Source organism: Micromonospora sp. CNZ296, assembly GCF_007827635.1.
Genome location: NZ_VISW01000006.1, coordinates 251,316 through 347,178 on the forward strand (window position 1 = coordinate 251,316; position 95,863 = coordinate 347,178).

At 74.0% G+C, this 95,863-nt stretch carries 94 protein-coding genes (1 of these 94 running past the window's edge); 53 read left to right on the top strand and 41 right to left on the bottom strand.

Annotated features, from left to right (window positions below):
- The 6 genes from FB455_RS12960 to FB455_RS12985 form a co-directional block, all read left to right on the top strand.
- Nucleotides 1-66, top strand: partial view of an ABC transporter ATP-binding protein gene (locus tag FB455_RS12960; protein ID WP_030268592.1) — the 3' portion only. It extends 753 nt beyond the left edge of the window; 66 of the gene's 819 nt are visible here — the last part of the coding sequence; the start codon falls outside the window, past its left edge; its stop codon occupies nucleotides 64-66.
- Entirely contained in the window at nucleotides 63-779 is a 717-nt protein-coding gene (locus FB455_RS12965; protein ID WP_013286723.1) for an ABC transporter ATP-binding protein, read from the top strand. The genes FB455_RS12960 and FB455_RS12965 overlap by 4 nt, the downstream gene beginning before the upstream one ends.
- 13 nt (nucleotides 780-792) lie before the next feature.
- Nucleotides 793-1,671 (top strand): branched-chain amino acid ABC transporter permease, encoded by an 879-nt coding sequence (locus FB455_RS12970; RefSeq protein WP_013286722.1) that lies wholly within the window; start codon nucleotides 793-795, stop codon nucleotides 1,669-1,671.
- Complete coding sequence (locus FB455_RS12975; RefSeq protein WP_030268594.1) at nucleotides 1,668-2,813, top strand: branched-chain amino acid ABC transporter permease; 1,146 nt, start codon at nucleotides 1,668-1,670, stop codon at nucleotides 2,811-2,813. The genes FB455_RS12970 and FB455_RS12975 overlap by 4 nt, the downstream gene beginning before the upstream one ends.
- 50 nt (nucleotides 2,814-2,863) lie before the next feature.
- The gene (locus tag FB455_RS12980; protein ID WP_030268596.1) at nucleotides 2,864-4,135 is read left to right on the top strand and encodes an ABC transporter substrate-binding protein; all 1,272 of its coding nucleotides are present in this window, start codon (nucleotides 2,864-2,866) and stop codon (nucleotides 4,133-4,135) included.
- Nucleotides 4,136-4,230: 95 nt separating this feature from the next.
- Nucleotides 4,231-4,857 (top strand): TetR/AcrR family transcriptional regulator, encoded by a 627-nt coding sequence (locus FB455_RS12985; protein ID WP_013286719.1) that lies wholly within the window; start codon nucleotides 4,231-4,233, stop codon nucleotides 4,855-4,857.
- Nucleotides 4,858-4,935: 78 nt separating this feature from the next.
- Here FB455_RS12985 and FB455_RS12990 read toward each other — a convergent pair whose 3' ends face one another.
- Nucleotides 4,936-5,352: a MarR family winged helix-turn-helix transcriptional regulator gene (locus FB455_RS12990; RefSeq protein ID WP_030268597.1), complete on the bottom strand. Its 417-nt coding sequence runs from the start codon at nucleotides 5,350-5,352 to the stop codon at nucleotides 4,936-4,938.
- 80 nt (nucleotides 5,353-5,432) lie between these two features.
- On the opposite strand from FB455_RS12990, the gene FB455_RS12995 reads away from it, so the two are divergent.
- Nucleotides 5,433-7,223, top strand: coding sequence for an ABC transporter ATP-binding protein (locus FB455_RS12995; protein WP_013286717.1), 1,791 nt, complete (start codon nucleotides 5,433-5,435; stop codon nucleotides 7,221-7,223).
- Between the two features lie 182 nt (nucleotides 7,224-7,405).
- Here FB455_RS12995 and FB455_RS13000 read toward each other — a convergent pair whose 3' ends face one another.
- A complete protein-coding gene (locus FB455_RS13000; RefSeq protein ID WP_030268599.1) occupies nucleotides 7,406-8,308 on the bottom strand; it encodes a hypothetical protein in 903 nt (300 codons plus the stop codon).
- 337 nt (nucleotides 8,309-8,645) lie between these two features.
- Here FB455_RS13000 and FB455_RS13005 point away from each other — a divergent pair, with 337 nt between their 5' ends.
- Nucleotides 8,646-9,191 carry a hypothetical protein gene (locus FB455_RS13005; protein ID WP_030268602.1) on the top strand — a complete coding sequence of 182 codons (546 nt, stop codon included), beginning with the start codon at nucleotides 8,646-8,648 and terminating at the stop codon, nucleotides 9,189-9,191.
- Nucleotides 9,192-9,426: 235 nt separating this feature from the next.
- On the opposite strand, the gene FB455_RS13015 is transcribed toward FB455_RS13005, so the two are convergent.
- Nucleotides 9,427-9,702, bottom strand: coding sequence for a DivIVA domain-containing protein (locus FB455_RS13015; protein ID WP_013476513.1), 276 nt, complete (start codon nucleotides 9,700-9,702; stop codon nucleotides 9,427-9,429).
- Between the two features lie 294 nt (nucleotides 9,703-9,996).
- Here FB455_RS13015 and FB455_RS13020 point away from each other — a divergent pair, with 294 nt between their 5' ends.
- The 7 genes from FB455_RS13020 to FB455_RS13050 all read left to right on the top strand — a co-directional run bounded on the left by FB455_RS13020 (nucleotide 9,997) and on the right by FB455_RS13050 (nucleotide 17,898).
- On the top strand, nucleotides 9,997-10,236 hold the full coding sequence (locus FB455_RS13020) for a winged helix-turn-helix domain-containing protein (RefSeq protein ID WP_013286712.1): 240 nt from the start codon (nucleotides 9,997-9,999) through the stop codon (nucleotides 10,234-10,236).
- 56 nt (nucleotides 10,237-10,292) lie between these two features.
- Entirely contained in the window at nucleotides 10,293-11,138 is an 846-nt protein-coding gene (locus FB455_RS13025; RefSeq protein WP_030268604.1) for an alpha/beta fold hydrolase, read from the top strand.
- 240 nt (nucleotides 11,139-11,378) lie between these two features.
- Nucleotides 11,379-12,638 carry a hypothetical protein gene (locus FB455_RS13030; RefSeq protein ID WP_030268606.1) on the top strand — a complete coding sequence of 420 codons (1,260 nt, stop codon included), beginning with the start codon at nucleotides 11,379-11,381 and terminating at the stop codon, nucleotides 12,636-12,638.
- Between the two features lie 211 nt (nucleotides 12,639-12,849).
- Nucleotides 12,850-13,584 carry an HNH endonuclease gene (locus FB455_RS13035; protein WP_232236593.1) on the top strand — a complete coding sequence of 245 codons (735 nt, stop codon included), beginning with the start codon at nucleotides 12,850-12,852 and terminating at the stop codon, nucleotides 13,582-13,584.
- Between the two features lie 288 nt (nucleotides 13,585-13,872).
- The gene (locus FB455_RS13040; protein WP_232236594.1) at nucleotides 13,873-16,782 is read left to right on the top strand and encodes a M36 family metallopeptidase; all 2,910 of its coding nucleotides are present in this window, start codon (nucleotides 13,873-13,875) and stop codon (nucleotides 16,780-16,782) included.
- Between the two features lie 186 nt (nucleotides 16,783-16,968).
- On the top strand, nucleotides 16,969-17,409 hold the full coding sequence (locus FB455_RS13045; protein WP_013286706.1) for a ribonuclease domain-containing protein: 441 nt from the start codon (nucleotides 16,969-16,971) through the stop codon (nucleotides 17,407-17,409).
- Between the two features lie 60 nt (nucleotides 17,410-17,469).
- Nucleotides 17,470-17,898 (top strand): barstar family protein, encoded by a 429-nt coding sequence (locus FB455_RS13050; RefSeq protein ID WP_030268612.1) that lies wholly within the window; start codon nucleotides 17,470-17,472, stop codon nucleotides 17,896-17,898.
- A gap of 749 nt (nucleotides 17,899-18,647) precedes the next feature.
- Here FB455_RS13050 and FB455_RS13055 read toward each other — a convergent pair.
- The 8 genes from FB455_RS13055 to FB455_RS13090 form a co-directional block, all read right to left on the bottom strand.
- Nucleotides 18,648-19,373 carry an HD domain-containing protein gene (locus tag FB455_RS13055; RefSeq protein ID WP_030268615.1) on the bottom strand — a complete coding sequence of 242 codons (726 nt, stop codon included), beginning with the start codon at nucleotides 19,371-19,373 and terminating at the stop codon, nucleotides 18,648-18,650.
- A gap of 7 nt (nucleotides 19,374-19,380) precedes the next feature.
- The gene (locus FB455_RS13060; RefSeq protein WP_013476520.1) at nucleotides 19,381-19,839 is read right to left on the bottom strand and encodes an ATP-binding protein; all 459 of its coding nucleotides are present in this window, start codon (nucleotides 19,837-19,839) and stop codon (nucleotides 19,381-19,383) included.
- 284 nt (nucleotides 19,840-20,123) lie between these two features.
- Nucleotides 20,124-21,467, bottom strand: a complete 1,344-nt coding sequence (locus FB455_RS13065) for a pectate lyase family protein (protein WP_145753508.1) — start codon at nucleotides 21,465-21,467, stop codon at nucleotides 20,124-20,126.
- Between the two features lie 26 nt (nucleotides 21,468-21,493).
- Nucleotides 21,494-22,699: a Gfo/Idh/MocA family protein gene (locus FB455_RS13070; protein WP_486481531.1), complete on the bottom strand. Its 1,206-nt coding sequence runs from the start codon at nucleotides 22,697-22,699 to the stop codon at nucleotides 21,494-21,496.
- Nucleotides 22,696-24,180: a mannitol dehydrogenase family protein gene (locus FB455_RS13075; RefSeq protein WP_145753511.1), complete on the bottom strand. Its 1,485-nt coding sequence runs from the start codon at nucleotides 24,178-24,180 to the stop codon at nucleotides 22,696-22,698. The genes FB455_RS13070 and FB455_RS13075 overlap by 4 nt, the downstream gene beginning before the upstream one ends.
- Nucleotides 24,171-25,472: an enolase C-terminal domain-like protein gene (locus FB455_RS13080; RefSeq protein ID WP_013286700.1), complete on the bottom strand. Its 1,302-nt coding sequence runs from the start codon at nucleotides 25,470-25,472 to the stop codon at nucleotides 24,171-24,173. The genes FB455_RS13075 and FB455_RS13080 overlap by 10 nt, the downstream gene beginning before the upstream one ends.
- A complete protein-coding gene (gene uxaC / locus FB455_RS13085; RefSeq protein WP_030268623.1) occupies nucleotides 25,469-26,902 on the bottom strand; it encodes a glucuronate isomerase in 1,434 nt (477 codons plus the stop codon). The genes FB455_RS13080 and uxaC overlap by 4 nt, the downstream gene beginning before the upstream one ends.
- Nucleotides 26,903-26,918: 16 nt before the next feature.
- The gene (locus FB455_RS13090) at nucleotides 26,919-28,247 is read right to left on the bottom strand and encodes a Gfo/Idh/MocA family protein (protein ID WP_047892448.1); all 1,329 of its coding nucleotides are present in this window, start codon (nucleotides 28,245-28,247) and stop codon (nucleotides 26,919-26,921) included.
- A 241-nt stretch (nucleotides 28,248-28,488) separates the two neighbouring features.
- Here FB455_RS13090 and FB455_RS13095 point away from each other — a divergent pair, with 241 nt between their 5' ends.
- From FB455_RS13095 to FB455_RS13130, 8 genes are all read left to right on the top strand, one after another.
- Nucleotides 28,489-29,535, top strand: a complete 1,047-nt coding sequence (locus FB455_RS13095; protein ID WP_013286697.1) for a LacI family DNA-binding transcriptional regulator — start codon at nucleotides 28,489-28,491, stop codon at nucleotides 29,533-29,535.
- A gap of 97 nt (nucleotides 29,536-29,632) precedes the next feature.
- Nucleotides 29,633-30,976, top strand: a complete 1,344-nt coding sequence (locus FB455_RS13100; protein ID WP_145753513.1) for an ABC transporter substrate-binding protein — start codon at nucleotides 29,633-29,635, stop codon at nucleotides 30,974-30,976.
- A gap of 21 nt (nucleotides 30,977-30,997) precedes the next feature.
- A complete protein-coding gene (locus tag FB455_RS13105; protein ID WP_013286695.1) occupies nucleotides 30,998-31,978 on the top strand; it encodes a carbohydrate ABC transporter permease in 981 nt (326 codons plus the stop codon).
- The gene (locus tag FB455_RS13110; protein WP_013286694.1) at nucleotides 31,975-32,844 is read left to right on the top strand and encodes a carbohydrate ABC transporter permease; all 870 of its coding nucleotides are present in this window, start codon (nucleotides 31,975-31,977) and stop codon (nucleotides 32,842-32,844) included. The genes FB455_RS13105 and FB455_RS13110 overlap by 4 nt, the downstream gene beginning before the upstream one ends.
- Nucleotides 32,841-33,488 (top strand): hypothetical protein, encoded by a 648-nt coding sequence (locus FB455_RS13115; protein ID WP_145753516.1) that lies wholly within the window; start codon nucleotides 32,841-32,843, stop codon nucleotides 33,486-33,488. Before FB455_RS13110 ends, FB455_RS13115 begins: the two co-directional genes overlap by 4 nt.
- Nucleotides 33,485-34,429, top strand: coding sequence for a DUF6807 domain-containing protein (locus tag FB455_RS13120; RefSeq protein WP_145753518.1), 945 nt, complete (start codon nucleotides 33,485-33,487; stop codon nucleotides 34,427-34,429). Before FB455_RS13115 ends, FB455_RS13120 begins: the two co-directional genes overlap by 4 nt.
- Before the next feature lie 106 nt (nucleotides 34,430-34,535).
- Nucleotides 34,536-35,498 carry a sugar kinase gene (locus tag FB455_RS13125; RefSeq protein ID WP_486481532.1) on the top strand — a complete coding sequence of 321 codons (963 nt, stop codon included), beginning with the start codon at nucleotides 34,536-34,538 and terminating at the stop codon, nucleotides 35,496-35,498.
- On the top strand, nucleotides 35,495-36,109 hold the full coding sequence (locus FB455_RS13130) for a bifunctional 4-hydroxy-2-oxoglutarate aldolase/2-dehydro-3-deoxy-phosphogluconate aldolase (protein WP_071094746.1): 615 nt from the start codon (nucleotides 35,495-35,497) through the stop codon (nucleotides 36,107-36,109). The genes FB455_RS13125 and FB455_RS13130 overlap by 4 nt, the downstream gene beginning before the upstream one ends.
- Here the strand turns inward: FB455_RS13130 and FB455_RS13135 are convergent.
- From FB455_RS13135 to FB455_RS13220, 17 genes are all read right to left on the bottom strand, one after another.
- Entirely contained in the window at nucleotides 36,102-36,866 is a 765-nt protein-coding gene (locus FB455_RS13135) for a hypothetical protein (RefSeq protein ID WP_013476532.1), read from the bottom strand. The genes FB455_RS13130 and FB455_RS13135 overlap by 8 nt on opposite strands.
- Nucleotides 36,867-36,884: 18 nt before the next feature.
- Nucleotides 36,885-37,361, bottom strand: a complete 477-nt coding sequence (locus tag FB455_RS13140) for a hypothetical protein (RefSeq protein ID WP_013286688.1) — start codon at nucleotides 37,359-37,361, stop codon at nucleotides 36,885-36,887.
- Nucleotides 37,362-37,416: 55 nt separating this feature from the next.
- Nucleotides 37,417-38,337 carry a carbohydrate-binding protein gene (locus FB455_RS13145; protein WP_145753522.1) on the bottom strand — a complete coding sequence of 307 codons (921 nt, stop codon included), beginning with the start codon at nucleotides 38,335-38,337 and terminating at the stop codon, nucleotides 37,417-37,419.
- Nucleotides 38,334-39,011, bottom strand: a complete 678-nt coding sequence (locus FB455_RS13150; RefSeq protein WP_145753524.1) for a phage tail protein — start codon at nucleotides 39,009-39,011, stop codon at nucleotides 38,334-38,336. The genes FB455_RS13145 and FB455_RS13150 overlap by 4 nt, the downstream gene beginning before the upstream one ends.
- Complete coding sequence (locus tag FB455_RS13155) at nucleotides 38,992-41,616, bottom strand: putative baseplate assembly protein (protein ID WP_145753526.1); 2,625 nt, start codon at nucleotides 41,614-41,616, stop codon at nucleotides 38,992-38,994. Before FB455_RS13155 ends, FB455_RS13150 begins: the two co-directional genes overlap by 20 nt.
- Nucleotides 41,613-42,062 carry a GPW/gp25 family protein gene (locus FB455_RS13160; RefSeq protein WP_091327331.1) on the bottom strand — a complete coding sequence of 150 codons (450 nt, stop codon included), beginning with the start codon at nucleotides 42,060-42,062 and terminating at the stop codon, nucleotides 41,613-41,615. Before FB455_RS13160 ends, FB455_RS13155 begins: the two co-directional genes overlap by 4 nt.
- Complete coding sequence (locus FB455_RS13165; RefSeq protein WP_013286683.1) at nucleotides 42,059-42,397, bottom strand: hypothetical protein; 339 nt, start codon at nucleotides 42,395-42,397, stop codon at nucleotides 42,059-42,061. Before FB455_RS13165 ends, FB455_RS13160 begins: the two co-directional genes overlap by 4 nt.
- Nucleotides 42,397-43,968 (bottom strand): contractile injection system protein, VgrG/Pvc8 family, encoded by a 1,572-nt coding sequence (locus tag FB455_RS13170; RefSeq protein WP_145753528.1) that lies wholly within the window; start codon nucleotides 43,966-43,968, stop codon nucleotides 42,397-42,399. Before FB455_RS13170 ends, FB455_RS13165 begins: the two co-directional genes overlap by 1 nt.
- 49 nt (nucleotides 43,969-44,017) lie before the next feature.
- Nucleotides 44,018-44,776 (bottom strand): CIS tube protein, encoded by a 759-nt coding sequence (locus tag FB455_RS13175; protein WP_013286681.1) that lies wholly within the window; start codon nucleotides 44,774-44,776, stop codon nucleotides 44,018-44,020.
- Nucleotides 44,777-46,357: 1,581 nt separating this feature from the next.
- Entirely contained in the window at nucleotides 46,358-46,840 is a 483-nt protein-coding gene (locus FB455_RS13185; RefSeq protein ID WP_013286679.1) for a phage tail protein, read from the bottom strand.
- 1 nt (nucleotide 46,841) lies between these two features.
- Nucleotides 46,842-48,098: a phage tail sheath family protein gene (locus FB455_RS13190; RefSeq protein WP_013286678.1), complete on the bottom strand. Its 1,257-nt coding sequence runs from the start codon at nucleotides 48,096-48,098 to the stop codon at nucleotides 46,842-46,844.
- Nucleotides 48,099-48,115: 17 nt separating this feature from the next.
- Nucleotides 48,116-48,796, bottom strand: coding sequence for a carboxypeptidase-like regulatory domain-containing protein (locus tag FB455_RS13195; RefSeq protein ID WP_030268644.1), 681 nt, complete (start codon nucleotides 48,794-48,796; stop codon nucleotides 48,116-48,118).
- Nucleotides 48,793-49,401, bottom strand: a complete 609-nt coding sequence (locus tag FB455_RS13200) for a glycine zipper family protein (RefSeq protein ID WP_030268646.1) — start codon at nucleotides 49,399-49,401, stop codon at nucleotides 48,793-48,795. The genes FB455_RS13195 and FB455_RS13200 overlap by 4 nt, the downstream gene beginning before the upstream one ends.
- 14 nt (nucleotides 49,402-49,415) lie before the next feature.
- Complete coding sequence (locus tag FB455_RS13205) at nucleotides 49,416-49,760, bottom strand: hypothetical protein (RefSeq protein ID WP_013476543.1); 345 nt, start codon at nucleotides 49,758-49,760, stop codon at nucleotides 49,416-49,418.
- Nucleotides 49,761-49,898: 138 nt separating this feature from the next.
- Complete coding sequence (locus FB455_RS13210) at nucleotides 49,899-50,762, bottom strand: LppM family (lipo)protein (protein WP_232236596.1); 864 nt, start codon at nucleotides 50,760-50,762, stop codon at nucleotides 49,899-49,901.
- A 179-nt stretch (nucleotides 50,763-50,941) separates the two neighbouring features.
- Nucleotides 50,942-51,415, bottom strand: a complete 474-nt coding sequence (locus FB455_RS13215) for a nitroreductase/quinone reductase family protein (protein WP_013286673.1) — start codon at nucleotides 51,413-51,415, stop codon at nucleotides 50,942-50,944.
- Between the two features lie 29 nt (nucleotides 51,416-51,444).
- Nucleotides 51,445-52,434, bottom strand: a complete 990-nt coding sequence (locus FB455_RS13220; RefSeq protein WP_013286672.1) for a LacI family DNA-binding transcriptional regulator — start codon at nucleotides 52,432-52,434, stop codon at nucleotides 51,445-51,447.
- Nucleotides 52,435-52,551: 117 nt separating this feature from the next.
- Between FB455_RS13220 and FB455_RS13225 the strand changes: the two genes are divergently transcribed.
- Nucleotides 52,552-53,811 (top strand): MFS transporter, encoded by a 1,260-nt coding sequence (locus FB455_RS13225; RefSeq protein ID WP_145753530.1) that lies wholly within the window; start codon nucleotides 52,552-52,554, stop codon nucleotides 53,809-53,811.
- An 87-nt stretch (nucleotides 53,812-53,898) separates the two neighbouring features.
- Entirely contained in the window at nucleotides 53,899-54,231 is a 333-nt protein-coding gene (locus FB455_RS13230) for a hypothetical protein (protein ID WP_013476546.1), read from the top strand.
- Nucleotides 54,232-54,248: 17 nt separating this feature from the next.
- Here the strand turns inward: FB455_RS13230 and FB455_RS13235 are convergent, their stop codons facing one another.
- Nucleotides 54,249-54,611, bottom strand: coding sequence for a fluoride efflux transporter FluC (locus FB455_RS13235; RefSeq protein WP_013286669.1), 363 nt, complete (start codon nucleotides 54,609-54,611; stop codon nucleotides 54,249-54,251).
- Nucleotides 54,612-54,633: 22 nt separating this feature from the next.
- Nucleotides 54,634-55,104 carry a FluC/FEX family fluoride channel gene (locus FB455_RS13240; RefSeq protein ID WP_145753533.1) on the bottom strand — a complete coding sequence of 157 codons (471 nt, stop codon included), beginning with the start codon at nucleotides 55,102-55,104 and terminating at the stop codon, nucleotides 54,634-54,636.
- A 223-nt stretch (nucleotides 55,105-55,327) separates the two neighbouring features.
- Here FB455_RS13240 and paaK point away from each other — a divergent pair, with 223 nt between their 5' ends.
- Entirely contained in the window at nucleotides 55,328-56,635 is a 1,308-nt protein-coding gene (gene paaK / locus FB455_RS13245) for a phenylacetate--CoA ligase PaaK (protein WP_145753535.1), read from the top strand.
- A 1-nt stretch (nucleotide 56,636) separates the two neighbouring features.
- Nucleotides 56,637-57,044, top strand: coding sequence for a hydroxyphenylacetyl-CoA thioesterase PaaI (gene paaI, locus FB455_RS13250; RefSeq protein WP_013286666.1), 408 nt, complete (start codon nucleotides 56,637-56,639; stop codon nucleotides 57,042-57,044).
- Between the two features lie 87 nt (nucleotides 57,045-57,131).
- On the opposite strand, the gene FB455_RS13255 is transcribed toward paaI, so the two are convergent.
- Nucleotides 57,132-59,267, bottom strand: coding sequence for an adenylate/guanylate cyclase domain-containing protein (locus FB455_RS13255; RefSeq protein ID WP_145753537.1), 2,136 nt, complete (start codon nucleotides 59,265-59,267; stop codon nucleotides 57,132-57,134).
- A gap of 189 nt (nucleotides 59,268-59,456) precedes the next feature.
- On the opposite strand from FB455_RS13255, the gene FB455_RS13260 reads away from it, so the two are divergent.
- The 4 genes from FB455_RS13260 (at nucleotide 59,457) to FB455_RS13275 (ending at nucleotide 65,976) form a co-directional block, all read left to right on the top strand.
- Nucleotides 59,457-62,396 (top strand): helix-turn-helix transcriptional regulator, encoded by a 2,940-nt coding sequence (locus FB455_RS13260; RefSeq protein WP_145753539.1) that lies wholly within the window; start codon nucleotides 59,457-59,459, stop codon nucleotides 62,394-62,396.
- Nucleotides 62,397-62,511: 115 nt separating this feature from the next.
- A complete protein-coding gene (locus FB455_RS13265) occupies nucleotides 62,512-63,282 on the top strand; it encodes a DUF5995 family protein (protein ID WP_013476553.1) in 771 nt (256 codons plus the stop codon).
- Between the two features lie 96 nt (nucleotides 63,283-63,378).
- Nucleotides 63,379-63,816, top strand: a complete 438-nt coding sequence (locus FB455_RS13270; RefSeq protein WP_013476554.1) for a hypothetical protein — start codon at nucleotides 63,379-63,381, stop codon at nucleotides 63,814-63,816.
- Between the two features lie 63 nt (nucleotides 63,817-63,879).
- Nucleotides 63,880-65,976 carry an APC family permease gene (locus FB455_RS13275; RefSeq protein ID WP_036310118.1) on the top strand — a complete coding sequence of 699 codons (2,097 nt, stop codon included), beginning with the start codon at nucleotides 63,880-63,882 and terminating at the stop codon, nucleotides 65,974-65,976.
- A gap of 39 nt (nucleotides 65,977-66,015) precedes the next feature.
- Here FB455_RS13275 and FB455_RS13280 read toward each other — a convergent pair whose 3' ends face one another.
- From FB455_RS13280 to FB455_RS13305, 6 genes are all read right to left on the bottom strand, one after another.
- The gene (locus FB455_RS13280; RefSeq protein WP_013286660.1) at nucleotides 66,016-66,975 is read right to left on the bottom strand and encodes a TIGR03557 family F420-dependent LLM class oxidoreductase; all 960 of its coding nucleotides are present in this window, start codon (nucleotides 66,973-66,975) and stop codon (nucleotides 66,016-66,018) included.
- A gap of 182 nt (nucleotides 66,976-67,157) precedes the next feature.
- Entirely contained in the window at nucleotides 67,158-67,364 is a 207-nt protein-coding gene (locus FB455_RS13285) for a hypothetical protein (protein WP_013286658.1), read from the bottom strand.
- Between the two features lie 108 nt (nucleotides 67,365-67,472).
- Nucleotides 67,473-68,675 (bottom strand): low temperature requirement protein A, encoded by a 1,203-nt coding sequence (locus FB455_RS13290; protein ID WP_030268666.1) that lies wholly within the window; start codon nucleotides 68,673-68,675, stop codon nucleotides 67,473-67,475.
- Nucleotides 68,676-69,003: 328 nt separating this feature from the next.
- A complete protein-coding gene (locus tag FB455_RS13295; RefSeq protein ID WP_145753542.1) occupies nucleotides 69,004-70,065 on the bottom strand; it encodes a helix-hairpin-helix domain-containing protein in 1,062 nt (353 codons plus the stop codon).
- A 252-nt stretch (nucleotides 70,066-70,317) separates the two neighbouring features.
- On the bottom strand, nucleotides 70,318-70,665 hold the full coding sequence (locus FB455_RS13300; protein WP_013286655.1) for a TcmI family type II polyketide cyclase: 348 nt from the start codon (nucleotides 70,663-70,665) through the stop codon (nucleotides 70,318-70,320).
- A gap of 62 nt (nucleotides 70,666-70,727) precedes the next feature.
- Nucleotides 70,728-71,573 carry an AfsR/SARP family transcriptional regulator gene (locus FB455_RS13305; RefSeq protein ID WP_052166117.1) on the bottom strand — a complete coding sequence of 282 codons (846 nt, stop codon included), beginning with the start codon at nucleotides 71,571-71,573 and terminating at the stop codon, nucleotides 70,728-70,730.
- A gap of 410 nt (nucleotides 71,574-71,983) precedes the next feature.
- On the opposite strand from FB455_RS13305, the gene FB455_RS13310 reads away from it, so the two are divergent.
- From FB455_RS13310 to FB455_RS13345, 8 genes are read left to right on the top strand one after another with little or no spacing between them, the layout of a single operon-like run.
- Nucleotides 71,984-72,337, top strand: a complete 354-nt coding sequence (locus FB455_RS13310) for a TcmI family type II polyketide cyclase (protein WP_013286653.1) — start codon at nucleotides 71,984-71,986, stop codon at nucleotides 72,335-72,337.
- Nucleotides 72,334-74,055: an acetyl-CoA carboxylase carboxyl transferase subunit gene (locus FB455_RS13315; protein WP_013286652.1), complete on the top strand. Its 1,722-nt coding sequence runs from the start codon at nucleotides 72,334-72,336 to the stop codon at nucleotides 74,053-74,055. The genes FB455_RS13310 and FB455_RS13315 overlap by 4 nt, the downstream gene beginning before the upstream one ends.
- Complete coding sequence (gene accB, locus FB455_RS13320) at nucleotides 74,055-74,540, top strand: acetyl-CoA carboxylase biotin carboxyl carrier protein (RefSeq protein ID WP_013286651.1); 486 nt, start codon at nucleotides 74,055-74,057, stop codon at nucleotides 74,538-74,540. Before FB455_RS13315 ends, accB begins: the two co-directional genes overlap by 1 nt.
- Nucleotides 74,540-76,054 carry an acetyl-CoA carboxylase biotin carboxylase subunit gene (locus FB455_RS13325; protein ID WP_013286650.1) on the top strand — a complete coding sequence of 505 codons (1,515 nt, stop codon included), beginning with the start codon at nucleotides 74,540-74,542 and terminating at the stop codon, nucleotides 76,052-76,054. Before accB ends, FB455_RS13325 begins: the two co-directional genes overlap by 1 nt.
- Nucleotides 76,051-76,758, top strand: a complete 708-nt coding sequence (locus FB455_RS13330) for an SRPBCC family protein (protein ID WP_030268674.1) — start codon at nucleotides 76,051-76,053, stop codon at nucleotides 76,756-76,758. The genes FB455_RS13325 and FB455_RS13330 overlap by 4 nt, the downstream gene beginning before the upstream one ends.
- Nucleotides 76,755-77,165, top strand: coding sequence for a cupin domain-containing protein (locus FB455_RS13335; protein ID WP_013286648.1), 411 nt, complete (start codon nucleotides 76,755-76,757; stop codon nucleotides 77,163-77,165). Before FB455_RS13330 ends, FB455_RS13335 begins: the two co-directional genes overlap by 4 nt.
- Entirely contained in the window at nucleotides 77,162-78,430 is a 1,269-nt protein-coding gene (locus FB455_RS13340; RefSeq protein ID WP_013286647.1) for a beta-ketoacyl-[acyl-carrier-protein] synthase family protein, read from the top strand. Before FB455_RS13335 ends, FB455_RS13340 begins: the two co-directional genes overlap by 4 nt.
- Nucleotides 78,427-79,674, top strand: coding sequence for a beta-ketoacyl synthase N-terminal-like domain-containing protein (locus tag FB455_RS13345; protein ID WP_030268677.1), 1,248 nt, complete (start codon nucleotides 78,427-78,429; stop codon nucleotides 79,672-79,674). Before FB455_RS13340 ends, FB455_RS13345 begins: the two co-directional genes overlap by 4 nt.
- 10 nt (nucleotides 79,675-79,684) lie before the next feature.
- Here FB455_RS13345 and FB455_RS34755 read toward each other — a convergent pair whose 3' ends face one another.
- From FB455_RS34755 to FB455_RS34760, 4 genes are all read right to left on the bottom strand, one after another.
- Nucleotides 79,685-79,813 (bottom strand): hypothetical protein, encoded by a 129-nt coding sequence (locus tag FB455_RS34755; protein ID WP_263643350.1) that lies wholly within the window; start codon nucleotides 79,811-79,813, stop codon nucleotides 79,685-79,687.
- A gap of 124 nt (nucleotides 79,814-79,937) precedes the next feature.
- The gene (locus tag FB455_RS13350) at nucleotides 79,938-80,594 is read right to left on the bottom strand and encodes a CatB-related O-acetyltransferase (protein WP_013286644.1); all 657 of its coding nucleotides are present in this window, start codon (nucleotides 80,592-80,594) and stop codon (nucleotides 79,938-79,940) included.
- A 47-nt stretch (nucleotides 80,595-80,641) separates the two neighbouring features.
- Nucleotides 80,642-81,586: a sigma-70 family RNA polymerase sigma factor gene (locus FB455_RS13355; protein ID WP_013286643.1), complete on the bottom strand. Its 945-nt coding sequence runs from the start codon at nucleotides 81,584-81,586 to the stop codon at nucleotides 80,642-80,644.
- Between the two features lie 48 nt (nucleotides 81,587-81,634).
- Entirely contained in the window at nucleotides 81,635-81,763 is a 129-nt protein-coding gene (locus FB455_RS34760) for a hypothetical protein (RefSeq protein ID WP_013286642.1), read from the bottom strand.
- 108 nt (nucleotides 81,764-81,871) lie between these two features.
- Between FB455_RS34760 and FB455_RS13360 the strand changes: the two genes are divergently transcribed.
- The 14 genes from FB455_RS13360 to FB455_RS13425 all read left to right on the top strand — a co-directional run bounded on the left by FB455_RS13360 (nucleotide 81,872) and on the right by FB455_RS13425 (nucleotide 95,616).
- The gene (locus FB455_RS13360) at nucleotides 81,872-82,531 is read left to right on the top strand and encodes a TetR/AcrR family transcriptional regulator (protein ID WP_145753546.1); all 660 of its coding nucleotides are present in this window, start codon (nucleotides 81,872-81,874) and stop codon (nucleotides 82,529-82,531) included.
- A 219-nt stretch (nucleotides 82,532-82,750) separates the two neighbouring features.
- Nucleotides 82,751-84,148: a class I adenylate-forming enzyme family protein gene (locus FB455_RS13365; RefSeq protein ID WP_049794881.1), complete on the top strand. Its 1,398-nt coding sequence runs from the start codon at nucleotides 82,751-82,753 to the stop codon at nucleotides 84,146-84,148.
- 180 nt (nucleotides 84,149-84,328) lie between these two features.
- Nucleotides 84,329-84,592 (top strand): acyl carrier protein, encoded by a 264-nt coding sequence (locus FB455_RS13370; protein WP_013286639.1) that lies wholly within the window; start codon nucleotides 84,329-84,331, stop codon nucleotides 84,590-84,592.
- Nucleotides 84,592-84,837, top strand: coding sequence for a hypothetical protein (locus FB455_RS13375; RefSeq protein ID WP_013286638.1), 246 nt, complete (start codon nucleotides 84,592-84,594; stop codon nucleotides 84,835-84,837). The genes FB455_RS13370 and FB455_RS13375 overlap by 1 nt, the downstream gene beginning before the upstream one ends.
- A complete protein-coding gene (locus tag FB455_RS13380; RefSeq protein WP_013286637.1) occupies nucleotides 84,830-85,960 on the top strand; it encodes a beta-ketoacyl-[acyl-carrier-protein] synthase family protein in 1,131 nt (376 codons plus the stop codon). Before FB455_RS13375 ends, FB455_RS13380 begins: the two co-directional genes overlap by 8 nt.
- A gap of 113 nt (nucleotides 85,961-86,073) precedes the next feature.
- Entirely contained in the window at nucleotides 86,074-86,574 is a 501-nt protein-coding gene (locus tag FB455_RS13385) for a beta-ketoacyl synthase chain length factor (RefSeq protein ID WP_013286636.1), read from the top strand.
- Nucleotides 86,571-88,190, top strand: a complete 1,620-nt coding sequence (locus FB455_RS13390) for a class I adenylate-forming enzyme family protein (RefSeq protein ID WP_013476569.1) — start codon at nucleotides 86,571-86,573, stop codon at nucleotides 88,188-88,190. Before FB455_RS13385 ends, FB455_RS13390 begins: the two co-directional genes overlap by 4 nt.
- Nucleotides 88,187-89,449 carry a beta-ketoacyl-[acyl-carrier-protein] synthase family protein gene (locus tag FB455_RS13395; protein WP_013286634.1) on the top strand — a complete coding sequence of 421 codons (1,263 nt, stop codon included), beginning with the start codon at nucleotides 88,187-88,189 and terminating at the stop codon, nucleotides 89,447-89,449. Before FB455_RS13390 ends, FB455_RS13395 begins: the two co-directional genes overlap by 4 nt.
- Before the next feature lie 60 nt (nucleotides 89,450-89,509).
- Entirely contained in the window at nucleotides 89,510-90,610 is a 1,101-nt protein-coding gene (gene hppD, locus FB455_RS13400; RefSeq protein ID WP_030268682.1) for a 4-hydroxyphenylpyruvate dioxygenase, read from the top strand.
- Entirely contained in the window at nucleotides 90,607-91,530 is a 924-nt protein-coding gene (locus FB455_RS13405) for a phytanoyl-CoA dioxygenase family protein (RefSeq protein WP_047894434.1), read from the top strand. The genes hppD and FB455_RS13405 overlap by 4 nt, the downstream gene beginning before the upstream one ends.
- Before the next feature lie 2 nt (nucleotides 91,531-91,532).
- Nucleotides 91,533-92,330, top strand: a complete 798-nt coding sequence (locus FB455_RS13410) for a DUF3050 domain-containing protein (RefSeq protein ID WP_013286631.1) — start codon at nucleotides 91,533-91,535, stop codon at nucleotides 92,328-92,330.
- The gene (locus FB455_RS13415) at nucleotides 92,327-93,298 is read left to right on the top strand and encodes a thiamine pyrophosphate-dependent dehydrogenase E1 component subunit alpha (RefSeq protein ID WP_030268687.1); all 972 of its coding nucleotides are present in this window, start codon (nucleotides 92,327-92,329) and stop codon (nucleotides 93,296-93,298) included. Before FB455_RS13410 ends, FB455_RS13415 begins: the two co-directional genes overlap by 4 nt.
- Nucleotides 93,298-94,263 (top strand): alpha-ketoacid dehydrogenase subunit beta, encoded by a 966-nt coding sequence (locus FB455_RS13420; protein ID WP_013476573.1) that lies wholly within the window; start codon nucleotides 93,298-93,300, stop codon nucleotides 94,261-94,263. The genes FB455_RS13415 and FB455_RS13420 overlap by 1 nt, the downstream gene beginning before the upstream one ends.
- A gap of 3 nt (nucleotides 94,264-94,266) precedes the next feature.
- Nucleotides 94,267-95,616: an ATP-grasp domain-containing protein gene (locus FB455_RS13425; protein WP_145753548.1), complete on the top strand. Its 1,350-nt coding sequence runs from the start codon at nucleotides 94,267-94,269 to the stop codon at nucleotides 95,614-95,616.
- Nucleotides 95,617-95,863: the final 247 nt, after the last annotated feature.

Here is a 95,863-nt window from a genome sequence, read left to right on the forward strand (position 1 = left end):
CCCCGGGTCACCGAGGCGTACCTGGGCGCGGACGTGCCCGCCGAGCCGACCGGGAGCGCGTCGTGACAGCCGTGCTGGAGGTGGAGGCGCTCAGCTGCGGCTACGGACCCGTGCCGGTGCTGCGCGACGTCGCGTTCACCGTCCCGGCCGGCACCGTAACCGCCGTCCTCGGCGCCAACGGCGCGGGCAAGACCACGCTGCTGCGTACCCTCTCGGGTCTGCTGCGGCCCACCGGCGGCCGCGTCCGGTACGCGGGCGAGGACCTGCGCGGCGTCCGGGTGGAACACCTGGTCCGACGCGGCCTGGCGCACGTGCCGGAGGGGCGCGGCGTGGTCACCGAGCTGACAGTGGCGGAGAACCTGCGCCTGGGCGGGCTGTGGCGGCGCGACCGGGCCGACGCCCGCCGCGCGCTCGACGAGGTGTATGAGCTGTTCCCCGCCCTGGCCCGCCGCCGCGACCACGCCGGGCACCAGCTCTCCGGCGGCGAGCGGCAGATGCTCGCCATCGGCCGGGCGCTGATCGCCCGGCCCCGGCTGCTGCTGCTCGACGAGCCGTCGCTCGGGCTGGCGCCCAAGGTGGCCGCGCAGATCATGGCGCTGCTGCGGCGGCTGCGCGACGAACGGGGGCTCACCGTGCTGCTCGTCGAGCAGAACGTGCGCACCGCGTTGTCAGTCGCCGACCAGGGCATCGTCATGTCGCTCGGGCGGGTGGTGACGGCCGCGCCGGCCGCCCGGCTGCGCGACGACGACCAGCTCCGGCACGCGTACCTCGGATTCTAGGAAGGGGTCGCGGATGGAGCGGTTCTGGTTCCTCACCTTCGACGGGCTCGCCGCCGGGGCGGTCTACGCGGCGTTCGCGCTCGCGCTCGTACTCATCTGGCGGGCCGCCCGGGTGGTCAACTTCGCCCAGGGTGCGATGGCCGTGGCCACCGCCTACGTCGGGTACGCGGTCGTCTCCGCCACCGGCTCGTACTGGCTGGGCCTGGCCGCCGCGATCCTGTCCGGGCTGGCCCTGGGCGCGCTCGTGGAGCGGGTGCTGATGCGGTTCGCCGGCCCCGGCGGCCCGCTCAACCAGGTGATCGTCGCGCTCGGGCTGGTGCTGGTCATCCAGGCGGTGCTCGGCATGGTCTTCGGCAACGACTACCGGCCCGCACCGGCGCCGTTCGACACCGACGCGCTCACCATCGGCGGGGTGGCCGCGCTGTCCCCGTACGACCTGTGGGTGCTCGGCGCGGCGCTGACTGTGGTGGCGCTGCTCGCGCTGCTGTTCACCCGTACCCCCGTGGGCCTGCGGATGCGGGCCGCCGCCTTCGCGCCAGAGGTGTCCCGGCTGCTCGGCGTCAGCGTCGGCCGGATGCTCACGCTGGGCTGGGCGCTCGCCGCCGGGGTCGGCGCGCTCGCCGGGATGCTCGTCGTCCCCACCGGACTCGGCCTGCACTCGCACGCCATGGACCTGGTCTTCGTGGTCGCGTTCACCGCCGCCGTGGTCGGCGGCCTGGACAGCCCTGTGGGCGCGGTGGTCGGCGGCCTGCTGGTCGGCCTGATCCTGTCCTACGTCACCGGCTACCTGGGACCGGACACCACCCCGCTGGCCGTCCTGGTGCTGCTGCTGTCCGTCCTGCTGGTCCGCCCCGGCGGACTCTTCTCCGCGGCGAGAGCGAGGCACGTGTGACGAGCACCCCCACCGAGATCGCGCCCGCCGCGCCGTCCCCGCTGCGGCGGCTGCTTCCCGGCGCCCCCGCCGGACGCGAGGCGCGCGGCTCCACGCTGCTGCGCCACCTGGCCGTGGCCGTGTTCGCCGGCACGCTCGTCGTGCTGGTGACCAACCAGCTCGCGCCGTACCAGAACCTCCAGGTGGCGCGCGTCTGCGCGTTCCTCTGCGTCACCGCCGGGCACACCGTCCTGGTCGGACTCAACGGCCAGCTCTCGCTCGGGCACGGCGCGCTGATGGCCACCGGCGCGTACACCGTGGCGCTGACCCAGCAGGCCCTCGACGAGCGGGCCGTACGCGGCTGGTGGACGCTGCCCGCGTCACTGCTCGTCGCCGTCGCGGTGACAGCGCTCGGCGGGCTTGTCGTCGGGCTGGCGGCGGCCCGGCTGCGCGGCCCCTACCTGGCCGGCGTGACGCTCGCGGTGGCGACGCTCGTCCCGGCGGTCACCACGATCTTCACCGGCGTGTTCAACGGCGAGCAGGGGCTGCGGTTCCCGGCGCAGACGCCACCGGCGGCGCTCGGCGCCTACTTCCAGCCGGAACGCTGGCTCGCCTGGATCGCGCTGGGCGCCGCGCTGCTCACCATGCTGCTGCTGGCCAACCTGGTGCGCAGCCGCTTCGGCCGGTCGCTGCGGGCGGTCCGCGACGACGAGGTCGCGGCCCGGCTCGCCGGCATCCCGGTGGCCCGCACGCAGGTGCTCGCGTTCGTGGTGAGCGCCGCCTGCGCGGGCCTCGGCGGCGGCGTGTACGCCATGCTCACCGCCACTGTCGCACCCGGCAAGTTCCCGCTGGACCTGTCGCTGTTCCTGCTCATGGCGATCGTGATCGGCGGGCTGGGCAGCCTGGCCGGCGCGGTCTGGGGAGCGGTGCTGCTGGTCGCGCTCCAGGACCTGCCCGGCCTGCTCACCGAACACCTCAGCCTCTCCGCCGGGCTGGCCCAGCGGCTGGAGGGCAACCTCGCGCTCGCCGTGTTCGGCCTGATCCTCATCGTCGTCATGCTCGCCGCCCCGGGCGGCCTCCAGGGCGGGGTGCGTGCCGTCGGCGCCCGCCTGCCCAGGGCCGTCCGCCGTCGTCCCGCCACCCGCCGGTCGCCGGACCGCTGACCTCACCGGTTCCACCCACCGTTCGCACCGTCGCACCGGAATGGAGAACCATGCGCCCCACCACCCGCCGCGTTCTCGCGGCCGCCGCCGGCCTGGCCCTGCTGGCCGCGTTGCCGGCCTGCGCCGACGACGAGAAGCAGGCCGCCGAGAACGTCCCCGGCGTCAGCGACTCCGAGGTCGTCATCGGCACCCACCAACCGCTCACCGGACCGGCCGCGCCCGGCTACTCGAAGATCTCCGCCGCCACCAAGGCGTACTTCGAGCACGTCAACAGCAAGGGCGGCGTGCACGGCCGGAAGATCGTCTACAAGGTCATGGACGACGGCTACAACCCCGCCAACACCGAGAACGTGGTCCGCAAGCTGGTGCTCGACGACAAGGTCTTCGCGCTGCTCGGCGGCCTCGGCACGCCGACGCACACGAACGTGCTGGAGTTCGTCAAGACGCAGAAGGTGCCGGACTTGTTCGTCTCCTCCGGCAGCCGCAACTGGAACCAGCCGGACAAGTACCCGACGACGTTCGGCTGGCAGCCCGACTACACGGTCGAGGGCAAGATCCTGGCCAGCTACGTCAAGCGGGAGTTCCCCGGCGCGAAGGTCTGCCACTTCGGGCAGAACGACGACTTCGGGCGGGACTCGCTGGCCGGGGTCGAGCAGGTCCTCGGCCCGGTCGCGGCGAAGCAGACGTACACCACCACGAACCAGCAGGTTGGCCCGGCGATCGGGGCGCTGCGCGCGGCCGGCTGCCAGGTGGTCATCTCGGCGACCATCCCCGGCTTCACCGCGCTCGCCATGGGCCAGGCCGCCGGGCAGGGCTTCAAGGCGCAGTGGGTGGTCTCCAACGTGGGCGCGGACTACACCACGCTGTCGGCCCAGCTCGGCGACAAGAAGGTGATCCTCGAAGGCATGATCGCCGACAACTACCTGCCGATGGTGGGCGACACCGCGAACCCGTGGATCCAGGAGTTCACCAAGATTCACCAGAAGTACAACGCGGGCAACCCGGTCGACGGTAACGCCATCTACGGCTACTCGATGGCGTACACGTTCGTCCAGGCGATGCTCGCCGCCGGGCCCGACCCCACCCGGGAGAAGCTGGTCGAGGCCGTGCGCAAGGGCGGCTTCCGCGGCCCGGGCCTGACCCCCTTCCGGTACGCCGAGGGCGTGCACGCCGGCTACGGCGGTGTCCGGCTGACCAAGGTGAGCAACGGCGCGCAGGCGTACTTCGGTCCCGCGTACACCACCGACGACGGCGACGGCGCGATCACCGAGTTCACCGAGCCGCCGACGAACCCGCCGGCGGACGCCGTTCCGACGTCCTGACCGCCGTGCTGCCGCCGGGCGGCCGGGTGCCGGTCGCCCGGCGGCACGCACGTAGAGTGGCCGCCGGCAGACGAGCAACAGGAGAGCCCGTACCCATGATCGAGCTGGAGACCGACCCGCCGGAGCGGGTGGACGGCCGGGCGGCGCGGGCCGAGCGGACCCGGGCCGCGATCGTGGAGGCGCACCTGGCCCTGATCGACTCCGGTGACCTGCGGCCCACCGGGGAACGGATCGCCGAGCGGGCCGGGGTGTCGCTGCGCACGCTCTGGACCAACTTCAAGGACATGGAGACGCTGTTCGCCGCGACCGGACGGCGGGTCGGCGAGCGGCAGGCCACGCTCTGGCAGCCCGTGTCGCCGGAACTGCCGCTGACCGCCCGGATCGCCGCGTTCTGCGACCAGCGCGCCCGGCTGCTGGAGGTGCTGGCGCCCTCGGCCCGTGCGTCGGCGCTGCGGGAGCCGTTCTCCCCGCAGTTGCGGCGCAACCGGGAGGCGGCCATCGCCCGGGTACGCCAGGAGATCGAGTCGGTGTTCGGCGCGGAGCTGGCACACGCCGGGCCGGGCCGGGAGCAGTTGCTCGACGCGCTCACCGTGGCCGGCACCTGGTCGGCGTGGTCGATGATGCGTGACTCGATGGGGCTCGACGTCGACGCGGCCCGCGCGGTGATGGCCCGTACGCTCGGCGCGCTGCTGGTCGACGCGATCGCCGCCGGCCTGCGCTGACGCTTCCGGCGGCCGGTCTTCCGGCCGACTTGGCGCCGACGGCCGCCTTCCGCGCCGGTCCAGGTGCCCGGCCCTCGTTCAGTCCTCGCGCAGCAGGCGCAGGATGCGGGTCAGTTCGGCCCGGTCGTCCGGTGCGAGCGCGCCGAAGAACCGTTCCGCCTCGGTGGCCCGCGCCTGCCGGATCGCGGTGCCCACCCGCTCGCCCTCGGCGGTGGGCGCGACCAGCGTGGCCCGCCTGTCGCCCGGGTCGGGCCGTCGCTCGACCAGGCCCCGCTCCTGCAACCCGTCGACCACCTCGGTGGCCGAGCGCGGCGCGATGCGCAGGTGCTCGGCGAGCGCGCCGGGCCGCAGCGCGCCGTGACGCATCAGCACGCCCAGCGCCCGCGCCTGCCCGGGGCTGATCTCCCACGGCTCCAGCGCGCCCTTGGTCTGGTGCCGCAGGCGGCGGGTCACCGCCCAGAACGTCTCGGCCAGGCTCTCGTCGCTGCCGTTCACGGGGAATACGGTAACAGGCTTTCGTGTTGTTCCCTCATGTTGAGGTAACCTCAGCATTGTCCCCTGCACGAGGAGCACAGTTGGATCGCATCCCCGACGGCCGCCGTGACGGCCGGACCGTTTCCCCCGCCGAGAAGGCCCAGGCCCGCGAGGTGTCCCTGCGCCGGATCGGCGGCCTGTTCACCGCCCACCGCGGCCCGCTCGCCACAGTGGTGGCGATCATCGTGGCGTCCTCGATCATCGCGATGGCCACGCCGTTCCTGCTGCGTACCGTGATCGACAGGGCCCTGCCCGAGCGTGACCTGACCCTGCTGGCCTGGCTGGTCGCGGGCATGGTCGCGGTCGCTGCGGTCACCGCGGTGCTCGGCGTCGCCCAGACCTGGATCTCCACCCGCGTCGGCCAGGAGGTCATGCACCGGCTGCGCGCCGACGTCTTCGCCCACCTCCAGCGCCAGTCGATCGGCTTCTTCGTGCGCACCCGTACCGGCGAGGTCCAGTCGCGCATCACCAACGACATCGGCGGCATGCAGGCGGTGGTCACCTCCACCGCCACCTCGATCGCCGCCAACCTCACCACGGTGGTCGCCACCACCATCGCCATGCTGGCGCTGAGCTGGCGCCTCACCCTCGTCTCGGCGGTCGTGCTTCCGCCCGCGCTCTGGCTCACCCGCCGGGTCGCCCGGCTGCGCCGGGAGATCACCGCCCAGCGCCAGCGCGAACTGGCCGACCTCACAGTGACCATCGAGGAGGGGCTGTCGGTGAGCGGCGTACGGCTGGCCAAGACGCTCGGCACCGGCCCGGCCCTGGTCGACCGGTTCACCGCCTCCTCGGCCCGCCTGGTCGACCTGGAACTGCGCTCGGAACTGGCCGGCCGCTGGCGGATGGCCGCCATGAGCATCGTCTTCGCCGCCATCCCCGCGGTGATCTACCTGAGCGCCGGCCTGCCCGGCACCGCCGGCACGCTCACCATCGGCACGCTCGTCGCGTTCACCGCCCTCCAGGGCAACCTGTTCCGGCCGCTGATGGGCCTGCTCAACGTCGGCGTCACGCTCACCGCGTCGCTGGCGCTGTTCGCCCGCATCTTCGAATACCTCGACCTGCCCGTCGAGGTCGCCGAGCCGGCCCGCCCGGTCCCGCTCGATCCGGCCACCGCCCGCGGCCACCTGCGCGTCGAGGACGTCACCTTCAGCTACCCGGGCAGCGACACCGCCGCCCTCGCCGGCGTCAGCCTGGACGTCCCGGCCGGCACCAGCCTCGCCCTGGTGGGGGAGACCGGCTCCGGCAAGAGCACGCTCGCCGCGCTGATCAGCCGGCTGCACGACCCGGACGCCGGCCGCATCACGATCGACGGGATCGACCTGCGCGACCTGCGCCCGGCCGACCTGGCCGCCGTCGTGGGCGTGGTCAGCCAGGAGACGTACCTGCTGCACGGCACCGTGCGGGACAACCTCCGGTACGCGCGCCCGGACGCCACCGACACCGAGATCGAGGCCGCCGCCCGCGCCGCCCGCATCCACGACCTCGTCACCGCGCTGCCCGACGGGTACGACACCATGGTCGGCTCGCGCGGCCACCGGTTCTCCGGCGGCGAGCAGCAGCGCCTGGCGATCGCCCGGACCCTGCTGCGCGACCCGCGGATCCTGGTGCTGGACGAGGCGACGAGCGCGCTGGACACCGAGACCGAGCGCGCGGTCCAGCGGGCGCTGGACGAGCTGGCCAGGGGCCGCACCGTGGTGACCATCGCGCACCGGCTCTCCACTGTTCGCGACGCCGACCGTATCGCCGTGCTCGACCACGGCCGCATCGTCGAATCCGGCACCCACGACGCACTGCTGGACCGGCGCGGCCGCTACGCCGCCCTGGTCGGCTGAGCGTAGGAAAGTGACCACCGCCGCCCGGTGGCGCGTGCCGGCGCTGCGCACGACCGCTGTCGTCGCCGGGGCGATGCTGGGCGTGCAGCAGCCCGCGCAGGCCGCCCGGGCAGAAACGCCCGCCCCGAGAACGCCGCCGTCCCGGGCTGACCGTCCCGGCTCAGACCTGGGCCCGTCCCGGCTCAGACCTGGGGCGGCTCCGGCTCGCCCGGGCGGGGCCGCTGTCCCGGGGCCGGGCGCGGCGCGGGCGGGGGGAGCAGCGGCTCCAGCGGGGTGAACGACTCCACCGGTCCGTCCGGCCGCGATCCACGCCGCGCCCGCCCCGGCCCGCCGGGCATCCCTCGCGCGTCCCGTGCCGCGCCCGCCGGCCCGGTCCCGTCGGCCGGCGGTGCCGTGGCGGCCGGCTCGCCGTCCTTCCCGGCTCGCGCCGCCGTCGGCCGTTCACGGCGGTCGCGTTCCTCCGCGTACTCGGCGCGGCGGCGGGCCAGGTCGCGCTCGCACTCCAGCGCGATGCGCTGCTCCCAGTACGGCTGGAGCAGCTTGCGCACCCGCTCGTCCAGGTGCACCGTGACGTCCGGCTCGCAGGCGAACGTCACCTCGCCGCGCGCGTACGTCCAGGGCGGCGGGTCGTCGTCGGCGAGCGCCGCGGTCAACGCGGCGTGCAGGTCGCGCGGGCGGTGCGGCGGCACCTCCACCGCGTGCCGGACCGCGAGCCGGTGCAGGCGCTGCGTGGCCTGCTGCTGGAAGTAGTCGACGTACCAGCCGAACAGCTCCGGCCGGGCCGTCTCCGACGACCAGGTGTAGGTGGCGCGGACCAGGAACACGTACACCTGGCCCTGCGCCGGCACCGCGAGCGGCTCCGGGACGCGCCGGTCGACTGTGGTCACCGGCGTCACCGGCTCCTCGGTCCACCAGAGCTGCCGCAGCGTCGGCTGCGCGCCGTCCCAGAAGCGCCGGGTCCGCACGCGCGCCGCCTCGCCCAGCGCCCGCGCCCGTCCGGCCCACCGCCGCCGCCTGCTGTCCACCGGCGCGCCGGGCTTCGGCCGGCCGCCGCCCGGCGCGGGCCCTTCCGGCACCGCGGTCATCGCACCCCCTCCATGCCGGATCGCAGCACCGCGTCCCGCAGCGTCACCGGCGCGCGCGGGCCGTCGGGCGAGGGGTGGCCGGACCGCCGTGGCGGTCCGCGATCCACGCTAACAACCCGGGCCGGTGTACGCGCGCAGCCGCGCGGCGGTTCCGCCCGGCCCAGGGGCGGGCGCTGACCGATCGGACGAGCCGTCCCGTAGTCCTATCCGTGGGACTCGGGCTGTTTCGGTCCCGTTCACGGGACCGACCATCCAGAGTCGATCGGCGCGCCTTGATCCGTGATCGAAGCGCTTCGTAGCGTGAGGCTCCGCGATCCTTCGGGGAGGACCAGAACGCATGGGCGTAGACGCTCGTCAGGCCGCCGGCCAGACCGTGAATTTCCTGCGGTCCCTGGCGGAGCGGCAGTACGACCGGGTCTGGACCCCGGACTTCCTGCACCTCAGCCCGGACGTGCAGGGCTTCGCCGTGTTCCACCGCGGCGGCCTGGTGCTGGTCTACGGCGCGGTGTCGCCGGAGGACCCGGCCCGCTGGGTGTTCCGGATGGCCTGCGTGGCCGGCGCCGACGTGCCGGACATCTCCGGGGCGATGGCCTGGGCGAACATCCGCAACCGGCTGGCCGAGGCCGGGCGCTACTACTGCGTCGTGAAGGCCGACCAGAGCGCCTGCCACGTGGTGTTCGCGCTGGATGTCCGCAGCCCGCTGCTCGACGACGTCACGGCCCCCGACGCGCAGGCGGTGCGGGAACTGCTGCACTTCTCGCTCGCGGTGTGCGTCCACAACGCCGTGGCGGACTTCCGCGACCTGGCGTCCTATCTGCCGGCGCGACCGCTGGCGCCGACCGAGATCGACGCCTGGACGCTGTTCGCCGGCACCCAGGACTGATCGCGCGGCAACGGTTCGCCGGCTCGGCGCAGCCCGGCGAGCTGCACGAAGATCTCCCGCTTCGCAGTGGCGGTGCCGCGACTGTTGACCACGTACCCGGTCAGCCAGATCCACCCGGTATACGTCACCTCGGGCCCGACCGATACGACCCGGAACGTGAGCGCCCGACCGCCGCCGAACTGCACCGACGCGCGGCCGTCGACCCGTAGCAGGTCGCCGGGTTGCGGGCGCACCGCTACCAGTGGCCGTCGTTCGGTGGGCGGCACTCCCGGGCGTGCATGGCCTGCCAGTCCCGCAGGGCGCGCTTCAGCCTGTCGTTCTCCTGCGCGAGCAGGCGTACCCGGCGGTGCAGTTCGGCCAGTTCGTCGGCGACCCGGGCCTGGAACTCGCGTACCTGATCAGGGTCGACGCCGCGCCTGCGGGCGTCGAAGGCGTGCGTGCGCACCTCGTGCGGGGTCAGCCGGGCCGGCAGGCCGCTCAGGTAGAGGCGGCCGGATCGATGCAGCGTCACTTCGGTCCTTCCAGGAGCAGGGGACAGGTGCGGTGGAAGGGCGGGCCGTCCGCACGCCGGCTGCGGCCGGCCCGCCCGCTCCGCCCACCGCAGCCCGGATCGGCGGTACGGAGGCGGAGCAGTCCGGAGGGTCGGGACGGGTACGCGCACCCGCCCCGACCGGGGGATGGGCCGAACTCGTTGCCACGCGAGGATCGGCCCAGAATCAACTTATCTAGACATGTCAGATGAGTCAACGCTGCTTGTTAGGCGCGTCGCGGTGTGATCGAATCGGGTCGCCACGCGAGGAGTGCCATGCGAGAAGTGCCGGATTACTGGCGCATCGCCGACGATGTGATCGCCGACGTCAGAGGAAAGAAGCTGAAGCCCGGGGACAAGCTGCCCTCGATCGCTGCGCTGCGCGATCGCTACGGCGTGAGTCACGGCACCGTGCAGATGGCGTATGCGCGTCTCGAAGCGTTGCGGGTGATCCGGCGGCAGCAGGGCAAGGGTGTCTTCGTGACCGATCCGAAGACCTGGATGAGGGAGCCGTAACCGGCGTCAGTCCAGCAGGCCCACCGGTCGTCGTCCGACTCGCCATACTGTCGGCGATGACTGCGGACGTGCGTACCGAAGACGGTTGTCGCCTGTGGGCCGACCAGGTCGGCGCCGGGGCGCCGCTGGTGCTCTGTCACGGCGGTCCGGGCATCTGGGACTACCTCGGCCCGGTCGCCCGGCTGCTCGACGGGCACGCCCGTGTCATCCGGTGGGACCAGCGTGGTTGCGGGCGCTCCGAGCGGCGCGGCCCGTACACGATCGGCCGTTTCGTCGCCGACCTCGACGCGGTCCGCGAACACCTGGCCGGACCGCGGACGGCACTGCTGGGCCACTCGTGGGGCGCGCACCTGGCGCTGCGGTACGCGATCGAACACCCGGAGCGGGTCAGCCACCTGATCTACGTCTCCGGCACCGGCATCGACGCTGAACGCGGCTGGCATCCGCATTACGAACGGAATCTCCGGCGGCGGCTCGGGCCGCACCTGGGCCGGTGGGAGGCGCTTGGCGGGCGGGACCGCACCCCGGCGGAGGAACGGGAACGGGCGGTCCTGCAGTGGTCGGCCGACTTCGCCGATCCGGACGCCGCCATGACGCACGCCGAGGACATGGCCACGCCGTGGCTGGGCATCAACCGCGACTGCAACCGGGCCGTCAACGCCGAGGTCAAGCGGGAACTCCGTACCTCCGGGATCGCGGCGCGGTGCCGGACGCTCGACCTGCCCGTGCTGATCATCGACGGCCCCGATGACATCCGTCCCCGCTGGGGCGTCGACTCGCTGGAGAAGGCGCTGCCCAATTGTGAGCGGGTCAGCCTCCCCGGATCCGGCCACCTGCCGTGGGTCGAGAATCCACACGACTTCCATCGGGCCGTGGCCGCCTTCCTCGACGCGCCGGCATGAGCCGGCGTCCGGAACCTGAAAGCGGGAGCCTTCGGTAGCGGCCTGTCGCGGAGATCGGTACTTACGGGTACACCCGTCCCGTCGACGGGACGGCTAGAGTCTTCGCGTGATCGACCGGAGGCGCCCCTCGAGTCGGTCAAGAAGGTGCGAGTCGCTGATCTGATAGCGCCCTCTTAAGGCCACACAGCGAACAGAGTAGACAGCGTCGCTCTCCATCCTCCCACCCGTCAGGAGCCGACAATGGGTAACGAGATTCAGCTGATCAGCGACGGCGACGGGCTGGCGGTCATCGGAGATCCGACGGCTGTCGAACGCTTCCTGGTCTCCGAGGGCTTGCCGTCGAAGAACCTCGGGCTGCCTCGGCTCGGGTCTGTTCTCAAGGTCGGGGCGGCAGCGACTCAGGCTGGTTCCGAGATCGCCGCCAACTCCGGTCGTTGGGTGCAGCTGACCCAGGAGTCAGCGCAGCTCGTCCACAAATTCGGTCTGATGCCGACCAAGACCCCAGGGGTCAGCCACGCGATGGTGGGAGATCCAGGCTCGATCCAGAAATGGCTTCAGATCTCGAAGGGGCCCGGGGCGGTCGCAGGCAATCCGGCGTTGCTGGCCGGTGCGGCGGGGCTCATGGCGCAGCTTGCGATGCAACAGAGCATGAAGGAGATCACCGACTATCTCGCCACGATCGACGAGAAGGTCGACGATGTGCTCCGTGCCCAGAAGGACGCTGTGTTGGCCCGCATGATCGGCGTGGGCTTCGTCATCGAGGAGTCCATGACCATCCGTGAGCAGCGCGGCCGAGTCGACGAAGTCACATGGTCGAAGGTGCAGGGCGCGCCGGCGACGATCGCAGAAACCCAGGCGTACGCGTTGCGTCAGCTCGACGCGCTCGCGGAGAAGCTGGAGCGTAAAAGCGCGATCGGTGAGCTTGCCAGGGCAGCCAGGGAAGCGGAGTCCAAGGCGCAGGAGTGGCTTGTCGTCCTGGCCCGCTGCTTCCAACTGCAGGACGCGATCGCCGTGCTCGAACTCGACCGGGTGCTGGACGCGTCGCCGGACGAGTTGGACGGGCATCGCGTCGGGCTGAGGAATGCTCGGCAGAACCGACTCGAACTCATCTCCCGGTGCACCGAGCGCCTCCTTGCCCGCATGGAAGCGGCCGCGGGCAGGGCGAACGCCAAGGTTTTGCTGAACCCGATGGACTCACCGGCGGTGGTGAAGTCGAGCAACCACGTCTCGACAGCCATCGTCAACTTCCATGGGCGACTCGGTATCGAGAGCGCTCGGCAGTCGTCGGAGGCGAGACGATGGGCGGATGCGGCCAAGGAGGCGAGAGACAAGGCGCTTGAGACCGGAGCAGACGGCGTTGATGCCGCCAGGCGCCTCGGTAACGACACTTTCGACCGGGCTAAATGGGCGACGGGCAAGCTTTCCGGCCGGGTCGGCGGGTGGGCACTGCGTCGGCGCGGGGAGGACGACGAACTCAAGGAGAAGAGTGGCGACGCTTGATCAGGAGAGAGAACGTGACCTGACCCCCGCCACCTATCCGCGTCTGGTGCGGTGGAGGACTGACCGAGACCCGCTGTTTGCGTCTTCGTAACGGACCCGACGACGTGGATGCGCGAACTTTGACTGGTCGGGTTCGTGACGCCGGTCGGGGTAGCGACAAGATGCGTTCAATCGCGTCGTCGGCGGTGGCTTCTTCAGCGGCTTCACCCAGTTGAAAATCTCGGAAGCGTGGAACCTCTTCGGCGAGGGCAACGGCGTCGCGAGCCTCGACGAGATGAGGCGTAGCGTCGGGCGGTACCGGAAACAGCCGATCGAGCCGGGGGAGGATCCGGTGATCGGGTGCATCTTCGTTCGTGACAGCGTCTTCTTCGCCGACGGCTCGACGGTCGATCCGCCCCCTGGCTTCGCGCCGAACGTCGTACAGGGCAAGACGTACGACCTTGCTGATCCAGCCGCTGCGGACTACTTCGGTCTTGCCCTTCACCGCCTTCTGGGTGGAGAGGTCGATTTGGACCTTCGTGAGCCGTGGCATCGCCCCGGCCCGATCTACGGAGATCCACGGCTCGTTCCCCAGCGTCTCGGCCAGAAGTCGTTCAAGGCGGTGGTGCTCGGTGCGTACGGCCGCCGCTGTGCGATCACGGGCAACAAGTTGCAACCGGTGCTCCAGGCGGCGCACATCCGGCCACTGCCGGCGGGTGGCGAGCATCGGATCGACAACGGCATGCTGCTCAGATCCGATGTCCACATCCTCTTCGATCAGGGCTACCTGGGCGTGGACCCGAGGTACCGCCTGATGGTGAGTCCGCGCCTGCGAAGCGAGTTCGGCAACGGCGACCAGTTCTACGCGAAGGCCGGGTCCGTTATCGCGATCCCAGAGCGACGTGGAGACCGTCCCAAGGCCGAGTTCCTGGAGTGGCACCTGGAGTCAGTGTTCAAAGCGGCCTGACTGCTGAGCCGCCTCCCGCCTAGCAGCTGCTGACGCTGTGGAGATCTTGGTACGAAAGGGCCCTCATGGGGGCCGTTTCGTACCAAGATCTATTCGTGTCTCGTCTGGTGAGACGCGAGTCTCGAAGCTGCTCGGCCAGGGGCGCCGTGAGGGCCGCCGAGAAATCGACGCAACAACAATTATGGATGTTCGGATGGTGTCGGACGGTTGATCGTCCTGGTCGGATGGCGGAACGGACATCGCCGTTCGACGATGACAGGAGGGACCGTGCGCACACCATCCCGTGCGTTGACGGGGACCACCGCGCTGCTGCTCGCAGCCGGGCTGGTTCTGACCGCCGCTGGCGGCGGCCAGGCGGCACCCCGGGAACAGACCCGTACCCAGGCGCCACCCGACCACCTGCCGGGCGACCGGCACGACACCAAGGCCAAGGACAACCGCAAGGGCCGCGTCGCCGCCAGCGACCGGCAGCGGGACCGGGCCGCCGCGCTCGGCGCGCGCGTGCGCTGGACCGACTTCGGTACGCCCGCCACGCTCACGTCGACCGGCAAGCCCCTCGCCACCGGCCTGCCCGCCGACCCGGCCGCCGCCGCGCGCGCGTACGTGGCCGCCAACCGGGACGTGCTGGGCCTGACCGCCGAGGGCGCCGCCGCGCTGGAACTGCTCACAGTGGCGCCGATGGGGCAGGGCGCGACCGTCCTGTTCCGGCAGCGCTTCGGTGACCTGCCGGCTGCCGTCGACGGCATGCTGTCGATCGGCGTACGCGACGGAGCGGTGTGGCACGTCAGCTCCTCGCTCGCCCGCGACGCCGGTACGCCGGCCCCGGCCACGATCAGCGCCGAGCAGGCCCGCAAGGCCGCCGTCGCCGACGCCGGCCGCTCCGACGCGCAGGTCGTGCGTACCTCGTTGGTCGCGGTGCCCACCGCGGACCGGGGGCCGCGCGCGGCGTGGGAGGTGGTCCTCGGGGCGGACACCACCGGCGCGGACCCGGCCGCCTACGCCACCTACGTGGACGCCCGCGACAGCGCCGTGCTGGTCCGTGAGGACCTGATCGACCACGACGCCGACCACCCCTCGTGGGAGGTCTTCCCGAACTCGCCGCGGGTCGACAGGTCCTCGGTCGACACCCGCAAGCGGTGGTGCGCCGTGCCGGCGCGCGGCTGCGCCGAGGTGGTGGGCGTGCCCGGGCACCCGGCGTGGGACGTGGACCCGGCCACCGGCCAGTCCACCACCACGACCAAGGGCAACAACGCGATCGCGGTGCAGAACTGGTTCAGCAACGACCCGTTCAGCGTCGGCACCGAGACCGCGACGCCCCGCCCGGACCGCCGGTACGACTACCCGTGGACGAACCAGTGGCAGGAGCAGCGCTGCAACCCGGAGGTGTTCACGTCGCCGCAGGCGAACGACATCGACGCGGCGCGGGCGAACCTGTTCGCCATGCACAACCGGATGCACGACTGGACCTATCACCTCGGGTTCACCGAGGAGACCTGGAACATGCAGCAGGACAACCTCGGCCGCGGCGGGCTCGGTAACGACCCCGAGCAGGGCAACGCCCAGGCCGGCGGGGCCAGCGGCGGCCCGCCCAACTTCGCGGCCCGCAACAACGCCAACCAGATCACCCCGCCGGACGGCGTCGCGCCGACCACCAACATGTACCTGTGGCAGCCCATGGCGGGCTCGTTCTACGCGCCGTGCGTCGACGGCGACTTCGACATGTCGGTGATCGCCCACGAGTACGGCCACGCGGTCACCAACCGCATGATCGCCGGCCCGAGCGCCGGGGTCAGCTCGCCGCAGGGCATGAGCGAGAGCTGGTCCGACCAGCTCGCCATGGAGTACCTGTTCGAGCACGGATACGCCGCGCCCGGCCGGCGCGGGTTCACCATCGGCGAGTACACCACCCAGGACCCGAACGCGGGTATCCGCAACTACAACATGAGTGACAGCCCGCTCAACTACAGCTCGGTCGACTACGACTTCGTCGGCCTCCAGGTGCACGCCTCCGGTGAGGTGTGGAGCGCCACCAACACCGACATCCGCGCGGCCATGATGCGCCGGTGGGGCAGCGGCACCCCGGCCGTGCAGAAGGCGTGCGCCACCGGCGCCCGCGACGTGACCGCCTGCCCGGGTAACCGGCGCTGGATCCAACTGGTCTTCGACTCGTTCCTGCTGATGTCGGTCAGCCAGGTCAGCATGGTCGACGCCCGGGACGCGATGCTCGCCGCCGACCGGATCCGCTTCGGCGGCGCCAACCAGGACCTGCTCTGGAACGCGTTCGCCGGGCGCGGCCTCGGCGAGACCGCGGCCAGCGTCGGCCACACCGACGCCGACCCCACGCCGGGCTTCACCTCGCCGTACGCGCGGGAGGGCTCGCTGCGGTTCCTCCCGGTCGGCGAGCGCGGGCCGGTGGCGGGCGCGCAGCTGTTCGTCGGGCGCTACCAGGCCCGGGCGGTGCCGGTGGCGGACACCGACGCGGCCACCCCGCTCACCGACCGGGTGGATCTGGTGCCCGGCACGTACGAGTTCGTGGTGCGGGCACCCGGCTACGGCCACACTCGGATCGGCCCGGTGAAGGTCAAGGCGGGCCAGAACCGGACGCTGGCGGTGTCGTTGCGACCCAACCTGGCCTCGGCAACCGCGGGTGCGGCGGTCACCGGCGACGGGATCAACCTGCCGCAGATCGCCGACGACGACGAGGCCACGAACTGGGCCTCGCTGGGCGCGCCGGTCGCCGGCCGGCAGGTCACAGTCGACCTGGCCGGCGACGTCCAGCAGGTACGCCGGGTGCAGGTCAGCGCCATGCTGCGTCCGGCGGTCGCCGGTGACGCGGACGCCGGCACCCAGAGCCGGTACTCCGCGGTGCGGCAGTTCCGGGTCCTCGCGTGCACCGCGACCGGGCCGGTGACCTGCGCGGACGCGGCGGACTTCCGCCCGGTCTACACCAGCCGGCCGGACGCGTTCCCGGCTGTGGCGCCGCGTCCCCGGGCGCCCGAGCTGATCATGCGGTCGTTCGACATTCCGCGTACCAAGGCCACGCACCTGCGCGTCGAGGTGCTGACCAACCAGTGCACGGGCGCGCCGGACTACGCCGGTGAGCAGGACGACGACCCGCGGGCGGCGACCGACTGCGCCACCGCCAGCCCGCAGGCGCAGAACGTGCGGATCGCCGAGTTCCAGGCGTTCACGCGCTGACCCACACGGCGGGTGCGGACGGTCGGCTCGGGTCGTCCGTCCGCACCCGCCATCGTGTGTTCACCCGGGGTTCGGGGCGCCGTCGCCGGATCGGGGCTGTACCGCGGGCAGGATCCTCGACAGACTGAGCGGCGACCAGCGAACGACGTTGGTCGATGCCCTGCCGGCTCGCTCAAGGAGGATCCCTTGACCCCGTTCCGTGCCGCCGTCACCCGCGTGCGCCGCGCCCTCGCCGCGTCCGCCCTGGTCACCGCCGTGGCCGCCGCGGCGCTCGTCGCACCGTCCACTGTCTCCACCCGCCTCGCCGAACCCGCCGCGGCCGCCGTCTACGGCTCCTGCACGCAGTCCCGCTGCGCCGACGCGCGCACCGCGCGGTCCGGCTGGTCCGCGAAGAGCTTCCCGACCAGCCGTGGCTGGTACTCGTGGAGCGGCGGCCAGTGCAACTTCGCCGGCGGCCGGTTCTACAACTACGAGGGTCAGCTGCCCGCCGGCGCCACCTACTACGAGTACGACGTCTACCCGCGCGCCTGCAACGCCTCCCGGGACGCGTACCGGATCGTGGTCAACAAGAGCACCGGGGCGACCTGGTTCTCGCCCGACCACTACGCCAACTTCTACCGGCTCTGAGCAGCTCGGCGCCGGCCGGGCCCGCTACGCCCGGTCGGCGCCGTCGGGAAAGGACGGATCATGGGCGCAGCGTCCCCGCAGCCGCCGGCCTGGCTCGTGTACGACGGCGCGCCGCCCGAGCCGGACGGGGTGCCGGTCTCCGGCGCGGCCAGCCGCACCCGCGCCGGGCTGCACGAGACGCTGGCCGGGTCACTGGCGCTGCCCGGCTGGTACGGCCGCAACTGGGACGCCCTCGCCGACGCGCTCGCAGACCGCCTCGACTCCGGTCCGCTGACGCTGGTCGTGACCGACGCGGCGGACCTGCTCGCCGACGAGCCGCCCGCCCAGCTCGGCACGCTGCTGGACGTGCTCGGCGCGGTCGCCGCCGGTGGGCACGAGACGCTGCGGGTGGTCCTGCGCGACGACCCGGACCGACTGCGCGCCCTGCGTGACCGCGTGGCCGCCGTGCTCGGCGGGCGGGTGGGCGCCCCGCCTCCCGCAACCGGCTGACCGGGTGCCGTTTCGCCGCCCCCTCCCCGAAGCGGCGACCTCGTGCGGTGAGCATGGCCGCCAGCTCGGCGAGCTGGCGGGGTCTGGTGGGTGGGGATGCGGCCACTTCCCCGTAATGGCGGGCCGGGTGCCAGTTCGGGGTGGTGGCGGGGGTCTGGTGGGTGGGGATGCGGCCACTTCGGGGAGGTGGTGGGCCGATCGCCAGTTCGGGGAGGTGGTGGGGTTCGGTGGGGAGGGATGCCGCCACTTCGCCGTAGTGGCGGGCCGGGCGCCAGTTCGGGGTGGTGGTGAGGTCCGGTCGGTGGGGATGCAGCCAATTCGGGGTGGTGGCTTGCGCGGTCGCCAGTTCGGGGAGTGGCGGGGTCCGCTGGGTGAGGTTGTCGCCACTTCGCCGTAGTGGCGAGCCGGGCGTCAGCCTGGGGAGTGGCGGGCCTGGTGGGTGGGGGATGCCGCCACTTCGCGGTGGTGGCGGGCCGGGCGCCAGTTCGGGGAGGTGGTGGGGTCTGGCGGGTGGGAATGCCGCCACCTCGGGGTGGTGGTGGGCCGGGTGCCACTTCGGGGAGGTGGTGGGCCGGGTGCCAGTTCGGGGAGGTGGTGAGGTCTGGTGGGTGGGGATGCGGCCACCTCGGGGTGGTGGTGGGCCGGGCGCCGGTTCGGGGAAGTGGCGAAGGTGAGGGTGAGTGCGAGCCGGGTGGTGAGGGCGCGGGTCGCGTCGGCGGCCTGGGCGGGACACGCCGGACCGGGTGGGGTCAGGCGGGCTGGTCGAGGATGGCGCTGAAGCGCTCCTCGGCCAGGTCCAGCTGGGCGAGGATGTGCTGCTTGACCGGTGCCGACAGCGGCGTGTCAGGCCGGGCGACCAGGTCGCGGAAGACCGGCACCAGCGGGCGGTACTTGGTGGCGGCGCGGGTCACCTTCGGACCGACCGTGTGGATCACGCCCACGCCGTTGTCGGTGAAGTCGGACACCTTGATCACGCGGGCCCAGGGTTCCCGTTCCAGGCTGGCCGCCACGTGCTCCCGGTACTGCTCGTCGCGGTCCCGCCCCGGGTCGTACGCCGGGTTGGTGACCGCCGCGACCAGCCGGGCGACCCGCGCGCCGAACCGGTCGGACAGCGCGTCGAGCGCCGCCGGCGTGGCGTCCGCTGCCGACTCGGTGTCGAGCCCTGCGAGTTCGGCGGGGTGGTCCTCGACCGCGTCGTGCAGCAGCCCGGCGACGATCACGTCCACGTCCCGCACCTGGTAGTGGTGCATCAGCCGGATCGCCACCCGCAGCAGGTGGTTGAGGTACGGCTCGCGTACCCGGCGGTCGTCGCGGTGCAGGTCGGCAGCCAGGTCGAGCGCCTCGGTCAGCCGGTCGCGGGCGGCCTCGTCGAACGCCTCGATCTCCAGCCGGAACCGGGCCAGCAGGCCGGGCTCACCGTGGATCTCGGTGATCGCGTGCATCGGCATGGTGGCGAGGTACGCGGGGAACTCCATGCGTCCCTTATAGCTGATCTTCGCTAGATCCGGCGTCCGCCGGGCCGCTCACGTCGCCGGTGAGGCGCTTGACCAGGCGTACGCAGGTGCCCTCCGGCGTGCCGACGATGGTGGCCTCGTCCATCACCCGCGCCATGATCAGCCGTCCCCGGCCGCGGTCGCCGGTGTCGTCGCCGTCGGCCGCGCGCCAGCCGCCCCGGTCGCGTACCTCGATCTCCAGCCGGTCGCCGCGCAGCTCGGCCCGCAGCGTGGTGATGCCCTCCCGGGCGAAGCGGTAGCCGTGCTCGATGGCGTTGGCGCACGCCTCACCGGTGGCGATGAGGACGGTGTCGACGTCCCACTCACTCACGCCCCGGGCGTGCAGCCAGCCGCGCAACCGTTCCCGGGTGGCGGCGAGCCGGGCCGGGTCGGCCGGCAGGTCGATGGTGAGGACCGGGCCGACGTCGCCGGATGTCCCACCCGTCACGTCCGGCCCTCCGTCCCGTGCCCGTCCCCGGACCTGGGCGCCCACTCGCGCTGTCACCGCCTGATTCTCACCCTGTTGTCCCCGGTGGCCGCCGATTCATTCCCCCGGCGGCGGTGTCCGTCAAACGTGATCATTGCGCATCGGGGGCGGCGTGTCAGCCGGCGGCCCGGCAGAGGCGGCAACGCGGCGGGCCGGCGACCCCCCGAGGGGACGCCGGCCCGGGACGAGCGGTCGCGGTTGCCCCGACGGCGTCGAGCTGGTGCGCGTGCGGGCTCGGGCGCAGGTCAGAGCGGCAGCCGCCCGGCGCCGGCCCAGGCGTCGACGACGAACGGGACCAGCGGGGCCGGCAGCGGCCGGGCGGCGCGCAGCGTGGGCGTCCACCCGGCGTCGCCGCCGAGGTCGGGGTCGTGGGCGGCGTTGTACGCGGCGCGCAGGTCCACCGGCCGGGGCAGGCGGTCACCCTGCCGGACCCAGCTGCCCCGCTCGGTGAGCGCGGTGCCGCCCCAGTCGTACAGCAGGTCGGCGGGGCCGGTGTCGCCGGTGAGCGTGAAGAAGTTGTTCTCCGCGTACAGCGCGGACTGCACGCCGACGCCGAGGGCGTACGCGAAGCCGGGCCCGCCGAGCCGGTAGTGGTTCTCGTGCACGTCGACCTGGCCGAACCGGACCCGGGGCAGGCGTTGCAGCGTGCCGTCGAACAGGTTGTGCCGCACGGTGACGTTGAGCCGGCCCACGTCCGGGCCGACCGTGTTCGACGAGCCGATGAGCATCACCTTGTCCCGGCCGGTGAACCGGTTCCAGGACACGGTGACCAGGCTGGCGGTGTGCGTGACGTCCACCGAGCCGTCGTGCACCTGCCAGGGCCGGCCGAAGTAGACGGGCTGCGCGCTGTCCGGGTTGTCGCCGTCGGTGAACGTGTTGTGGTCGATCCAGACGTGCTCGCTGCGGCGCACGGAGATCTGGTCGTACTGGGAGTTCCAGTTGCCGGTGTCGCCGTCGGCAGGGGACCAGGCCGGGAAGCAGTCCCGGGCGTCGGCGAACTCGATGTTGCGCACGATCACGTTGGCCACCCGGTCGATCATCAGCGTCAGGCCGGTGAGCCGCGCGCCGCGCAGCCCGACGATAGTGGTGTTCGAGCCGACGTTGATCTGCGTCTGCCGGGTCTGCTCGGCCACCGAACGCACCCGGGCGGCCTCCAGCGGTCCGCTCGGGTTGACCCGGCCCCAGGTCGCCGGGTCGTACGCGGCCAGGTAAGCGGGCAGCGAGTACTCCGGGTCGGCGAGGTCGGCGCAGTCCAGCGGCGTGCCGTCCGGTCCCTCGAAACCGTCGACTGTCCCGGCCACGTACACGATCTTGGGGGTGGCGTCGGCGGCGTTCGTGGCGTTGTCGCCGCCGAGCGCGGCGACCAGCTCGGCGCGGGTCCGCACGACGCGTACCCGGTCCGGCGCGGCGGCCGACCCGCCGGTGGTGCCGGTGCCCGCGGCGGCCCAGCCGTCGTTCGCGGGAAGGGCCTGGCGGCCGATCAGCTCGGCGGCCCGGGACGGCTGACCGGGTGCGGCGGGCGCGGGCGCGGTGGTGGTGAGGACGAGCGCGGCGGCCAGCGCCGCGACGACTGCGGTTCGGGTACGCATGACTCGTTCCGTTCTCTCGGGGACATTCACTGCGCGGGCAGGTCCACCACGTACGGCGGGACCGCCCACGGCACGCCCGCCTCGGACGGCAGCGCGCCGGTTTCCGCGGCGGCCCGCAGCACCGCGCCGACGCCCCGCACCATCCGCACCCGCTGCAGGCCGTCGCCCGCCTCGCGCACCAGGTCCCCGTCGAGCAGCGCCGGGACGGGTGCGTCCCGCAGCGCGTCCAGCACCGCGGTGAACGGCTCGGTACGCGCCAGCGGCGCGATCAGCGGCGTGCCGTCCGCGCGGTGGTCGAGCAGGTTCGCCAGCAGCCCCCGGCGGCCGGGCACCGGGCGTGGCGCGTCGTCGCCGGGTAGCCGCAGCCGGTCGGTCGGGTACTCCAGCACCGCCCGGCCCCGCTCGCCGGTGACCAGCACCTCCCCGGGGACGTGTTCCTCGGCGGCGAGGGTGAGCGCGGCCAGCACCGGCGGCCCGGCGTGCGGGGTCAGCCGCAGCACACTGGTGTCGTCCACCTCGATCGGGCGGACGCGGTAGCGCTCCACTTCGATCCGGGCCGGGTGGACCGGCGCGCCGGTGACCGATTCGGCGACGGCGAGGCACTGCATCAGCGCGTGGGCGAGCGGGTTGGCGAGTGCGCCGTCCAGCGCCGGGCGGCCGTCGACCGACAGTCGCCCGGCCCAGGGGGAGCGGGCGTAGTAGGCGTCCGGGCGTTGCCAGGCGGCGAGCGTGGCGATGCCGGTGACCGGACCGAGCCGTCCGAGCGCGCCGGTCAGTTCGGTCAGCGCGGCCGAGCCGAGCGCCTGGAAGTTGACCTGCACGGCCCGGCCGGCCGCGGCGGCGGCTTCGGCGAGTGTCCGGTGTCCGGCCAGGTCGAGCACCGGCGGCTTCTCCAGCAGCAGGTCCGCCCCGGCGGCGAGTACGTCGAGCGCGATCGGCAGGTGGGTGTGCGGCGGTGTGCAGATCACCACCACGTCGGGCCGGGACTCGGCGAGCATGTCCCGGTGGTCGGTGAACACGCCGGTCTCCGGTGGGACCGGAGCCTCCGGTTCGTGCTCCAGCGGGCGCACGTCGACCAGCGCGACAAGGCGCGCACGCCCGGCCGCGTGCAGTTCGGCGATGGCCCGGCGGTGCCAGCGGCCGTGCCCGTTCGCCCCGATCAGCGCCACCCGCGGCGGGTCGTTGCCGCTCACCGGCGACCCCCGGCGGGTCGCCGCCCACCCGCCGGTCACCGGGCACCTGCCAGCGTGGCTCGGACGCCGTGGCGTTCCAGCGCGGTGAGCCAGCCGGTCACGTCGGCGCGGAACTCGTCGTCGGCGGCCAGGTCGGCGGGGAACACCTCGCGCAGTGCGAAGACCGCGTCCACCACCCCGGCCGGGGTGTGCGCTCCGGCGGCCAGCGCGGCGCGCAGCCGGTCGGCGAGCGGGTCGTCCAGCGGCAGCGGCCGGCCGTCGTCGGCGTACCCGAGCAGGAACCGCAGCCAGGCGGCCACCACGAGCGCGCTCCACCGCGCCGACCGGCCGGCGGCCCGCAGGTCGGCGACGGTGTGCAGCACCCGCTGCGGCAGCTTCTGCGAGCCGTCCATGGCGACCTGCGTCGTGCGGTACCGGATCGCCGGGTTGCCGAAACGGGCGAGTACCTGCTCGCCGTAGTCGGCCACGTCGGCGCCGGGCGGCGGGGTGAAGCTCGGCGCGATCTCCTCGGCGAGCAGCCGCCGCAGCACCGCGTCCAGGTGCGGCAGCGTCAGCGCCTCGGCCACCGTCTCCGCGCCGGCGAGCGCACCGAGGTACGCGGTGGCGGAGTGCACGCCGTTGAGTGCCCGCAGTTTCAGCCGCTCCCACGGGCCGGCGTCGCCGGTGAGGATCGCGCCGGAGCGTTCCCAGGCCGGACGGCCGCCGGGGAAGTCGTCCTCGATCACCCACTGCGACCACGGTTCGGCGGCGACCGCCGCCAGGTCGGTCACGCCCAGCGCCCGCCGCGCGGTGTCCCGCGTGGCGTCGGTGCTGGCCGGCACGATCCGGTCCACCATGGTGCCGGGGCAGGTCACCGCCGCCAGCACCCGTTCGGCGCTCGCGTCCGGCACCCGGGCCAGCGCGAGGCACTGCTCGACCAGCCCGCGTAGCCGCCGCCCGTTCGCGGGCAGGTTGTCGCAGCTCACCAGCGCGATCGGCCCGGCGTCGGCGGCGGCGCGGGCGAGCAGCCCGCGGACCAGCAGGCCCGGCACGGTACGCGGGGGACGGCCGGTGGTGAGGTCGGCGGTCAGGTCCGCGTCCACAGTCAGCGCGGCGGTCACCGGATCAAGCCGGTACGCCTTCTCGGTCACCGTCAGCGTGACCACCCGGATCGCCGGGTCGGCGAGCAGGCCGGCCACCGCGTCCGGGTCGCTCGCGGCGTGCCGTACCCCGGCGAGCGCGCCGACCACCCGCGTGGCCGCGCCTTCGGCGGCGAGCGTGGTGACGCTGAACAGGCAGTCCTGCGCGTCGAGGGCCTCGACCACGTCGGTGCTGCGCGGCGCGACGCCGATGATGCCCCAGTCGCCGCCGGCCGCGCCGACCGCCGCCTCGGTGTGCACGGCCTGGTGGGCGCGGTGGAACGCGCCGAGACCGAGGTGGACGATGCCGGCCGGCACGGTGCCGGGGCGCACCAGCGGCCGGGACTCCGGCGGCAGGTGGCGCAGCGTGGCCAGGCCGAGCCGGTCGGGGGTCAGCGCCATGCCGGTCCCTCCGGGAAGCGGAACTCCGCGATCGACTCCGGGCGCATGGTGGCGCTGTAGCCGGGCGCTGTGGGCAGCAGGTAGCGCCCGCCCCGGGTGCGGACCGGGTCGGTGAAGTGTTCGTGCAGGTGGTCGACGTACTCGACCATCCGGCCGTCCAGGCTCGTGCCGACCCGCAGGTAGTCGAAGATCGCGAGGTGCTGCACGTACTCGCACAGGCCGACGCCGCCGGCGTGCGGGCACACCGGCACGCCGAACTTCGCGGCCAGCAGCAGTTCGGCGAGCACCTCGTCCACCCCGCCGACCCGGCAGGCGTCGACCTGCATGACGCCGATCGCCTCGGCCTGGAGCAGCTGCTTGAAGATCACCTTGTTGGCGGCGACCTCGCCGGTGGCGACCCGGCAGCGGCCGCCGGTCAGCTCGGTGACCGCGCGGGCGATCCGGGCGTGCCCCAGGACGTCGTCGGCGTGCGTGGGCTCCTCGATCCAGTACGGGTCGACCTCGGCGAGCACGCCCATCGCGGCGATCGCCTCGTCCACGTCCCACACCTGGTTGGCGTCCATCATGAGCAGCGCGTCCGGGCCGATCTCGGCCCGGATGATCCGGGCCCGCCGCAGGTCGTCCTCGATCCGCCCGCCGACCTTCATCTTCATCGCGCGCCACCCCTGCGCGTACGCGTCGCGGGTCAGCGCGCGCACCTGCTCGTCCGGGTAGCCGAGCCAGCCCACCGACGTGGTGTACGAGGGGAACCCGTCGCGTTCCAGCGCGGCGAGCCGGTCGGTGAGCCCGTCGCGTCCCTTGTCCAGGATGGCCGCCGCCTCGTCGGGGGTGAGCGCGTCGGTGATGTGGTGGAAGTCGACTGTCGCGACCAGTTCGTCGGTGGGCGCCTCGGCGAGGAACCGCCACATCGGCTTGCCGGCGAGCTTGGCGCGCAGGTCCCACACGGCGTTGACGAGCGCGCCGGTGGCCATGTGGATCACGCCCTTCTCCGGGCCGAGCCAGCGCAGTTGCACGTCGGCGGTGAGCGAGCGCCAGAACGCCACGGGTTCGGCGGCGATCTCGGCGACGGTGCGCCCCCGGACGTGGTGGGCGAGTGCGCGGACCGCCGCGCAGGTGATCTCGTTGCCCCGGCCGTTGGTGAACGTGAACCCGGTGCCGGTCGGCCCGCCGTCGGTCGTCAGCTCCACGTACGTGGCCGAGTAGTCGCCCCTGTTGATCGCGTCCGAGCCGTCGCCGCTGGCGGCGGTGGGGAAGCGCACGTCGTGCACCTCGACGTCGACGATTGTGGTCATGCGGGCCCACCTCCGAACTTGAAGACCTGCTTCGGCAGCCGGTACGCCAGGTCGACGATGGTCTCGGCGGCCTCGTCCTCGGTCAGCCGGTGCTCGGCGACGAGGCGGGCGAGGAATCCGGCGTCGACCCGGCGGGCCACGTCGTGGCGTACCGGGATGGAACAGAACGCGCGGGTGTCGTCGACGAACCCGGCGGTGTTGTAGAAGCCCGCGGTCTCGGTGACCGCCTCGCGGAACCGGCGCAGCACCTCGGGGGAGTCCAGGAACCACCAGGGCGCGCCGAGGAGCAGCGCCGCGTACCCGCCGGCGAGCGGGGCGAGTTCCCTGGTGAACGTGTCCTCGTCGAGCGTGTAGAGCACCACTGTGAGCCGGGGGTCGTTGCCGTGCGCGTCGAGCAGCGGCGCGAGGCCGTGCACGTACTCGGTGGCCTGCGGCACGTCGCCGCCCACGTCGCGGCCGTGCCGGGCGTGCAGCCAGCGGTTGTGGTTGCGGACCGCGCCGGGGTGCAGCTGCATGACCAGGCCGTCGTCGAGCGACATCCGGGCGAACTCCAGCAGCATGTGCGCCCGGAACGCCTCGGCGTCGGCGGCGTCGGCCAGGCCGCGCCGGCCCTTGTCGTACAGCGCCGCGGCCTGCGCGGGACTGAGATCGAGGGTACGGGCGGTGGGGTGCCCGTGGTCGGACGAGGTGGCCCCGGCGGCGGCGAACGCCTCCCGCCGTGCCCGCAGCGCGGCGAGGTATCCGGCGTACGTGCCGGTGTCCTCGCCGGAGACCTCGGCGAGCCGGTCCACGTTCGCGGCCCAGTTGTCGAACTCCATGTCCACCACGTCGTCGGGGCGGAACGTGGTGACCACCCGGCCGCCCGGCCCGCCCCAGCCGTCGGCGGCGAGCTTGGCGTGCCGGCCCAGGTCGTCCAGCGGTGACTCGGTGGTGGCGAGCACCTCGATGCCGAAGCGTTCGAACAGCGCCCGGGGCCGGAAGCCCGGCTCGGCCAGGCGCGCGGCGAGCGCGTCGTAGACGGCGTCGGCGGTGGCCGGGCTCAGCGGCGTGTCGACGCCGAACACGTGCCGGAACGTCTGCTCCAGCCACAGTCGCGACGGGGTGCCGCGGAACAGGTGCCAGTGCGCGGCGAAGCGCCGCCAGATGGTCCGCCCGTCGGTCTCCACCGGGCTGCCGTCGACGCTCGGCACGCCCAGGTCGGCCGGGGGTACGCCCTGGCTGAGCAGCATCCGGGTCAGGTAGTGGTCGGGCACGATGAGCAGCCGGGCCGGGTCGGGGAACGGCTGGTCCTCGGCCAGCAGCCCGGGGTCGACGTGCCCGTGCGGGGAGATGAGCGGCTGCTCGGCGGCGAGCGCGTACAGCTCGCGGGCCAGGGCGCGCAGCCCGGGCTCGGCGGGCAGCAGCAGGTCGCCGCGGGGGATGATCGGCACAGCGAGGGCTCCTCGGTCAGGGCAGGGTGAGCAGGTCGGCGACCCGGACGGGCGCGCCGGTCTCCAGCGAGCGGTTGGCGGCCAGGCCGGTGAGCAGGGCGAGTGCGCCGTCGCGGGCGGTGGCGGCCCGGCCGAGCGGGTCGGGTTCGCCGCCGAGCAGCACCCGGGTCATCCGGGCGTCCGCGCCGCCGTGCCCGCGCCGGGTCCAGCCCTCGACCGGGATCTCCTGCGGCGGCGCCCAGAACGGGCGCAGCGTGAGCCGGGCCGCGCCCTGCTCCACGGCGGCCTCGTCGCCGTGCAGCGCCGCGCCCTTGAGTGCACCGGCGACGGACGGGCTGACGTGGTCGCTCTCGGTCACCTCCAGTTCGAGGCGGCCCCGGCTGCCGTTGACCATGACCCGGTAGCCCTCCCAGGGGGCGTACGCGGTGAGGTGGTAGGTCATCGTGGCGCCGGTGTCGTAGCGGGCCAGCACCGCGAGGTCGTCCTCGATGGTCACGCCGGGGGCGAAGACGTTGCGGTCGCGGTGGTAGCCGTCCTCGGCCTCGGCGTCGAGGTACAGCTCGCGCAGCCTCGGGTGGTCGGCCAGGCGCAGCGCGAACGGGTCGCCGTCGGCGGCGGGGGAGCCGTGTGCCCGGTCGTAGTCGCGGGCGTAGCCGTGCCGGCGGCCATCCTCGCCGTAGAAGAACAGCCGGCCGTACGCGTGCACCTCGACCGGGCGGGCGTCCAGCCACCAGTTGACCAGGTCGAAGTGGTGGCCGGACTTGTGCACGAGCAGGCCGCCGGAGACGGACTTGTCCCGGTGCCAGCGGCGGAAGTAGTCGGCGCCGTGGCGCACGTCGAGCAGCCACTCGAAGTGCACCGACCCGATCTCGCCGACCGCGCCGTCGGCCAGCAGCCGCCGGAACTGCTCGTGCAGCGGGTTGTAGCGGTAGTTGAACGCGACGGTGACGCGCCGGCCGGTCTCGGCGACCGCGTCCAGGATACGGCGGCACCGCTCCGCGTCGACGGTCATCGGCTTCTCCACGACCACGTCGCAGCCGGCCCGCAGCGCCGCCGTCACGTACTCGTCGTGGGTGGCGTCGACGCTGGTCACCAGCACCACGTCGACCCGCTCCTCGGCGAGCATCGCGGTGACGTCGGCGGCGGCGTACGTGGGCACCGGCGGGTGGCCCAGCTCGGCCAGCCAGCGGTTGTGGGCGTCCATCCGGATCTGGTTGACGTCGGCGAGCGCGACCAGCTCGGCGGTGTCGGCGTGGTCGAGCGCGAGGGCACGGACGAACATCTCGGCGCGTGCCCCGGCACCCACCAGGGCGTGGCGGACCCGTTTCCGGGCCGGTGGTGACATGACGTCGGCCTCCCCGGCAGTCGGCTGCAAAGGTTTGCAGCCGAAGAAACCATGACGGTGGATGCGTCGTCAACGGTTGCCGCCCAACCCGCCCTATCCATCCGTATTGATGGGCATTCATGCACGTGGCGGGAACGCCGGCGCAATCGAGCCGCAACAATGGACCGTTGACACGGGCGCAACCGTTTGCATTAATGGGCGGCACCCGTGACGCCCACCACATCGGACGAGGGAGCCCGCCGTGCCAGCCACCATCCGGGACGTCGCCCGCGCCTCCGGTGTGCACATCTCCACCGTGTCCCGGACGTTCTCGGCCCCGCACCTGGTCAACCCGGAGACCCGGGTCCGGGTGCTGGCCTGTGCGGAGGACCTCGGCTACCGGCCCAACCGGGCCGCCCGGGCCCTCATCACCGGCCGTACGCACAACATCGGCCTGATCGTGGCCGACATCGCCAACCCGTTCTTCCCGCCGCTGATCAAGGCGGCGGAGGGGCAGGCCCGGCACCGCGACTACCACGTGTTCGTGGCCGACACCAACGAGGACCCGGTCGCCGAGGAGGACCTGGTCCACGCCCTGGCCAAGCAGGTCGACGGTGTGCTGCTGTGCAGCCCCCGGATGAGCAACAGCCTGATCGAGCAGGTCAGCCGCGAGGTCCCGGTGGTGGTGATAAACCGCCAGATCGCCGGCCTGCCCTGCGTGATGATGGACGTCGGGCAGGGCGCCCGGGCCGCGATCGAGCACCTGCTCGGGCTCGGTCACCGCCGGATCGCGCTGCTCGGCGGCCCGCGCGGCTCCTGGACCGCCCGGGAGATGCGCCGCGCCGCGACCGCCGCCGCCCGGGGCGGGGGAGCGGAACTGACAGTCCTCGGACCCAACCAGCCCACCGAGACCGGCGGCGGCGCGCTCGCCGAGCAGGTACGCCGCAGCGGCGTCACCGCCGTGCTCGCCTACAACGACCTGATGGCGATCGGCCTGATCGAAGGGCTGGACGCGATCGGGGCGCGGGTGCCGCACGACGTGAGCGTCGTCGGCGTCGACGACATCGCGCTGAGCCGGCTCACCCGCCCCAAGTTGACGACGGTGGCCACGCCGACCGCGGCCGCCGGCCGGACGGCCGTCGACATGCTGCTGCAACTCGACTCCGACGCGCCACGCGGTGCCCGGGGCCGGGGCGCGGCGGCCGGCGACCGTCGCACCACCGCACAGGTAATGCTCCAGACCGAACTGGTCGTCCGCGACTCGACCGGGCCCGTCCCCGCGCCCGGCCGGGACGGCACCGGAGCCTGAGCAGGTGGCCCGGGCCCGCACAGCCTTGCGGACCCGGGCGGCCCGCGGACGGCCGCCGGTGACGTCGTCGCCTCCCACAGCCGAGGAGTGAGCGCAGATGCACCCCGCAACGTCCCCCACCGCCGGCGCACCCGCCGGGCGGGATCACCGTACCCCCCTGACCCGACGCCGACTCGTCCGCGGCCTGGCCGCCGTCGCGCTCGCCGTGCCCCTCGCCCTGGGCGCGGCCGGCTGCGGCGACGACTCCGCCGGCGGCGACGGCGGCCCGGTCAAGCTCTCCGTCTTCTGGTGGGGCGGAGAGGCCCGGGCCAAGCTCACCGAGGACGCCCTGGCCCTCTACACCAAGAAGCACCCGGACGTGACGTTCGAGAAGACCTGGCAGGCCAATCAGGGCTACTTCGACAAGCTCGCCACACTGACCGCCGGCGGCAACCCGCCGGACCTGTTCCAGATCGACGACAACTACCTGGCCGAGTACGCCGGCCGCAGCACCACGCTCGACCTGAGCAGCTACCGCGACTCCGGCAAGCTCGACGTGTCGAAGTTCCCCAAGAGCCTGCTGGAGTACGGCGTGGTCGACGGCAAGCTCGCCGGGGTCGCCGCCGGGGAGAACACGCAGGGCCTGGTCTACAACAAGACGCTGCTGACCAAGAACGGGCTGCCCGAGCCGACCACCGGGATGAGCTGGGAGGAGCACATCGCCTGGGCCGAGCAGGTGGCGAAGAAGACGAAGGTGCCCGGCACCCAGGACCCGAGCGCCGACTACAAGGCGCTCTGGGTGTGGCTGCGCCAGCAGGGCAAGGACCTGTACAAGGGCAAGGAGCTCGGCTTCACCGCCGAGGACGTGACGAAGTGGTTCGAGCTGTGGAAGGGCGCGCGGGACCGGGGCGCCACCCCGACGCCTGACGTCATCCACGAGGGCAACTCCAGCGACATCACCAAGCAGCTCGTGGTCACCGGCAAGTCGGCCACCTCCTGGGTCTGGGTCAACCAGATGCCGGACCTGAAGAAGAACACCAAGGACGAACTGGGCGTGGTCGCGTACCCGGGTGACCCGAGCGCGCAGTGGGCGCGCGCCTCGATGTACTGGTCGGTGTTCAAGGGCAGCAAGCACAAGGACGTCGCCGTCGATGTGATCAACTTCCTGAACAACGACCCGGAGGCGGTGGCGCTGCTCGGCACCGACCGCGGTCTGCCGTCGAACATGGATCTGCGCGCCAAGGTCAGCGAGACCGCCACCGACCCGGCCATGAAGCAGTCCATCCAGGTCGAGTCCGACCTGGCGCAGAAGTTCGGCGCCTCGCCCCAGGTCCCGATCAAGGGGCACAGCAAGGTCAAGTCCGAGCTGGTCAAGGCCGCCGAGAACGCCCAGTACGGCCGCGCCACCCCGGCCCAGGCGGCGGAGCAGTTCGTCGCCGCCTGCAAGTCCGCGATCGCCTGACCCCACGAAAGGACCGGTCCCGTGGCTCTCACCACGGCGCCCGGCCGGACCCCGCGCACCGGACCGGCCGGCCCTCGCCCCACGCGGCGTCGGGCCGGCCGGGCCCGGCTCGGCGAGGGCCTGGCGGGCTACGTCTTCCTCTCGCCCTGGCTCATCGGACTGATGGGCGTCACGGCGATCCCGATGGTGCTCTCGCTCTGGCTGAGCTTCACCGACTACGACATCCTCACCCCGCTGTCCGAGGTGCGGTGGGTGGGGCTGGCCAACTACGAGCGGATGTTCACCGCCGACCCGTCGTACTGGCACGCGGTGCGGGTCACGCTGACGTTCGCGCTGATCGCGGTGCCGCTGAAGCTGGCCGCCGCGCTCGGTGTGGCGCTGCTGCTCAACCGTGCCTGGCGCGGCGTCGGGCTGTTCCGCAGCCTGTTCTACCTGCCGTCGCTGCTCGGCGGCAGCGTCGCGCTGGCCATCGTCTGGGTCAACATGTTCAACCGGGACGGCGCGTTCAACTCGTTCCTCGCCCTGTTCGGCGTCGAAGGGCTGCCCTGGGTCAGCGACCCGGACTGGGCGCTGGAGACGCTGATGGTGCTGGCGATCTGGCAGTTCGGCGCACCCATGGTGATCTTCCTGGCCGGGCTCAAGCAGGTGCCCACCGAGCTGTACGAGGCGGCGGCCGTGGACGGCGCCGGGGCGTGGCGGCGCTTCCGCGCGGTCACGCTGCCCATGCTCTCCCCGGTGATCTTCTTCAACCTGGTGCTGGAGACCATCAACGGCTTCCAGGGCTTCACCGCCGCGTTCGTGCTCAGCAACGGCACCGGCGGCCCGGTCGACTCCACGTTGATGTACACGCTGAAGCTCTACATCTCCGGCTTCACCGACCTGGAGATGGGCTACGCGTCGGCGATGGCGTGGGTGTTCCTGGTGGCGATCGGCGTGGTCACCGCCGTCTTCTTCAGCACCGGCCGGTTCTGGGTGCACTACTCGGACGGAGACGACTCATGACGGCGCTTCCTGTCGCCCGCCGCCGGCCGGGCGGCGGGCGGAACGTCCTGCGGCTGATCGTGCTCGTGGCGATCGTCGCGGTGGTGCTCTACCCGCTGTTCTGGATGCTCGGCACCTCGGTCAAGTCGCAGGCCGAGATCGTCAACAACGTCGGCCTGCTGCCGGAACGGTTCACCCCCGGCAACTACCTCGACGGCTGGACCAACTTCGACATCAGCTTCGGCCGGTTCTTCCTCAACAGCGCGCTGGTCAGCGGGCTCACCGTCGTCGGCAACGCGCTGTCCTGCCTGCTCGCCGCGTACGCCCTGGGCCGGCTGCGGTTCCGGCTGCGCAAGATGTGGTTCACCGTCATGATCGGGACGCTGCTGCTGCCCGGGCACGTGCTGATCGTGCCGCAGTACATCCTGTTCCGCAGCCTCGGCCTGGTCGGCGGCGACTGGCCGTACCTGCCGCTGCTGGTGCCGCAGTTCCTGGCCACCGAGGCGTTCTTCGTCTTCCTCATGGTGCAGTTCATGCGCGGCATCCCGCGCGAGCTGGACGAGGCGGCCACCATCGACGGCGCGTCCCCGTACGGCGTGTTCCGGCACGTCATCCTGCCGCTGAGCCGCCCGGCGCTGGTCACCACCGCGATCTTCTCGTTCATCTGGACCTGGAACGACTTCTTCCGCCAGTTGGTGTTCCTGTCCAGCCTGGAGGACTACACGGTCCCGGTGGCGCTGACCCTGTTCATCGACTCGACAAGCCAGAGCGCTGTCGGCCCGATGTTCGCCATGTCGGTGCTGTCCCTGCTGCCGGTGTTCCTGTTCTTCCTGGCCTTCCAGCGGATGCTCGTCGAGGGCATCAACACCAGCGGACTGAAGGGATGACCGCCGTGCCTGCCTCCACCGACGTACCCGTTCACCCCGACACCGTGCCGGCCCGTGCCGACTGGCGGGACACGCTGCGCGAGGCGACCGACCTGGCGCTGCTCGGCTTCGCCGTGGCGCTCGCCGCGCTGCCGGTGCTCACGCTCGCCCCGGCGGTCGCCACCGCCAGTGCCGCGCTGCACGACAGGTCGGTCACCGGCGCCTGGCCCGACGCGCGGACCAGCCTGACCCGGTTCGGCCGCGCGCTGCCCGCCGGGTCGGCGGTGAGCGCCGTCGCCCTGGCCGCCGCCGCGCTGCTCGCCGCCGACCTGCTCGCGCTCACCACCGGCCGGGTACCCGGCGGCGGGCCCGCGCTCGCGCTCACCGCCGTCGTGGTGGCGGTCCTGCTCGGGTACGCGGGTCTTGTCGCCGTGGCGGTCGGACGCACCGGCGGCCGGGGCTGGCGGGCCGCCGCCCGCCGGGTGGCGCGTTCCTGCCCGGAGCGTCCCGGCGTGTGGGCCGCCGCCTCCGGCGTCTGCGCGCTCGCCGTGGTGCTGGGTGTGCTGGTCACGCCGGTGGCGGTGCCGATCCTCGGCGGGTACGCGCTCGCGGCGCTGCACGCGCTCGACGCCCGCCACCCGGTCCCCGCGCCGGAGCCGTCGTGACCGCCGAACCCCGTTCCGCCGCTGCCGAGCCGCGCCGGGCTGACGCCGAGTCGCGCCTTGCCGGGGGCGACGCGGAGTCGCGGCTTGCCGGCACCGACGCCGAGTCGCGGCTGGTCGTCGGTGGCGCCGAGGTGGCCCGGTACGTGGTCCGGCCCGACCTCGACCCGCGTCACGGACCCCGGCCGTACTTGCACCCGGTGCGGACCCGGGCCGGCACCCCGGTCACGGACGCGCTACCGGCCGACCACGTCTGGCACCTCGGCGCATCGCTGGCGGTGCAGGACGTCGACGGCGTCAACCTGTGGGGCGGCCGGACGTACGTGCGCGGCACCGGCTACACCTGGCGCGACGACCACGGCGTGATCGCGCACACCGGCTGGCGGGAGCGGGCCGCCGACCGGCTCGACCACGATCTGGAGTGGCGGGACCGGCACGGCCGGGTGCTGCTGCGCGAACACCGGCGGATCACCGCCGCTCCGGCCGGGGAGGACGCCTGGTGGCTGGACCTGTCCGCCACGCTCGCCTCCGCCACCGGCGCTGACGTGCATCTGGGCAGCCCGGCCACGAACGGCCGCCCGGGCGGCGCGGGGTACGGCGGCTTCTTCTGGCGTGCGGTGGCCGACGGCGAACCCCTCGTGCGTACCGCCGACGCGGAAGGCGAGGAGGCGGTGAACGGCTCGGCCGCGCCCTGGCTGGCGTTGTCCGCCACCGCGCCCGGAGGTGGCGCGTACACGCTGGTGTTCACCGGTCTGGGGCCGGGCGACAGGTGGTTCGTGCGCACCGCGATGTACCCGGGCGTCTGCGTCGCGTACGCGTTCGACAGCCCGGCGGTGGTCGCGGCCGGGCAGCCCCGGCACAACCGGCACCGGGTCCTCGTCGCCGACGGCCACCTCGACCCGGCCGACATCGCGGCCCGGCTGGACGCGGCGGTCATCCGGTGAGCGCGCGGTGTGAGCCGGTGTTGCGGGCCCCACGGTGAGCGCGGGGAGCGAGCCGCGTGCCTCCGGTACCGCGGTCGCGGCCGGGGGCGGGCCGGAGGTGGTCTGCGTGGGGGAGACGATGGTGGTGCTCGCCCCTGACGGCGGCGGGTCGCTGGAGGACGCCGCGCGGCTGACTGTCGGCGTGGGCGGCGCGGAGTCCAACGTGGCGGCCGGGCTGGCCCGGCTCGGGCACCGCGCGGCGTGGGTCAGCCGGGTCGGCGACGACCCGTTCGGGCGGCGGGTGGTGGCCGAGGTCGCCGCCGCGGGCGTGGACGTCTCCCCGGTCACCGTCGATCCGGACGCGCCGACCGGCCTCTACCTGAAGGATCCCGGCCCGGACGGTACCCGCGTCCACTACCACCGCGCCGGGTCGGCAGCGAGCCGCCTCGATGCGCACGACCTCGGGCGTCCCGCGCTGGCCGGGGCACGGCTGCTGCACCTGTCCGGGATCACCGCCGCGCTCTCCGGCACCTGCCGTGACCTGCTCGTATCAGCGCTGGACGGGCGGGCGCTGCCCGGTGCCCGGGTCAGCTTCGACGTGAACCACCGGCCGGCGCTCTGGCCCGCCGGCCGGGCCGGACCGGTCCTGCGTGACCTGGCCGACCGCGCCGACGTGGTGCTGGTCGGTCTGGACGAGGCGACCACCCTCTGGTCGGCGGGCGATCCGGCCGCTGTCCGTGCGCTGCTGCCCGGCCCGGAGCTGGTGGTGGTCAAGGACGGGCCGGTCGGCGCGACAGCGCTGCCGCGTACCGGACCGGCGGTGTTCGTGCCGGCGTTGCCGGTGGACGTGGTGGAGCCGGTCGGCGCGGGTGACGCGTTCGCCGCCGGGTTCCTCTCCGGGCTGCTGCGCGGCCTCGACCTGCGAGCCTGCCTGCGGCTGGGCCACCTGACCGCCGCGCCGGTGCTGACCGTGCCGGGCGACACCGCGCCGCCACCGGACGCGGAGACGATCGCGCAGGCGCTGGCGCTGCCGGACGCGGCGTGGACTGAGCAGGCGTCGATGCAGGTCAGGGGAGGGAGCGGGAGATGAGCGGGCACGACTTCGAGGCCCTGTTCGGCGGCGCGCGGGTGATGGTGATCCTGCGCGACCTGCCGCCCGGGGAGACGGTCCGGCTGGCGGAACTGGCCTGGGATCTCGGCATCGACGTGGTGGAGGTGCCCATCCGTACCCCGGAAGCGGTGCCGGCGCTGCACGCCGCCGTGACAGCCGGGCGTCGGCGGGGCCGGATCGTCGGCGCGGGCACTGTGCGTACCCCGGCGCAGGTCCACGACGCGGTGGCCGCCGGGGCGGCGTTCACAGTGGCGCCCGGCCTGGACCTGGCCGTCGCCGACGCGGCGGCCGGTCTCGGCGTGCCGCACCTGCCCGGCGTGGCCACCCCGACCGAGGCGCAGCGGGCGCTCGACCACGGCCTGGTGTGGCTCAAGGCGTTCCCGGCGGTCAGCCTCGGCCCGGCCTGGTTCCGGGCGGTGGCCGGGCCGCTGCCGGAGGCCCGGTTCGTGGCCACCGGCGGCGTCGACGCCGGCAACGCGGGTGACTTCCTCGCCGCCGGGGCGCGCGTGGTGGCGGTCGGGTCGGCGCTGACCGACCCGGAGCAGCTGCCCCGCCTGGCCACGCTCGCCGCCGGCGGCGCTATCACGTGACGGTACGGCCGGACGTGGTGGCGGTGGTCCGGATCGCCTTGACGATCGCCGGGATCGACCCGATCAGCAGCACCAGCGCCCAGATCAGCGCCACCACGGCGAACACCACGGCGCCCAGGTCGTCGAGGATGCTGACCAGGATCACCGGCACCAGGCCGTGCAGGAACTGCAACACCACAGTGCACAGCAGCGTGGTCAGCGCCAGCGCGACGAGGCCTTTGTTGCGCAGGAACCGGGGCTGGGCGGCGAGCAGCAGCGCGACCCAGACCAGTTTGAGCAGCAGCGCCAGCCCGAGCAGCACCGCCGCGTCGTCGACCGGGAAGAACCCCCACACCGCGAGGTACGCCAGCGTGCCGAACGGCGGGGCCAGGAACAGCGAGACCATCACCGTCAGTTCGACGAACGCGACGATCAGCAGGACCAGCGACACCAGCAGCAGCACGATCGAGAAGACGAGCGTGGCCACGCCCTGCACCCGGCCCTGCATCCGGTCCGGCAGCACCAGGCTCAGGCAGAACAGCCCGGTCGTCCAGAGCGCCACCACGTCGATCAGCGCCAGGTAGCCGATGCCGCGCCCGGACGGCTCGGACACCGCGCCGACGTCACCCAGCTCGACGCCGAGCCGGCCGGCGCTGTCCCGAAGCGCGCCACTGGCGTCCCCACCGCCGGTCAGCGCCGCCGCGCCCAGCTCCACGCCGACCACGAGCGCCACCGCGAGCAGGGCCAGCAGCAGGAACGGCTTGCGCAACTCACCCATGCCGCGTCTCCGTCCCGGTCAGGACCGGGCCAGCGTGACCGAACATCCGCCACCTCCCGGACAGCGCAGGAGCACCTCGGTCTCCCGGTCCACAGCCACCTTCGCCACCGCCGGGCCGTCCGCGTCCGGGGCGACCTCGTCGGTGACTGTGACGTCCGCGTCGCCGGGTGCTCGGGCGGTCACCTCGAACGGCGTCGTACCGCGCAGCACCAGCGTGCGCAGCGCGCCCGGGTCGGCCACCCGCAGCCGGCACGCGGTGCCGAAGGCGAGCGTCACCCCGTCGGCGGTGGTGGCCGGTTCGGCGGCCGGCGGCAGGCAGGTCACGGCCACCGTCGCCGGGTCCACAGTTCCGGACCCGCGCCCGAGCCGGGCCAGCGCGCCCGGCCCGGCCCCCGGGTCGCCCGGGTCGTCGCGGCGCCCGGCGACCGCCACCACGTACAGCGCCACCAGCAGCACGGCCACGGCCACCAGCAGCACCTTCTGCCGCCCGCTCACGTTGCCGTCCCGGTTCGCGACTGCGGGGCTCGCAACACCGGCTCACTCCTCGCGCTCACGGCCGGACGACGGGCGTGAAGCGGATCTCGTCCACGCCCGCGAAGTACCTGTCGGTGCCCTGCGTCTTGCTCACCGCCACGAGCGTCAGCTTGTGCGGACCGCGGGTCAGCTCCACGGTGCCCACGTCCACCTCGTCGGTGCGGACCACAGTCGGGCTGAACCCGAAGAACGTGTCGCCGACCTGCCGGCCGTCGACCAGCCAGATCGTGTTCGCGTAGTCGAACGAGGTGGTGCGCACGGTGGAGAACCGCCAGGTGCCGTCGGACGGCACGTCCACCTGCACTGTCACCCGGTCGCCCACGCCCCGGCCCAGGAAGAACAGTTGCGCGTCGCCGGACCACACCACGTCGCAGCAGTTCTCCTGCGCCACCACCTCCGCCTTCGCGCCGGTGGTGGACTGCACCGCCGCGCCGGAGACGAGCGTCTCCGCCTCCACCGTCACCGCGTCGGCGCGCGGCGGAGCCGGGGTGTCCGGGCCGCGGGTCACCAGCCAGGCCACCACCCCGGCCACGACCAGCACCAGCGCCGCGGCGGCGGCGATCCACGGCCACGGCGCGCGCTTCGCGGGTACGACGGCCCGCACGTCGTACGTGACCCGGCCGCTGGATCGGGAACTCTCCTCCGGCGCGGTGTTGGCCGAGTACGCGAACCCGGTCATGTCGTAGCGCCGGGGCGGCGTGCCGGGCGGCACGGCGAGCCGGACCAGGAACGACACCGAGCCCTGCCCCGGCACCACCCGCTGCGGCTCGGCCACCGTGAACCAGGCCCGCTGGCTGCCCTCGCCCGGCGCCACGTCGAAGACGACGGTGTCCGGCGCGGTACCCGGGTTGGACACGGTGAACGTCAGCTCGCCGGCGTTGCGGGCGTCCAGCGTGAACTGTTCGGCGGCGGCGACGACTGTCCATTCGGTGGTCATGACGGCTCCTCGGGCGGATCGTGGGGCAGGGGTGCTGGTACGTGCGCCCGGCCGACCGCGCGCACCGCAGCGACCCCTGCGGCGGGCTCGGCGGTGTCCGGCTCGGGCGGTCCGGAGTCGGGGGGCGGGCTCGGGGTGGCCGGGACCGGATCGGCCGGTTCCGCGTCGACCGGGGAGGCGAGCACCTCGACGGTGACCGCGGCCGGTTTCTCCGCCTCGACGATGCGGGTGACCAGCGCGAGCCGGTCGGCGGCGGCCGGCGGCACCCGCACCACGAGGTGGAACGGCCGTTCGGGCGGCTCGTCCAGCACGAACCCGGTCACGCCGGTGGCCAGTTCCAGCGCGGTCCGCATGCCGTACGGGGTGCCGCGCCACCGGGCCAGCAGCGCGCCGTGCGCCACCAGGTCCCGTAACCGGCCTGCCGGCAACGGCAGCGGCGCGTCGGCGCGGGGTGCGGCGACCACATGATCCATCGCCACCCAGCGGGTCAGGTACGCGACGAACCCGTCCGGCGTCCGGTACGGCCCGAACAGCGCGTCGACGTCGGCGAGCACCGCCTCGTCCGGGGCGTGCAGCGCCTCCATCACGTCCAGCAGCGCACCCAGCACGCTGCCCGGGCCGGCGGCCCGCTGGTACGCGGCCGGCAGCAGCCGCTCAATCGCCGCTCGGCGCATCCTGCCGCACCACCTCGATGTCGTGCTCGCCGGAGCAGAGCAGCCAGGTGCCGGGGACGGTGACCACGTCGGCGGTGGCCTGGTTGGCGCTCGCCGTCCAGTCCTCGCCGTCGCCGCTGCGGAACACGCCGCGCTCGCCGCCGGCCAGCACCAGCCGTCCGGCCCCGGACGTGCCGGTGGGCGCGGTGGCGGCGATGGCGTCGACCGGGACGAACCGGGTCCGGTCCCGCAGCGGCAGGCCGCAGTTGACCATCACCGGCGACCACTGCGGCTGCCCGGCGAGCGTGTCGAGCCGGACCACGCCGCCGCTCTGCGTCGCGGCGAGCGCGAGCGGGCCGCTGAACGTCAGGTCCCGGCAGGTGCCGCCGATCCAGCCTGATGCCATCGACTGCCACTTCACGTCCGACTCGAACAGCCGGGTCCGGTGGCAGCCCTGGCCGGGCTTCTTCGGGTCCGGCTCGCCCGCGCCGCACCACAGCAGCGTGGCCGGGCCGTCGTACTGCACGGCGAGCACCCGGTTGTCCACGTTGGCGAGGCCGACGTGGGTGAACGTGCCGGGGCGTCCGGCCGCTGTGGACAGGTAGACCCCGAATCCGGCCTGCGCGGCCACCGCCACCCCGGGTGCGCCGCGCTCGGAGACGAACGCGCGTACCGCGTAGAAGCCCCGGTCCGCGTCGGCCGGGTCGACCAGGATCTGCAACGGCACCGCGCCGGGTAGCAGCGGCACCTCGTACAGGCCGCTGTCGGTGGCCAGCAGCAGCGCGCCCGTGCCGTCCCGGTCGATCCAGGCCAGGTCGCGGACGCCGGAGTCGAGGTCGGTCAGCAGCGTCCACGTCTCACCCAGGTCGGTGCTCAGCCGGACCCGGGAGCCACCGGCGTCGCGGGTGGTCACCACCGCCACCGAACCGGCCCGGGGGACCACGCCGGGGCGTACCGGGGCGGGCGCGGGCACCACCCGGACCACCGTCTCGTCGTCGAACCGGCCGGCCGGTTCCCAGCCGGCGCCGGCGTTCGTGGAGCGGAACAGCACCGGGCCGCCGCCGGCGTACCAGGTGTCGGCCTGGTACTGGTCCACCGCCACGGTGCGAACCCGCGCGTCGGGTGCCTCGTCGACCACGAACCGCACCGACTCGACGTAGCGCACGCCCGGCTCGGCGTGCTCCAGCATCCGGTACACGTTGGAGGCGCGCAGCGGCTCGCCGAACGCCCAGCCGGCCGGGTTCAGCGGCGTGGGCAGCGGGCTGAGCGTCTGGTGCAGCCGGTCGTGGATGCGGCGGCGCACCGCGTCCACGTCCTCCTCGCGGCGCACCACCACCCGCGCCTGGATGGACACCGCCTTGTACCGGGCCCAGCCCGCCCGCACCGCCGTACCGAGGGCGCGGCGGCGTTCCAGGTCGGCCTCGACCCGGCGGCGGGCCTCCTCCACCTCGTGCTCGCGCAGCACCGCCACCGGCAGCCGTCCGCCGGGCCGGGCCGCCTCCGGCACGTACGGCACCAGCACCACCTCGACCTCGCCGGGCCGGGCGAAGCTGTAGACGGCGGCCCGTGTGAACGCCCGCGCCCGCGCCACCGCCCCGGAACCGGTGGCGAGGATCTCGAAGTCCCGGGCGGTCACCGCGCGCTGCTGGGCGAAGAACTCGTACGGCCCGCGCGCCAGCACCGACTCCAGCGACTCCAGGTCCCGGCCGCCGGTGGCCGGCTCAGGGTTGTCCACCTTCACCCCGGGCAGCGGGTCGCGCAGGCTGGTGAGCACGCCCGCCGCCACGTTCCCGGCGGGCCCGCCGCCGCAGCGGTACCAGAGCCGCACCTGCCGCCCGGCCGGCGGCACCGCCGCCACAGTGGTCGCCCCGGCCGCCCCCTCGACGGCCGGGGCGGCTCCGGTGTCCGGGCGCAGGTCCAGCGCCGGGGCGAACGTGACCACCCCGGAGGCCCGGTCCACCAGGTAGACCTTCGCCTGCGGCCCGACACCGGCGAAGCTGTCCACCGGCCGCCAGATCTCGTACGTGCGGCCCTCGTGCTCCCGGGCCGCGGCGCCCAACTCCACCGAGCCCGCCGGCACCTCCACGCCGAGCAGCAGATCGAGCGCCTCGGTGGTGCGGGTCAGCGGTGCGCGGGCGGCCCGGAACACCTGACCGGGCTGCCCGGTGCCGGTGCCCAGCAGCTCCGCCTCGACCGGTTCGCAGTGGTGCACGCGTACCGTCGTGGTGGTCTCCCCGGCGGGCAGCACCGCCGGCTCGGTGGTCACGAAGACGACCGGCCGGGGGTCGGCGCCGCGCGCCGCGGCGACCCGGGTGCCGGCCGGCACCCGCACCGGGCCGCGGTCCGGGCCGGTGCGGGTCAGGCGCACGTCGGCCCAGGCCGCCGCCGGTGGGTGCCGGGTGACGCCGAGCAGGTTCAGGAACGCGACGTACGCCTTCTCCGGCAACTGGTTCAGCCGGTAGATCATCACCTCGGTCAGGTAGGCGAACGCCTCCAGCAACGCCATCCCGGGGTCGTGCGCGGACAGGTCCGTCCAGTCCGGGCAGGACCGGGCGATGCGTTCCCGCGCCTCGGTGACCAGGTCGAGGAAGGCGCGGTCGTCCAGGTGCGGCACCGGCAGCGTCATGACGTGCCCTCCTCGTCGGGGGTGTCGCCGGGTTCCTCGTCGGCGGGGAGCAGGTCGACGGAGAACACCAGCTGGCCGGGGGAGAGGCTGGCCCGGACCCGGTAGTCCAGCCGGATCACCAGGCGCCACGGGTCGTCCGGGTCGGGACCGGCGTCCACGTCCAGCACCTCGACCCGGGGCTCCCAGCGCCGGATCGCCTGCCGCACGTAGTGGATCGCCAGCCCGGCGGTGGTGTCGTCGTTCGGCGCGAAGACCAGCCGGTGCAGCCGCGACCCGTACCCGGGACGCATCAGCCGCTCCCCGGGCGTGGTGGACAGCAGCAGGTACAGCGCCTGGCGTACCGTCTCGTCGCCGTCGGTCATGGCGAGCCCGCCGGCGGCGGTCAGCGCGAGACCACCGGCGCGGCCCGCGTCGAAGCCGGCGCCGACGAAGCGGAAGGCCCTCACGCGTCCGCCCCCAGGAAGCCCTGCCGCACGTCGCGGACCTGGTGGTGCACGGTGCCCGGCGGGGTGCCGTCGGTGAGGCCGTCGAGGTGTGACAGCACCACCGGCTGCCGGTCCACCCGCACCCACGTGCTGTAACCCACTGTCACGGTCAGCGTGTGCAGGCACGGTTTGATCGTCGGGCCGTAGTTCGGGCAGGCGGTGATGTCGCGCCCCTCCGGGTCGGGCCGCACCAGCACCGGCACGCCCCGGACCGTGACCCAGTCCTGCGACGGGCGGTTCTTCACCCGCCCGTCGTGTCCACAGGTGATCAGCGAGTCGCGGTGGATCCAGCGCATCAGCCACCTCCGGCGGAACGGGCGAGCGTACGGGCCTGCGCGGCGGCGGTCTCGGCGTCCTCGGCCGCCGGGGCGTGCAGGAAGTCGACTGTGCGGCCGCGCACCACGACGGCCCGGCCGGGCGCGGACAGCACCAGGTCACCGGCCGCGTGCACGGTGGTCAGCTCGGGACGCAGCTCGACGAAGCTGCCCGCGTCGGTGGCCAGCCGAAGCGTCCGCCCGTCGTCGTCGATCACGATGGACTGCCCGGTGCCGGTCCGCATCGACCAGCGGCGCGAGCGCCCGGAGACGATCCCCGCGTCGTACGGCTCGACCGCGCCGAACAGCGAACCGAGCACCACGCCCGAGGCGGGTTCGCCGCCGGGCAGCGCCACCAGCACGGTGTCGTCCGGGTCGGGCAGCGCGACGATCCCCTTGCCCCGGCCCGCGCCCGGGCACAGCACCGCGAGCCAGCCGGCGTCCAGATCGCCGTACGCCGGGAGCACCACGCGGGCCCGGCCCAGCCCGTCCGGGTCGTCGATGTCGGTGACGGTGCCGAGCGTGACTGTCGCCGCCGGGGGAGCGGCCGTCGGCGGTGGGCCGGGCGGCGCCGTGGAGAACCGGGTCAGGTGCCCGTCGGCGTCCACCGTGTGCACCACCTCGGTGAGCACGTACACCCCGGCCAGCGCGTCCGGGACGCCGGCGAGGGCGATCCGGCGGCCGGGCCGCAGCGCCGGGTCGCCCTCCGCGGTGCCCTCGGCGGTGACCATCGCCGCCACCCGGCTGTCCAGTCCGGCCTGGGCCAGCGCGGCCAGCTCGTCGTCGCTGCGGCCCGGCTGGTCCACAGCCGTGCGTACGCCGTCCGCGCCGACGTCGCCCGGGTCCGGGCGCAGCGGGATGCGCCGCCCGCTGCGCGCCTCGTCCGCCCGCTGGCTCAGCGGCTCGGCGCGCTGCGGATGCCAGCCGAGGACGGCGCACTCCGCGCCCGCCCGGTCCAGGTTCTCGGTGACCCGCAACGCGTGCACCGTCTCGCCGAGCGTCAACGGCAGCGGCTCCCCGTACCCGTCCAGCGTGAACAGCCGCAACCGGTCACCGTCGGCGCCCAGGTGCAGCCCGGCCCGGCCGGCCACCTCGCACAGCAGGTCCAGGTCGGTGTGCCGGTGCTGGAGCAGCCGGTCCAGGCGCGGCCCGTCCTCATCGGCCGTCACGCTCAACCCGAGCCCGGCGCACAGCTCACCGGCCAGCTCGGCGGCGGTCACCGACTCGAACACCCGCAGCTCCTGCCGCTTGCGCAGCCGGTGCAGCGGGTCGTACGCCCGGATCCGGGCCAGCGCGACGCCGTCACCGGCGTACTCCCGCTCGACTGCCGTCACCTCGCCGGTGAACAGCGCCTCCGACTGCCCGTCGAGGCGGACGTCGACTGTGGCGCCGGGGCGTACCGGCGGGTCGAGCGGGCCCGCTCCGGGGGCGGCGGTGAGCGTCAGCTCGCACTGCGCGGGCCGGTCCAGCCGGGCGGCGACGCGGATGCCGCGCAGCCGGGCCGGGTCGGCCAGCGGCCGGCCGTCCACGGTCACGAGGGCGGCCCGGCTCACGGCCTGCTCCCGATGGCCGCTTGCCGCGTCGGACTGGTCGCGTGGCGGGTCACGGGGTGCCTCCCGTGGTGACGGCATCCGGCGGGGCGGTGGCGGCGCCGACCGGGGGGACGGCGAGCGCGGTGCCCGCGGGCACGGTGAGCGGGTCGGTGATCCGGTTGTGCTCGGCGAGCAGCCGCCAGCGCAGCGGCGAGCCCAGCGCGTCGTGGGCGAGCAGGTCGAAGCGCACCCCGGACCAGCCCGGCTCGGCCGCGCCGTCGGCGGCGGCCACCACCGCCGACCCGGGCGCGACAGCGGGTGTGCTCGCCGCGGCCAGCTCCTCCTCGAACCCGGCGCGCGCCGCCTCCGCGCCCTCCGCGACCCGGACCAGCTTCAACCGCAGCCAGGACCGCCGGGGCGTACCGGTGAGGGTGAACGCGTCGAAGCGTTCCGCGATCGCCGTGATCACGCCCGGGACGTTCCAGGTCTTGCCCCAGACCAGGCGGACCAGCGGCGGGCGCAGCCAGCCGTGCTCGACCGCCGAGTTCTCGGCGAGCATCCACAGCGGCCGGGTCAGCGCACGGACGTCCTCGGGCCGGGCCGGCGACTCCACGAAGTCGACGTCGAAGAGCAGGTCCAGCACCAGCTCGGTACGTCCGCCGCCGGTGAAGACGAGCGGGTCGTCGGCCAGCCCGGCGCCGGTGAGCGGCCCGTCCGGTCCGCCGCGCGGGCGTACCCCGGCCAGCCGGGTCACCTGCACGGTCTCCGGGTTGAGCAGGCAGTCGACCCGGGTACCTGACTCGTCCACGAGGAAGGCGACGCGCTCCATCAGTCACCCGCCTGTTCCCGGTCCAGCCGGACCGTGTCACCCCACGGGGTCGGTGTCGGAAGCCATGCCGGTTCGGCCGGGAGCACCGGCCACGGATCCGCGTGTGCTCCGCCGTCGGCCGCCCGGGCCGCGTCGGCCGGGTTCGTCGTCCGGGCCGGGCCGGCGTCGTCCGGCAGGACCGGCCACGGGCTGCCGGACGGGGGCCGCGCGGGTCGCTGCCACTGTCGCGCCCGGAGCTCGCCGCCGGGAGCCGGGTCGTGCCCATCCGGGTACGGCGAGCCGGCGGCCCGTCCCGGGTGGTCGGCGACGGATCCGTCCCCGGTCCCGCCGCGACAGTTCGCCGACCCGGTTCGACCGCCCCTGGTGTGTGCGGCCGGTCCATGCGGCAACGACGGTGGCGCAGCCGCGAAGACGAGCGGGAGCACGTCGCCTCGATCGGGCGACAGGTCCGCCCCGGCGGCGTCATTCCGGTGCCGTGCCCGGCCCCGGCGGATCTGTGCGAGGTTCCGGAGCGCCTCCACCCGGCCCGCGCCGAGGCTGGGCCACCGCTCAAAGGTCGACGGCGAGGCCGAGTCGCCGGACGTGACGCGGCCCGGCGATCCGATGGCGTCACGGCTGCCGTCCGGGTCTGCGCTGGTGCGCGCGCCGGTCCTTGCCTCTGCCGTCCGTCCGGTGCCGGCGGTCCCTGTGGTCTCGGTGGCTGTGGCTGTGGCACCGGTGCCTGTGGCCGGTGTGCCGCGGATGCCTGATGTGCCGAGGGCGTCCCGCGACCCGGAGCCGTCGGCGATGCACGCCGATCTCGCCGGACCCGGCGATCCGGCCGGACCGCTTGACGTCACGCACCCGCACGGCGAAGGGCTCTCACGTGACCCGGCGTCGTCCGGCCGCACCGCGTCACCCGAGCGGCATCGGGCGTCCACCATCGCCGGAGCGGTCTCCGACCCCGCCGCGCCCTCCCCACCACCTGCCCGCGTGACCGCCGCTCCCGGCCGCGGCAGCGCCGCACCGCGTGGCTCAGGCTTCTCAACTCCCGAGATCCCCGTCCCACCTTCCAGGAGCTGCGGAAGATCTTGGTAGGAAGCGGCCCCTATGGGGGCACTTTCGTACCAAGATCTCGACGGCGAACCGGGATCGGCCTCGTGGCGGGAGCGCGTCCGGGAACGGGATGTGCCGAAGCGGTCGGCCAACAACGCCGTCCAGCCTCGCCACAACCGCACCACTGCGTGCCGGGCCGTCCGGCTCCGCCGCACCGGCGTCTGGTCCGGGGCGGCGTTCGCGGACGGGTCGGTGAGAGGTCCGTGCTCGACGGAGGGCCGGGGGAGGTCGCGCAGGAGGCCCGGAGCGTGCGCCTCCACCAGCCGTCGCCAGTGCTCGGGCGGCTGTCCGGGCGGGCGCAGCACGTCGGCCGGCGAGCCCGGAGAGCCCGGCGAGCCCGGGGAGCCCGGGGAGCCCAGGGAGCCCAGGGAACCCGGAGAGCCCAGGGAGCCCAGAGAGTCCGGGAAATCCGGTGAGGACGGTGCGTCCGGTGAGCCCGGTCCGGACAGGCGGTCGGCGGTGGCCCGCAGCGCGCGGGCCAGCCGGTCACGCGGTCGCCGGGGCGGCGGCACCGCCGGCCTCCAGCTCCAGGCCCTCGTACGCCAGGGTCAGCGCCTCGATGGCGATCTCCTGCGACAGCGTGTTCAGGTGCGCGCCCCGCCACCGGGTCGGCCACGCGTTGATCATGTTCCAGCGCAGCACCTCGGCGGTGCCGGCCGGGTCCAGCAGCACCACCGACACGTTGCGCCGGTTGACTGTGCCCTTCGCCGCCGCGTTCACCCAGTCCCACAGCTCGCGCGAGCTGGTCAGGCCGAAGTGGAGGGTCACCGGGGCGTACTCGACCTGGCCCGGCACGGCCCGGATGCGCTCGTTGCCCGCCTCCCGGTACGACAGCGCCGGAATCGCCACCTCGAAGCCGCTGACCTCGGTGAAGTGCCCGTTGGTGATGCCGTTGATCAGCAGCTTGAAGTGGTACGCCCGGTACGGGTCGACGGGTGCTCCCGGCTGCGGCGTCGCAGTGGTGGGCATGTCAGCCTCCGATCGTCTCGGTCTCGGTGCCGCCGGCCCACTGGCTCAGCTTGAACACCACGAACTCCGCGGGCTTGACCACAGCGATGCCGATGTGGGCCACCACCATTCCGGCGTCGCGGACGTCGGCGGGGTTGGTCTCCTCGTCGCACTTGACGAAGAACGCCTCCTCGGGCGTACGGCCGAGCAGCGCGCCGTCGCGCCACACCCGGGTGAGGAACGCCCCGATGTCGCGGCGGATCGAGCGCCACAGCGTGAAGTCGTTCGGCTCGAACACCATCCACCGGGTGCCGTTGGCGATGGCCTGTTCGATGGAGATGGACAGCCGCCGCACGTTCAGGTAGCGCCACTCGCTGGCTTCGGCGGCGAGCGTACGGGCGCCCCACAGCCGGATGCCCTCCCCGGCGAAGAAGCGGATCACGTTGACGCCCTTGGGGTTGAGCACGTCGTGCTCGGGCCGGGTCACCCGGTACGCGAGGTCGACCGCGCCGCGTACCGGCTCGTTGGCGGGCGCCTTGTGCACGCCGCGCAGCGCGTCGGTGCGGGCCCAGATGCCGGCGACGTGCCCGCTCGGCGGGGTGAGCACGAGGTCGCCGCTGAGCGGGTCGCGGACCCGGATCCACGGGAAGTAGAAGGTGGCGAAGTCCGACTGCCGGGGCCGGTCGCCGCCGGTGCCGGGCGGTTCGCCGTCGCCGTCGCCCGGCGTACCCTCGGCGGGTTTGTCGGACGACGCGGCCGAGCCGGCCGACGCGGGCTTGGGCGGCTTGCCCGGCGTGCCGACGCGGGTGAGCCGGGAGACGTCGGTGACCTCCGGCGGCGGGTCGCAGATCGCGACCATGGTGCGCAGCCGCTCGGCCATGCTGATCAGGGCCTCGTGCGACACCGGGTCGTGGTAGCCGGGCGCGGCCAGGATGGAGATCTCGTCGATGGCCTCCAGCAGTTCCAGGCCGCCGCGCCGCCCGCCGGTGCCGGTGAGCCGGCCGCCCTCGCCGACGTTGACGACCCAGCAGCGGGTGCCGCCGTTGTCCAGGAAGCCGAACACGGCGCGGGCCAGCGGGGTGCTCTCCAGTTGCTCGCCGTCGGCGTAGAGCCGCAGGAACTCGGTCCAGCTGTTCACCGCCAGCGCCTCGCCGACGTGGGCGCCGCGGTCGGGCGCGACCCCGACGAACGCGGCGGTGCTCATGCCGACCGGCCCGATCGGGCGGGCCCCGCTGGGCACCTCCTCGACGTAGATGCCGGGGGAGAAGTAGGTGGGCATCGGTCCTCCTCGGGACGTCAGTCGGGGGCGCGGACGACGATCAGGCCGTCGCCTTCGGGGTCGAGCTCGGCGGTGTGGACGCGCCCCGCGCCGGTGAGCCGGATCCGCACCGGGGCGTCCGGCGCGTCGGGGTCGTGCGGCACGCCGGCCAGCCGGAACCGGCCGGCGGCGTCGGTCTCGGTGGCCTGGGCGGCGCCCACCAGCTCCACCCGGACGGCTGCGAGCGGCTGGTCCTGCGGACCGACCACCCGCCCGTGCAGCGTGCGCATGCCGAGCTGCCGCAGCCGCAGCGGCTGCCGTACCGGCGGCGCGACCGGGACCGGCCGTTCCACCCGGGCCGGCGCGTCCAGCAGCAGCGCGGGCCGGGGCGCCACGCCCAGCGCCCGCCACAGCGCCGGGTCGCCGGCGGCCAGGACCAGCTCCGGCCGGCCCGCCGTGGTGGCGGCGGCGAGCACCCGGTCCAGCGCGGGCAGCGCCGCCGGCCCGCCGCCGGAGACCAGCAGGCGGACCATGAACCGGTACGGCTCGCGCGTCGCGCCGCCGGTCGCGGTCTGCCGGGCCGGCCGCAGCTCCAGCGGCCAGACCGTGAGACCGCCGTCGGGGTCGTCGCGCGGCGGACCGACCGGTACGGGTTCACCCGCGGCCCCGGCCAGCCAGCTCGCGACGTCCGCGACGGCCGCCTCGATCGCGCCGGTCATCGCGGTGGCGTCCCCTGGATGCGGTACGCGATGGCCTCGTTCCACACGTGCGGGTAGACGCCGATCTCGAAGTAGCGGGTGAACCGGTTGATCGGCGCGTTGGTGTGGTCGTGCCAGAGCAGCCACACCGGTGCGATGGTGAACAGCGCGTAGTTGAGCGCCACCAGCGGCAGGTAGAACGGGCCGAGCAGCCGGGCCTGGAACACGTGCACGTCCTCGTGCCGCTGGATGCCCGGGCTGGACCCGGCGCAGACGGTGCCGATCGTGGTGGCGTACCGGGGGGAGACGCCCTCGACGACGTTGACCCGGCCGCTGCCGGCCGAGACGACCCGGTCGAGCTGGTGACCGAAGACCAGGTGCAGCGCCAGGTAGAGCGCCCCGGCGAACGTGTTGAGCAGGCTCCACGTGTGGTCGATCACGAAGAGGAAGATCCCCTTCGGGTCGGCGCCGTACGTGCCGGCCGAGGCGGACGCCCAGCCGAACGGCGCGCCGACGAGCAGGCCGACGACCGCGCCGACGAGAAGGCCGACGGTGCCGGCGGCGAGCTGCCCGAGCAGGGCGCCGAAGACGACCTGGACGGCCGCGCTGAGGATGCCGAAGATCATGGGGGTCACCTCTCTCAGACCCAGGAGCGGACGAAGCGGGGCTCCTGCCCCTGGGCGAGCTGGGTGGGCGACGCCTGCGTCGCCTGCCGGTTGCCAGGGGGGAGCTGGTTGACGCCGAGCGCGGCCGAGAAGATCACCAGGCCGTTGAAGAACGCGATGATCCACTTCTCCGGGCCGGCGTCGTCGGCGAACGCGGCGGTCAGGTAGGACAGCAGGAGCGCGATGCCCAGCGCGATCCACTTGCGCGCCTTGTCGCCGCTCGGTCCGATCAGCCCGCCGATGACGTTCGTGGCGAGCAGGGTGGCGGCGCTGGCGCCGGTGAGGCTGCCCAGGGCGGCCCAGGTGAAGAGATCGTTCACGGCGATCCCCCTTTTCCGATGGTGCGGTGGTGCGGTCGGGGTGGAGTGGTGCGGCGGTTTCCGGGTTCGGTGAACCCGGGTTCCGCCCGGTGTGCTGGTGGGCCGCCGGCGCGGGCGCCGTCGGTGGTCGGTGGGTTCTCAGGCCGGCGGACCGGCGGGTGGCGCCGGTGCGGCGGGGTTGCCGGGCGCGTTCGGTCCCGTGGTGGCCGCGGGTGCCGGTCCGGCGGGCGCTCCCGGGCCGGTGGGGGCGCCCGGACCGGTGGTGGCCGTCGTGGCCGGGCCGCTGCGGGAGCCCCGGCGCCGCAGCAGGAGCACGACCACCACGGCGACGACCAGCAGCAGGACGACCGCGCCGGCGACGACCGGCAGCCAGGGGAAGGAGCCGTCACCGGTCACCACTGCTGCCGGGCTGGTGGCGGGCGGCGGGGGCGCCTGGGCGATGGCGCGCAACTCGGCCGGCTTGGGCTGGTTGGCGACCACCTTCCAGCTGACCGAGCGTCCGGTGATCGTGCCGTTGGTGTCGAGCACCCGGCCGGGGAACGTCACCGAGATCTCGAACTCCATCAAGGTCATGAACGCCTGTTGCTGGCGCGGATCCTGCTGCCCGAACTTGCCGCCGTATTTCTTGGGGTCCAGCGGAAGCGAGAAGCGAATGAGATCATCGTCCCGGACAAGATTCACGCTTTCGCTCGTGAATTGCGCCAGCGGCGTTTTCCGGTACGTGATCTGAATGCCGTACGAGGTGGTGTCCTCGTACCGGGTCTCCGCTCCGGGTGGAAGTGAGGGAATGTTCGGCCGCAGTTCGGCGAACGCCACCGCCGGGTCCGGGTTCCGCTGCTTGAGCACGGACTTCGGCGCGGTGAGCAGGAGCTGACCGGAGACGGTGTCGTCGTCGTTCACGGTCAGCCCGAGGTTGAGCTGCATGCAGCCGCTCAATATCGCCACGAGGGCGAGACACACCGCGAGGCCGAATGCCCGGCTGCGGCGGAGTCTCGTATTCATGCGCTCAGTGTGAGCCGGTTCCGGTCGCCGGGCAGTCCGTGATCGGTCGCCGTTCTGTCGCCGATCTTACCGGCTCCCTCTCCCGTTCGGACGACCTCGAAAACGCGAGCGATCGATATTCTGAAGGATTGTCGCGACGCCGTTCCGCCGTGTTCCCCGGTGACGACCCCGGCGGCGGGTCACCGCGCCGAGGGCTCCGCCGCCACGACCCGGAACACCGGGATGCCCGCGGCGGCCCCTGCGAACTCGGCGAGCGGGGCGTGCCGGTCCACCGGCACGTGCGCCCGTGCGCCCGGGGCGAGCGCCAGGTGACGGCGCAGGATCGGTGGCCGCTGCGCCACCGGCACCTCGACCAGCCGCACCGGCTCGCGGCGGCGGCGACGCAGCACCACCCGCCCACCCGCGGCGCGCACGTTCGCCACCCAGTTGGCCCGCTCGCCCAGCATCGACACGACGTAACGCTCGCCGTCGTGGTCGGCGACGACGATCGGCACCGAGACGGTCCGGCCGGTGCGACGGCCCGGCACCTCCATGGTCACCCAGTGCCGCGGGGCGAGGCCGGCGCCGTACTGCCAGGCCGACAGCGCGTTCATCATCCGGGCCAGCCGGTTCGGCCGGCCGCCCCGGTACATCCACGTCATGACTCCGCCCATCGGACCCCTCCTTCCTCCGTGACCGGCGCTCAGGCGCTCTCCCGGGTGACCAGCGTCGACGGGAACGCGGTGCTCGGGGCGACCGGCGCGCGCGTCAGCACGGCCGTGGCCGCAGCGGCAGCGATCCGGTCGACCGGGTGGGTCGCGGTGGTCAGCGGCGGGCTGCTGATCGCCGCGTACGGCAGGTCGTCGAACCCGGCCACCGCCACGTCGTGCGGCACCCGCACACCGCGCCCGCGCAGCGCGGCGATCACGCCGAACGCGGTGGCGTCGCTGGCCGCGTAGACCGCGTCGGCGTCCGGCCACCGGCGCAGCGCCTCCAGCGCCGCCCGGCCGCCCCGTGCCGTGGTGAAGTCGCCGGTGACCAGCCGCTCCGGCGACCCCGACTCCCGCATCAGCTCCCGGTACGTGGTGACCGAACGCTCGGCGCAGCTCAGCCAGCGCGGCCCGGTGACCATGACGATGCGGCGCCGGCCGGTGGCGTACAGATGACGCAGCACCTCGCCCGCGCCACCGGCGTTGTCGACGTCGAACGACGGTACCGTCGCCGAGCCCTGGCCGATCGAGGCGACGCGGCCGCGCAGCCTCGGCGGCACCGCGTCCAGCGCCGCCTGGGTCGTGTTGACCAGGATCACCCCGCAGACGCCCCGGTCCGTGCCGAGCCGGGTCAGCCCCGACGGGTCGGCCAGCGGCAGCCACTCCAGGGCCACGCCGACGCCGTGCGGAGCGCACACCCGCGACGCCGCGCTCACCACCCGGTGCACGTACGGGTCGTCCAGCACCGTGTCGTCGCGGCCCACCACCGCCACCACCAGGCGTACGCCTGCTCCGCGCACCAGCGCCCGGGCCGCGAGGTCCGGCACGTAGTCGAGGCGCTCGGCGGCGGCCCGCACCCGGGCGCGGGCGTCCGTCGAGGTGAACCCGTAGCCGCCGAGCACCCGGGAGGCGGTGGCCCGGGACACCCCGGCGTCGCGGGCCACGTCGTCGAGCGTGGCGGGGCGTGTGGTCGGCGTTCCCATGTCCGCATCATGCCTGCTCGGGCGTGGATGAGCTAAGCCATAACGGCGCTTGTGGTGGTAGCGCTCTCAGGTGTGCGATTGTCGTCGGGACCAGCCGGGGGAAGGGACTACCGCACCGTGAGCAGCACCATCGACGCGCCGGCCGGGAAGCGGCCACCGGCGCCCCGGGCGGTGCTGACCGCCCGCAACGGCGTCGCCGTCGTCTTCGCCCTCAACGGGCTCGCGGTGGCGAGCTGGTTCTCCCGGGTTCCGGCGGCCCGCGAGGCGCTCGACCTCAGCCCGAGCCGGCTCGGGCTGCTGCTGCTCTGCGTGTCGGCGGGTTCGCTGCTGGCCATGCCGACCGCCGGCCTGGTCGCCCAGCGGCTCGGGCCCGCGCGCACGGTGGCCGTGTCGGTGGTGCTCGTCACGCTCGGCCTGACCGGGGCCGGTCTCGCCGCCAGCCTGGCCGGATCCGTCGTCGGGGTCGGGTTCGGGCTCGCCGCGTTCGGCTTCGGCTCCGGCCTGTGCGACGTGGCGATGAACGTCGAGGGCGCCGCGGTGGAGAAGCGCCTCGGCCGCACGATCCTTCCCCGCTTCCACGCCGCCTGGAGCCTCGGCTCGGTGGCCGGGGCCGGGCTGGGCGCCGGCGCCGCCCGGCTGGACGTACCCGTCGGGGTGCACCTGCCGGTCCTGTCCGTGCTGGTCCTGGTCGGCACGCTGCTCGGCGCCCGGGCGTTCCTCGCCGCACCTGCCGAGGCGGCCGGAGACGGGGAGCCGGCGGCCCGGCGGCGGGCGCTGCTGGCCGCCTGGCGCGAGCCCCGCACGCTGCTGGTCGGGCTGTTGGTGCTGGTCATGGCGTTCACCGAGGGCAGCGCCAACGACTGGCTCGCGGTGGCGTTCGTGGACGGGTACGGGGTCGACGAGGCCGTCGGCGCCGCCGTGTTCGGCGTGTTCGTGGTGGGCATGACGCTCGGCCGTACCGTCGGCACCGTCGCCATCGACAGGTGGGGGCGGGTGCCGGTGCTGTACGCGACCATCGCGACGGCGTCCGCCGGCGCGGCGCTGGCCGTGCTGGCCGGGTCCGGCCCGCTCGCCGTGGTCGGCGTCGCGCTGTGGGGACTCGGCGCCTCGCTCGGCTTCCCGGTCGGGATGAGCGCCGCCGCCGACGACGAGGACAAGGCCCCGGCCCGGGTGAGCGTGGTGGCGGTGATCGGTTACACCGCCTTCCTGGCCGGGCCGCCGCTGCTCGGCTTCCTCGGCGACCACTTCGGGGTGCTGTCCGCGCTCGGCGTGGTGCCGCTGCTCCTGCTGCCGACGCTCGCGCTGGTGCCGGTGCTGCGGGAGCGCCCGACCGCGCCGGACGCGCAGGCCGGTGCCCCGGCGGCGAAGGTCGGCTGAGCCGGTCCAGCCGACTCCCACCGCGCTCCCAGCCGCCTGCCAGGCGGGCGTGCTGCACTGGAGCGAACGCGAGGAGAGGAGGCGGGCATGGGCTGGTTCAGCCGCCGGGCCGCCGACCCGACGACGCCCACGAAGCTCGACCGCGAGGCGAACAAGGAGGACCTGGCGCAGCTGGAGGCGTTCGTCACCAGCCGGCGCGGGGTCGAGTTCTACCTGGAACCGGAGACCACGGCCACCGACACCACAGTCGTCGCCATCGCGGACGACGGCGAGTGGATCCGCCGCCGTACCGGCTCGCCCCGCGTCGCCGGCCGGATCGCCCAGAAGCACGCGGTGCCGCTGTACGAGGCGGCCCGCACCGGCTACCCGGAGCGGATGCGGGCGTGGAACCGGGCCCACCCGGAGCGCCGGGCCCGCTGACCGGCTGACCGGCGCGGTCAGCCGCTCAGCGCGGTGACGAGGACGTAGCCGAGGAACGCCGCGCCGAGCCCCGCGACCACGCTGAGCGCCACATTCGCGTACGCGAGGTGGCGCTTCCCGGTGCGGGCCAGGCGCAGCGTCTCGTAGCTGAGCGTGGACCAGGTGGTCAGCGCGCCGCAGAAGCCGGTGCCGGCCAGCGCTGTCACGCCCGGGCCGACGGGCGCCGCGAGCAGGCCGCCGAGCAGCAGCGACCCGGCCACGTTGACGGTCAGCGTGCCCCACGGGAACGGTGAGCCGTGCCGGGCCTGCACCGCCCGGTCGGTCAGGTAGCGCAGCGGCGCGCCGATCGCGGCGCCGAGCGCGATCAGCAGGACTGTCACCGTCGCCTCCCGTTCCGGGCGGTCACCGTCGGCTCCCGTCGCGGGCGGCCAGCAGCCGGGCGGTCACCGTGTCCCCGGTGGCGACCGCCGCCAGCGCGCCGAGCACAGTCGCGGCCAGGTAGACGCCCGCCGTGCCGGCCGCGCCGTCGGTCAGCAGGCGCTGCGCATCGACCGCGTACGCGGAGAACGTGGTGAACCCGCCGAGCACGCCGACGCCGAGGAACGGCCGGGTCAGCGGGTGGGCCGGGCGGGCGGCGAGCACCGCCGTCAGCACGCCGATGAGCAGGCACCCGACCACGTTGACGGAGAACGTGGCCCACGGGAACTCGCCGGGCTGGTGCGGCACCGCCGCCTGGGCGCCCGCCCGTGCGAGCGCGCCGGACACGCCACCGGCGGCGATCACGCCGAGCACGACTGCCGGGTGCGCGGACAGTTCCGTCCGGTCCGCCGGTACGCGCAGATCGACGTCCGGGTCGACGCGGGGATCGGACACAACACCTCCCACCAGCACCCGCGAGCATAACCCTGCCCCCGCGCCCGGCCCTCCGCTCTCCGCGATCTTGCAGGTTCCGCCCCGGCGGACCGGACATTCGCGGCATCCGAGGGGCGGCAAGTGCAAGATCGCGGGGGAGAGAGCGGGGGAGGGGGAGGCGGGCGTACGGTGGGCGGCAGCGCCCGGCGCGCGGCGTCCGGGCCCGTCGTGCCAGGAGGTCACCGTGGAGGAGCGCACGCCCCGTCCGGACGAGCTGGATCCCGTCGAGCGGATCGGTGTCGACGAGCTGCGCGCGCTGCAACTGGACCGGCTGCGGCACTCGCTGCGGCACGCGTACGACAACGTGCCCCACTACCGGCGCGCGTTCGACGCCCTCGGCGCCCACCCCGGCGACCTGCGTGAGCTGGCCGACCTGGCCCGCTTCCCGTTCACCGCGAAGGCGGAGCTGCGCGAGAACTACCCGTTCGGCATGTTCGCGGTGCCCCGCGAGCGTGTCGCCCGGCTGCACGCCTCCTCCGGCACCACCGGCCGTCCCACAGTGGTCGGCTACACCCGCGCCGACCTGGACACCTGGGCGAAGCTCATGGCCCGCTCGATCCGGGCTGCCGGGGGCCGCCGCGGCGACCGGGTGCACGTCGCGTACGGCTACGGGCTGTTCACCGGCGGTCTCGGCGCGCACTACGGCGCCGAGGAACTGGGCTGCACGGTCGTCCCGGTGTCCGGCGGCATGACCGAGCGCCAGGTCATGCTGATCCGCGACCTGGAGCCGGAGGTCATCATGGTGACCCCCAGCTACATGCTCGCCATCGTGGACGAGATGGAACGCCAGGGCGTCGACCCGCGCGCCACCTCGCTGCGTGTCGGCGTCTTCGGCGCCGAGCCGTGGACCGAGGACATGCGCCGCGAGCTGGAGCATCGCCTGGACATGCACGCGCTGGACATCTACGGCCTGTCCGAGGTGATGGGCCCGGGTGTGGCGGTCGAGTGCGTGGAGACCAAGGACGGCCTGCACCTGTGGGAGGACCACTTCTATCCGGAGATCATCGACCCGGTCACCGGGGAGGTGCTGCCCGACGGGGAGCGGGGTGAGCTGGTGCTGACCTCGCTGACCAAGGAGGCCATGCCGGTGGTCCGCTACCGCACCCGCGACCTGACCCGGCTGCTGCCCGGCACCGCCCGTCCGATGCGGCGGATCGAGAAGATCACCGGGCGTACCGACGACATGATGATCGTCCGGGGAGTGAACGTCTTCCCGACCCAGATCGAGGAGCTGATCCTGCGTACCCCGGCCCTGTCGCCGCACTTCCAGTGCGTGCTCGACCGGCGGGGCCGGCTCGACACGCTCACCGTGCACGTGGAGCGGCGCGCGGGCGCCGCCGCCGACGAGGCCGAGCGGGCCGGCGCGACGCTGGTCGAGCAGGTCAAGAACACCATCGGGGTGTCAGTGGCGGTACGGGTGATCGAGCCGGACGGGGTGGAACGCTCGATGGGCAAGATGCGCCGCATCGTCGACCAGCGGCGGGAGTCCTGAGATGAGCGGTGACGGCGGCCGGACGGCGGCGCACGACATGTTCGACGCCGACGTGGCGTCCAAGGGGCTCGGCATCGAACTCGTCTCGGCCGGTGACGGCGCGGCGGTCGCTCGGATGCGGGTCACCCCGTCGATGCTCAACGGGCACGCGATCGGGCACGGCGGCTTCGTGTTCCTGCTCGCCGACACCGCGTTCGCGCTGGCGTGCAACAGCCACGGCCCGGCCACGGTGGCGGCCGGCGGCGAGATCAGCTTCCTGCGCCCGGTACGCGAGGGCGACCTGCTGGAGGCGTACGCCACCGAGCGGGTCCGGCACGGCCGCAGCGGGATCTACGACGTGAGCGTGCGACGCGGGGACGAGGTGGTGGCCGAGTTCCGGGGCCGCAGCCGCACCATCGCCCGCGACTGATCGCCGGCCCGCCGGCCCGCGCCCGCACACCTGCGTGCCGGGTGACGTCCGGGCCGGAGTGGCCCCGTGCCCGCTCCGACCCGAACGTCATGCGGCCAGCCCGAGCGCCTGCCCGCCGGACCCGGTTCTTCGCCGGTTCCGGCCCACCCGCCCGGGCGGACCGGTCCGCCGCTCCTGCCGTGCCGGGACCGCTGGTGACGGATCGGTCCGCTGCCCGGGCCACGCCGTGACCGCGGACGCCGGGCCGTTCCGCCACCGGGACCACTCCGCGGCATCCGCGACGGTCCCCGTCGCGCCGCCCGTCGCCGGTCCGGCGCGCACCGGCTGCCCCGGCCGTGCGGGCACCGCCCGGAGCGCGCCGGACCGGCCCGGCTGCCCGGGCACCGGACACAGCGCGTCGGACCCGTCCGGCCGGTCCGGCGGGACGGGCGCCGGTCGGGCCCCTCCACCCGACCGGCGCGACCGTCCCGCCCCGAGCGGGCAGACCTCCCGCTCGCCGGCGCCCCGGGACGGGACGCCGGTTCCCGCTGCCGGCACACGGCCGGCAGCGGTGTCCTTCGCGGCGCGCAGGCGGCGGGCGAAGTCCGCGCGTACCGCACGGGACAGCCGCATCGCGGCCACCCGCGCCACCAGCGCGTCAACAGCCCAGCCGTCCGCCGTGACCTGGCGGAGCAGCCCAGCGGCGGCCAGGGCCCGCAGCACCGGCCCGGCCCGGCCGGCGGGCCAGCCGAGCATCGCCTCCACCGAGGCGGCCACGACCGGGCCACTCCGGGCGGCGCCGGCCAGCAGCACCGCCCGGTGCGTACCGTCGAGCCGGTCCAGCCGGGCGTCCACCAGGCGGCGCGCGGCGGCCGGTACGCCACCCGGCTCGCCGGCCGGGTCCGCGGACGCGTACGCGGTCGCGACCGCCGGACTGCCGCCGACCAGCGCGACCAGCCGCGCGGCGAGCGCGGCCGGCCGCCCGGCCCGGTCGAGCAGGTGCCGCAGCAGGCGCCCGGTGTCCAGCGGGCCCAGCGGCTCCACCGGGATCCGCCGCGCCGGGGTGGGCAGCGGGTCGGCCGAGCCGGAGCCGCACGTGGTGACCACCGCCAGCGGGAGTCCCCGCTCACCCGCGGCCACGTGGAGCTGGTGCAGGAACCGGCGCAGCGCCGGGGCGGCCCGGTCCAGGTCGTCCACCGCGACCACCACCGGCGCGTCGGCGGCCAGGCCGAGCAGCGCCTCGCGGCAGGCGACCACGGCGCGGGCCGCCACCGTGTCGTCGTCCGGTGCGGCGAGGAACGCCGCGAGCACGCCGCTGCCCGGGCCGTCCGCGACCGGGCCGTCCGCGACCGAGCCGTCCGGCCGGGGACGGACCAGGTCGGCCAGCGGCGCCAGTTCCCCGCACGGGTACGGCGGGCAGGCCGTCACCCGCCGGCGCACCGGCACACCGTCCACGTGCGACACGGCGCGGGTCACCTCGTGCAGCAGCCGGCTGCGGCCGCTGCCCGGCGGCCCGACCAGCGAGATCCACCGGGGACGGCGCTCGCGCAGTGCCCGGGTCACCTCGTCGGCCGCGCCGGCCAGTTCCCGGCGGCGGCCCACCAGCGGGACGCGGTGCCGGGCCGGTCTGCTCCCGGCCGCCCCGGTCACCCGCCACACGTCCAGCGGCAGGGCCTTGCCGGCCAGCGTCAGGGTGGCGAGTGGACGCTGTTCGACCAGCCCCGCCACCGCGGTGCGGGTGACCGGGCAGACCACGACCCCGCCGGGCGGCGCGTGCTCCTGGAGGCGGGCCGCCGTGGTGATCACCGCGCCGCTGGCCGCGCCGTGGCCGCCGTCGTGGACCCCGGCCAGGTCCAGCAGCACCTCGCCGGTCGCCACGCCGACCCGCACGCGCAGCCGGATGCCGGCCGGTCGCCGCCGCTCCAGCGCGGCCTGGATGTCCAGCCCGGCCCGCACCGCCCGGTACGCGTCGAGACCGTCCGAACCGGACGTGCCGAACAGCGCCATCACCGCGTCGCCGACGTACTTCTCCACCACGCCCCGCCAGCGGCGCAGCACCGAGGCGACGGTGCCGAAGTAGGCGCGCTGCAACGCGCGTACGTCCTCCGGGTCGAGCCGCTCGACCAGACGGGTCGAGCCGACGATGTCGACGAAGAGGACGGTGACGGTACGTCGTTCCTCGGGCACCGGCCGGCACGCCGCGATGACGGCTTCCCGACTCCCTGCGGGCGTGGTGATCAACATCGCACCCACCCTTTCCCGATCGTGGTGCCCGACGACCTCAGCAGACTTTCACCACCGGGTTGTCGGGGGATCTGTAGGACGACGTATGTCGGGCACCCGCAACCATTAGTCGTGTAGTCGACGCGAGAGGTACGAGTCCGGCCCCGAGGCCGTAGAACGGTGCGGGGACCTGTGACTAGGCTGCGTCCCATGGCCAGCGACGTGGACACGGCACCGCTCGTCGGCCGTACCGGGACCATGGCGACGCTGCGGTCGGCGCTCTTCGACGACCTACGGCCCGGGCAGACCGGCGCGGTGTTCCTCACCGGAGAGAGCGGGGTGGGCAAGACCCGCCTGCTGACCGAGGTCGGAGAGCAACTGCGGCAGACCGGCGCCCTGGTGCTCACCGGCACCTGCCTCGACATCGGAGACGCCTCGCCGCTGCACCCGGTACGGCAGGCGCTGCGCCGGCTCGACGCCGAGCAGGCGCAGGCGCGCACCACGTCGGCGATCCGCGGGGTGTTGCAGGTCTTCGACGAGGAGACCCCCGGCCCGGACGGCGCCGGCGCGCTGCTGGAACGCGTCGCCCAGGGCCTGCACGTGGTGGCCGGCGGACGGCCGCTGGTGCTCGTCCTCGACGATCTGCAGTGGGTCGACCGCAGCACCCGGCAGCTCCTGCTCTACCTGCTGGCCGGCCTCGGCGACCTCCAGCTCTCCGTGCTGGCCGCGATCCGGGCCGAGTCGCTGCGCGGCGCGCACCCGCTGCGCCGGGTGCTCACCGAGCTGCGCCGGCTGCGCTCGGTGCGGGTGATCGACCTGCTGCCGCTGGACCGATCCGCCACCGACGAACTGGCCGCCGCCGTGGTCGGCGCGCCGCTGCCGCCCGAGGCCGCCGACCAGCTCTGGCAGCGCAGCGGCGGCAACCCGTTCGTGGTGGAGGAACTGGCCCGCGACCGGCGCGACGGCCGCGACGGCCTCTCCGACACGCTGCGCGAGGTGTTCCTCGACCGGGTCGACGCGCTGCCCCAGCCGGCGCACGCGGTGGTGCACGCGGTGGCGGTCGGCGTCGAGCCGGTCGAGCACTGGCTGCTGGCCCAGGTGGTGCGGCTGCCCGAGGAGGAACTGCTCGACGCCGTCCGCGAGGCGGTCGCACACCGCCTGCTGGTCGGCGCCGACGACGGCTACCGGCTGCGGCACCGGCTGGTCGCCGAGGTCCTGGCCCACGAACTGCTGCCAGCCGAGCGGGCCGCACTGCACCGCCGCTACGCCGAGGCGCTCACCGCCGTACCGGCCGAGCTGCACCAGGCCCGGCTGGCCCACCACTGGCGGCACGCGGGCGAGCCGGCCCGGGCGCTGCCCGCGGCGATGGCGGCCGCCCGCGAGGCGGAACGACTGCACGGGTACGCCGAGGCGCACCGCCACTGGTCCGCCGCGCTGACCCTGGCCACCGAGCCGGCCTCCGTCCCGCCCGACGGGGCACGGCCCGAGCCGGTCGAGGTGGACCGGGCCGAGCTGCTCAGCCACGCCGCCGAGGCCGCGCACCACAGCGGGGAGCACGCCCGCGCCCTGACGCTGCTGGAGGAGCTGGCCGACGACCCGTCCGGCCCGCCGGTCTGCGCGCTGCGCATCCGCCGGGCCCGCTACCTGGCCGCAGCCGGCCGGTCGGCACCCGCCGAGCAGGAGTACTGGCGGGTGCTGGACTCGCCCGACTGCACGCCGCAGGAGCGGTGCACGGCCGCCGCCCGGCTGGCCGAGCTGTTGCTGCACCTGGGCCGCTACGCCGAGGCCGGCGACCAGGCCCGGGAGGCCCTCGCGCTCGCCGCCGACGTTCCCGGCACCACCTCCGAGGTGGTGATGGCCAGCGCCGCGCTCGGGTTCAGCGAGGCGTTCCTGGAGGATCCGGCTGCCGGGCTGGCGGTGATGCGCCAGGCGCTGGAGACCGCCGAGCGGTCCGGCCGTCCGGAGGACGTGGCCTGCGCGTACCTGCACCTGGCCGAGCTGCTCACCGGGCCGCTGAACATCCTCGAGGAGGGGGTGGTGGTGGCCCGGCGGGGCGCCGACCGGGTCGCCGAGCTGGGGCTCGGCCGCACCTGGGAGACCCGGCTGCTGGCGGTGGCGACGAACGGGCTGTTCCGGGTGGGGCAGTGGGCCGAGGCGGAGAAGGTCGTCGCGGCCGCGCTGCGGCACCGCCCGTCCGGGGCCGACGCGGTCGAGCTGCTGCTGGCGCGGTGCCGGCTCTCCGTCGGGTACGGCGACGTCGAGGCGTCCGACCGCGGCCTGGAGGCGGTGGCGACGGTGCTGGCCGGCGGCGGCGCCCGGCACGTGCTGCCGATGCTCATCCTGCGGGCCGGCCTGGCCATGTGGCAGGGCCGGCACGACCTGGCCCGGCAGGCGGTGCAGCGGGGCCTGACCGAGAGCCGCTCCGACGACGTGATCGTGCTGGCCACACTGGCCTGGCACGGGCTGCGCGCGGAGGCCGAGGCGGCGGCCAGCCGCACGATCGAGGTGGACCCGAACGCGGTACGCCGGCTGCGCGAGGTGGTCGACCGGGTGACCGGCAAGAGCGCGAAGGCGGGCGCACCGGTGCGGTACGTCGCCGAGGGCTTCCTGGCGCTCTGCGACGCCGAGCTGAGCCGGCTCGACGACGGCCGCGGCGACCCGGCGCTGTGGGAGCGTTCCGCGCTCGAGTGGGACCGGCGCAACCACCCCTACCCGGCCGCGTACTCCCGGTTGCGGCAGGCCGAGGCGCTGCTGGCCCGCCGCAGCCGGGTGGCCACCGCCGGCAAGCTGCTGCACCGGGCGTACGCGATGGCCCAGTCGCTCGGCGCGGTGCCGCTGACCGCGGAGATCCGTACCATCGCCTCGCGGGCCCGGGTGGCACTGGACGCCGCGCCGGACCCCGCTCCGGTGCCCCGGCAGCGGGCGGCGGCGCCCGCCGGGCCGGCGGTGGACGAGCTGGCGACGCTCACCGCGCGGGAGCGTGAGGTGCTCGCCGCCGTCGCCGAGGGACTGACCAACCGGGAGATCGGGCAGCGGCTGTTCATCAGCGAGCGGACCATCGGCGTCCACGTCTCGCACATCTTCGACAAGCTCCAGGTACGCACGCGGGTGCAGGCCAGCGCCATCTTCCTGCGCAACGGCGCGGAGTAGGCGTACGTCGGCAATACGTCGTTCGACGGATCCGCGGTGTGGACGGCGGCTGGCAGGCTGTGCCGCGGAACAGGGGTGGTGGCGTCGTGGGGGCGCCGGCCGTTGTGGAGGAGAGATGACCGAACCGGTCTGGGGTCCTGTGCACCAGGACATCGTCGGCTTGCTCGCCGACCACCCCGCCGACGTGCCGGCGGTCGTGGACCATCTGACCAAGTTGCAGGATCTGCTGGTCCGGCTGCCGCCGCTGGAGGAGAGCTGCCCGCTCGCCGACTTCAACAAGCTCTACCTGGTCATCACCAGCACCGTGCTCGACGGCCTGTACGACGACCGGTTCTGCGACCCGGCGTTCCTGGCTCGGCTCGATGTGGAGTTCGCGGCCCGCTACTTCGAGGCGCTGCGGTTCTGGAGCGACTCAAGCCCGAGCACCCCGAAGGCGTGGTCGTGTCTGTTCAAGCGGATGCGCGGCCCGGACGCCCGGCCGTTGCCGTCGGCCGCCGCCGGCGTCAACGCGCACATCAACTACGACCTGCCGTTCGCGCTGGTGACCACGTTCGACAGCCTGGAGTCGGAGCCGATCGACGGCAGCGACCAGCACCGCGACTACCTGGAGATCAACAAGATCTTCGCCGAGCGGATCCCGGAGCTGCGCCGAGGCTACCTGGACAACTGGCAGCTCATGATCGACATGGTCAACGGCGACATCGACGACTGGTACCAGGGCGAACTGGTGGAGTACACCCGGAACGTGGCCTGGCGCAACGCGCAGAAGATCTGGCGCTGCCGGCACGACCCGGACGCCCGCGAGTGTGAGCGGATGCGGCTGGACGACAACGCCGCGCTGCTCGGCCGGCTGCTGCTGTCGCCCCTCGGGGCGTTCCTGCAGTAGCCGGGACGGGGGGTTCCCGCGTCCCGCCGTCCGGGCGCGGGACGCGGGAACGCCGCCCGCGGGTGTCGAGGCCGCCGCACCGGGTACGTCGCCGCCGTGCCGCCAGACGAACCGGCCGGTCCCGGGGCGCTCCCGCCGGGCCCGGTCCGCCGCTTCCCGTTCCGTTTCGACCCGGCGTTCCGGCTGCCGCTGGCGCTGCTCGGGGTACGGCCCGCCACGGCCTGGCTCGACTGGGGCCCGGACGCGCTCGTCGTCCGGTTCGGGCCGTGGCTGCTGCGCACCACGCCGGGCAACGTGACCGGGGCCGAGCTGAGCGGGCCGTACCGCTGGTGGCGGGCGATCGGCCCGCACCTGTCGGCGGCCGACGGCGGGGTGACCTTCGGCGCCAGCGTGGCCGGCGGGCTCTGCCTGCGCTTCGCCGAGCCGGTGCCGGCGCTGGCCCCCGGCCCTTGGCTGAGGCACCCGGCGGTCACCGTCACAGTGGCCGACCCGGCGGCGGTGCGCGACGCGCTGGCCCGCGGACCGGATCTTTGACCGGTTCGGCCGGGCCGCACCCGGGACAACCCCTACCGTCTTCATAGGGACGAAGGGGAGCAGATGGGGCAGGCGGGGGAGCCGGAACAGCCCAGGCGTACGCGGGAGCGGCGCCGGGAGGCGCACGCGGCCGCGGCGGCCCGGGCCGGTCGGCACGGCGACCACGCCGAGCGGGCCGGCCGTGCCGTGCCGGAGCTGCCGGAACGGGTGGCGGCCCCGACGCGGCCGGCGGCACCGGCGGGCCGGCTGCACCGGTGGTTGTTCGCGCACCGGGTCGAGCCGGTCGGACCGGAAATCCGCGAGCACCAGACCCGGTCCCACCCGTGGTGGCAGGTGATGTGCCTGACCGGCGTCGACTACTTCTCCACGCTGTCCTACCTGCCCGGCATCGCCGCCGTGGCGGCCGGCGCGCTCAGCCCGCTGGCCACGTTGCTGATCGTGGCGCTGACGCTGCTCGGGATGCTGCCGATGTACCGCCGGGTGGCCCGGGAGAGCCCGCACGGGCAGGGCTCGGTGGCCATGCTGGAGCGGCTGTTGCCGTTCTGGCGCGGCAAGGTCTTCGTGCTGGTGCTGCTGGGCTTCGTCGCCACCTCGTGGATCATCACGATCACGCTCTCCGCCGCCGACGCCAGCGTGCACCTGCTGGAGAACCCGGTCCTGCCCGCGTCGTTCCGGCACGGCGGCACGGCGGCGGTGCTGGTCACCGTGGCGCTGCTGCTCGTGCTCGGAGGCGTGTTCCTGCTCGGGTTCAGCGAGGCCGTGCAGGTCGCCATCCCGCTGGTGGCGGCGTTCCTGGCGTTGAACGCGGTGGTGGTGGTCGTCGGCGTGGCCGAGGTCGTCGCCGACCCGGGCCTGCTCGGCGACTGGACCGGACGGCTGGCCGGCACCGGCGGACCCGGCGACGTCCTGGCCACGAGCGTCCTCGCGTTCCCGCTGCTGGTGCTCGGCCTGTCCGGGTTCGAGACCGGGGTGAGCATGATGCCGCTGGTGCGCGGCGAGGGAGAGGACGCGCAGCGGCGGCTGGACGCCCGGATCCGCAACACCCGCCGGCTGCTCACCGCCGCCGCGCTGATCATGTCGGTCTACCTGATCGCCACCACATTCGTGACCACCGTGCTGATCCCGCCCGAGGCGTTCGAGCCCGGCGGGCCGGCGAACGGCCGGGCGCTGGCGTTCCTCGCCCACGAGCACCTCGGCGAGGCGTTCGGCACCGTCTACGACATCAGCAGCGTGCTCATCCTCTGGTTCGCCGGCGCGTCGGCGATGGCCGGGCTGATCAACATCGTGCCCCGCTACCTGCCGTCGTACGGCATGGCGCCGGAGTGGGGGCGGGCGGTGCGCCCGGTGGTGCTGGTCTACACCGCGATCAGCATCGCCATCACGATCGCCTTCTCCGCCGACGTGAACGCCCAGGCCGGCGCGTACGCCACGGGCATCCTCGCGATGATGGTCTCCGGCGCGATAGCGGTGACCATCGCGGCGCTGCGCGCCCGCAGCCGTGCCGCCGCGGCCGGGTTCGCGCTGCTCACCGCCGTGCTGCTGTACGCGCTGGTGGAGAACGTGGTGGCCAAGCCCGACGGCATCACCATCTCCGGGTTCTTCATCGCCGGGATCGTCGCGGTGTCGCTGATCTCCCGGGTCACCCGGACCACCGAGCTGCGCGCCGAGCGGATCGAGTTCGACGAGCCGGCCCGCCGCTTCGTCGACGAGTCGGTGGCCCGGGACGGGCGGCTGCACCTGATCGCCAACAAGCGGCAGAGCGGGTCGGTGAAGGAGTACCGGGTCAAGGAACGGGCGCAACGGTCGATGAACCCGGTGCCGGGCGCCGCCGACGTGCTGTTCCTGGAGATCGACGTGAGCGACCCGTCCCAGTTCAGCCAGGTGCTGCGGGTGCACGGGGTGGAGTCCGGCGGCTACCGGATCCTGCGTACCAGCAGCCCGGCCGCGCCGAACGCGATAGCCGCGATCCTGCTGGCGTTGCGGGACGCGACGGGGGTGCGCCCGCACTGCCACTTCGAGTGGTCCGAGGGGAACCCGATCGCGCACCTGCTGCGCTACCTCATCCTCGGCCGGGGCGACACCCCGCCGGTGGTACGGGAGATCATCCGCAAGTCCGAGCCGGACCCGACCCGCCGCCCCGGCATCCACGTCGGCGGCTGAGGTGCGCGGGCCGGCCGAGCGCGGGGGGAGCGCGGAGCGCTAGCCGAGCGCGCGGACGCGGGCGAGCAGGTCGCGGGCGCAGAAGTCCAGGAAGCCGTCCGGGTCCGGCCCGGCGTTCTGGAGCACGATGTGGTCGAAGCCGGCCTCGACGTACGTGCGCGCCTTCTCCACGTGCGGAGCGGCGTCCGGGCCGACGGAGAACTGCTGCCGGATGTGGTGGTCCTCGACCCAGGCGGTGGCGGCGTCGAAGTTCACCGGGTTGGGCAGCTCGCTCATCACCTTCCAGCCGGTGATCGCCCAGCGGCTGGTCTCCCGGGCCGCACGGACCGCCGACTCCTCGTCGGTGGCCCAGGCCATCGGCACCTCGGCGTAGCGCGGGCCCTGGCCGCCGGCGTTGCGGTACTGGTCGACGATCGACGACTTCGGCTCGGTGGCGAACAGGCCGGTGCCCAGCTCGGCCGCGAGACCGGCCGACTCCCGGCCGCTCGCGGCCACGGCGATCACCGGCGGCTGCTCGGGCAGGTCCCAGATCCGGGCGTCCTCCAGTTGGAGATGCCGGCCGCCGTACGAGCGGTAGCCACCCTGCCAGAGCAGCCGGATGATCTCCAGCGCCTCGCGCAGCCGCTCGTGCCGCCCCCGGACACTGGGGAAGCCCTGCCCGACGACGTGTTCGTTGAGCCGCTCGCCGGCACCCACCCCGAGCGTGAACCGCCCGTCGGAGATCAGCGCCATGGTGGCGGCGGCCTGCGCGACGATCGCCGGGTGGTAGCGGACCGACGGGCAGGTGACGCCGGTGGCGAGGCCGATGCGGGTGGTGCGGGCGGCGATCGCGCCGAGCGCGCTCCAGGTGAAGCAGGAGTGCCCCTGCACCTCCAGCCAGGGGTGGTAGTGGTCGCTCATCTCGACGAAGTCGAAACCGGCCTCCTCGGCCCGGACCGCCTGCCGGATGAGTTCCTGGGGCCCGAACGCCTCCGAGGCGAGCTTGTAGCCGATCCGCATGCCCGGTTCTCCGTTCCGTCGTCGGCGAACCGCTGCCGTTCCCACCGGTTCCGGCGGCAAACCAGGCGAAACCCAGCCTCCTAGGACGCCCCAGGGGTGGTGACGGTCCGCGCCGCGGGCACGGAACGGCCCGCGCTCGCCGGGCGGGCGCGGGCCGGAAGGGGAGTACGGGGGTGGCCCGCCTACTTCGACGGCTCGGGGAGCTTGCAGTCCACCTTCGGGTTGGCGCCGATGTAGTTCAGCGGGCCGGCCACGATCGTGACCAGGATCGTGCCCGCCTCCGCACAGTTGGTTTCGTCGTTGCCGTAGTAGCCGCGCTGACCGGCGGCGATGGCGCCGATGATGAGCCAGATGACGACCAGGACGCCGACTATCGAGGTGCCGCGCATCAGTTGCCTCCACTGGGGTCGTGGTGGATTCGAGGTGGAGGCCTTGTACCCCGTGCGGGTGATCCGCCAAACGGCGCACAGGTACCGGCACGGCCGATTCCGATTACCTCAGTGCGGTGGCATCGGCTCCTCCGGCGGGCGGCCCCGGCTGCGGCGGTAGTCGGCGCAAGCGACCCCGGCCAGCACCAGCATCGCCCCGGCGGAGGCGTAGACCGGGGCGAGGAACAACCCGGCCGGGGCGATCGTGAGCAGTGCCAGTATCCCGCCGGGCCGGGACGCCGACACCCGGCTGAACACCTCGTACTCGAAGGCGCCCCGGCCGATCAGGAACAGCGCCGGCCCGCCGAGGATCACCGCCAGCCAGGCCGGCGGCGTGTGGCCGGTCGGCTCCAGCAGGACCAGGTCGAAGCCCGCCGCGGTGGTCACCACTCCGGCCACCATCAGCAGATGGGTGTACGGCGCGGTGTTGAGGAACCGGCTCGGCTGAGCCGCCCGGGCGATGGCGTGCGGCAGCAGCTCACCGGACTTGTGCACGTAGATGCGCCAGAGCAGCAGCGTGGTGGCGAACGCGGTGGCGAACGCGGCCAGGTTCTCCACCTCGGAGTGGTGCAGGCTGAACACGGTGCCGGCGACCAGCACGGCGTCGCCGAGCGCGATGATGAAGAACTGCTGGTACCGCTCGGACAGGTGCTCGGCGGTCACGTTGCGCTGGGACTCCGGCACCGCGCCCAGACCCGGCACCGGGTACGCCAGACGGAACCCCAGGTAGTCGATGGCCAGGGCGCCGGCCCAGAACCACAACCGGGCGGTGCCGTGCGCGGCCAGCGCGCCGACCAGCCAGGGCACCGCCGACACGGCGAACCAGGCGAAGATGCGCAGGGCCCGGCGGTTGCTCTGCGGGTGCCGCCGTACGGCGGGCATGAGGAACAGGCCGCGTCCGAGATGGATCGCCACGTACGTGCCGGCGAACACCAGCCCCCGGGTGCCGAACGCCTCCGGGATGGCGGTGGTCATCAGCAGCGCGCCGAACATCACCGCCACGATCAGCAGCTTGATCTCGGTGCGCTGCGGGTCGTAGATGTCGGTGACCAGCGTGGTGATCGCCCAGGTCCACCAGATCGCCATCAGCATGACCAGGGACTCGGCGGCCCGTTCCCAGGACACGGAGCTGATCAGGTTGCGCGAGATCAACGCGAGCGCGACCACGTAGACCAGGTCGAAGAAGAGTTCGAGCAGCGTGACCCGGCGCGGCGCCTCCGGATCGCGGACCGGCGGTCGCCGGCCGGCGGGCTCCGGCGCTGCGGTGGGCACGAGATGCTCCTGCGGGTGGCGGTACGCGCGGCGGGCCGTCCCGGCCCTTCACCGACCGTAGTCATGCCCGCCCGCACGCGGTCACTTTTCCGGCATACCGGCCCGGGCGGGGGTGATGGAGGTGGCGATGTCACCACGTCGGGTGCTGGTGCTGGTGCTGGTGGAGCGGCCGCCAGTTCGGGGTTGTGGCGGGGTCGGCGGGGTGCTGATGCGACCACCTCGGCGTACTGGCGGGGCGGGCCGCGAGGTCGGGGAGGTGACGGGGTGGGGAAAGGCACCGGGCCGGTGGCGACCATCGTCACCACCGGCCCGGAATGTGGAGGACTGTCTACTCGGCGCTCGCCGGCAGCACCCGGTCGACGTCGGCGGAAGCACCCGCCAGCACCTTGGCCTGCTGCGGCCAGGTGGCCAGCCCGGGCGCCGCGCGCAGCCCGGCGGCCTTCACGGTCTGCCGCAGCGCGGCCTCGTCCAGCTCGGCGAGCTGCCGGTAGGTGCGGATCCCGGCGTCCTGGAGGGCGGCGGCCAGCTTCGGCCCGATGCCCTGGATCCGCCGGAAGTCGTCCGCCGCGTCCCCGGCCGCGTCCGCCGGCACGTCGTTCTCGACCGAGGCCCGCGGCGCGGGCACCACGGCCGGCACGGCGGGGACGGGCTCGGCGGTCTCCACCGGCTCGGCGGTCTCGGCCGTCGCGGCGGCGTCGACCGGCGAGGGCACCGCCTCGGCAGCGGCCGAATCGGCCGACGACGTCGTCGCCGGCACCTCCGGCTCGTCGGCGGGCGTCGACTGCGCCGGAACGGCGACGGGGGCGCGCTCCGGCTCCGCCGCGAAGGGCTCCGACTCGGCGACGAGCGCCGGAGAAGCGGCCGGCTCGTCCACATCGGTGGAGGCCGGGGCGGCGGGCTCGTCCGCAGCGACCGACGCGGAGGACGGCACCGGCTCGTCCGCCGGACGGTCCACGGCGACCGGCTCGGCCTCGGCCACTGGCGCCGCAACCGGCTCGGCGGGGGACGCCACCGGCTCGGCGGCGACCGGCTCAGACGCGGCGGGCTCGGACACGGCGGGCTCGGACACGGCCGGCGAGGACACCGGCTCGGCGACGACCGACGACGCCTCCGGCTCGTCTGCGGTACGGGCGGCGGTGGCGACGGCCGGCTCGGTGGTCGCCGTCTCGGTGGGCGCGGGCTGCTCGGCCACCGTGGCGGTCGCCGGGGGCTCGTCGACCACAGCGACCGGGCGCGGCTCGTCGACGGTGGCGGTCACCTCGGGTGCGGTCTCCACCGTGGGCGTCGCCGGGGCGCCGGACCGGCGACGGCCGACGACCACCCAGCCGACGCCGAATCCGATGAGCAGGGCCAGTATCACGAACAGCCACTGCCCGAAGCTCGACGGCATGGCCAACCTCCTTCTATGTACGTGCACGACGGTGGCGAAAGACTCGGGGCAGCTTCGCACACGCGCGCGGCGCACGACAGGCAGCCCGGGGCCGGGCCACGACGGTGGGACCGGCGGTGTCGGCCGGTGGCCGCAGCATGACCGAGCGTGTGCCGGAGGCCGGTATCGAGCGGCCTCGCGGAGCAGGGAGACGCCCCGGAACCTGGGTGCCGTGCGTGGTTCCGGGGCGCCCCGTCCGTCGCCCGTGGCCGGTCAGTGGATCCGGTCGGGCGCAGGCACGTCGGCGGCGTCCCAGCTGTAGAAGCAGCCGGCCACGGCGTCGCGGGGGGAGTGCCAGGTCGGCAGGTACGGGGAGGTGTGCGCGGAGAGCCGCTTGTTCACCTGCTCGTAGAGCGGGTTGTCGCGCAGTTCCGCGGTCAGCCCGGGGGCGACGTCGACGGTCTCCATCAGATGGACGCACAGGTCGTGCAGGTAGTACAGCGACCGGTGCCGAACGCCGGTGAGGTGGGGGAGTTCGGTGGCGTCGGCCTCGGCGAAGATCTGCGCCACCCGTCCCTGTGCGCCCGGCACGATCCGGCTGACCACCAACAGTCGACTCATCGTGACCCCTCTCGCCGCCGCGGTGCTGGGTTCACGGTGCCGGTCGCGCTGTCACCTCGCCGTCACCGCGTACCCCGGGGCTTTGATGGTGGTGGCGACGGCGAGGTGGGGGCGCGCGGCGCCGGTTTCGCGGTCCGGTCCGTGCGGCGCGGCGGCTGCGGGTCCGGGCGGGTGGCCCGGCGGATCGGCGCCAGGGTGTCGTCGAGCAGCGCGGTCATCGCCGGGGACGGTTCCAGGCGCAGTTCGCGCAGGAGCAGATCGCGGTAGACGTAGAAGGAGTGGACCGCCTCGAACGCGTTGCCCTCGGCCAGGTGGATGCGGACCACCAGGCGGTGCGGGGTCTCCCGCAGCGGTTCGGCGGCCATCGCCTCCAGCGCCGCCTCCAGCGCCTCGCCGTGCCGCCCGGCGGTGAGGTGGTTGCCGGCGAGTTCCTCCAGCATGTGCAGGCGCAGCTGGCGCAGCCGTTCGCGTTCCAGCAGCACCCAGTCGTCGTACCAGCCGGGGAGCAGGTCGTGGCGTCCGGCGCCGGCGGCGCCGCGCGGGACGGCGCCCTCGCGGACCAGCGCCGCGGTCTCCACCAGGTCGTCAACGTCGAGGCGGACGGTCGGTCCGAGCCGGACGGTGTCGCCGTCGGTGCGCAGCGGGCAGCACGGATCCTGCCGCAGCCGCCACAGCGCGGTCCGCAGCGACGACAGCGCCCGCTCCTCAGGCGTCTCGGGCCACAGCAGCCCGGCGAGGTGGCTGCGGGTCGCGGCCGGGCGCAGGCCGATCAGGGCGATGACGCGCTGCAACCCCCGGGGTACGACCACGGGGGTGTCGTCGTGCAGCAGCTGGAAGCCGCCCAGCAGGTGCAGTGACACCCGTGGGGCGGGTTCGCCCGCCGTCGGCATTCTCGATCCACCCGACACGGCGCACCCCCCAGCACCGGAACCCTCGTCCCGACCGTTTCGCGTTGCCCGGACCGCCGCCGCGACGCCGGTGTCGGAACGCCTCCGCCACGGCGGGAAGCTCCACCGTGGCCGGGCTGACCGAGACGCAGAATATCAACGCCTGTTACTCTCAGTCAACGGTCGGTCGGTCACCTGACTGTCCGTAGTGGGCTCGGTAATACGCCTGTGATCTGCGAAGAAGTGTCGTCAACCGGAAACCGGAAAGCGATCTTCCCATAGCTCACGCACAGCTTGCGTCAACGCAGCGTCACCATGTTTGTGGCGCGATGGGGCCCGGTTGACGCCCGGTAGACGCCGCCGGCGCGACCGTGTGGCAATCCGTGCGGCGCGACCGGTTCGCCGCGCACCGGGACGTGCAGGAGGCGCGAATGGACCGTTCGCTCATCGTCGCCAAGGTGGTGCCGACGGCCGAGGACCGGGTGGCCGAGATCTTCGCCGAGTCCGACGCGACCGAGCTGCCCGGCCTGGTCGGGGTCCGGCACCGCTCGCTGTACCGGCTGCACGACCTCTACGTCCATCTGCTGGAGACGGAGACGCCCGCGCAGGGCGCGGTCGAGGACAACCGTGGGCATCCGGAGTTCATCCGGATCAGCGAGCGGCTGCGGCCGTACATCTCGCCGTACCTGCCGACCTGGCGTTCGCCGCGCGACGCGATGGCGCACTGCTTCTACCGCTACGACGCGCCGGCCCACCGGTACGACACCGCCGGGCGGCCACAGTGACCACGACCGCCCCGCGCGACGAGCAGCTCTGGTCGAGGTGCGACGGATGCGCGTCGCTGCTCTACCGCAAGCGGCTGCGCCGCAACCTGGACGTCTGCCCGGAGTGCGGGTCACACGCCCGGCTGGACGCGCCGGACCGGGTGGCGCAGCTGGCCGACCCGGACTCGTTCGTCCCGCTGCCGGACCGGGCGGTACGCGTCGACCCGATCGAGTTCGTCGACGAGCTGCCGTACCCGCACCGGCTCGGCGCGGCCCGCGCGGCGACCGGCCTGGACGAGGCGGTGCTGTGCGGCACCGCCCGGCTCGGCGGGCACCCGGTCGCGCTGGCGGTGATGGACTTCCGCTTCCTCGGCGGCAGCCTCGGCTGCGCGGTCGGTGAGCTGATCACCCGGACCGCCGAGCGGGCGCTCGCCGACGGCATCCCGCTGGTGCTGGTGACCGCGTCCGGCGGCGCGCGGATGCAGGAGGGCGCGCTGTCGCTGATGCAGATGGCCACCGTCAGCCAGGCGCTCGCGGGGATGCGGGAGGCGGGCCTGCTCACTGTCAGCGTGGTCACCGACCCCACGTACGGCGGGGTGGCCGCCTCCTTCGCCACCAACACCGACCTGGTGCTGGCCGAGAGCGGCGCCCGGCTGGGCTTCGCCGGGCCCCGGGTGATCCGCCAGGTCACCGGCGCCACGCTGCCGGAGGGCTTCCAGACCGCCGAGTACCTCCTACGGCACGGTCAGGTGGACATGGTGGTGCCCCGGCACGCGTTGCGGGGCCGGCTCGCGGCGCTGCTCGCCGCCGCCGAGGCGGGCCGCCGGGCGCCGGAGAACCCGCCCGCGCCGCGCCCGCCGGTCACCGCGCCGACCGCGACCCCGCGGCCCGACCGCGACCCCTGGGAGACGGTACGCACGGCGCGGCACCCGGGTCGTCCGACCACACTGGACTACCTGGAAACGGCGTTCGACGGGTTCGTGGAGCTGCACGGCGACCGGCTCGGCGCCGACTGCCCGGCTGTCGTCGGCGGCATCGCCCGCCTGGACGGCCGCCCGGTGATGGTGATCGGTCACCAGAAGGGGCACACCACCGCCGAGCTGGTGACCCGCAACTTCGGCATGGCCAGCCCGGCCGGGCACCGCAAGGCGCTGCGGCTGATGCGCCTCGCGGCGCGGCTGCGGCTGCCGGTGGTGACGCTCGTGGACACGCCCGGCGCGGACCCGGGGGTGAGCGCCGAGCAGCAGGGTCAGGCGGCGGCGATCGCGGAGAACATCCTCGCGCTCACCGTGCTGCCCACGCCGGTGGTGGCGGTGGTCACCGGGGAGGGCGGCAGCGGCGGCGCGCTCGCGCTCGCGGTCGCCGACCGGGTGCTCATGCTGGAGCACGCCGTCTACTCGGTGATCAGCCCGGAGGGCTGCGCCGCGATCCTCTGGCCGGACAGCTCGGCCGCCCCGCAGGCGGCCCGCGCGCTGCGGCTCACCGGCGCCGACCTGTGCCGCCTCGGCGTGGTCGACGAGCTGGTGCCGGAGCCGCGCCCGGCCGCGCACGCCGACCCGGGCGGCGCGGCCGAGCTGCTGCGCCGGGCGGTCGCGGCGAACCTCGCGCCGCTGCTCACCGTCCCCCCGGCCACGCTGGTCCGCCGCCGCCGGCAACGGTTCCGCCGCTTCGGCGCGGCCCGATCGGCAGCCGGCCCGTTCCCGGCCTCGCCGTCGGGTGACCGGGCGGAGGTGGCGTGATGGCCGACGCCGAGTCCGAGCAGGTGCTCGACGGGCTGCGCCGGCAGGCCCGCAAGCTCGTCGCCGACCTGGCCGGGCCGGTGCGCCGGGTGCGGCTGCGCAGCGGCGAGTCGGTGCTGGAGGTCGAGTGGCACGACCCGGCACCCCCGGCGCCGCGCGCCGCCGAACCGGCCGGGGCGTTCCCCGCGCGGGCCGCCGAACCGGCCGCGCGAGCCGCGCCGGCGACCGACCGGCCGGCCGTGCGCTCGCCCGTGGTCGGCACGTTCTACCGCGCCCCCGAACCCGGGGCGATGCCGTTCGTCGCGGTCGGCGACATGGTCCGCCCGGGCCAGGTGGTCGGCATCGTCGAGGCCATGAAGCTGATGAACGAGGTGACCGCCGGCCAGGCCGGACGGGTGGTCGAGGTGCTGGTCGACGACGGCAAGCCCGTCGAGTACGACCAGCCGCTGATCGCCCTGGAACCGGTCACCGGACAGGACTCCTGATGTTCGACAAGGTGCTGATCGCCAACCGGGGCGAGATCGCGCTGCGGGTGCTGCGCGCCTGCCGGGAACTCGGCGTGCGCACGGTGGTGGTGCACTCCAGCGCCGACGCCGACTCGCTGCCGGTGCGGCTCGCCGACGAGGCGGTACGGATCGGCCCGGCGGCCAGCCGCCGCAGCTACCTCAACGCGGCCGCGATCGTGGAGGCCGCCCGGCAGACCGGCGCGCAGGCGGTCCACCCCGGCTACGGCTTCCTGTCCGAGGACGCCGACTTCGCCGAGATCTGCGCCGAGAACGGCCTGGTCTTCGTCGGCCCGCCGCCGCAGGTGATGGCCGCGCTCGCGGACAAGTCGACGGCCCGCGCGCTGATGAGCGCAGCCGGGCTGCCGCTGCCGCCGGGCAGCGTCCGGACGCTGCCCACCGTCGGCGAGGCGCAGGAGGTGGCCGCCGAGGTGGGCTACCCGGTGATCGTGAAGGCCGCCGCGGGCGGTGGCGGGCGCGGCATGACAGTGGTGCGCTCGGCCGCCGAGCTGCCCCGCGCGTACGCCCGGACCCGCGCCGCCGCCCAGGTCGCGTTCGGCGACGACCGGGTGTACGTCGAGCGGTACCTCGCCGACGCCCGCCACGTCGAGGTGCAGGTGCTCTGCGACGGCCACGGCAACGGCGTGCACCTGGGCACCCGGGACTGCTCGGTGCAGCGCCGGCACCAGAAGCTGATCGAGGAGGCGCCCGCGCCCGCGCTGCGGCAGGCCACCCTGGACACCGTCGCCGAGGTGGCGCTGCGCGGCGCGCTGTCGGTCGGCTTCACCGGCGCCGGCACCGTGGAGTTCCTGGTCGACGAGGCCGAACGCTGCCACTTCCTGGAGATCAACTGCCGGATCCAGGTGGAACACCCGGTCACCGAGATGATCACCGGCATCGACCTGGTGCAGGAACAGCTGCACGTGGCCTTCGGCACCCCGCTGCGGCTGCGCCAGTCCGACGTACGCCTGGACGGTGTGGCGATCGAGTGCCGGGTCAACGTGGAGGACCCGGACCGCGACTTCGCGCCCGCACCGGGCCGGCTGGAGCGGTTCCGGCCGCCGGGCGGCCCGTTCACCCGGGTCGACACCCACGGGCACGTCGGTTACCTGGTCAGCCCGCACTACGACTCGCTGCTGGCGAAGGTGGCGGTGTGGGCGCCGGACCGGGACGCCGCGCTGGACCGGCTCGACCGGGCGCTGGCCGAGTTCGACGTGGCCGGTCCCGGTGTGCGTACCACGATCCCGTTCGCCCGCCGGGTGCTGCGCGACCCCGCGTTCCGCGCCGCCCGGCACACCACCGCCCTGGTGGAACGCCTGCTCGCCCCGCCCGCCGACGACGCGCCGCCCACCGACGCCCCGCCCGCCGACGCCGCGGCCGAGGCGTCCCCGGCGCGGGCCGTCGTGCCCGACCCGCGCGGCGCGGCCGAGCCGGGCGGCCGTACCCCCGTCAGCGCCGTGCCCGCCGCCGGCCCGACCACCTGGAGGAACCGATGACCGTCGCCCCCGACCGCCCGCTCGCCCGCGAGATCACCGACATCCTGGTCACGCACTGCGGCCTGGACCCGGACGCCGCCGCCGGCGCGCCCGCCGCGAGCCTGGAGGAACTGGGCATGGACTCCCTGGCGCTGCTCGAACTGTCGGCGGTGGTGGCCGACAGGTGGCGGGTGAAGATCCCCGAACAGGCCGGGCAGCTCAGCATCGCCGGCGTCGCCGACCTGGTGGCCCGCAAGGCGGACCCGCCCGGGCACACCGAGAACGCCGTGGAGATCGCCGCGCCGCTGCCGCTGGTCTGGGAGATCACCAACGACGTGGCCGGGTGGCCGGACCTGTTCACCGAGTACGCCACCGCGGAGATCCTGCACCGCGACGGCGACACCGTGCGCTTCCGGCTCACCATGCACCCGGACGAGAACGGCGTGTCGTGGAGCTGGGTCAGCGAACGCACCGCCGACCCGGCCACCCGCGAGGTGCACGCCCGGCGCGTCGAGACCGGCCCGTTCGAGTACATGCGCATCCACTGGCGCTACGACGAGACGCCCGCCGGCACCCGGATGACCTGGACCCAGGACTTCGCGATGAAGCCGGACGCACCGGTCGACAACGCCGCCATGACCAACCGGATCAACACCAACAGCACGATCCAGCTCGCCGTGATCAAGGAGAAGATCGAGCGGGCACACGCGGGAGGCGCGCGATGACCGACACCACCACCGCCCGGGTCTCCGTCCACGACGTACCGGCCGACCGCCGCCGCGGCGGGGAACTGCGGGTGCTGCTCGGCCCGAAGACGGTCGGCAGCACCTCCGGATTCATGGGCGTCGCCACGCTCGCGCCGGGGGAGCGGATCGCCGAGCACTACCACCCGTACAGCGAGGAGTTCCTCTACGTCGCCCGCGGCGCGATCACCGTCGACCTGGACGACACGCCGGTGCCGGTGGCCGCCGGGGAGGCGCTCTACGTACCGAAGGACGTGCGGCACCGGCTGCGCAACACCGGCGACGAGCCCGCCGAGGTGGTGTTCCACCTCGGACCGCTCGCCCCGCGCCCGGAACTCGGCCACGTCGACACCGAGAGCGCGGCACCGCCGCCACGGGAGCCGTCGTGACCGGCCGGCGCACAGTGGTCACCGGCATCGGCGTCGTCGCACCCGGCGGCGCCACCCGGGACCGCTTCTGGAAGACGATCACCGAGGGGCGCACCGCGACGCGGCGGATCAGCTTCTTCGACCCGTCGCCGTTCCGGTCGCAGATCGCCGCCGAGTGCGACTTCGACCCGGACGCCGCCGGGATCACGCTCGCCGAACGGCAGCGTGCCGACCGGTACGTGCAGTTCGCGCTCGCCTGCTCCGCCGAGGCGCTCGCGGACAGCGGCCTCACCCTCACCGACGCGCAGCGCGAACGCGCCGGGGTGGTGCTCGGCACCGCCGTCGGCGGGACCATGGCGCTGGAGCAGGAGTACGTGCGGGTCAGCGACTCCGGCCGGCACTGGCTGGTCGACCACGCGCTCGGTGGGCCGTACCTCTACCAGGCGCTGGTACCCAGCAGCCTGGCCGCCGACGTGGCCTGCCGGCACGGCCTGCACGGCCCGGCGCAGGTGATCTCCACCGGCTGCACCTCCGGCATCGACGCCATCGGGTACGCCCACCAGCTCGTCGCCGACGGCGAGGCCGACGTGGTGCTCGCCGGCGCCGCCGACTCGCCGATCTCCCCGGTCACCGTCGCCTCGTTCGACGCGATCGGCGCGACCAGCCCGGACAACGACGACCCGGAGCACGCCTCCCGGCCGTTCGACGCCGACCGGCACGGGTTCGTCCTCGCCGAGGGCGCGGCGGTGCTGGTGCTGGAGGAGGCCGAGCACGCCCGCCGCCGGGGCGCGCACGTCTACTGCGAGGTGGCCGGGTACGCCAGCCGCAGCAACGGCTTCCACATGACCGGGCTGCGCCCGGACGGCGCGGAGATGGCGGTGGCGATCAGCGACGCGCTGCGGCAGGCCCGGCTCGCCCCGACGGCCGTGTCGTACGTCAGCGCGCACGGCTCCGGCACCCGGCAGAACGACAGGCACGAGACTGCGGCGTTCAAACGGGCGCTGGGGGAGACGGCGTACCGGGTGCCGATCAGCTCGATCAAGTCGATGGTCGGCCACTCGCTCGGCGCCATCGGCTCGATCGAGATGGCCGCCTGCGCGCTCGCCATCGAGTACGGCGTGGTGCCGCCGACGGCGAACTGGACCACCCGCGACCCGGAGTGCGACCTGGACTACGTGCCGAACGAGGCCCGGGAGGTGCCGGTGGACGTGGCGTTGTCGGTGGGCAGCGGATTCGGCGGATTCCAGTCCGCGATGGTGTTCCGCCGGCTCGCGGTGGCACCGTGACCGCGCGGGCCGTGGTGACGGGCATCGGCGTGGTCGCGCCCAGCGGCGTCGGCGCCGAGGCGCACTGGAACACAGTGCTCGCCGGCACCCGGCGCGCCGGGCCGATCACGCTGTTCGACCCGGAGCGCTACCCGACCCGGGTGGCCGGGGAGGTGGCCGGCTTCGACCCGGCCGGGTTCAGCGACACCCGGCAGCGGGTGCAGACCGACAGGTGGACCCACCTGGGCTTCGCCGCCACCGGGCTGGCGCTCGCCGACGCCGGGCTGCCCGAGGTGTCGCCCGACCCGTACCAGTGGGCGGTCACGCTCGCCAGCTCGTCGGGCGGCAACCTGTTCGGGCAGCGGGAACTGCAACGGCTCTGGGGCGGGCCGAGCCGCACCGTCGGGGCGTACCAGTCGATCGCCTGGTTCTACGCCGCGAGCGTCGGGCAGCTGTCGATCCGCCACCAGTTCAAGGGGCCGTCCGGGGTGACCGTGTCCGAGTCGGCCGGCGGGCTGGACAGCCTGGCGCACGCGGTGCGCACCATCCGCCGGGGCACCCCCGTGGTGATCGCCGGGGCGACCGAGTGCCCGCTGAGCCCGTACGCGCTGGCCTGCCAGCTCCGCTCCGGCCTGCTCAGCGACGTGTCCGACCCGGAGCGGGCGTACCGGCCGTTCGACGTCGCGGCGAGCGGGTACGTGCCGGCCGAGGGCGGCGCCGTCTTCGTGGTGGAGGAACTGGGCCACGCGCTGGCCCGGGGCGCCCGCGTCTACGGGGAGATCACCGGCTGGGCCGCCACCCACGACGCCGCGCCCACCGACCCGGCCACCGGCCCCGACCCGGCCCACTACGCCCGCGCGATGCGCCTGGCGATGGAACGCGCCGGGGTACGCCCGCACGACGTGGACGTGATCTGGCCGGACGCGCTCGGGGTACCCGCGCACGACCGGGCCGAGGCGGCGGCGCTGCGTACCGTGTTCGGCGACCGGACCCCGCCGGTGACCACGCAGAAGCCGCTGACCGGCCGGGCGCACCAGGGCGGTTCCGCGCTGGACGCGGCCACCGCGCTGCTGGCGTTCCGGCGCGGGATGCTGCCCGCCTCGGCCGGCCCGGACGAGCCGGCGCCCGGCTGCGACCTGACGTTCCTGCGGCAGCCCCGCCCGCCCCGCAGCCGGATCGCGCTGGTCGGCGCGCGCGGCTTCGACGGGTTCAACAGCGCGCTGGTGCTGCGCGGCGCCGCGCCCCCACCGGCCGGGGAGGGCTGACGAAGCCCGGTCAGTCGCGTCCGTCGATGCGCTGCCGGAGGGAGCGGCCGGCCCGGAAGGCGCGCCGGGGGAGCCACACCCGCAACCCGACGAGAACCAGGATCAGCACGAGGGGCAGGACCAGGTATTGCCAGCGCATGACGCCTCCGCTCGTTCGGGGCGGACCGGTGGTGTCCACCGGGCACCTCCGTGCCCGGTGCCGGCGCCGGTGAATCCGTCCCTGCGGCCCGGCCGTCCGGGGTGCGCGTCGCCGGCCGGCGGTCTCACCCGGGCTGTTCCACGCCGTGCTCGGCGGCGATCCGGGCGATCTCGGCGGGTGTGCCGGCCATGATCGTGCGGGCGTGCGCGGTGACGAGGCCGGTGGGCCAGTCCCACCAGGCGGCGTGGCGGAGCCGCACGATGTCGGCGTCGTCGAAGCGTTGCCGGATCGGCCGGGCGGGATTGCCGCCGACGATCGTGTAGGGCGGCACGTCGGCGGTGACCACCGCGCCGGTTGCGATGACGGCGCCGTCGCCGATCCGCACGCCCGGCATGACCACGGATCCGAAGCCGAACCAGACGTCGTTCCCGACGACGGTGTCGCCGCGGCTCGGCATGGCGGTGACGATGTCGAGGGTCTGCTCGGCCCACTCGCCGCCGAACATGGTGAACGGGTACGTGGACACGCCCATGCCGGGATGGGCCGCGCCGGCCATCAGGAATCGGGTGCCGGAGGCGATCGCGCAGTACTTACCGATGACCAGCCGTTCCGGTCCATAGGCGTACAGGACGTTGCGGTGCTCGAAGCCGGTCGCGTCGTCAGGATCGTCGTAGTAGGTGTAGTCACCCACGACGATCTTCGGTGACGTCACCAGTGGTTTGAGGAACACCACGCGGTCGAAGGCGGGCAGCGGGTGGACGGTGCGGGGGTCGGGTGTCATCGGTCGGCCTCCTGGTGGGACGGTCGGTGTGCGGTCTTGACGCCGGCTCAGGCGTGCAGGTCGGCCAGGACGCGGGCGCGGGTGGGGTGGCGCAGCTTCCGCAGCGCCTGGCTCTCGATCTGGCGGACCCGCTCCCGGGTCAGCCCGATCCTCGTGCCGATCTCGTCGAGCGTGCTCGGCCGGTCGTCGTCGAGGCCGTACCGCTGGCAGATGACGGCCGCCTCGCGCTCCGACAGGGTGCCGAGCACCTCGTCCAGGTAGCGGCGCCGCCAGGAGGACACCACGACGCCGGCCGGGCCCGGTGCCTCGTCGGGGAGGAGGTCGCCCAGCTCGGTCGTGCCGGCAGCCCCGGCGACCGGCGTGTGCAGCGAGACCGGCTCGCGGTCGTGCCGCAGCAGCAGTTCCACCTTTTCGGCGGGCACCTCGACCCGGGCGGCGACCTCAGCGGGCGTCGGCTCCCGGTCGAGTTCGCCCGCGAGCGTGCGGCGGGTCCGGTTCACCCGGTTGAGCACCTCGACCAGGTGCGCCGGCAGGCGGATTGTGCGGCTCTGGTCGGTGAGGGCCCGGCCGATCGCCTGCTTGATCCACCAGGTCGCGTACGTCGAGAACTTCAGTCCACGCCGGTGGTCGAACTTCTCGACCGCCCGCATCAGGCCGATGGTGCCTTCCTGAATCAGGTCGAGCAGCGGCAGCCGGCCGGCGAGCGCGTACCGTTTCGCGACCGAGACAACCAGCCGGAGGTTGGCTTCGATCATGTGGTGCCGGGCGCGACGCCCGTCGGCGACGAGTCGCCGCAGCCGGTCCTGCTCGGCCGCGCCGACCCGGTCGCCGTCGTCGTCCAACCGCCGCTGCGCCAGGGCGCCGGCCTCGATTCGGGCGCCGAGGCGCGTCTCCTGCTCGGCGGTGAGCAGCGGCGTTCGTCCGATCGTCCGGAGGTAGGCGGCCACCGCGTCGGTGGTGTGGCCGGCGGCTGCAGGGGTGGTGGCGAGCATGAGGCGTGCTCCTTCCGGGACGGTGCGGGGCTCGGGACGGGCGGCGGGTCAGCGGCGGCCGGGGATCCGGCGGGGCTGGCGCCGGGGGGCGACCACGGGGACGTGCGGCCGGCGCGCCGGAGCGAGGTGCGGGCGGCGGGGCTTGCCGGCGGCGATGTCGCGGGTGTGGGCGGGCATGTCGGGCTCCCTTCCGTGCCGGCTGTTCGCCGGTACGACCTAAAGTTAGGCCCAACCTAAAAACATGTCAAGAACAATTTTTGGTTCGTACCAGGTATGGTGGGGGGCGTGACCGCGCAGAGCACCGGCCTCCGGGCCTTGAAGAAGCGCCAGACCAGGGAGAACATCTCGGGTCAGGCCACCCGCCTGTTCCTCGAACGTGGCTTCGACAACGTGACGATCGCCGAGGTGGCCGCCGCCGCGCAGGTGTCCAAGATGACCGTCACCAACTACTTCCCTCGGAAGGAGGATCTGGCGCTGGACATGCACGACGAGTTCGTGCGGCAGCTGGCCACCGTCGTCCGGGAGCGCGAGCCCGGCGAGTCGGCGCTGGCGGCGCTGCGCCGCGCCTACCTCGCGGCGGTGGCCGCCCACGACCCGGTCATCGGGTTCTCCGGTTCCGCGTTCGCCCGGATGATCGCCGCCAGTCCGGCGCTGGTGACCCGTCTGCGCGAGTTCCACGACGACCGGGAGAAGGCCCTGGCCGCCGCCCTGGCCGAGGAGACCGGGAGCCGCGAGGACGACATCCTGCCCCGGGTCGCCGCCGCGCAGCTGGCCGGCATCCATCGGCTGCTGTTCGAGGAGACCATGCGCCGCACCATCGCCGGGCAGGGCGACGACGACATCGCGCGGGCCGTCACCGGCTACGCGCACGTCGCCTTCGACGCCCTCGCACCCGCGCTCGCGGACTACGCCGTCCGCCCGGCAGGTGGGTGGGTGCCGGGTTGAGCTGGAGGACAGCATCCGGCGGCCGGCGGACTACCTTGCCGGCGTGGCCCCGATCCTGCCTGTCCGATCGAGCCTGAGCAATCCACCCAGCCGCTGTTTTGGATCTAGCCATTTGCATCTGGCGATGCAGAAGAGGGGCGTCGTAGGGTTCCGCCATACCCCGAACGACGTACCCGCTGGGCGGATCCGCCCAGTTCCTCAGTGGAACGGTGGCTGGTCGTGACTGCACATCCCGTGGCGGAAGATCCTGCCTCGACGACGGTGGACTGGGTGGACGACATCCTGTTCACCGGCCGCGACACCGACGTCTGCCTGCGCCTGCCCGAACCGGTCGACAAGGGCACGCTGCGCCGGCTCGTCGGCGAGGCGCAGGACCGGCTCGCCGGGGCCGGGCTGCGCGCCGGAGGCGCCGCCGCGCTGCGCCTGCCGCCCTCGCTGGCGTACGTGGCGCACCTGCTCGCCACCTGGCGTACCGGCGCCCAGGCGGTGCTGCTCGACCACCGGCTCACCGACCACGAGGTCGACCAGGCGCTGCGCCGGCTCGGCCCGCAGGTGGTGGTCGCCCCGGTACGAACCGGCGGCGGCGCGCTGCGGATCTTCGTCGACGTCACCGCGGGGGTCAGCGCGTACTCCGACCGCCCGGCGGGCAGCCCGCACGCGGTGATCCAGCTCAGCTCCGGCTCCACCGGACCGTCCAAGGTGATCGGCCGCACCGCCGCCGACCTGGTCGCCGAGGTGCACCGCTACACCCGCATCGACGGCGTCGCGCTGCCCGGCGAGCGGATCATCCTGCTCCCCAGCATGGTGCACGTGCTCGGCCTGGTCGGCGGCCTGCTCTACGGGCTGCACGCCGGCGTCGAGCTGTGCCCGCCGGAACGGCTCAGCGGCGACGCGATCCTCGCCGCCGTCGCCGCCCAGGACACCCCGGCCACTGTGCTCGGCGTCCCGTTCCACATCGGGCTGCTCGCCTCCACCACACCGGCCGGGCCGCTGCCCCAGCTCAAGCGCATGACCACAGGCGGCGAGCTGGTGCCCGCGGCCGTGGCGGACGCGTTCACCGGCCGCTACGGCGTCCCGCTGGGCAACATGTACGGGATGACCGAGGTCGGCGTCATCGGCACCGACCTGTACGGGCGGCACCGGCCCGCCATCGCGCCCGCCCCGGGCATCGAGGTACGCGAGCGCGACGGCGAGCTGTGGGTGAGCTGCCCGGCCAACCCGTACGTCGGACTGGCCGACCCGACCCGGTGGGCCGACGGCTGGCTGCACACCCGCGACGCCGGCGTGGTCGACCCGGACACGGGCCTGGTCACCATCAAGGGCCGGCTGGACTCGCAGGTGTCGGTGGGCGGCTTGAAGGTCGACCTGACCGAGGTGGAGGCCACGGTCGCCGGCCTGCCCGGCGTCGTCGCCGCGGTCGTGGTGTGGGACGACGGCATCACCGCGTACGTCCAGACCGACCGCTCTCTGACCGAGGACACGCTCGACAAGCTGATCGCCGAGCGGCTGGCCGGCTTCAAGCGTCCCCGCACGCTGCGCCTGCTCGACCAGATGCCCCGCACCACCACCGGAAAGCTGGTCCGGTCCGTCCCGGCGCTGCGGGATGCGGCGTCGTGACCGGCCCGCTGTACGAGCCGCACACCCGCCGGACGCCCACCGGACGTCCGGTCCACCCCGAATCCCGCCCCGGACCGGCCGGGCAACGCGCCACCCGCGCGCCCGACCCCGCCGGTTCACACGCACACGGTGTCCCGACCGGGCACCGTCAGCCGGTACACGGAGAAGAGGTCTGAACCCATGCGAGACGAGGTCCGCACCTTCGTCGTCGAACAGCTCGCCGACATGAACTACGACGTGGAGGAGCTCGACGACGACACCACGCTCGGCCCCTCCGGCGTCGACCTGGAGTCGCTGGCCCTGGCCGACCTGGCGGTCCGCGTCGAGGACCGCTACGCCGTGAAGTTCGCCGACGACGAGTCGGAGAAGCTGGCGCTGATGACGGTCGGCGAGTTCACCACGATGGTCGCCGACCGGGTGGCCGCGAACAGCGACAAGTCCTGATGTCCGGTCAGCCCGACCTGGGGCGAGCTGACCTGGTGAGCATGCTCGCCGAACTGACCGCGAAACCCGCCGACCAGGTGCCGGACCGGCTCGGCTCGATGGAGCTGGCCTGGCTGGTGCACATGGTCGAGCAGCGCTACGACCGCCGGCTGGACCTGAGCGACGACGAACTCGCCGGCATCCGCACCGTCGACGACGCGCTCGCGGTGTTCCGTGGCTCTCTCACCGCTCCCGCAGATGGCTGAGCGGGAGACCGTACGGATCACCGGCACCTACGCGCTCAGCGCCCTCGGCAGGGGCGCCGACGCGCTGCTGGCCGGAGTGCTCACCGGCACCCCGGCGTTCGCGCCGGTGCGCCGTTTCGACACCACCGGCCGCCGGGTGACGGTGGCGGCCACCCTGCCGGACGTCGGCACGCTCGCCGGCGAGCTGACCGACGCGATCGACACCGCCGCCCGGGCCGCCGGACTGGACCGGGCCGGGCGGGCGGAGTCGGCGCTGTTCCTGGCCACCCACGGCGGGCCGTACTCGCTGCCCGTACCGCAGGGGTGGGACGAGCCGACGGTGCCGGCGCTCGCCGGTCACCTGGCCGCACGGTGCGGCCTCGGCGGGCGTACCCGGATCTACACCACCGCGTGCGTGTCGGCGAGCAGCGCGGTCGCCGACGCGGCGGCGCTGATCCGCCGGGGCCACCTGGAGCGGGTCGTGGTCGCGGCCGGTTACCTGGTCGAACCGGACCAGTACGCGCTCTTCGACGCCGGCCGGGCGCTCGCCGCCGACGGCGCGGTACGCCCGTTCAGCGCCGGGCGCAAGGGCCTGCTGCTGGGCGACGGGGTGGCCGCCGTGGTGCTGGAGTCGGCGGGCGCCGCCGCCCGGCGGGGCGCCGAGACGCTGGCGAGCGTGGCCGGGTGGGGCCGGGCGGGGGACGCGTACCACGCGTGCCAGCCGCACCCGGACGGGCTCGGGCTGGCCCGGGCGGTCGAGGCGGCGCTGCGCCGGGGCGGGCTGCCCCCGGACGCGATCGGTTACGTCAACGCCAACGCCACCGGCACCCCGTTCAGCGACGCCTCCGAGGCGGCGGCGCTGACCCGGGTGTTCGGCGAGGACGCCGGGCGGCTGCCGGTCAGCTCCACCAAGTCGGTGCACGGGCACGCGCTGGAGGCGTCCGGGTTGCTGGAACTGCTGGTCACCGTGCTGGCCCTGCGGCACGGCAAGCTGCCGGTCACCGCCGGCTGGCTCGGCCCCGACCCGCAGTGCCCGCTGGACGTCATCCGCGACGCCCCGCGCCCCGCGCGCACCGAACACGCCCTGACCCTCAACGCCGCCTTCGGCGGCGCCGACACGGCCCTCCTGGTGAGCACCTCATGACCGCCCCCGCCCCCCACCCCGACCTCCCGCGATCTTGCACTCACGGCCCCGGCGAACCGGGCACAACGCCCGCGCCCGGGGCACCAACCGCAAGATCGCGCGACGGGGGGGTCGTGGTGCTCGCGGAGGCGCGGTGGCCCGAGGACGGGGACGGGGGCGCGGGGCCGGCCGGGGTGCCGGGGTTCGTGCACTCGCCGTTCGCGCCGCTGGTGGCCGCGGTGGCGCAGCGCTGCCTCGCGCGGCGGTACGGCGCCGGGCCGCTGCCGCCGGGCAACCGGACGGCTGTGGTGCTGGTCAGCGCCGGTGGGGACACCGCCGGGGCGGCGCACGTACGCGCCACTGTGGCCGCGGGCGGGCGGATCGGGCCGCTGTTCTTCTTCCAGTCGGTGCCGAACAGCGTGGCCGGGCACGTCGCGGCGCGCTGGGGACTGGACGGGCCGGTGGTGTGCCTGAGCCCCACCGGCGACGCGCGGGCCGAGGGGGAGGCCGAGGCGGACCTGCTGCTGTACGACGGCGACGCCGCACAGGCGTTGCTGATCCTGATCGAACTGGCACCGGACGGTACGCCGGGCGAGGCGACCGCGGTGCTGCTGGGGGAGGGAACACGTCAATGAGGACGAAGGGACTACGCGGCGCGCTCGCGGCCGACGCCGAGCTGGGCGCGGGCAACGTGCTCGCCCGGGTGCTGGCCCACGGCGCCGACCCGGACGGGCCGGGGCTCACGTTCGACACCGAGATCGACGGCCACCCGGCCGAGACCCCGCTGACCCTGGGCCGGCTCGACCGGATGGTCGCCGCCCGGGCGGCGTGGCTGCACGAACGCGGGGTGAAACCCCGCGACCCGGTCGCGGTCTGGGCCGGCACCGCCGCCGACATGGTGCTGTCGTTCCTGGCGCTGACCCGCCTCGGCGCCATCCCGGCGCTGATGAACGGCAGGCTGCGTCCCGAGATCGCCGCCGAGTACATCCGCCGGCTGCGCGCCGCCGGGGTGCTCGCCGACGCCGCGCACGCCGAGGCGCTGGCCGGGCACGACCTGGGCGCGCCGATGCTCGGCGAGCCCGCGCAGGCCGGCACCGGCGACCCCGACACGGCACCCGCACACTACCGGCACCACCCGGACGACCCGATCGTGATCACCCACACCTCCGGCACCACCGGTGTGCCGAAGGCGGTGCTGCACTCGCACGCCAGCCTGTTCGCCGCCACCCGCCACCTGCTGTCCATGCCGCAGGCACAGGGCACCACACGCATCCTCAACGCGCTGCCGGCCCCGCACACCGCCACAGTGCTCATGGTCAACCAGGCGCTCGGCAACCGGGCGGAGATGTTCCTGCTCTCCGACCAGGGCGGTGAGCGGGTGCTGGACGCGATCCAGCGGTGGCGCCCGGACGGCGTGTTCGGCTTCTCGGTCACCTGGGCCGAGCTGGCCCGCTTCGACCTGTCCGGCTACGACCTGGACTCGGTGCGGCTGTGGTTCAACACCGGCGACTGCTCGCACGAGCCGCACGTACGGCGGCTGGTCGCTGTCGGCTCCCGCGACGTGGTGACGCGTGGCGGCGTGACCCGGGTACCCGGGTCGGTGTTCATCGACGGGCTCGGCTCCAGCGAGATGGGCCACTCGATGTTCCACATCACCCACACCACCGACACCGACCGGTACGGCCGCTGCGTGGGCCGCCCGTACCGGTTCGCCAAGGTCGCCGTGCTCGACGCCGACGGCAACGAGCTGCCGCCCGGGCAGGTCGGCTGGCTCGGCATCGACTCGCCGTCGCTGTTCCGCGGCTACTGGAACGACTCGGTCACCACGTACCGGTTCCGGCTGCGCGGCTGGTACCTCACCGGCGACCTGGTGTACGCCGACGAGGACGGCCGCTACTACCACCTGGACCGGGCGGTCGACTCGGTCGAGGCAGGCGACGGGAAGCGGTTCTTCACCGCGCTGTCCGAGGAACGCATCCTCGCCGCCTGCCCCGACGTCACCGATTGCACTGTGGTGATCGTCAAGGCGGACGACGGCACAGTCACCACCGACGTGCTGCTGGAGCTGGCCGCCGGCGCCGACCCGGAGGCGGACCGCACCGAGCGCATCCGTACCGCGCTCGGCCCGGACGTGGCAGCCACGCTGCGCCGGATCGTCCCGGTACGCGCCGACGACATCCCGGTCACCGTGACCGGCAAGGTCCGCAAGGTGGCGCTGCGCGAGCGCTACCTGACCGAGGCGCCGTCGTGACCGCCGTCATCACCGGCATGGGCCTGTTCACCCCGGCCGGGCGCGGCGTGGCGGACACGTTCGACGCGCTGATCACCGGCCGGTCCGGGCTGCGCCGCCCGCCCGAGGGACACCCGGCGGCGGGCAGCCTGGAGGTGGCCGGGGTGCTGCCGGACATCGACCCGCGCAGCGTCGCCTCCGGACCGGAGACGAAGGTGCTCGACCGGGTGGTGCTGCTCGCCCTGATCACCGCCGCCGAGGCGCTCGCCGACGCCGGCATCGAGGTGGGCCGCGACGTCGACCCGGAGCGCATCGCGGTGATCGTCGGCGGCGTCGGCGGCATGTCCACGCTGGAGGGCCAGGTGCTGGCGCGGGCCGCCCGGGGCCGGGCGGCGGTCAGCCCGTACCTGCTCACCGGCATCCTGCCGAACATGCCATCGGCGCGGATCGCCATCGCGCACGGCATCCGCGGCTACAGCTCGTCGGTCGGCACGGCCTGTGCCTCCGGTGCCCAGGCCGTCGCCGACGGGGTACGCCTCATCCGCTCCGGCGAGGCCGACGTGGTGGTGTGCGGGGCGAGCGAGGCGCCGCTGTTCGGCACGTTCGCCGACACGTTCGGCAACGCCCGGGCGCTGGCCCGGGGCTGGGACGAACCGACCGAGGCGAGCCGCCCGTTCGACAAGCGGCGCAACGGTTTCGTGCTGGCCGAGGGCGCGGCGCTGCTGGTGCTGGAGCGCGCCGGGCACGCCGACGGCCGGGGTGTGCGCGGCTACGCCGAGGTCGCCGGTTTCGGGGCGAACACCGACGCGTACCACCCGACCGCGCCGCGGCCGGACGGCGCCGGAGCGGCGGCGTGCATGCGCCGCGCGCTGGCGGCCGGCGGGGTCGGGCCCGCCGACGTCGGGTACGTCAACGCGCACGGCACCGGCACCAAGCTCGGTGACATCGCCGAGACGACCGCGCTGGCCGAGGTGTTCGGCACCGGCGGCGTGCCGGTCAGCTCCACCAAGGCGCTCACCGGGCACCTGCTCGGCGCGTCAGGGGTGCTGGAGGCCGCGGCCACCGCGCTGGCGCTCGACAGTGGCCTGCTGCCACCCACCTACCACCTGGACGACCCGGACCCGGAGTGCGAGGCGGACCACGTCCGCGCCGTGCCCCGGCCCACCCGGGCCGGCCACGCGCTGACGAACTCGTTCGGGTTCGGCGGCCAGAACGTCAGTCTGCTCCTGCGCCGGCTCTCCGGGCCGGCCCGCCGGGCCGCCACCCCGGCCGCGGGCTGACCGGACTCCAGTCCCGGGCGTCCGTCCGGGTCGCGATCACGGGGGGAACAGGGGAAGCCCATGACCATCAACGGGATAGATCATCTCGAACTGTACGTGGGGGACGCCCGGCAGGCGGCCTTCTACTTCGACAACGCGGTCGGTTTCCGGCTGTGCGGGCAGGGCGGTCCGGAGACCGGGCTGGACGGGCAGCGCTCCCTGCTGCTGGCCCAGGCCGGCATCCGGCTGCTGCTGACCACCGGACTGTCCGCCGAGCACCCGGCGGCCACGTACGTGCACCGGCACGGCGACGGCATCGCCGTGGTGGCGCTCGCCGTGGACGACGCCGCCGGGGCGTACGCCGAGCTGGTGGACCGCGGCGCGACGGCGCTGAGCCCGCCGCGCACCTTCACCGGCGCGGACGCCGAGGTGGTGGTGGCCGAGGTCGGCGGCTTCGGCGACGTGGTACACCGCCTCGTCGAACGGCGCGGCGACCCGGGTGTGTTCCTGCCCGGCGCGATCGAGCCGGTGACCGCGCCCGACGGCACGGACACGCTGCTCGCCGAGGTGGACCACCTGGCGATCTGCGTGCCGCCGGGGCAGCTCGACGAGACCGTCGCGCACTACGAGAAGGTGTTCGGCTTCGCCGACATCTTCACCGAGCACATCGAGGTCGCCGGCCAGGCGATGAACTCCAAGGTGGTGCAGAGCCCGTCCGGGACTGTCACCTTCGTGCTGCTGGAGCCGGACACCGGCGCCCGGCCGGGGCAGATCGAGGACTTCCTGCGCTGGCATGCCGGGGCCGGGGTGCAGCACCTGGGCCTGCGCACCGACGACATCGTCACCGCCGTGGGCGCGCTCGCCGGGCGCGGGGTGCGGTTCGCCAGCACGCCCGGCGCCTACTACGACGGGCTGGAGCAGCGGGTCGGCCGGCTGGACGCGCCGGTGGACCGGCTGCGCGAGCTGAGCATCCTGGTCGACTCCGACCACGACGGGCAACTGCTGCAGATCTTCACCGAGTCGATGCACGTGCGCCGCACGCTCTTCCTCGAACTCATCGAGCGGCGCGGGGCGCGCACCTTCGGCAGCGGCAACATCAAGGCGCTCTACGAAGCGAAGGAACGCGAGCTGGCCGCGGCGGGGGCGACCCCCGGCGTCGCGGCCGGAAGGGCTGGGGCATGACCACCATCGATCCCGGGCTGACCGCCGAGGAGGAGGCGCTGCTTCCCTCCGACGAGGACGTCCGGCACTACGCCGAGCACGGCTGGTACCTGTCGAAGAAGCTGCTCACCGACGACGAGGTGGACGAACTCGTCGCCGCCACCGACAGCTACTACGCCGGGGACCGTGACCGCCGCCTGCCGGTACGCCCGCCGAAGCTGGCCTACTGGGAGCCCTCCAAGGGTGACGTGCAGCGGCACAACGACTACGTCCACCACGAGCACGACGGCATCGCCCGCATCCTGCGCAAGCCGCTGATCGGTGCGGTCGCCGCCCGGCTGGCCCGCGCCGCCGAGATCCGGATCTTCCAGTCCACGCTGATCTGGAAGCCGCCGATCGCCGGCGAGCCGTCGAACATCGTGCCCTGGCACTTCGACAAGCACTACTGGGCGTCCTCGTCGTCGGAGAACATGCTCACCGCGTTCATCCCGTTCCACGACTGCGGTGAGGAGATGGGCACCATCACCATGGTCGACGGCTCCCACCGCTGGCGGGAGATCGGCGCCGACGACACGGTGGTCCGGCACTTCGCCGACCGGGACCGCGACCAGCTCGAGGTGATGCTCGCCGAGAACGCGGCGTACAACGGCGCGCAGATCCGCAAGATCCCCATGGTGATCCCCAAGGGACACATGAGTTTCCACCACTGCCGCACCTACCACGGCAGCGGTGCGAACGTCAGCGGCCGGCCCCGCCGGGCCGTCTCGCTGCACCTGCAGGACGGCGACAACGCCTGGCGGGAGTATCCGCTCTCCGACGGCACCCTCGCCGCGTACAACCACGACGTGCTGGTCCGCCGCACCCACGAGGGCCGGCCGGACTACGCGGACCCCGATTACTGCCCGGTCATCTGGCGCGACCGCGCCCAGCAGGGAGGCTGACAATGTCACGGTACGACTGGGGTAAGACGCACCCGGGCATCGAGCGGCTGGAGCGGGCGGTGACCGAGCGCCGCGACGTGGTGGTCAAGCACCCCCTCTACGCCAACCTCGACACCCACGACGCGCTCGTCACGTTCATGGAGCACCACGTCTTCGCCGTCTGGGACTTCATGTCCCTGCTGAAGTCGTTGCAGCGGCAGCTCACCTGCGTCACGGTGCCGTGGATCCCGACCGGCCCGACCGGCAGCCGCCGCCTCATCAACGACATCGTCATGGTCGAGGAGAGCGACGAGCTGGGCGACGGCTACATCAGCCACTTCGAGCTGTACGTGCAGGGCATGACCGAGGCCGGCGCCGACACCACAGCCGTGAACAAGCTCGTCGACCTGCTGCGCGACGGCACCCCGGTCACCGAGGCACTCGGCGCCGCCGGCGTCCCCGCGGCGTCCGCCGCGTTCGCCGGCACCACCTGGCGCATCATCGAGACCACCCCTGTGCACTGCCAGGCCGCGGCGTTCGCGTTCGGCCGCGAGGACCTCATCCCCGAGATGTTCACCCAGGTCGTCGCCGTCAACGAGCGCAGCAACCGGCTCAACAAGTTCGTCGACTACCTGGAGCGGCACATCGAGGTCGACGGCGAGCAGCACACCCCGATGGCCATGCAGATGCTGGCCGACCTGTGCGGCGACGACGACACCAAGTGGCAGGAGTGCGCCGACACGGTGAACGCCGCGCTCGCCGCCCGCGCCCGCCTCTGGGACGACATCCTCGCCGCCGTCAAGGAGGGCCGTCCGGCGTGACCGGCTCCGACCCGCTCCGGCTCTACCGGACGGTCCGGCTGATCCGCCGCTTCGAGGAACGCGCGATCGAGCTGGTCCGCGCCGGGGAGATCGTCGGCGGCATCCACCCGTACCTCGGTCAGGAGGGGATCGCCGCCGGCGTCTGCGCGGCGCTGGACCGCGAGGACCTGGTCACCGGCACCCACCGCGGGCACGGGCACGTGCTCGCCAAGGGTGCCGACCCGGCCCGGATGCTGGCCGAACTGTGCGGCCGGGTCACCGGGCTCAACCGGGGCCGGGGCGGGTCGATGCACGCCGCCGACTTCGGCGTCGGCGTCCTCGGCGCCAACGCCATCGTCGGGGCCGCCGGGGCGATCCTCACCGGAGCGGTGTGGGAGCGGCGGCGGCGTGGCGCCGACATCGTCGGCGCCACCTTCTTCGGCGACGGCGCGGTCAACGAGGGCATGCTCCTGGAGGCGTTCAACCTGGCCGCGCTCTGGCGGATACCGGTGCTGTTCGTCTGCGAGAACAACGGCTACGCCACCACCATGCCGGTCGACGGCGCGGTCGCCGGCACCATCGCCGGGCGGGCCGCCGCCTTCGGCATGCCGGCGGCCACCGTCGACGGGCAGGACCCCGAGGCGGTACGCGAGGTCACCGCCGCCGCCGTCGCGCGGATGCGCGCCGGCGGCGGACCCGAGCTGGTCGAGGCCCGCACCTACCGCTTCGACGCCCACCACACCTTCGAACATCAGGTACGCCTCGACTACCGGCCGCCGGAGGAGGTGGCCGAGGGCCGGTCCCGCGATCCGGTGGACATCGCCGGAGCACGGCTCGACCCGGCGGTGCGGGCCGAGGTGGACGCCGCCGTCGAGGCGGAACTGGACGCTGCCGTCGACTTCGCGCTCGCCGGGCCGCACCCCGACCCGGCGACCGCCCTGGACCACCTGTACGCCAGCGGGCTCACCGCCCGGACCGGAGGTGGCTGATGCCCCGGCTCTCCTACCGCAGGGCGCTCACCCGGGCGCTCGCCGACGAGATGACCCGCGACGATTCGGTCGTGGTGCTCGGCGAGGACATCCGGGTGGCCGCCGCGAACGTCACCACCGGCCTGCTGAAGAAGTTCGGCCCGGAACGGGTCCGCGACACCCCCCTGTCCGAGCAGGCGTTCACCAGCTTCGCCACCGGCGCGGCGCTGGCCGGGGCCCGCCCGGTGGTGGAGTTCCAGATCCCGTCGCTGTTGTTCCTGGTCTTCGAGCAGATCGTCAACCACGCGCACAAGTTCCCGCTCATGACCGGCGGCCAGTGCGCGGTGCCGGTCACCTACGTGGTGCCCGGCTCCGGCTCCCGCACCGGCTGGGCCGGGCAGCACTCCGACCACCCGTACGCGTTGTTCGCCCACGTCGGGGTGACCACAGTCGTACCGGCCACCCCGGCCGACGCGTACGGGCTGCTGGTCTCCGCGATCCGCTGCGACGACCCGGTGGTGGTCTTCGCCCCGGCGGGCGCCCTGGACCTGCGCGCCGACGTCACCGACCTGGTGCCCGTGCCGCTGGGCCGGGGGATCGTCCGCCGCGCCGGCACCGACGTGACAGTGGTGGCGGTCGGGCACCTGGTGCACGACGCGCTCGCCGTCGCCGAGGAACTCGCCGGCCAGGCGTCGGTGGAGGTCTTCGACCCCCGCACGCTCTACCCGTTCGACTGGGACGGGCTCGTCGAGTCGGTGAGCCGCACCGGGCGGCTGGTGGTCGTCGACGACGGCAACCGCTCCTGCGGCATCGCCGGGGAGATCATCGCCACGGTGGTCGAGCGGGTCCGGCTGGCCGCGCCACCCCGCCGGGTCACCCGCCCCGACGGCGCGGTGCTGCCCTTCGCGCCCGCCCTGGACCGGGCCGTGCAGCCCGGCCGCGACCAGCTCGCCGCCGCCATCCAACTGACCCTCAAGGACGGATGAACGATGGACCCGAACTACACGTGGCCGCCGCTCGGCCAGGCGTGGACCGACCTGCCCGAGTCCACCCGTACCGCGATGGTGACCACCGGCGCCGTGGCCTGGGAGAAGATCTTCCACGGCCGGGCCACGTACAACAAGCAGTGGCGGCTGGCCCGCCCGCCCGTGTTCACCGCCGACGCGTTCCGCGAGCTGAACGAGGTCTGCGACCGCATCGCCCAGCTCATCCTGGAGGCCTGCCGGCGCCGCGCCCGCACCGCCGGTGAGCTGCGCCTGCTGCTCGACGTGCCGGACGGCGAGACCCGGCTGCTCGACCCGGACGAGGAACTGCACGAGGGGCTGCTCGCCGCGTACCGGCCGGACGTGCTGTTCTCCGGCGGCGTGCCGTGCATCGTCGAGTACAACATCGACAGCAGCCTCGGCGGCGGCTTCGACGCCGACACCGTGATCCAGCGGTACGCCGAGCTGTACCGTACCCATGACCTGCTCGACGGCGCCCGGCCCGCGCCGTCCCTGCTGGACCAGCGGTTCGTGGCCATCCGGGACACACTCGGCCTGCCCGACGGCGCCCGGGTGGCGCTGCTGATGGACTTCGACGCCGACTACCCGGGGCTGGACGACCCGGAGACGTTCATCCGGATCCTGTCCCCGCTGATCGACCAGGCCCGCCCGTTCGGCATCGACCTGGTCATCGCCCCGGTCGCCACCGCCACCCTGGACGGGCAGAACCGGCTGGTCGTCGGCGGCGCCCCGGTGGACGCCCTGTTCCGGCTGTTCGTGCCCAACCGGGTCACCCCCAGCGCCGGGCTGGACGCGGTGGCCGGCGCGCTCGCCGCCGGCACGCTGCCGATGTTCGTCAGCAGCGCCGCCTGGCTGCTCAGCAACAAGCTGAACTACGCCTGGCTCTGGGACGACCTGGAGCTGCTGCCGGAGGACGACCGGACGCTGATCCGCCGGTACGTGCCGCACACCGTGGCGCTCACCGCCGACCAGCTCGACCGGGCGCTCGCCGAACAGGCCGACCTGGTCGCCAAGCCGGCCGGCGGATCAGCCGGGCACGGCGTGCTGATCGGCCGGGAGATGACAGCTGTGGCGTGGGCGGACGGGGTACGCGCTGCGATCGCGGAGGGCGGCAACATCCTTCAGCGCTACCACGAGGCGGACCGGGTGGCGATGGACTTCGTGCAGATCGAGACCGGTGAGACGGTCACCGCCGACGTCCCGTACAGCCTCGCCCCGTACCTGTTCGACCGCACAGGTTCAGGCGCGCTGGCGCGGGTGGGCTACCCGGGGTGCGACGAGGTCCTCAACCTGGCGAGAGGCGTCCTCCTGACCGGCATCCTGCTGACGGACTGACCCGCTCCATCCCCGTCCACCCCCGTCCACCCCCGTTCCCCCTCACTCCCAGCGTTGATCAAGGAGTTCGGGTCCTCACGGGGGCGCGTCAGCGACCCAAACTCCTTGGTCAACAAGGTGGATCCGGCCCGCAGGTCGGCGCTTGACCCTCGCCCCCTGACAGTGATGATGTGGGAGCGGGTCACCCGGCCGGTCTGACTCACCCTCTGACTGACCTTGGGTGTCTTCTAGGGGATTCGTCGGCTTG

What these genes read in the sequence shown, in the direction of transcription:
- FB455_RS13425 (WP_145753548.1), top strand. Translation starts at nt 94,267, where the DNA reads ATGGACCCGAACTACACGTGGCCGCCGCTCGGCCAGGCGTGGACCGAC.
- FB455_RS13405 (WP_047894434.1), top strand. Translation starts at nt 90,607, where the DNA reads ATGACCACCATCGATCCCGGGCTGACCGCCGAGGAGGAGGCGCTGCTT.
- FB455_RS13080 (WP_013286700.1), bottom strand. Translation starts at nt 25,472, where the DNA reads ATGACCACAATCGTCGACGTCGAGGTGCACGACGTGCGCTTCCCCACC.
- FB455_RS13295 (WP_145753542.1), bottom strand. Translation starts at nt 70,065, where the DNA reads ATGCCGTCGAGCTTCGGGCAGTGGCTGTTCGTGATACTGGCCCTGCTC.
- FB455_RS13220 (WP_013286672.1), bottom strand. Translation starts at nt 52,434, where the DNA reads ATGGGAACGCCGACCACACGCCCCGCCACGCTCGACGACGTGGCCCGC.
- FB455_RS13265 (WP_013476553.1), top strand. Translation starts at nt 62,512, where the DNA reads ATGACCGAACCGGTCTGGGGTCCTGTGCACCAGGACATCGTCGGCTTG.
- FB455_RS13420 (WP_013476573.1), top strand. Translation starts at nt 93,298, where the DNA reads ATGCCCCGGCTCTCCTACCGCAGGGCGCTCACCCGGGCGCTCGCCGAC.
- FB455_RS13210 (WP_232236596.1), bottom strand. Translation starts at nt 50,762, where the DNA reads ATGAATACGAGACTCCGCCGCAGCCGGGCATTCGGCCTCGCGGTGTGT.
- FB455_RS13055 (WP_030268615.1), bottom strand. Translation starts at nt 19,373, where the DNA reads ATGGAGTTCCCCGCGTACCTCGCCACCATGCCGATGCACGCGATCACC.
- FB455_RS13165 (WP_013286683.1), bottom strand. Translation starts at nt 42,397, where the DNA reads ATGCGCTGGATCCACCGCGACTCGCTGATCACCTGTGGACACGACGGG.
- FB455_RS13110 (WP_013286694.1), top strand. Translation starts at nt 31,975, where the DNA reads ATGACGGCGCTTCCTGTCGCCCGCCGCCGGCCGGGCGGCGGGCGGAAC.
- FB455_RS13150 (WP_145753524.1), bottom strand. Translation starts at nt 39,011, where the DNA reads ATGCGCCGAGCGGCGATTGAGCGGCTGCTGCCGGCCGCGTACCAGCGG.
- FB455_RS13275 (WP_036310118.1), top strand. Translation starts at nt 63,880, where the DNA reads ATGGGGCAGGCGGGGGAGCCGGAACAGCCCAGGCGTACGCGGGAGCGG.
- FB455_RS13100 (WP_145753513.1), top strand. Translation starts at nt 29,633, where the DNA reads ATGCACCCCGCAACGTCCCCCACCGCCGGCGCACCCGCCGGGCGGGAT.
- FB455_RS13390 (WP_013476569.1), top strand. Translation starts at nt 86,571, where the DNA reads ATGAGGACGAAGGGACTACGCGGCGCGCTCGCGGCCGACGCCGAGCTG.
- FB455_RS13065 (WP_145753508.1), bottom strand. Translation starts at nt 21,467, where the DNA reads ATGCGTACCCGAACCGCAGTCGTCGCGGCGCTGGCCGCCGCGCTCGTC.
- FB455_RS13355 (WP_013286643.1), bottom strand. Translation starts at nt 81,586, where the DNA reads ATGCTCGCCACCACCCCTGCAGCCGCCGGCCACACCACCGACGCGGTG.
- FB455_RS13300 (WP_013286655.1), bottom strand. Translation starts at nt 70,665, where the DNA reads ATGAGTCGACTGTTGGTGGTCAGCCGGATCGTGCCGGGCGCACAGGGA.
- FB455_RS12980 (WP_030268596.1), top strand. Translation starts at nt 2,864, where the DNA reads ATGCGCCCCACCACCCGCCGCGTTCTCGCGGCCGCCGCCGGCCTGGCC.
- FB455_RS13310 (WP_013286653.1), top strand. Translation starts at nt 71,984, where the DNA reads ATGGACCGTTCGCTCATCGTCGCCAAGGTGGTGCCGACGGCCGAGGAC.
- FB455_RS13330 (WP_030268674.1), top strand. Translation starts at nt 76,051, where the DNA reads ATGACCGTCGCCCCCGACCGCCCGCTCGCCCGCGAGATCACCGACATC.
- FB455_RS13175 (WP_013286681.1), bottom strand. Translation starts at nt 44,776, where the DNA reads ATGGAGCGCGTCGCCTTCCTCGTGGACGAGTCAGGTACCCGGGTCGAC.
- paaI (WP_013286666.1), top strand. Translation starts at nt 56,637, where the DNA reads ATGAGCGGTGACGGCGGCCGGACGGCGGCGCACGACATGTTCGACGCC.
- FB455_RS13200 (WP_030268646.1), bottom strand. Translation starts at nt 49,401, where the DNA reads ATGATCTTCGGCATCCTCAGCGCGGCCGTCCAGGTCGTCTTCGGCGCC.
- FB455_RS13195 (WP_030268644.1), bottom strand. Translation starts at nt 48,796, where the DNA reads ATGACCGGCGCGATCGAGGCGGCCGTCGCGGACGTCGCGAGCTGGCTG.
- FB455_RS13255 (WP_145753537.1), bottom strand. Translation starts at nt 59,267, where the DNA reads ATGTTGATCACCACGCCCGCAGGGAGTCGGGAAGCCGTCATCGCGGCG.
- FB455_RS13375 (WP_013286638.1), top strand. Translation starts at nt 84,592, where the DNA reads ATGTCCGGTCAGCCCGACCTGGGGCGAGCTGACCTGGTGAGCATGCTC.
- FB455_RS13145 (WP_145753522.1), bottom strand. Translation starts at nt 38,337, where the DNA reads ATGACCACCGAATGGACAGTCGTCGCCGCCGCCGAACAGTTCACGCTG.
- FB455_RS13115 (WP_145753516.1), top strand. Translation starts at nt 32,841, where the DNA reads ATGACCGCCGTGCCTGCCTCCACCGACGTACCCGTTCACCCCGACACC.
- FB455_RS13380 (WP_013286637.1), top strand. Translation starts at nt 84,830, where the DNA reads ATGGCTGAGCGGGAGACCGTACGGATCACCGGCACCTACGCGCTCAGC.
- hppD (WP_030268682.1), top strand. Translation starts at nt 89,510, where the DNA reads ATGACCATCAACGGGATAGATCATCTCGAACTGTACGTGGGGGACGCC.
- FB455_RS13030 (WP_030268606.1), top strand. Translation starts at nt 11,379, where the DNA reads ATGGGTAACGAGATTCAGCTGATCAGCGACGGCGACGGGCTGGCGGTC.
- FB455_RS13370 (WP_013286639.1), top strand. Translation starts at nt 84,329, where the DNA reads ATGCGAGACGAGGTCCGCACCTTCGTCGTCGAACAGCTCGCCGACATG.
- FB455_RS13090 (WP_047892448.1), bottom strand. Translation starts at nt 28,247, where the DNA reads ATGTCACCACCGGCCCGGAAACGGGTCCGCCACGCCCTGGTGGGTGCC.
- FB455_RS12985 (WP_013286719.1), top strand. Translation starts at nt 4,231, where the DNA reads ATGATCGAGCTGGAGACCGACCCGCCGGAGCGGGTGGACGGCCGGGCG.
- accB (WP_013286651.1), top strand. Translation starts at nt 74,055, where the DNA reads ATGGCCGACGCCGAGTCCGAGCAGGTGCTCGACGGGCTGCGCCGGCAG.
- FB455_RS13285 (WP_013286658.1), bottom strand. Translation starts at nt 67,364, where the DNA reads ATGCGCGGCACCTCGATAGTCGGCGTCCTGGTCGTCATCTGGCTCATC.
- FB455_RS13410 (WP_013286631.1), top strand. Translation starts at nt 91,533, where the DNA reads ATGTCACGGTACGACTGGGGTAAGACGCACCCGGGCATCGAGCGGCTG.
- FB455_RS13280 (WP_013286660.1), bottom strand. Translation starts at nt 66,975, where the DNA reads ATGCGGATCGGCTACAAGCTCGCCTCGGAGGCGTTCGGGCCCCAGGAA.
- FB455_RS34760 (WP_013286642.1), bottom strand. Translation starts at nt 81,763, where the DNA reads ATGCCCGCCCACACCCGCGACATCGCCGCCGGCAAGCCCCGCCGCCCG.
- FB455_RS34755 (WP_263643350.1), bottom strand. Translation starts at nt 79,813, where the DNA reads ATGCGCTGGCAATACCTGGTCCTGCCCCTCGTGCTGATCCTGGTTCTC.
- FB455_RS13000 (WP_030268599.1), bottom strand. Translation starts at nt 8,308, where the DNA reads ATGACCGCGGTGCCGGAAGGGCCCGCGCCGGGCGGCGGCCGGCCGAAG.
- FB455_RS13025 (WP_030268604.1), top strand. Translation starts at nt 10,293, where the DNA reads ATGACTGCGGACGTGCGTACCGAAGACGGTTGTCGCCTGTGGGCCGAC.
- FB455_RS13020 (WP_013286712.1), top strand. Translation starts at nt 9,997, where the DNA reads ATGCGAGAAGTGCCGGATTACTGGCGCATCGCCGACGATGTGATCGCC.
- FB455_RS13050 (WP_030268612.1), top strand. Translation starts at nt 17,470, where the DNA reads ATGGGCGCAGCGTCCCCGCAGCCGCCGGCCTGGCTCGTGTACGACGGC.
- FB455_RS13230 (WP_013476546.1), top strand. Translation starts at nt 53,899, where the DNA reads ATGGGCTGGTTCAGCCGCCGGGCCGCCGACCCGACGACGCCCACGAAG.
- FB455_RS13075 (WP_145753511.1), bottom strand. Translation starts at nt 24,180, where the DNA reads ATGGCGCTGACCCCCGACCGGCTCGGCCTGGCCACGCTGCGCCACCTG.
- FB455_RS13335 (WP_013286648.1), top strand. Translation starts at nt 76,755, where the DNA reads ATGACCGACACCACCACCGCCCGGGTCTCCGTCCACGACGTACCGGCC.
- FB455_RS13350 (WP_013286644.1), bottom strand. Translation starts at nt 80,594, where the DNA reads ATGACACCCGACCCCCGCACCGTCCACCCGCTGCCCGCCTTCGACCGC.
- FB455_RS13325 (WP_013286650.1), top strand. Translation starts at nt 74,540, where the DNA reads ATGTTCGACAAGGTGCTGATCGCCAACCGGGGCGAGATCGCGCTGCGG.
- FB455_RS12970 (WP_013286722.1), top strand. Translation starts at nt 793, where the DNA reads ATGGAGCGGTTCTGGTTCCTCACCTTCGACGGGCTCGCCGCCGGGGCG.
- FB455_RS13185 (WP_013286679.1), bottom strand. Translation starts at nt 46,840, where the DNA reads ATGCCCACCACTGCGACGCCGCAGCCGGGAGCACCCGTCGACCCGTAC.
- FB455_RS13005 (WP_030268602.1), top strand. Translation starts at nt 8,646, where the DNA reads ATGGGCGTAGACGCTCGTCAGGCCGCCGGCCAGACCGTGAATTTCCTG.
- FB455_RS13130 (WP_071094746.1), top strand. Translation starts at nt 35,495, where the DNA reads ATGAGCGGGCACGACTTCGAGGCCCTGTTCGGCGGCGCGCGGGTGATG.
- FB455_RS13190 (WP_013286678.1), bottom strand. Translation starts at nt 48,098, where the DNA reads ATGCCCACCTACTTCTCCCCCGGCATCTACGTCGAGGAGGTGCCCAGC.
- FB455_RS13260 (WP_145753539.1), top strand. Translation starts at nt 59,457, where the DNA reads ATGGCCAGCGACGTGGACACGGCACCGCTCGTCGGCCGTACCGGGACC.
- FB455_RS13155 (WP_145753526.1), bottom strand. Translation starts at nt 41,616, where the DNA reads ATGACGCTGCCGGTGCCGCACCTGGACGACCGCGCCTTCCTCGACCTG.
- FB455_RS13215 (WP_013286673.1), bottom strand. Translation starts at nt 51,415, where the DNA reads ATGGGCGGAGTCATGACGTGGATGTACCGGGGCGGCCGGCCGAACCGG.
- FB455_RS13135 (WP_013476532.1), bottom strand. Translation starts at nt 36,866, where the DNA reads ATGGGTGAGTTGCGCAAGCCGTTCCTGCTGCTGGCCCTGCTCGCGGTG.